At 68.5% G+C, this 108734-nt stretch carries 101 protein-coding genes and 2 pseudogenes; 63 read left to right on the top strand and 40 right to left on the bottom strand.

All coding sequences use genetic code 11. From position 1 onward, the window contains the following. The first annotated feature begins 209 nt into the window (after positions 1-209). Genes EPN51_RS02455 through EPN51_RS02445 form a run of 3 tightly spaced genes read left to right on the top strand, consistent with a single transcriptional unit; the run spans position 210 to position 3241 of the window. Complete coding sequence (locus EPN51_RS02455) at positions 210-824, top strand: cutinase family protein (RefSeq protein ID WP_293035824.1); 615 nt, start codon at positions 210-212, stop codon at positions 822-824. A gap of 48 nt (positions 825-872) precedes the next feature. Continuing rightward, complete coding sequence (locus EPN51_RS02450) at positions 873-2075, top strand: M20 family metallopeptidase (RefSeq protein WP_293035765.1); 1203 nt, start codon at positions 873-875, stop codon at positions 2073-2075. Then, entirely contained in the window at positions 2072-3241 is a 1170-nt protein-coding gene (locus EPN51_RS02445; RefSeq protein WP_293035762.1) for a M20 family metallopeptidase, read from the top strand. The genes EPN51_RS02450 and EPN51_RS02445 overlap by 4 nt, the downstream gene beginning before the upstream one ends. A gap of 64 nt (positions 3242-3305) precedes the next feature. On the opposite strand, the gene EPN51_RS02440 is transcribed toward EPN51_RS02445, so the two are convergent. Beyond that, entirely contained in the window at positions 3306-3785 is a 480-nt protein-coding gene (locus EPN51_RS02440) for a gamma-glutamylcyclotransferase (RefSeq protein ID WP_293035759.1), read from the bottom strand. An 83-nt stretch (positions 3786-3868) separates the two neighbouring features. On the opposite strand from EPN51_RS02440, the gene EPN51_RS02435 reads away from it, so the two are divergent. The 7 genes from EPN51_RS02435 to EPN51_RS02405 all read left to right on the top strand — a co-directional run bounded on the left by EPN51_RS02435 (position 3869) and on the right by EPN51_RS02405 (position 12167). After that, on the top strand, positions 3869-5308 hold the full coding sequence (locus tag EPN51_RS02435) for an NAD(P)H-quinone dehydrogenase (RefSeq protein ID WP_293035756.1): 1440 nt from the start codon (positions 3869-3871) through the stop codon (positions 5306-5308). Positions 5309-5379: 71 nt separating this feature from the next. Beyond that, the gene (locus EPN51_RS02430) at positions 5380-7134 is read left to right on the top strand and encodes a glycerol-3-phosphate dehydrogenase/oxidase (RefSeq protein WP_293035753.1); all 1755 of its coding nucleotides are present in this window, start codon (positions 5380-5382) and stop codon (positions 7132-7134) included. After that, complete coding sequence (locus EPN51_RS02425; RefSeq protein ID WP_293035750.1) at positions 7131-7991, top strand: pseudouridine synthase; 861 nt, start codon at positions 7131-7133, stop codon at positions 7989-7991. The genes EPN51_RS02430 and EPN51_RS02425 overlap by 4 nt, the downstream gene beginning before the upstream one ends. A gap of 85 nt (positions 7992-8076) precedes the next feature. Next, positions 8077-8367, top strand: a complete 291-nt coding sequence (locus tag EPN51_RS02420) for a hypothetical protein (RefSeq protein ID WP_293035747.1) — start codon at positions 8077-8079, stop codon at positions 8365-8367. Between the two features lie 379 nt (positions 8368-8746). Next, positions 8747-9883 (top strand): PPE family protein, encoded by a 1137-nt coding sequence (locus tag EPN51_RS02415; protein WP_293035744.1) that lies wholly within the window; start codon positions 8747-8749, stop codon positions 9881-9883. A gap of 118 nt (positions 9884-10001) precedes the next feature. Further along, entirely contained in the window at positions 10002-11156 is a 1155-nt protein-coding gene (locus tag EPN51_RS02410) for a PPE family protein (RefSeq protein WP_293035741.1), read from the top strand. A gap of 12 nt (positions 11157-11168) precedes the next feature. Further along, on the top strand, positions 11169-12167 hold the full coding sequence (locus EPN51_RS02405) for a magnesium transporter CorA family protein (protein WP_293035738.1): 999 nt from the start codon (positions 11169-11171) through the stop codon (positions 12165-12167). A 325-nt stretch (positions 12168-12492) separates the two neighbouring features. On the opposite strand, the gene EPN51_RS02400 is transcribed toward EPN51_RS02405, so the two are convergent. Beyond that, positions 12493-12852 carry a DUF732 domain-containing protein gene (locus EPN51_RS02400; RefSeq protein WP_293035735.1) on the bottom strand — a complete coding sequence of 120 codons (360 nt, stop codon included), beginning with the start codon at positions 12850-12852 and terminating at the stop codon, positions 12493-12495. 191 nt (positions 12853-13043) lie between these two features. Here EPN51_RS02400 and EPN51_RS02395 point away from each other — a divergent pair, with 191 nt between their 5' ends. Next, positions 13044-13961 carry a PHB depolymerase family esterase gene (locus tag EPN51_RS02395; protein ID WP_293035732.1) on the top strand — a complete coding sequence of 306 codons (918 nt, stop codon included), beginning with the start codon at positions 13044-13046 and terminating at the stop codon, positions 13959-13961. On the opposite strand, the gene nei2 is transcribed toward EPN51_RS02395, so the two are convergent. The 5 genes from nei2 to EPN51_RS02370 form a co-directional block, all read right to left on the bottom strand. Beyond that, entirely contained in the window at positions 13958-14713 is a 756-nt protein-coding gene (gene nei2, locus EPN51_RS02390) for an endonuclease VIII Nei2 (RefSeq protein WP_293035729.1), read from the bottom strand. The genes EPN51_RS02395 and nei2 overlap by 4 nt on opposite strands. A gap of 1 nt (position 14714) precedes the next feature. Further along, a complete protein-coding gene (locus EPN51_RS02385) occupies positions 14715-19319 on the bottom strand; it encodes an ATP-dependent helicase (protein WP_293035821.1) in 4605 nt (1534 codons plus the stop codon). A gap of 87 nt (positions 19320-19406) precedes the next feature. Then, positions 19407-20069: a TetR/AcrR family transcriptional regulator gene (locus EPN51_RS02380; RefSeq protein WP_293035726.1), complete on the bottom strand. Its 663-nt coding sequence runs from the start codon at positions 20067-20069 to the stop codon at positions 19407-19409. 46 nt (positions 20070-20115) lie between these two features. Then, positions 20116-21636: an aldehyde dehydrogenase family protein gene (locus EPN51_RS02375; RefSeq protein WP_366509364.1), complete on the bottom strand. Its 1521-nt coding sequence runs from the start codon at positions 21634-21636 to the stop codon at positions 20116-20118. After that, complete coding sequence (locus tag EPN51_RS02370) at positions 21636-22868, bottom strand: VOC family protein (protein WP_293035723.1); 1233 nt, start codon at positions 22866-22868, stop codon at positions 21636-21638. Before EPN51_RS02370 ends, EPN51_RS02375 begins: the two co-directional genes overlap by 1 nt. Before the next feature lie 30 nt (positions 22869-22898). On the opposite strand from EPN51_RS02370, the gene EPN51_RS02365 reads away from it, so the two are divergent. From EPN51_RS02365 to usfY, 4 genes are all read left to right on the top strand, one after another. Continuing rightward, positions 22899-23351: an Lrp/AsnC family transcriptional regulator gene (locus EPN51_RS02365; protein WP_293035720.1), complete on the top strand. Its 453-nt coding sequence runs from the start codon at positions 22899-22901 to the stop codon at positions 23349-23351. Between the two features lie 52 nt (positions 23352-23403). Further along, entirely contained in the window at positions 23404-24744 is a 1341-nt protein-coding gene (gene lat / locus EPN51_RS02360) for an L-lysine 6-transaminase (protein ID WP_293035718.1), read from the top strand. A gap of 184 nt (positions 24745-24928) precedes the next feature. Next, the gene (locus EPN51_RS02355) at positions 24929-25312 is read left to right on the top strand and encodes a hypothetical protein (protein WP_293035715.1); all 384 of its coding nucleotides are present in this window, start codon (positions 24929-24931) and stop codon (positions 25310-25312) included. Between the two features lie 47 nt (positions 25313-25359). Next, entirely contained in the window at positions 25360-25671 is a 312-nt protein-coding gene (gene usfY, locus EPN51_RS02350) for a protein UsfY (RefSeq protein WP_293035712.1), read from the top strand. Between the two features lie 168 nt (positions 25672-25839). On the opposite strand, the gene EPN51_RS02345 is transcribed toward usfY, so the two are convergent. Further along, on the bottom strand, positions 25840-25989 hold the full coding sequence (locus EPN51_RS02345) for a hypothetical protein (protein ID WP_293035709.1): 150 nt from the start codon (positions 25987-25989) through the stop codon (positions 25840-25842). Between the two features lie 107 nt (positions 25990-26096). Here EPN51_RS02345 and EPN51_RS02340 point away from each other — a divergent pair, with 107 nt between their 5' ends. After that, positions 26097-26534 carry an ATP-binding protein gene (locus EPN51_RS02340; RefSeq protein WP_238956713.1) on the top strand — a complete coding sequence of 146 codons (438 nt, stop codon included), beginning with the start codon at positions 26097-26099 and terminating at the stop codon, positions 26532-26534. Further along, on the top strand, positions 26531-27319 hold the full coding sequence (locus tag EPN51_RS02335) for an RNA polymerase sigma factor SigF (RefSeq protein WP_293035702.1): 789 nt from the start codon (positions 26531-26533) through the stop codon (positions 27317-27319). Before EPN51_RS02340 ends, EPN51_RS02335 begins: the two co-directional genes overlap by 4 nt. Here EPN51_RS02335 and EPN51_RS02330 read toward each other — a convergent pair. From EPN51_RS02330 to EPN51_RS02300, 7 genes are all read right to left on the bottom strand, one after another. Further along, the gene (locus tag EPN51_RS02330) at positions 27290-27724 is read right to left on the bottom strand and encodes an STAS domain-containing protein (RefSeq protein ID WP_293035700.1); all 435 of its coding nucleotides are present in this window, start codon (positions 27722-27724) and stop codon (positions 27290-27292) included. The genes EPN51_RS02335 and EPN51_RS02330 overlap by 30 nt on opposite strands. A gap of 173 nt (positions 27725-27897) precedes the next feature. Then, positions 27898-29691, bottom strand: coding sequence for an acetyl/propionyl/methylcrotonyl-CoA carboxylase subunit alpha (locus EPN51_RS02325; protein ID WP_293035697.1), 1794 nt, complete (start codon positions 29689-29691; stop codon positions 27898-27900). 122 nt (positions 29692-29813) lie between these two features. After that, complete coding sequence (locus EPN51_RS02320; RefSeq protein WP_293035694.1) at positions 29814-30236, bottom strand: SufE family protein; 423 nt, start codon at positions 30234-30236, stop codon at positions 29814-29816. 21 nt (positions 30237-30257) lie between these two features. Further along, positions 30258-31160 carry a sulfurtransferase gene (locus tag EPN51_RS02315; protein ID WP_293035691.1) on the bottom strand — a complete coding sequence of 301 codons (903 nt, stop codon included), beginning with the start codon at positions 31158-31160 and terminating at the stop codon, positions 30258-30260. A 93-nt stretch (positions 31161-31253) separates the two neighbouring features. Further along, positions 31254-31886, bottom strand: coding sequence for a nucleoside triphosphate pyrophosphatase (locus EPN51_RS02310; protein WP_293035688.1), 633 nt, complete (start codon positions 31884-31886; stop codon positions 31254-31256). After that, positions 31883-32185, bottom strand: a complete 303-nt coding sequence (locus tag EPN51_RS02305) for an acyl-CoA carboxylase subunit epsilon (protein ID WP_293035685.1) — start codon at positions 32183-32185, stop codon at positions 31883-31885. The genes EPN51_RS02310 and EPN51_RS02305 overlap by 4 nt, the downstream gene beginning before the upstream one ends. A gap of 58 nt (positions 32186-32243) precedes the next feature. Beyond that, positions 32244-33884 carry an acyl-CoA carboxylase subunit beta gene (locus EPN51_RS02300; RefSeq protein WP_293035682.1) on the bottom strand — a complete coding sequence of 547 codons (1641 nt, stop codon included), beginning with the start codon at positions 33882-33884 and terminating at the stop codon, positions 32244-32246. A gap of 78 nt (positions 33885-33962) precedes the next feature. Between EPN51_RS02300 and EPN51_RS02295 the strand changes: the two genes are divergently transcribed. The 3 genes from EPN51_RS02295 (at position 33963) to EPN51_RS02285 (ending at position 37090) form a co-directional block, all read left to right on the top strand. After that, positions 33963-35519, top strand: a complete 1557-nt coding sequence (locus EPN51_RS02295; RefSeq protein ID WP_293035678.1) for an FAD-binding protein — start codon at positions 33963-33965, stop codon at positions 35517-35519. Positions 35520-35536: 17 nt separating this feature from the next. After that, a complete protein-coding gene (locus tag EPN51_RS02290) occupies positions 35537-36361 on the top strand; it encodes a biotin--[acetyl-CoA-carboxylase] ligase (RefSeq protein ID WP_293035675.1) in 825 nt (274 codons plus the stop codon). Positions 36362-36571: 210 nt separating this feature from the next. Continuing rightward, a complete protein-coding gene (locus EPN51_RS02285) occupies positions 36572-37090 on the top strand; it encodes a PH domain-containing protein (RefSeq protein ID WP_293035672.1) in 519 nt (172 codons plus the stop codon). Here the strand turns inward: EPN51_RS02285 and EPN51_RS02280 are convergent. Next, on the bottom strand, positions 37045-37704 hold the full coding sequence (locus EPN51_RS02280) for a GtrA family protein (protein WP_293035669.1): 660 nt from the start codon (positions 37702-37704) through the stop codon (positions 37045-37047). The two genes, EPN51_RS02285 and EPN51_RS02280, sit on opposite strands and share 46 nt — an antisense overlap. Before the next feature lie 113 nt (positions 37705-37817). Here EPN51_RS02280 and EPN51_RS02275 point away from each other — a divergent pair, with 113 nt between their 5' ends. From EPN51_RS02275 to EPN51_RS02250, 6 genes are all read left to right on the top strand, one after another. Continuing rightward, complete coding sequence (locus tag EPN51_RS02275) at positions 37818-39080, top strand: 5-(carboxyamino)imidazole ribonucleotide synthase (RefSeq protein ID WP_293035666.1); 1263 nt, start codon at positions 37818-37820, stop codon at positions 39078-39080. Positions 39081-39145: 65 nt separating this feature from the next. Further along, positions 39146-39655 carry a 5-(carboxyamino)imidazole ribonucleotide mutase gene (gene purE / locus EPN51_RS02270; RefSeq protein ID WP_293035663.1) on the top strand — a complete coding sequence of 170 codons (510 nt, stop codon included), beginning with the start codon at positions 39146-39148 and terminating at the stop codon, positions 39653-39655. A gap of 50 nt (positions 39656-39705) precedes the next feature. Beyond that, on the top strand, positions 39706-40875 hold the full coding sequence (locus EPN51_RS02265; protein ID WP_293035660.1) for an acyl-CoA dehydrogenase: 1170 nt from the start codon (positions 39706-39708) through the stop codon (positions 40873-40875). A 254-nt stretch (positions 40876-41129) separates the two neighbouring features. Then, entirely contained in the window at positions 41130-42284 is a 1155-nt protein-coding gene (locus tag EPN51_RS02260; protein WP_293035815.1) for a SpoIIE family protein phosphatase, read from the top strand. Further along, on the top strand, positions 42281-43882 hold the full coding sequence (locus EPN51_RS02255; RefSeq protein ID WP_293035657.1) for a CHASE3 domain-containing protein: 1602 nt from the start codon (positions 42281-42283) through the stop codon (positions 43880-43882). The genes EPN51_RS02260 and EPN51_RS02255 overlap by 4 nt, the downstream gene beginning before the upstream one ends. Next, the gene (locus EPN51_RS02250) at positions 43879-44322 is read left to right on the top strand and encodes a response regulator (protein ID WP_293035654.1); all 444 of its coding nucleotides are present in this window, start codon (positions 43879-43881) and stop codon (positions 44320-44322) included. The genes EPN51_RS02255 and EPN51_RS02250 overlap by 4 nt, the downstream gene beginning before the upstream one ends. Positions 44323-44343: 21 nt before the next feature. On the opposite strand, the pseudogene EPN51_RS02245 reads toward EPN51_RS02250, so the two are convergent. Continuing rightward, positions 44344-44604 (bottom strand): annotated as a pseudogene (locus tag EPN51_RS02245) (phosphate ABC transporter, permease protein PstA); the annotation flags it as partial. Positions 44605-44735: 131 nt separating this feature from the next. Between EPN51_RS02245 and pstS the strand changes: the two are divergent. The 4 genes from pstS to EPN51_RS02225 all read left to right on the top strand — a co-directional run bounded on the left by pstS (position 44736) and on the right by EPN51_RS02225 (position 48965). Then, the gene (gene pstS / locus EPN51_RS02240; protein ID WP_293035651.1) at positions 44736-45836 is read left to right on the top strand and encodes a phosphate ABC transporter substrate-binding protein PstS; all 1101 of its coding nucleotides are present in this window, start codon (positions 44736-44738) and stop codon (positions 45834-45836) included. Between the two features lie 18 nt (positions 45837-45854). Next, positions 45855-47837 carry a serine/threonine-protein kinase PknD gene (locus tag EPN51_RS02235; protein ID WP_293035648.1) on the top strand — a complete coding sequence of 661 codons (1983 nt, stop codon included), beginning with the start codon at positions 45855-45857 and terminating at the stop codon, positions 47835-47837. Positions 47838-48071: 234 nt separating this feature from the next. Further along, entirely contained in the window at positions 48072-48536 is a 465-nt protein-coding gene (locus EPN51_RS02230) for a hypothetical protein (RefSeq protein ID WP_293035645.1), read from the top strand. 165 nt (positions 48537-48701) lie between these two features. Further along, positions 48702-48965 (top strand): hypothetical protein, encoded by a 264-nt coding sequence (locus EPN51_RS02225; RefSeq protein WP_293035642.1) that lies wholly within the window; start codon positions 48702-48704, stop codon positions 48963-48965. Between the two features lie 78 nt (positions 48966-49043). On the opposite strand, the gene EPN51_RS02220 is transcribed toward EPN51_RS02225, so the two are convergent. Continuing rightward, positions 49044-50258 carry a CoA transferase gene (locus tag EPN51_RS02220; protein WP_293035639.1) on the bottom strand — a complete coding sequence of 405 codons (1215 nt, stop codon included), beginning with the start codon at positions 50256-50258 and terminating at the stop codon, positions 49044-49046. 16 nt (positions 50259-50274) lie between these two features. Beyond that, a complete protein-coding gene (locus tag EPN51_RS02215; RefSeq protein WP_293035636.1) occupies positions 50275-51189 on the bottom strand; it encodes a class I SAM-dependent methyltransferase in 915 nt (304 codons plus the stop codon). Positions 51190-51358: 169 nt separating this feature from the next. Between EPN51_RS02215 and EPN51_RS02210 the strand changes: the two genes are divergently transcribed. Next, on the top strand, positions 51359-52009 hold the full coding sequence (locus EPN51_RS02210) for a cation transporter (RefSeq protein WP_293035633.1): 651 nt from the start codon (positions 51359-51361) through the stop codon (positions 52007-52009). Positions 52010-52018: 9 nt separating this feature from the next. Here the strand turns inward: EPN51_RS02210 and ctpC are convergent, their stop codons facing one another. From ctpC to EPN51_RS02185, 5 genes are all read right to left on the bottom strand, one after another. Further along, positions 52019-54277, bottom strand: a complete 2259-nt coding sequence (gene ctpC / locus EPN51_RS02205; RefSeq protein ID WP_293035630.1) for a manganese-exporting P-type ATPase CtpC — start codon at positions 54275-54277, stop codon at positions 52019-52021. A gap of 7 nt (positions 54278-54284) precedes the next feature. Then, a complete protein-coding gene (locus tag EPN51_RS02200) occupies positions 54285-54566 on the bottom strand; it encodes a DUF1490 family protein (RefSeq protein WP_293035627.1) in 282 nt (93 codons plus the stop codon). A 95-nt stretch (positions 54567-54661) separates the two neighbouring features. After that, positions 54662-56302, bottom strand: coding sequence for a PPE family protein (locus tag EPN51_RS02195; RefSeq protein WP_293035624.1), 1641 nt, complete (start codon positions 56300-56302; stop codon positions 54662-54664). 192 nt (positions 56303-56494) lie between these two features. Next, positions 56495-57235, bottom strand: coding sequence for a TIGR03089 family protein (locus EPN51_RS02190; RefSeq protein ID WP_293035621.1), 741 nt, complete (start codon positions 57233-57235; stop codon positions 56495-56497). Further along, positions 57223-58695 (bottom strand): LCP family protein, encoded by a 1473-nt coding sequence (locus tag EPN51_RS02185; RefSeq protein WP_293035618.1) that lies wholly within the window; start codon positions 58693-58695, stop codon positions 57223-57225. Before EPN51_RS02185 ends, EPN51_RS02190 begins: the two co-directional genes overlap by 13 nt. Before the next feature lie 108 nt (positions 58696-58803). On the opposite strand from EPN51_RS02185, the gene rfbD reads away from it, so the two are divergent. From rfbD to EPN51_RS02170, 3 genes are read left to right on the top strand one after another with little or no spacing between them, the layout of a single operon-like run. Then, positions 58804-59718: a dTDP-4-dehydrorhamnose reductase gene (gene rfbD, locus EPN51_RS02180; protein ID WP_293035615.1), complete on the top strand. Its 915-nt coding sequence runs from the start codon at positions 58804-58806 to the stop codon at positions 59716-59718. After that, complete coding sequence (locus EPN51_RS02175; RefSeq protein WP_293035613.1) at positions 59711-60601, top strand: glycosyltransferase family 2 protein; 891 nt, start codon at positions 59711-59713, stop codon at positions 60599-60601. Before rfbD ends, EPN51_RS02175 begins: the two co-directional genes overlap by 8 nt. 1 nt (position 60602) lies before the next feature. Continuing rightward, positions 60603-61679 carry an NDP-sugar synthase gene (locus EPN51_RS02170; RefSeq protein WP_293035611.1) on the top strand — a complete coding sequence of 359 codons (1077 nt, stop codon included), beginning with the start codon at positions 60603-60605 and terminating at the stop codon, positions 61677-61679. Positions 61680-61752: 73 nt separating this feature from the next. Here EPN51_RS02170 and EPN51_RS02165 read toward each other — a convergent pair whose 3' ends face one another. The 4 genes from EPN51_RS02165 to cofD form a co-directional block, all read right to left on the bottom strand. Then, on the bottom strand, positions 61753-62295 hold the full coding sequence (locus EPN51_RS02165; RefSeq protein ID WP_293035609.1) for an NUDIX domain-containing protein: 543 nt from the start codon (positions 62293-62295) through the stop codon (positions 61753-61755). Then, positions 62292-63884, bottom strand: a complete 1593-nt coding sequence (locus EPN51_RS02160; protein ID WP_293035607.1) for a class I SAM-dependent methyltransferase — start codon at positions 63882-63884, stop codon at positions 62292-62294. Before EPN51_RS02160 ends, EPN51_RS02165 begins: the two co-directional genes overlap by 4 nt. A 22-nt stretch (positions 63885-63906) precedes the next feature. Continuing rightward, a complete protein-coding gene (locus tag EPN51_RS02155; protein WP_293035605.1) occupies positions 63907-65265 on the bottom strand; it encodes a coenzyme F420-0:L-glutamate ligase in 1359 nt (452 codons plus the stop codon). 90 nt (positions 65266-65355) lie between these two features. After that, positions 65356-66357 carry a 2-phospho-L-lactate transferase gene (gene cofD / locus EPN51_RS02150; protein ID WP_293035603.1) on the bottom strand — a complete coding sequence of 334 codons (1002 nt, stop codon included), beginning with the start codon at positions 66355-66357 and terminating at the stop codon, positions 65356-65358. Between the two features lie 389 nt (positions 66358-66746). Between cofD and EPN51_RS02145 the strand changes: the two genes are divergently transcribed. Beyond that, positions 66747-67085: a WhiB family transcriptional regulator gene (locus tag EPN51_RS02145; RefSeq protein WP_366509366.1), complete on the top strand. Its 339-nt coding sequence runs from the start codon at positions 66747-66749 to the stop codon at positions 67083-67085. A 17-nt stretch (positions 67086-67102) separates the two neighbouring features. Here the strand turns inward: EPN51_RS02145 and EPN51_RS02140 are convergent, their stop codons facing one another. After that, positions 67103-67525, bottom strand: a complete 423-nt coding sequence (locus EPN51_RS02140) for a metallopeptidase family protein (protein WP_293035784.1) — start codon at positions 67523-67525, stop codon at positions 67103-67105. Positions 67526-67714: 189 nt separating this feature from the next. On the opposite strand from EPN51_RS02140, the gene EPN51_RS02135 reads away from it, so the two are divergent. The 4 genes from EPN51_RS02135 (at position 67715) to manA (ending at position 72103) form a co-directional block, all read left to right on the top strand. Beyond that, the gene (locus tag EPN51_RS02135; RefSeq protein WP_293035601.1) at positions 67715-68158 is read left to right on the top strand and encodes a DUF3499 domain-containing protein; all 444 of its coding nucleotides are present in this window, start codon (positions 67715-67717) and stop codon (positions 68156-68158) included. A 215-nt stretch (positions 68159-68373) separates the two neighbouring features. Beyond that, positions 68374-69771, top strand: a complete 1398-nt coding sequence (locus tag EPN51_RS02130; protein WP_293035599.1) for a phosphomannomutase/phosphoglucomutase — start codon at positions 68374-68376, stop codon at positions 69769-69771. After that, positions 69768-70868: a TobH protein gene (locus EPN51_RS02125; protein WP_293035597.1), complete on the top strand. Its 1101-nt coding sequence runs from the start codon at positions 69768-69770 to the stop codon at positions 70866-70868. Before EPN51_RS02130 ends, EPN51_RS02125 begins: the two co-directional genes overlap by 4 nt. A gap of 8 nt (positions 70869-70876) precedes the next feature. Beyond that, positions 70877-72103: a mannose-6-phosphate isomerase, class I gene (gene manA / locus EPN51_RS02120; protein WP_293035595.1), complete on the top strand. Its 1227-nt coding sequence runs from the start codon at positions 70877-70879 to the stop codon at positions 72101-72103. On the opposite strand, the gene EPN51_RS02115 is transcribed toward manA, so the two are convergent. After that, positions 72104-73501, bottom strand: a complete 1398-nt coding sequence (locus EPN51_RS02115) for an oxidoreductase (protein ID WP_293035782.1) — start codon at positions 73499-73501, stop codon at positions 72104-72106. 99 nt (positions 73502-73600) lie between these two features. Here EPN51_RS02115 and EPN51_RS02110 point away from each other — a divergent pair, with 99 nt between their 5' ends. From EPN51_RS02110 to EPN51_RS02035, 16 genes are all read left to right on the top strand, one after another. Further along, positions 73601-75118 (top strand): amino acid permease, encoded by a 1518-nt coding sequence (locus EPN51_RS02110; RefSeq protein ID WP_293035593.1) that lies wholly within the window; start codon positions 73601-73603, stop codon positions 75116-75118. Positions 75119-75220: 102 nt separating this feature from the next. Next, complete coding sequence (locus tag EPN51_RS02105; RefSeq protein ID WP_293035591.1) at positions 75221-76480, top strand: alkane 1-monooxygenase; 1260 nt, start codon at positions 75221-75223, stop codon at positions 76478-76480. Beyond that, complete coding sequence (locus EPN51_RS02100) at positions 76477-76647, top strand: rubredoxin (protein WP_293035589.1); 171 nt, start codon at positions 76477-76479, stop codon at positions 76645-76647. Before EPN51_RS02105 ends, EPN51_RS02100 begins: the two co-directional genes overlap by 4 nt. A gap of 10 nt (positions 76648-76657) precedes the next feature. After that, the gene (locus EPN51_RS02095; RefSeq protein WP_293035587.1) at positions 76658-76843 is read left to right on the top strand and encodes a rubredoxin; all 186 of its coding nucleotides are present in this window, start codon (positions 76658-76660) and stop codon (positions 76841-76843) included. A gap of 77 nt (positions 76844-76920) precedes the next feature. Beyond that, the gene (locus EPN51_RS02090; RefSeq protein WP_293035780.1) at positions 76921-77517 is read left to right on the top strand and encodes a TetR family transcriptional regulator; all 597 of its coding nucleotides are present in this window, start codon (positions 76921-76923) and stop codon (positions 77515-77517) included. Between the two features lie 123 nt (positions 77518-77640). Then, complete coding sequence (gene ahcY / locus EPN51_RS02085; protein WP_293035585.1) at positions 77641-79113, top strand: adenosylhomocysteinase; 1473 nt, start codon at positions 77641-77643, stop codon at positions 79111-79113. A gap of 92 nt (positions 79114-79205) precedes the next feature. Continuing rightward, positions 79206-79838, top strand: a complete 633-nt coding sequence (locus EPN51_RS02080) for a dTMP kinase (RefSeq protein ID WP_293035583.1) — start codon at positions 79206-79208, stop codon at positions 79836-79838. An 80-nt stretch (positions 79839-79918) separates the two neighbouring features. Next, on the top strand, positions 79919-80605 hold the full coding sequence (gene mtrA / locus EPN51_RS02075; protein ID WP_007168097.1) for a two-component system response regulator MtrA: 687 nt from the start codon (positions 79919-79921) through the stop codon (positions 80603-80605). Positions 80606-80675: 70 nt separating this feature from the next. Continuing rightward, a complete protein-coding gene (mtrB, locus tag EPN51_RS02070; RefSeq protein WP_293035495.1) occupies positions 80676-82358 on the top strand; it encodes an MtrAB system histidine kinase MtrB in 1683 nt (560 codons plus the stop codon). Then, positions 82358-84112, top strand: a complete 1755-nt coding sequence (lpqB, locus tag EPN51_RS02065; protein ID WP_293035493.1) for an MtrAB system accessory lipoprotein LpqB — start codon at positions 82358-82360, stop codon at positions 84110-84112. The genes mtrB and lpqB overlap by 1 nt, the downstream gene beginning before the upstream one ends. Positions 84113-84264: 152 nt before the next feature. Then, entirely contained in the window at positions 84265-84897 is a 633-nt protein-coding gene (locus EPN51_RS02060) for a ComF family protein (protein ID WP_293035778.1), read from the top strand. A gap of 322 nt (positions 84898-85219) precedes the next feature. After that, positions 85220-85888: a ribosome-associated translation inhibitor RaiA gene (gene raiA / locus EPN51_RS02055; protein ID WP_293035775.1), complete on the top strand. Its 669-nt coding sequence runs from the start codon at positions 85220-85222 to the stop codon at positions 85886-85888. Between the two features lie 137 nt (positions 85889-86025). Further along, entirely contained in the window at positions 86026-88854 is a 2829-nt protein-coding gene (gene secA / locus EPN51_RS02050; protein ID WP_293035491.1) for a preprotein translocase subunit SecA, read from the top strand. Positions 88855-89100: 246 nt separating this feature from the next. After that, complete coding sequence (gene mddA, locus EPN51_RS02045; RefSeq protein WP_293035489.1) at positions 89101-89865, top strand: methanethiol S-methyltransferase; 765 nt, start codon at positions 89101-89103, stop codon at positions 89863-89865. Positions 89866-89926: 61 nt separating this feature from the next. Continuing rightward, the gene (locus EPN51_RS02040; protein WP_293035487.1) at positions 89927-90409 is read left to right on the top strand and encodes a cation:proton antiporter regulatory subunit; all 483 of its coding nucleotides are present in this window, start codon (positions 89927-89929) and stop codon (positions 90407-90409) included. A 4-nt stretch (positions 90410-90413) separates the two neighbouring features. Next, a complete protein-coding gene (locus tag EPN51_RS02035) occupies positions 90414-91565 on the top strand; it encodes a cation:proton antiporter (protein WP_293035485.1) in 1152 nt (383 codons plus the stop codon). Positions 91566-91574: 9 nt separating this feature from the next. Here EPN51_RS02035 and EPN51_RS02030 read toward each other — a convergent pair whose 3' ends face one another. Beyond that, positions 91575-92144, bottom strand: coding sequence for an Rv3235 family protein (locus tag EPN51_RS02030; protein ID WP_293035483.1), 570 nt, complete (start codon positions 92142-92144; stop codon positions 91575-91577). Positions 92145-92340: 196 nt separating this feature from the next. Here EPN51_RS02030 and EPN51_RS02025 point away from each other — a divergent pair, with 196 nt between their 5' ends. From EPN51_RS02025 to EPN51_RS02005, 5 genes are all read left to right on the top strand, one after another. Then, complete coding sequence (locus EPN51_RS02025) at positions 92341-93762, top strand: wax ester/triacylglycerol synthase family O-acyltransferase (protein WP_293035771.1); 1422 nt, start codon at positions 92341-92343, stop codon at positions 93760-93762. 40 nt (positions 93763-93802) lie between these two features. Then, positions 93803-94609 (top strand): polyphosphate kinase 2, encoded by an 807-nt coding sequence (ppk2, locus tag EPN51_RS02020; RefSeq protein WP_293035481.1) that lies wholly within the window; start codon positions 93803-93805, stop codon positions 94607-94609. 82 nt (positions 94610-94691) lie between these two features. Continuing rightward, on the top strand, positions 94692-95213 hold the full coding sequence (locus EPN51_RS02015) for a hypothetical protein (protein ID WP_293035479.1): 522 nt from the start codon (positions 94692-94694) through the stop codon (positions 95211-95213). 137 nt (positions 95214-95350) lie between these two features. Then, complete coding sequence (locus EPN51_RS02010; protein ID WP_293035768.1) at positions 95351-96505, top strand: ferredoxin reductase; 1155 nt, start codon at positions 95351-95353, stop codon at positions 96503-96505. Between the two features lie 83 nt (positions 96506-96588). After that, entirely contained in the window at positions 96589-97872 is a 1284-nt protein-coding gene (locus EPN51_RS02005; protein ID WP_293035477.1) for a fatty acid desaturase, read from the top strand. A gap of 87 nt (positions 97873-97959) precedes the next feature. Here EPN51_RS02005 and EPN51_RS02000 read toward each other — a convergent pair whose 3' ends face one another. Together EPN51_RS02000 and EPN51_RS01995 are read right to left on the bottom strand one after the other, a co-directional pair. Then, positions 97960-98823, bottom strand: coding sequence for an ABC transporter substrate-binding protein (locus tag EPN51_RS02000; protein ID WP_293035475.1), 864 nt, complete (start codon positions 98821-98823; stop codon positions 97960-97962). Positions 98824-98864: 41 nt separating this feature from the next. Then, entirely contained in the window at positions 98865-99608 is a 744-nt protein-coding gene (locus EPN51_RS01995; RefSeq protein WP_293035473.1) for an SDR family oxidoreductase, read from the bottom strand. 211 nt (positions 99609-99819) lie between these two features. Between EPN51_RS01995 and EPN51_RS01990 the strand changes: the two genes are divergently transcribed. Next, positions 99820-100968, top strand: coding sequence for a hypothetical protein (locus EPN51_RS01990; protein ID WP_293035471.1), 1149 nt, complete (start codon positions 99820-99822; stop codon positions 100966-100968). Between the two features lie 84 nt (positions 100969-101052). Here EPN51_RS01990 and EPN51_RS01985 read toward each other — a convergent pair whose 3' ends face one another. From EPN51_RS01985 to EPN51_RS01970, 4 genes are read right to left on the bottom strand one after another with little or no spacing between them, the layout of a single operon-like run. Continuing rightward, positions 101053-101550 carry a DUF302 domain-containing protein gene (locus tag EPN51_RS01985; RefSeq protein ID WP_293035469.1) on the bottom strand — a complete coding sequence of 166 codons (498 nt, stop codon included), beginning with the start codon at positions 101548-101550 and terminating at the stop codon, positions 101053-101055. Beyond that, positions 101537-102496 (bottom strand): carbon-nitrogen hydrolase family protein, encoded by a 960-nt coding sequence (locus EPN51_RS01980; protein ID WP_293035467.1) that lies wholly within the window; start codon positions 102494-102496, stop codon positions 101537-101539. The genes EPN51_RS01985 and EPN51_RS01980 overlap by 14 nt, the downstream gene beginning before the upstream one ends. Continuing rightward, positions 102496-103569: an NmrA family NAD(P)-binding protein gene (locus EPN51_RS01975; RefSeq protein WP_293035465.1), complete on the bottom strand. Its 1074-nt coding sequence runs from the start codon at positions 103567-103569 to the stop codon at positions 102496-102498. Before EPN51_RS01975 ends, EPN51_RS01980 begins: the two co-directional genes overlap by 1 nt. 18 nt (positions 103570-103587) lie before the next feature. Next, on the bottom strand, positions 103588-104766 hold the full coding sequence (locus EPN51_RS01970) for an acetyl-CoA C-acyltransferase (protein ID WP_293035463.1): 1179 nt from the start codon (positions 104764-104766) through the stop codon (positions 103588-103590). A 91-nt stretch (positions 104767-104857) separates the two neighbouring features. Between EPN51_RS01970 and EPN51_RS01965 the strand changes: the two genes are divergently transcribed. Next, positions 104858-105334 carry a helix-turn-helix domain-containing protein gene (locus EPN51_RS01965; protein WP_293035461.1) on the top strand — a complete coding sequence of 159 codons (477 nt, stop codon included), beginning with the start codon at positions 104858-104860 and terminating at the stop codon, positions 105332-105334. On the opposite strand, the gene rsgA is transcribed toward EPN51_RS01965, so the two are convergent. Together rsgA and aroA are read right to left on the bottom strand one after the other, a co-directional pair. After that, positions 105318-106301: a ribosome small subunit-dependent GTPase A gene (gene rsgA / locus EPN51_RS01960; protein WP_293035459.1), complete on the bottom strand. Its 984-nt coding sequence runs from the start codon at positions 106299-106301 to the stop codon at positions 105318-105320. The genes EPN51_RS01965 and rsgA overlap by 17 nt on opposite strands. Beyond that, on the bottom strand, positions 106298-107641 hold the full coding sequence (gene aroA, locus EPN51_RS01955) for a 3-phosphoshikimate 1-carboxyvinyltransferase (protein ID WP_293035457.1): 1344 nt from the start codon (positions 107639-107641) through the stop codon (positions 106298-106300). The genes rsgA and aroA overlap by 4 nt, the downstream gene beginning before the upstream one ends. Positions 107642-107737: 96 nt before the next feature. Between aroA and EPN51_RS01950 the strand changes: the two genes are divergently transcribed. Then, complete coding sequence (locus EPN51_RS01950; protein ID WP_293035455.1) at positions 107738-108502, top strand: SOS response-associated peptidase; 765 nt, start codon at positions 107738-107740, stop codon at positions 108500-108502. Between the two features lie 15 nt (positions 108503-108517). On the opposite strand, the pseudogene EPN51_RS01945 reads toward EPN51_RS01950, so the two are convergent. After that, a pseudogene (locus EPN51_RS01945) lies at positions 108518-108734 on the bottom strand (hypothetical protein); the annotation flags it as partial.

The raw sequence follows: 108734 nt of genomic DNA, 5'->3' as shown, positions 1-108734 counted from the left end.
GACGGTGAGCGCCGGTGGGGCGCGAGTGAGGAGTCGGGCGATCGAGCCTGGCCCGGCGACGGTGAGCGCCGGTGGGGCGCGAGTGAGGAGTCGGGCGATCGAGCCTGGCCCGGCGACGGTCTCCGCAGGGATATGTCAAGATCTGGCGTATGAATATTCGTAGATGGCCGGCGACGGGCCCGGTCATTGGAATAACGGTTGCTGTTGTGCTGTCAGTGGTTTCGATCACATTCGGCCCGGCGCCGAGGGCGTCGGCCGACTGTCCGGCTGTGCAACTCATCTTCGCCCGCGGCACCGCCGAGCCGCCCGGCCTGGGTCTGGTCGGCGACGCGCTGTTCGCCGCCCTGCAACCCGCCCTGGGGTCGCGCACCGTCGACTCCTATGCGGTGAACTATCCGGCCAGCTACAACTTCCTGACTACCGCCGACGCCGCCAACGACGCACGCGATCACATCGCGGAGATGGTCGACCAGTGCCCGTCGACGCGTCTGGTGCTCGGCGGCTTCTCGCAGGGCGCCGCCGCGGTCTCGATGCTCGCCGGTGTGCCGCCCGTCGGCCAGCGCATCGGCAACTTCGGATCGGCGCCCGCGCTGGATCCCGGGCTGGCCAACAAGATCAGGGCGGTCGCGGTGTTCGGCAATCCCGGCAACCGCTTCGACACGCCCCTGTCGTCGACGGGTGCCTTCGCCGGCCGCGCCATCGACCTGTGCAGCGAGGGTGATCCCGTCTGCGTCGTCGGCGGCCGCGACCGGGATGCACACCACGACTACTCCGTACCGCCGTATCCCGGCCAGGCGGCGGGATTCATCGCCGGGCGGGTGTAGCCCTTCGGGCCCTCAGGGCCCTAGGTCGGTCAGTGACATACTGCGAGAGTGCCTACCGCCCCGTCAGATAGCCCGCTGGACAGCGTCGAGGCTGTCGTGCGGCGGCGCGGCGCCGACCTCGTCGAGTTGTCTCACGCCATTCACGCCGAGCCTGAGCTGGCGTTCGCCGAGCACCGCAGCTGCGCGAAGGCGGGGGCACTGGTCGCCGAACGCGGCTTCGAGATCACCGCGGCCGCGGGCGGTCTGGACACCGCCTTTCGCGCCGACTTCGGCAGCGGGCCGCTGACCGTCGGGGTGTGCGCCGAATACGACGCGCTGCCCGAGATCGGACATGCCTGCGGGCACAACATCATCGCGGCGTCGGCGGTGGGCACCGCGCTGGCCCTGGCCGAGGTGGCCGACGACCTGGGCTTGCGGGTGGCGCTGCTGGGGACTCCCGCCGAGGAGGCCGGTGGCGGCAAGGTGCTGTTGCTGCGGGCCGGGGTGTTCGACGACATCGCCGCGGCGGTGATGTTGCATCCCGGGCCGGCCGACATCGCCGCCGCCCGCTCGCTGGCCCTGTCCGAGGTGATCGTGAAATACCGCGGCAAGGAATCGCACGCGGCCGTCGCGCCGCACCTGGGCGTCAACGCCGTCGACGCCGTCACCGTCGCACAGGTGGCGATCGGGCTGCTGCGCCAGCAACTGGCGCCCGGGCAACTGGTGCACGGGATCGTCACCGACGGCGGGCAGGCGGTCAACGTCATCCCCGGCCACGCGACGCTGCAGTATGCGATGCGGGCGACCGAATCGGATTCGCTGCGGCAACTGGAGGGCCGGATCTACGCCTGCTTCGCCGCCGGCGCACTGGCCACCGGTTGCGAATACGAAATCGTCAATCCGGCACCCGCTTACGACGAACTCAACCCCGACCAATGGCTGGCCGACATCTTTCGCGAGGAGATGCGCCGGCTCGGCCGTGAACCGGTGGCCCGTGAATTCGAAGGGGCGCTGCCCATGGGCAGCACCGACATGGGCAACGTGACCCAAGCGCTGCCGGGCATCCACCCGGTGATCGGGGTCGATGCCGGCGGGGCCACCATCCACCAGCGGGCCTTCGCCGACGCCGCGGCCGGCCCCAGCGCCGACCGCGCGGTGGTCGAGGGTGCGATCATGCTGGCGCGCACGGTGGTCCAGCTGGCCCAGACGCCCACCGAACGCGACCGGGTCATGGCGGCGCACGAGCGCAGGCGCGGCGGGTCGCACGCATGAGCCTCGCCGACGCCGCCGAATCCTGGCTGGGTGTACATCACGCAGACCTGGTCGAATGGCGCCGGCACATTCACCGCTACCCCGAGTTGGGCCGGCAGGAGTACGCCACCACCCAGTTCGTCGCCGAACGGTTGGCCGAAGCGGGACTCAACCCGAAGGTCTTGCCCGGCGGAACCGGACTCGTCTGTGACATCGGCCCCGAGCACGAGCCCCGGATCGCGCTGCGGGCCGACATGGACGCCCTGCCGATGGCCGAACGCACCGGCGCCCCCTACGCGTCCACCATGCCCAATGTGGCACACGCCTGCGGTCATGACGCACACACCGCCATCCTGCTGGGGACCGCCCTGGTCCTGGCGTCGGTGCCCGAGCTGCCGGTCGGGGTGCGGTTGCTCTTCCAGGCTGCCGAGGAATTGATGCCCGGCGGGGCGATCGACGCCATCGCGGCCGGTGCGATCAACGGGGTATCGCGGATCTTCGCCCTGCACTGCGATCCCCGGCTGGAGGTCGGCAAGATCGCGGTCCGGCACGGCCCGATCACCTCGGCGGCCGACCAGATCGAGATCACGCTGTATTCACCCGGCGGGCACACCTCGCGCCCGCACCTGACCGCCGATCTGGTGTACGGGCTCGGCACGCTGATCACCGGGCTGCCCGGGGTGTTGTCGCGGCGCATCGACCCGCGCAACGGCACCGTGCTGGTGTGGGGCGCGGTCAACGCCGGGGTGGCCGCCAACGCCATCCCCCAGACCGGTGTGCTGGCCGGCACCGTGCGCACCGCGAGCCGGCAGACCTGGGTGGGGCTGGAGGAGATCATCCGCGAGACCGTGTCCGGGCTGCTCGCGCCGCTGGCCATCGAACACACGCTGCAATACCGGCGCGGCGTGCCGCCGGTGGTCAACGAGGACGTCTCGACGCGCATCCTCACCCACGCGATCGAAGCCGTCGGCCCCGACGCGCTGGCCGACACCCGCCAGTCCGGAGGCGGCGAGGACTTCTCCTGGTACCTGGAGGAGATCCCCGGCGCGATGGCCCGGTTGGGGGTGTGGCCGGGGCTGGGACCACAGCTGGACCTGCACCAGCCGACGTTCAATCTCGACGAGCGGGCCCTGGCGATCGGGGTGCGGGTGATGGCCAACATCGTCGAGCAGTCGGTGGCCTTTTAGTCGCCAGACTGCAACTACCGACGCTCCCTCTCGGGCGAACGCGTCGCCGGTTACAGTCTCGCGGTTACGTCGAGGTCCCCGGGCCGATGTTGCGGGCCGGCCGAGTGCGCAGACTGTGCACGTAATCGCTTGGTGCTCCGGCGATTTCGGCTGCGTCCGCCATGACTCCCAGGTATCGGGCCGACGGCAGTCCGCCCTCCCACGCATCCAGGACGTACAGCCACGCCAGGGCCGGGTCGGTGGTGGTGTCCGACGAGATGCGCTCGACCCGGCACCGGATTTTCTGGTGAACGCCGAACTCCGAGCCCTCCCAGTGGTCGAGGTTGTTCTCGTCCGCCGGTGTCATGTCGTAAAGGACGACGAACACCTTGGCACCCGGGTCCTCGACGACGGTGGCCAGCGCGCCCTCCCAGCCGATGTCCTCGCCCCCGAACGTCAACCGCCACCCGTGCAGCCAGCCCGTTCCGGCCATCGGCGAATGGGGTGCGCGCTTCAGCATCTGCTCGGGATCCATGTTCGACCCGTACGCGGCGTAGAGCGGCACGGGGAAAGCTTAGACGTCCGGGCTGGCACGGTCTTCCCCCGAGCGTTGCGCGGCGTTCGGCCGGCTTCGTTAGGTTAGGGGCTGTGGCGACCCGCATCGTGATCCTCGGTGGAGGCCCGGCCGGTTATGAAGCCGCGCTGGTGGCCGCCACGTTGCGCCCAGAACACCCCGACGCCGTCCATGTGACCGTCATCGACTCCGAGGGCATCGGCGGGGCGGCCGTCCTGGACGACTGCGTGCCGTCCAAGACGTTCATCGCGTCGACCTGGCTGCGCACCGAGCTGCGCCGGGCGCCGCGGCTGGGGTTCGAGATCGACATCGACGACGCCAAGCTCTCGCTACCGCAGATCCACACCCGGGTCAAGCAGCTCGCCACCGAGCAGTCGGCCGACATCACCGACCAGCTGCTGGGCGTGGGCGTGCACGTGGTGGCCGGCCGCGGCGAGCTGATCGACCCGACGCCCGGGCTGGCCCGCCACAACATCAGGGCGACCCATTCCGATCCGGGGCCCGACGGCCCCGTCACCAGCGAGTACGAGGCCGACGTGGTGCTGATCGCCACCGGCGCCAGCCCACGGGTGCTGTCGTCGGCCGTGCCCGACGGTGAGCGCATCCTGACCTGGCGCCAGCTCTACGACCTCAAGGCGCTGCCCGAGCACCTCATCGTCGTCGGGTCGGGGGTCACCGGCGCCGAGTTCGTGCACGCCTACACCGAATTGGGTGTGCCGGTGACGGTGGTCGCCAGCCGCGACCGGGTGCTGCCCTACGAGGACGCCGACGCCGCGCTGGTGCTGGAGGCGGCGTTCTCCGAGCGCGGCGTGCAGTTGGTGAAGAACGCCCGCGCCGCCTCGGTCACCCGCACCGAGGACGGCGTGCTGGTCACCCTGGCCGATGGGCGCACCGTGGAGGGCAGCCACGCCCTGATGACCATCGGTTCGGTGCCCAACACCGACGGCCTGGGCCTGGAGCGGGTCGGCATCGAACTGCGCCGCGGCGGGTATCTGACCGTGGACCGGGTGTCGCGGACATCGGTGGCCGGCATCTACGCCGCCGGTGACTGCACCGGCCTGCTGCCGCTGGCCTCGGTCGCCGCCATGCAGGGCCGCATCGCGATGTATCACGCGCTGGGCGAAGGCGTCAGCCCGATCCGGTTGCGCACGGTGGCGGCGACGGTGTTCACCAGGCCCGAGATCGCCGCCGTCGGTGTGCCGCAAACGATGATCGACGACGGTTCGGTGGCGGCACGGACGATCATGCTCCCGTTGCGCACCAACGCGCGGGCAAAGATGTCGGGGTTGCGGCAGGGCTTCGTGAAAATGTTCTGCCGCAAGTCCACCGGTGTGGTCATCGGCGGCGTGGTGGTGGCGCCGATCGCCTCCGAGCTGATCCTGCCGATCGCCGTGGCCGTGCAGAACCGCATCACCGTCAACGAGTTGGCCCAGACGCTGGCGGTCTACCCGTCGCTGTCCGGCTCGATCACCGAGGCGGCGCGGCGGCTGATGGCGCACGACGATCTCGACTAGTTAGCCTTGGTGGCAGCACGCCCCTACTGACGAGTAACCGACGGGAGTTTCTTCAGTGAGGAGTCCAGGTCGTGACTGATCCGATCCGCCCCTTCACCCAGCAAAGCTCGCCGGTGTCCGTGCTGGGGCCCGAGCAGCGACCGGCGGCGTGGGAACGGCTGGGCACCGAGCAGTTCGACGTGGTGGTGATCGGCGGTGGCGTGGTCGGTTCGGGCTGCGCGCTGGATGCCGCGACCCGCGGCCTCAAGGTGGCGCTGGTGGAAGCGCGCGATTTCGCCTCGGGCACCTCGAGCCGCTCGTCGAAGATGTTCCACGGCGGCCTGCGCTACCTCGAACAACTGGAGTTCGGTCTGGTGCGCGAGGCGCTCTACGAGCGTGAGCTGTCGCTCACCGCGCTGGCGCCGCATCTGGTCAAGCCGATGCCATTCTTGTTTCCGCTGACCAACCGCGTATGGGAACGTCCGTACATCGCCGCCGGCATTTTTCTCTACGACCGGATGGGTGGCGCGAAATCTGTTCCGGCGCAAAAGCATTTGACCCGCGCCGGCGCATTGCGGTTGAGCCCGGGCCTCAAGCGCAGCTCCTTGATCGGTGGAATCCGTTACTACGACACCATTGTCGACGATGCCCGGCACACCATGACCGTCGCGCGTACCGCCGCGCACTATGGTGCGGTGGTGCGGACCTCCACCCAGGTCGTCGCCCTGCTGCGCGAGGGTGATCGGGTGACCGGGGTGCGGGTCCGCGACTCCGAGGACGGCGCGATCACCGAAGTCCGCGGCCACGTCGTGGTCAACGCGACCGGCGTGTGGACCGACGAGATCCAGGCATTATCCAAGCAGCGCGGGCGATTTCAGGTGCGGGCGTCCAAGGGCGTGCACGTGGTGGTCCCGCGCGACCGCATCGTCAGCGACGTCGCGATCATCCTGCGCACCGAGAAGTCGGTGATGTTCGTCATCCCGTGGGGAAGCCACTGGATCATCGGAACCACCGACACCGACTGGGATCTCGATCTGGCCCATCCCGCGGCCACCAAGGCCGACATCGATTACATCCTGCGGACCGTCAACACGGTGCTGGCCATCCCGTTGACCCATGCCGACATCGACGGGGTGTATGCGGGGCTGCGGCCGCTGCTGGCCGGGGAGAGCGAGGAAACCTCGAAGCTGTCCCGCGAGCACGCCGTGGCGGTGCCCGCGCCGGGACTGGTGGCCATCGCCGGCGGTAAGTACACCACCTACCGGGTGATGGCCGCGGATGCGATTGATGCCGCGGCCCAATTCATTCCGGCCCGAGTGGCACCGTCGATCACCGAGAAGGTCAGCCTGCTGGGCGCCGACGGCTACTTCGCGCTCATCAATCAGGCCGAGCACGTTGCCGAGCTGCAGGGGTTGCATCCCTACCGGGTGCGCCATCTGCTGGACCGCTACGGGTCGCTGATCGGTGACGTGCTGGCGCTGGCGGCCGAAAATCCTGACCTGCTCAATCCGATCAAGGAGGCGCCGGGTTACCTGAGGGTCGAGGCGCTGTATGCCGTGACCGCCGAGGGGGCCTTGCATCTGGAGGACATCCTGGCCCGCCGGATGCGTGTCTCCATCGAATACTCGCACCGCGGCGTCGACTGCGCGCGCGAGGTTGCGAATGTGGTCGCGCCGGCGCTGGGTTGGTCCGCCGCGGACATCGACCGTGAGGTCGCCAACTACACCGCCCGGGTGGAGGCGGAGGTGCTGTCCCAGGCCCAGCCCGACGACGTGTCGGCCGACGAGTTGCGGGCGAGCGCGCCGGAGGCGCGCGCCGAAATCCTCGAGCCGGTCCCGCTCAATTGAGACCCGCCCCGCTTCCCGTGCGCGACGGCCTCGGCCCGGCGCGGGTACGGCTCCGGGGCGGACCGGTGCTGGCCGAGCTGACCGCCCGGTTCGGCGCGCAGGCCCGCGCGAAGATCCTGGCCGGGGAGGTGGTGTGCGCCGACGGCGCCGTGGTCGATGACGCCACCGTGGCGCCCACCGGGGCGAGTGTCTACCTCTACCGCGAGCTCCCCGACGAGGTGCCCGTGCCGTTCGACATCTCGGTGCTGTACCGCGACGACGACATCGTGGTCGTCGACAAGCCCCACTTCCTGGCCACCATGCCGCGCGGACGTCACGTCGCGCAGACCGCGCTGGTGCGGCTGCGCCGGGAGCTGGGGCTGCCCGAGTTGAGCCCGGCGCACCGGCTGGACCGGCTGACCGCGGGCGTGCTGCTGTTCACCGCGCGCCGCGAGGTGCGCGGCGCGTTCCAGACGCTGTTCTCCCGGGGATTGGTGCACAAGACGTATCTGGCTCGGGCGGCCGTCAACCCGGCGCTGGAGTTGCCTCGCGTGGTGAGAAGCCGAATCATCAAGCGGCGCGGGCACCTACAAGCCGTCAGCGAGCCGGGTGCGCCCAATGCCGAGACGCTGGTGGAGCTGTTGTCCCCGGCCGGCCCCTACCGGCTGACGCCACGCACCGGACGCACCCATCAGCTGCGCGTGCAGATGGCCTCGCTGGGGATACCGATCGAGGGTGACCCCTTGTACCCCAACGTGATTGACGTTGCGGCCGACGATTTCGGCACGCCACTGCGATTGTTGGCACGGCGCATCGAGTTCACCGACCCGCGCACCGGCGAGCGCCGCGAGTTCGTCAGCCGCCGAGTGGAGCCATGAGTGTTCGGTTGTCCTGACCCCTACGCAAACCCGGGGCATAGGCGGTAGCGTCATTGTTTGCTGGTCGGGTCGTCGGGAGGCAAGCATGAAGCGCGGCATCGCCGGAGGATTGGCCGCCCTGCTGATGGCCGCGGAGCTGATCGCCTCGGCGGCGCCGGCCGGCGCCGGCTGCCAGTACGGGGGACCCGTTCTCAGCAAGTGCGATGGACCGGTCCAGCCCGACGGCACGTGGCAACGTTGCGTGGCAGTGACCCGCCTTGTTCCCAACGGCGCCAGTTCCTACCTGGTGCCCGACGGGCACTGCGATGTGATGGGCCCCGACCAGCGGCCGTCCGATTTCGCCTTCGCCGACCCACCGACGCACATCGACGACTGAGCCGGGGCTCTGCCGGCCTGGACGCGCCGGGACCGGGTAGCCCGCGCGTATGGACATCACCGTCACCGTCGGCCGACTTCACCCGGGAAATGCGGCGGCGCGGTCCGGGCGACCGGATCGTCGCCGTGAACCGCGGCGCCTCGGTCGCCGTCTGATAGAGGGCCCCTTCTCCTATTTGGTGACCGGGCAAACTCCCCCGGTCACTAAATAGGGAGAGGGTGCGTTGCTGGGGGTATAGGGTGTCCTAGCAGCCGGCAGTCGAACTGGGAGGGATCCGACCGCAGGTGACAGGCATCGATGTACAGAGTTCAAGGCTTCTTCGCGGCCTGGTTAACAGAAATTTGCTGAGCTGTTCTCAGCGTGGGCATTGTGAGATGTAATGGATCTATTGGCACCCCCTGAGGTCACCTCGACACTCATCCACACCGGGCCGGGAGCGGGCTCGCTGATCGAGGCCGCGGGCGCCTGGCAGCGCCTGGCCGTCGAGCTGGAGAATTCGGTCTCCACCTATGCCTCCACGTTGTCCTCTCTCATCGAGTCCTGGGACGGCCCGTCGGCGATGGCGATGCTGCAGTCCGTCCAGCCCTACCTGCTCTGGCTGCGCGAGACCGCACAGCAGTCCGCACAGATGGCCGCCTCGGCGGAAGCCGCGGCCTCCGCGTTCACCGCCGTCCGATCCACGGTGGTCCCGCCGTCGGTCGTCACCGCCAACCGGACGCGGCTGATGCAGCTGCTGGCCACCAACCGGTTCGGGACCAACACCGCGGCGATCGCCCAGACCGAAAACGAATACCAGACCATGTGGGCGAACAACGCGGCGGCGATGACCCGCTATCAGGCGACGTCGTCGCAGGCGACCACGCGGTTGTCGCAGTTCAATGCGCCGCTGGCGACCACCAGTCCGAGCGGGACGGCCAGCCAGCAGCTCGCGGTGTCCAATGCCCTGCTCAGCTCTTCGGGCACGCAGGCGCCGAACCTGCTGTCGCTCGGCAACAGTATTAGCAGCTTCGATCCCAACGCCGGCTGGTTCGGCTGGGCGAGCACCTGGGGCAACCAGTTCATTTCGTCCGGCTTCCCGATCAACATGCTCGGCGTGTGGGCGCAGTTGGCGACCGCCCAGGGGGTTGCGTCCGTCGGCGGGGACATCGGCTCGGGCCTGTCGGAGGGCCTGGGAGCGACCACAGCCAGTCTGGCCAATGCGATCAAAGGCATCGGCGCGGGGGCGTCAGCGCCGACGGGGGCGCTGGGCGTCGGCGTCTCGCTGGGCAAGCTGACCGCGCCTCCCGCCGTGGTGGGGCTGTTACCGGGCACGCAAACCGGGGTGCAACTCGCCTCCGCCGCGTCCCCGCTGCCCGCCGCGGAATCAGGATTCCCCATAATGCCGATGATGGTGCCGCCGCCGACGGCCTCGGCGGGCACCGGCTGGCGAAAACGTAAGCAGCAAAAGTACGAGGACGTCGCCTTAGGTCGGGAGGTCAAAGGCAAAGTGATGCCTCGAAACCCGTCGGCCGGATGACATTGACGTTGGCGCCGCACGACTGCGGGCGCCGATCGCATCCACCGGATCGGTCACCGGCGACCAGCGCCCGCGCGCGGTGTTCGCCCCACCCACTTCTTCCCCAAGGTAAGAGTTCATGGATTTTGGGATACTGCCGCCCGAGATCATCTCGGCGCTGATCCATTCCGGACCCGGCGCTTGGTCACTGATCGAGGCCGCCGGCCTCTGGCAGGAGTTGAGCGCCGAGCTGGAGCAAGCGGCGAGCAATTACACCGCGGAGCTGTCGTGGCTGTCCACGACGTGGCACGGTCCGTCATCGCTGGCGATGGCCCAGGCGCTGGAACCCTATCTGGCCTGGTTGCGTCTCACCGCGCAGCAATGCCAGCAGACCGCCGCGTCGGTGGAGGTCGTCGCCGCCGCGTTCGAGTGGACGCACTGGACGGTGGTCCATCCCTCGCTGGTGGCCGCCAACCGCGCGCGCCTGGCGATGTTGCTGGCCACCAACTTCTTCGGGGTCAACTACCCGGCCATCGCCGAAACCGAGGCCGAGTACCACACCATGTGGGTGAACAACTCGACCGCCATGTATCGCTACGCCGCGACCTCGGCGGGCGCCGTGCGACTGCCCCAGTTCTCACCGGCGCCCCAGGTGACCAACCCGGCCGGGGCGGCGACACAAGCCACCATGATGCAAGCGACGACCACGAGCAATTCGGGGGTGCAGACCACCGCTGCCCTCTCCGGGACGAACCAGGCGGCCTTCAACGCTTTTGGTCTGGATCCCGACTCCGGCTGGTTCAAATACTGGAACACCTGGGCAAACCAAGGCCTTGCCGCGGGCGGTTATCCGGTCAACATCCTCGGTGTGTGCGCGCAGCTGGCGACGGCCCACGCGTTCACGACGCTGGGCACCGACGTCGGCCCTGGTTTGGCGGACGGCGCCGCCGCGCTGTTGTCGGCGGAGACGCGACTGGTCAGCACGGTCGGCGCCGCGGGTTCGTCATTGGCGCCCCGGGCGGCGCTGGGTGTCGGGATTTCGCTGGGACAGCTGACGATGCCGCCCGCGACGGTGGGAATGTTGGGGTCTGCGCAGGCGCCGGTGCAGCTCGCCTCCGCGGTGTCCGCGCTCCCTCCGGGCGGCGCGCAGCCTCCGATGCTCCCGATGGCCCCGATGCGCCCGGGCCAGGGATCGAGTGGCGCCCGTCGGCGCAAGGGCCGCGACTACGACGACATCGAGTACGGCGCGGAGCTTCCGGGCACGGTGATGCAGCGGCCGCCGTCGGCGGGCTGAGAAGATCGCCCGGTGCAGAACGCTCCGAAGATCCAGGGCCGCGTGTGGCGCGCCGGCAAGGCGCAAGACGACTTCGAGTTCGGCGAGATCTCGAACTACCTCACCGAGCCCGACACCCTGGTGTGGGCCGACCTGTGCAATCCCGACCATGACACGCTGGGCGGCCTGGCCGGCGAACTCGGCCTGAACCACTGGGCGGTCGAAGATGCCGTGGCCGCGGCCGAGCGGGTCAAAGCCACCGGGTACGAAACCCACACCTTCTTCACCGTCTACGCCGCCGACATCGCAACGAACACCGTCGACACTCCTGCGCGCAAACTGTCGATGCATCGCATCTCGGCCTTCGTGCTCCCGCAGGGGTTGATCACCGTGCGCCTGACGCCCGACTTCGACATGACGCAGGTGACCCGGCGGTGGCAGGAGATCGGCGGCCAGGCCTACGGTGTCGGTGCATTGGTGCACGGCCTGCTCGACGTCGTCGTCGACAGCCATTTCGCGGCGGTGGAGACCCTCGACGACTGCATCGAGGCCATCGAGGACGAGCTGTTCGACGGCACTTCGCACAAGAGTGACTTTGCGCGCCGCACCTTTGGGTTGCGCAGGGATCTGGTGAACCTGCGGCGGGTGGCGCTGCCGATGCGCGAAGTGGTCAATTCGATTCAGCACCACCGTATTTCGGATGGTGCCGACCGGCAGCTCGACCCGCTGTACGCCGACCTCTACGATCACGTGCTGCGGGTCTCCGAATGGACGGAGTCGCTGCGCGACATGGTCACAACGATTTTCGAGACCAATCTGTCACTGCAGGACGCCCGGTTGAACACCGTCATGAAGAAGTTGACCGGTTGGGCGGCGATCATCGCCGTGCCGACGGCGATCACCGGCTTTTACGGGCAGAACGTTCCCTACCCGGGCTTCGGTACGGCCACCGGATTCACGGCCAGTACCAGCGTGATCCTGGTCCTGATGGCGCTGCTGTACGTGATGTTCAAGCGTCGCGATTGGCTGTAGACCGCGAGGTGGTCACTGCGTGACCCGGGGTGCCGTGGCGCGTGAGGCGGAAAGACCCTGCTGGATGCCCCGATTGATGTTGTCCCGCAAGGCCGGGCTGCCCGGCGGATCTGACTCCGCGCAGCCGCAGCTGAGATGGCTGAAGGGGTTAGGGTCGGTGCTGGCCGATGCTGCGGTCCAGCCGGAAGCGCCAAGAACGATGGCAACACCCGCAACACCGACCAAAAGTTTCGGAATCATTCTGGCCTTGTGCTCGTCACACTAGTTTCGGATGTTCAAATTTTAGCCGCGAATTCGTCACCAGCCTGTCAATCGGCTGTAAATTTCAGGACCCGGCCGCCGACGCCGCGTATTTGGGGCAGTACGCCTTGATGCTGACGCCGACGAAGTAGCCGGCGTGATAGCTGTCCAGCGAACTGCTGGACAGCACGTTGTTGGCGACCTGCTCCGGCGTTTGACCCGAATCGAGTTCGTGGCACACGGTGTGACCGGAATTGACCGCGGCATCGGGTGATTCGTAGTTGATCCCCTTGGCCTTCAGCGCGGCGAGGAACGCGTCATCGGCAGAGGTGGCGTGCGCGGTCGCCGAGGTCGCCAGGGCGCCGAGTAGCCCCGCCACCGGCACCACGCCGATAGCCAAGAGCGACCGCGCCCGGCCGGGCTTGCGAACCTGGGTGCTCGTCATTTGTGATACTCCCGTGGAACAGAAGAGCCATAGCTTGCTGAAGGCGGGGCCAGTCCGAATGCTCGCACGTCCCGGCGTTACCCGATGCGGTATCACCAATAATGCGCTGCGTGCCACATCAACGTTTGCTCCGTCTTCGGCGACGCGCTACCGGCGTCTGTCCGTCGCTGCGCCGTCGGCGACCTGACAACATGCCGCACACGCGATGGTTGTGGCTCGCTGTGGTGGCGATGTGTGTGGTCGGATGCGGGGTACGGCACGTGTCGGCGGCGAGTGCTCGCGACGTTTCCGGTACGTTCCGATCCGGCGGCATGGACCGAACCTACATGTTGCACGTCCCCGCGGGCGACCCCGTCGGTCTGGTGCTCAGTTTGCACGGTGGCGGCGGAACCGGGATCGCGCAGCGCGCGCTGACGGGTTTCAACTCCGTTGCTGACGCCCACGATCTGTTGGTGGTCTACCCCGACGGTTACGACAAGAGCTGGGCCGACGGGCGCGGCGCCTCGCCCGCGGATCGCCGCCACATCAACGACGTGGCTTTCCTCGTCGGGTTGGTCAGCAAGCTGCAAAACGACTACCGCGTCGCGCCCGGCCACGTTTTCGTCACCGGGATGTCCAACGGGGGTTTCATGTCCAACCGGCTGGCCTGCGACCGGGCCGACGTCTTCGCCGCGGCGGCGCCGGTGGCCGGCACCCTGGGTATCGGTGTCGCGTGCGCCCCGTCGCGGCCGGTGTCGGTGTGGGAAGCGCACGGCACCGCCGACCCGCTGGTGCCGTTCAAGGGTGGGGCGGTGCGTGGTCGCGGCGGGCTCAGCCACGCGATCTCGGCGGATGCCATGGTGGCGAAGTGGCGCTCGGTGGACGGGTGCACCGGCGATCCGTCGATGGAGGTGCTGCCCGATGTCCGGGACGGCACCGTCGTCCACCGGTTTGTTTCCACCACATGCTCGGCGTCCACCGAGGTCGTCTTCTACAAGGTCGACAAGGGCGGGCACACCTGGCCGGGCGGCAAGCAATATCTGCCCGCGGCCGTCATCGGGCCCACCACGCACGCGCTCGACGGGTCGGAAGCCATCGCCCAGTTTTTCCTCGCGCACGCACGGGACTAGCGCTGACACGACGGGCACCAGTAGGCCACCCGTTCTTTCGAGTCGTCGACGTTGATGGTGCCGGCGCAGCGGCGGCACGGCTGCCCGCCTCGCCCGTAGACCCAGAGCCGGCGCCCGTGCCGGGTGTCGCCGGTGGTGCACCGATTCCATCGAAAACGGTTGATCCACAGCATTTCTCGTGCGCGAGAGACCAGCCGGCGCGGATCGGCGACGGCACTCACCGGTGCGGTGGGCAGATACCCGCTGACGAAACACAGTTCGTTGCAGTAGACATTGCCGATCCCGGCCAGCACCCGCTGGTCCAAGAGCGACTCGGCGATCGGCCGGCCCGGGTCCGCCGTCAGATTGGCGGCCGCACGCGCGGCGTCCCAATCCTCGCCCAGCAGATCGGGTCCCAGGTGCGCGACGGCGCCGCCGTCACGGTCGCGATCCAGGATCTCCAGCACTCCCAGGTCGACGCCGACGGCCCGGATGGCGTCCGTCTCCAAAACGATGCGCGCCCGGTGATCGACCCGCACCGGGCCCTCGCCGACCCGCCAACTGCCCTCCATTTTCAGGTGCGAGTGAATGCTGGCCCGCCCCACCCGGATGAACAGATGTTTCCCGCGGCTGACGACCTCGTCGACCACCTGTCCGGTGAGGTCGACGGTGGCGTACCGCGGCACCCGAACGTCGCAGCGGGTCAGCGTCCCACCGAGCAGGTGCCGGCGCAGCACGGCGGCGGTGTGCCAGACGGTGTCGCCCTCGGGCATCTCAGCGCAGCCGCATTCCGCGTGGCGTCGTGTGGAATCCAGCTTCCGACAGCGCGCTCAGAGGGCCGGGCCCGTCCGCGCGGGGCGCGAGAGCCGCCACGCCGTCGATGCGCTCGACCAGCATCCCGGTGACGCGACGGGAGGCGACCAGGTCGGCCAGCGCCGCCGCCGCCGCGTGATGGGCGGCGACGTCGTCGGTGAAGGTCAGCAGCGAACGTCCGCCGCGCTCGAGGAACCAGGCCAGCTCGCCGTCGACCAGCACGACGAGCGCACCGGCCTTGCGGCCCGGGCGTGCGCCCTCGCCGCCGGAGGCCGGCCACGGCAGCGCCGCGCCGTACGGGTTGGCCGGGTCCGCGGCGGCCAGCACGACCGCCCGGTACTCCGGCCGTTCCGGATCGAGGCCGTCGCTGAAGTCGCGCAGCCGATCGACGGTCGACGCGACCGCGAACTGCGCCCCGCCCAGCGACTCGATGAAGTACCCACGCTGGCACCGGCCCGCGTCCTCGAACGTGCTCAGCACCTTGTACAGGGTGGCGAAACCGCCGGCAACGCCCTCGGCGGCCACCGCACCCCTGGTGAGCACGCCGTGGCGGCCCAGCAACAGTTCCGCCTGGTAGTGGGCGCGCAGCGTGGAATCCGGCTCGGGGGCCGGCAGGACCGACCATCGGCCGGCGACGGCCGGGTCGGCGGGCCGGGACTGCGCATGCGCGACGCTGTACCGGCTCAGCCGCGGCGGGCGATGCGACCGGTGCGCCGGCTGGGAGGGTCGCGCGCGCGTGCGGGTTCCGGTGCCGCCCAGGATGGCGCGCACCGGGGCGAACGTGTCGCCGGTGATCCAGCCGGCCCAGATCAGTTCCCACAGTGCGGTTTTGAGCTCGGCGTCGGAGAACGCACGTTGCGCGAGTTGACGGAAGAAGTAGGCGCCGCCCCCGGCCAGCGTGTCCAGGATGGTGCGGTGGGCGTCGCCCAGGTCGATGTCGGCGGGCCCGGCCGGCGCGCCCAAGGTCAGCGGCGCGGATTCGCTGGTGTGCAACGCGATCCAGCCGTCGCTACTCGAAATCGACCCGGCGCCCGACCAGGTGATCTCTCCGGCGGCGAGCAGTTCGTCGAGCAGCGCGGGGGAGTAGTCGCGGACCCGGGGAGCCAGCACCAGCGGCTCGATCGCCGAAGCCGGCATCCGCACGCCGGCCAGCTGATCGACCACCGACATCAGCCCGTCCAGCCCGGAATGTCCTGGGGTGCGCGATGATTCGGCCGCCACCAGGTGATGCCAGGCCGGCAGGAACCGCCCGTAGGCGGCGGTGCTGACCGGCTCGACCTGGGCCCGCAGCGCGGCCAGCGACCGCCGCCGCAGGATGCGCAGCACGTCGGTGTCACACCACTGCTCGGCACCGGCGGGCGTCCCCGATATGTCGTGCGCGGCGACGAAGTCGCCGCGCACCAGCCGGCCGTCACCGGCCAGCCGGCCCAGGATGTCCGCCGTCACGCGCAGCCCCAGGCCGAACCGGGTGGCGGCCTCGGCCGTGGTAAACGGGGTGTGGGTGCGCGCGTAGCGGCCCAGCAGTTCGCCGAGCGGGTCGGCCACCTCCTCGGTGAAGGCCGCCGGCACCCCCAGCGGGACCGGGATGCCGATCCCGTCGCGCAGCCGCCCGATGTCCTCGATGGCCACCCACCAGCTGCGGCCGGCGAACGACACCGTCAGCGCGCGCCGGGCCGCGCGCAATCCCTCCAGCCAGCCGCCCACGTCGGCGCCGCCCGCGCGGGCGGCCACCTCGTCCTCGGTCAGCGGGCCCAGCAGTCGCAGCAGGTCCGCGACGCCCTCGGCGTCGCGCGCGGCGCGTTCGGCGGAGAGGTGCTGCAGTTGGCGGGCGGTGGCGGCGATAACCTCGGGATCGAGCAGGTCGCGCAGCTCGACCCGGCCCAGCAACTCGGCCAGCAGCGTGCTGTCCAGCGAGAGCGCGGCGGCCCGCCGCTCGGCCAGCGGGCTGTCGCCCTCGTACATGAACGCGCCGACGTAGCCGAACAGTAGCGAGGCGGCGAAGGGAGACGGACTTGCCGTTTCTGCCTCGACGACCCGCACCTTGCGCTGGGCGATGCCGGCCATCAGCGCCACTAGGGCGGGGACGTCGTAGACGTCCTGCAGGCATTCGCGGACGGTCTCCAGCACCACCGGAAAATCGGGATACTTGCGGGCCACCTCCAGCAACTGGGCCGCGCGCTGGCGCTGCTGCCACAGCGGCGAGCGGCGGCCCGGGTGCCGGCGCGGCAACAACAGGGCGCGGGCCGCGCATTCACGGAACCGCGACGCGAACAGCGCCGAGCCGCCCACCTCGGCGGTGACGATCGGCTCGATCTCCTCGGCGTCGAAGACGAAAAGGTCTGCGCCGGGCGGGGTTTCCCCGGTATCCGACATCGGATCGGGGAATGTGTCGGGCAAGCGGACCACCACGCCGTCGTCGGAGGCGGTGGGCTTCTCGTCGATGCCGTAGCGTTCCCGCAGCCGCCGGCCCACCGCCAGCGCCAGGGGTCCGTTCACGCCAAGCCCGTACGGCGAGTGCAGGATCACCCGCCAGTCCCCGAGCTCGTCACGGAATCGCTCGACCAGCAGGGTCGTGTCGGTGGGCACCACCCCGGCGGCGGTTCGTTGTTCGTCGAGCAGGCGCGCCAGGTTGTCGGTGGCGTAGGCGTCGAAACCCAGTGCGGTGCATCGGGCCTCGAAATCCTCCCGCGTCAGGCCGGCCAGCTCTCCGGTGAACGCGCCGAGCGCGGCGCCCAGCTCGGCGGGGCGGCCCACGCCGTCGCCGCGCCAGAACGGCAACCGGGCGGGCTGCCCGGGCGCGGGGATCACCAGCACCCGGTCGTGGGTGATCTCGGTGATCCGCCAGCTGGTGGCGCCCAGCGAGATGACGTCACCGGGCCGTGACTCATAGACCATTTCCTCTTCGAGTTCTCCTACCCGCGAGGGCTTTTCGGCCTCGGAGGCCAGATACACGGTGAACAGCCCGCGATCAGGGATGGCTCCGCCGGAGGTCACGGCCAGCCGCTGCGCACCGGGGCGCGCGGTCAACGTTCCGGTGTCGCGGTCGTAGACCAGCCGCGGCCGCAGCTCGGCGAAATCGGTGGAGGGATACTTGCCGCTCAACAGGTCCAGGGTGGCCTCGTACACGCTGCGCGGCAGCGTCGCGAACGGCGCGGCCCGGCGCACCGTGTCGAACCACAGGTCGGCGTCCAGCGGCTCGGCCGCGGCGGCCGCCACGGTCTGCTGCGCCAGGATGTCGAGCGGATTGGCGGGCACCCGCATCGTTTCGATCTGGCCGGTCAGCATGCGCTGGACGCTGACCGCACAGCCGATCAGGTCGGTGCGGTGTTTGGGGAACAGCACGCCGCGGGAGACCTCGCCGACCTGATGTCCGGCCCGGCCGATGCGTTGCAGGCCGCTGGCCACCGACGGCGGCGCCTCCACCTGGATCACCAGATCGACGGCGCCCATGTCGATGCCCAGCTCCAGGCTGGAGGTGGCCACCACCGCCTTGAGCAGCCCGCGCTTGAGGTCCTCTTCGACCAGGGCGCGTTGTTCCTTGCTGATCGAGCCGTGGTGGGCGCGCGCCAATATCGCGTCGGCGCCGTAGGTCTGACCCGAGCCCATGATGTGCGCCGGCGCGCCGCCGGCCACCTTCGGGTTGGCGTCCGTGGACAACTCGATGCCGCTGCGTTCGGCGTGAATCTCGTTGAGGCGGGCGGTAAGTCGCTCGGCCAGCCGCCGCGAATTGGCGAACACGATAGTCGAATTGTGCGCTTGGATCAGGTCGACCAGCCGGTTCTCCACATCGGGCCAGATGGAGGGGGTACCACCCGCCTGCGGGGAAGTGTTCGCCAGGTTGGCCATGTCGGGCACCGGCACCACCACGGTGAGCTCGACCGTCTTCGCCGACGGCGGAGCCACCACCCTTGTCGGTGCCCTGGCGCCACTGCCGGACAGGAAGCGGGCGAGCTCCTCGGGCGGCCGCACCGTCGCCGACAACCCGATGCGCTGGGCCGGTTTGTCCGCCCGCAGCGCGTCCAGGCGCTCCAGCGACACCGCCAGGTGCGCGCCACGCTTGCCGGCGGCGATGGCGTGGATCTCGTCGACGATCACCGTCTGCACCCCGGCCAGGGTTTCGCGTGCCGCGGAGGTGAGCATCAGAAACAGCGACTCCGGCGTGGTGATCAACACGTCGGGAGGCCGGTTGACGAGTTGGCGACGGACGGCGGGCGGGGTGTCGCCGGAGCGCACCCCCACGCTGATGTCCGGCGCCGGCAGGCCCCGGCGTTCGGCGATGCGGGTGAGTCCGGCCAGGGGAGTGCGCAGGTTGCGCTCGACGTCGACGGCCAGCGCCTTGAGCGGGGACACGTAGAGCACGCGCGTGCCCGACGGGCGGTCGGCCGAGCCGGCCAGACTGTCCAGCGCCCACAGGAACGCCGCCAGCGTCTTGCCGGACCCGGTGGGGGCGATCACCAGGGTGTTGTGGCCATCGGCGATGGCGTTCCAGGCGTCGCCCTGCGCGGCGGTGGGCGCCGCGAAGGTGCCGGTGAACCACTCGCGGGTGATCGCGCTGAACCGGCCCAGGGGGTCGGCGTGGCCGGGCGGCCCGGCATCAGCGCGAGTGCTCACCCATCCATAGTGCCAACGGGGACCGACATGACGCCGCTGCGCTCAGAGCCGCGAGGTGGACATCGCCTCGCCGAGCTCGTCCGGAATCTCCGGCACCCGCGCGATCGAGTCCAGCAGCGAGTGCGCGCAGACGTCGGCGAGCTTCTCGGAGTCGGTGGTGGGGTCGATGATCCGCTGCCGGCAGATCTCGAAGGTCATCGCCAGCCAGCCGTGCAGGATCACCCGCAGGTGCCGGTCGACGTGGGGTTCCATGCTGGCCCCGTTGAGCGCGCCGAGCAGCTGGTTGATCCGGGACATGATGTGTTCCATCTGGCGGTTCTTCGCGTCGTCCTCGACGCCCAGCAGAACCGGGTCGGACCGGCCCAGGCCGACGTACGCGGCCCACGCGGCCTCCGGGTTCTGCTCGTGGTAGGCCATGTAGGCCAGCACACCGACCCGGATCTCCTCGTACATGGTCAGACCGGTGACGTCGTCCATGTTGGTGTTCTCGTAGAGGCGGTCGGCCTCGTCCTTGACCACCGCTGCGAAAAACGCTCGCTTGTCGGGGAAGTAGTGGTACATCAGGGCTCGCGACACCCCGGCGCGTTCCGCGATCTCATCGATGCGGACCTCGTCGTAAGGTCGTTTCCCAAAAACCTCTGCCCCTAAAGCGAGCAGCTCAGCGCGCCGATCCTCGGGGGATAGACGCCTTCGGGCGGTCGGCATGTGTCAGATAGTACTCATACGACATGAGACACCGGCCACAATGGATTCATCCGAACTCCACTCCCTGCGCCAGCGGCAACTCGCCGGAATAATTGACGGTATTGGTACTTTGACGCATGTAGGCCTTCCACGAGTCCGTACCGGACTCCCGTCCGCCGCCGGTTTCCTTCTCGCCGCCGAACGCGCCGCCGATCTCCGCCCCGGACGTACCGATGTTGACATTGGCGATTCCGCAGTCGGATTCGGCCAGGAATCGTTCGGCCTCGCGCAGGTCCGTGGTGAAGATGGACGATGAAAGGCCCTGTGGCACAGCGTTGTTGAGCGCTATCGCGTCGTCCAGTTCGTCGTAGGTCAGCACGTAGAGGATGGGTGCGAACGTCTCGCTCGCCACGATGGAGGTCTGCGCGGGCATGCGCACCACGGCCGGCGCGACGTAGTAGGAGCTCGGCCGTTCGGGAACCTCGGGATGCCTGCGGTCTCCGTCGATGACCTCCCCGCCGTCGGCGCGCGCCTGTTCCAACGCCCCCACCATGTCGCGGTAGGCGGTCTCGTGAATCAGCGGCCCGACGAGTGTGCCCGGCGCGGACGGGTCGCCGATCCGCAGTTGCCGGAAGGCGGCCACGACGCGGGCGACCACCTCGTTAACCATCGAATGGTGGACGATGAGCCGGCGCAGGCTGGTGCAGCGTTGACCGGCGGTGCCCGCGGCGGCGAACACCACGGCCCGCACCACGAGGTCCAGGTCGGCCGACGGCGTCACGATGGCGGCGTTGTTGCCGCCCAACTCCAGCAGCACCCGGCCGAAGCGCGCGGCGACGCGGGGGCCGACGTCCCGGCCCATCCGAACCGAACCGGTCGCGGACAACAGGGCGATGCGGGGGTCGTCCACCAGCAGCCCGCCGACGTCACGGTCGCCCAGCACCAGCGAGCTCACCGCGGGCGGGGCGCCGACGTCGGCCGCGGCCCGGGCGATCAGCGCCTGGGTGGCCAGCGCCGTCAACGGCGTCAGCTCCGAGGGCTTCCACACCACCGGGTCCCCACACACCAGGGCCAGCGCGGCGTTCCAGGCCCACACGGCGACCGGAAAGTTGAACGCGGTGATCACCCCCACCACACCGAGCGGATGCCAGGTCTCCAGCAGCCGATGCCCGGGGCGTTCCGATGCGATGGTGCGGCCGTAGAGCTGGCGCGAGAGGCCGACGGCGAACTGGCAGACGTCGATCATCTCCTGCACCTCGCCCGCCGCCTCGGAGGCGATCTTGCCGACCTCGACGGTCACCAGGGTGGCCAGCTCGTCCTTGTGCGTCCTCAGCAGCTCGCCGAGTCGTGCCACCAGCGCGCCGCGCACCGGGGCGGGTGTGGCTCGCCACACCGAAAACGCTTGGGCCGCTTCGGTGATCGTTCGCTCGACCCGCTCGGGGGTGGTGGGTGCGACGGTGAACAGCACCTCGCCGGTGATCGGTGTGCCGGCGGGCAACCCGTGGGCGTCCGGCTCGCCGAGGCCGGTGGCGACGCCGATCGCGTCAAAGGCCTTGCGCACCCGAGCGCGTAACCGTTCGGTGGTCATCAGCATGCCTCCTCATAGAGGGCGTAGGGGTCATGAATGTCGCGGCCGATGGCACCGGCCAGCCACTGCGCGTCGTAGCCGGATTCGTCTGGCGCGTCCGCGGTTTCGCCGTCGGAGTCCAGGTTCGACCGGAAAATGCCCGCCGCCGACGCGGGCAGGAAATCCTCGTAGACGATCGGCGCCGACGGGTCACCGCCCCGGTAGTAGCCGAGCCCCTCGGCGGCCATCTGCTCGTCGGTGAGCGGAAAGTGATCCGCCCACACCGCGGCCGGATCGACAGCGCTCATCGCGGCGTCGTATCGCTCGCGGCCCTTCGGCGTCAGCGCCACACCCCGGGCCTCCACCTCGCCGAAGCGCACCCGCAGCGCCCCTTGCGTGATCCGGCCGTCCTCGCCGCGGAACCGACGGGGTTCGGCGAGGGCGCGAAAAGAGGTCTGGCGCAACAACACCGCCGGCCCACCGGTGGCCGGTGGCCCCTGGATGGCATCGATCATGGTGATGCCGCGCCCGGCCATCCGCCGGTACAGATCGTCGATGTCGAGGACGCGCGGTGTCAGGTGGTTGAGGTGGGTGGAGCCGACGCCGGCGATGTCGGCGGCCACCGCGGACACCCGCGACAGCTCGTCGTACCAGGATCTGTCGATCGGCTCGCCGGACAAGGCGAATGCCGCCACCGCCGCCGCGACGAACTCCTGCGCCTGGTCGCCGGCGCAGCCGCCCGCGGCGGTGACGACGCGCGCGCGGGCGAGCAACGCGGGCTCGAATAGCCGGCGGCGCCCCAGGAAGGTGTCGACGCGGGCGCGCAGGTCACGATCGAAAAAGCGCGCGTCGCGGGTGGCCAGCATCGAGGTGAACACCCGAAACGGGTTGAGCGACAGCTCGTTTGCATCGACTGGGCGGAAGGCGGTCGACACCACCGGGACCGGAGCGGCCGCGCAGCGCAGGTCGTAGTAACCGACCGGCAGCATGCCGAACGCGGCGAAAAGGTCAGCGACGGCGGCCAGTTCGGCCGGGCTGCCCACCCGGATGGCGCCGTGCCGCTCGGCGGTGACGCGCTGCAGCGAGCCGAACCGTTCGGCATCCCGGTGGCGCGCCACGTGATCGGCGTTGACCTGCTCGCTCACCCGCACCAGGGTGCCGTAGGCGGGCACCTCGGCGGCGTACATCGCCGAGAGGCCCGCGGCGAACAGCGCGCGAAGCTGCGACGTCCGCAGCCATTTCGAGCGGGTCACGGCGCGCCGTTCCTGCGATAGTCTCCGGCCATGAGTGAGACGCTCGACGAGGTCGACCGGATTCTGGTGCGCGAGCTGGTCGCCGACGGACGCGCGACGTTGGCGGAGTTGGCGGCCAGCGCCCGGCTGTCGGTCTCGGCGGTCCAGTCGAGGGTGCGCAGGCTCGAGGCCCGCGGCGTCATCGCGGGATACGCGGCGCGCATCGACCCGGCGGCCGTCGGGCACCCGCTGTCGGCGTTCGTGGCCATCACTCCTCTGGATCCCTCTCAACCCGATGATGCGCCCGCCCGCCTGGAACACATCGAGGAGATCGAATCGTGTCACTCGGTGGCCGGCGAAGAAAGCTACGTCCTGCTGGTGCGCGTCGAGTCCGCCCGCGCGCTCGAGGACCTGCTGCAGCGGATCCGGACGGCCGCGAATGTCAAGACGCGAAGCACTATCATTTTGAATACTTTTTACGACGATCGACAGCATATACCGTAAATTATCCTGTATTCACGTCATAATACCGTAAACATCACGTATTCTGGGTGTCATGACGGCCGCCCTGGAACGCTTCGCCCGCGCCGATCGGCGCGCGGATCCCGACCGCGTCCACGAGGTGCTGGCGCGCAGCATGCTGGTCGACGGCTTCGACTTCGTGCTCGATCTGGCCCGCTCCGCCGGCTCCTACCTCTACGACGCCCGGGACGGCCGCCGCTACCTCGACATGTTCATGTTCTTTGCCTCCTCGGCGCTGGGGATGAACCACCCGGCGCTGGCCGACGACGAGGACTTCCGCGCGGAGCTCCTCACGGCTGCGCTGAACAAGCCCAGCAATTCCGACGTGTACTCGGTGGCGATGGCCCGCTTCGTCGAGACGTTCGCCCGGGTGCTGGGCGACCCGACTCTGCCGCACCTGTTTTTCGTCGACGGCGGGGCGCTCGCGGTGGAGAACGCGCTCAAGGTGGCGTTCGACTGGAAGAGCCGGTTCAACGAGGCGCGCGGTGTCGACCCCGCGCTGGGCACCCGGGTGCTGCACCTGCGCGGCGCATTCCACGGCCGCAGCGGCTACACGCTGTCGCTGACCAACACCAATCCGGTCACCGTGGAACGCTTCCCCACGTTCGACTGGCCGCGCATCGACGCCCCCTACATCCGGCCGGGAGCCGATGTGGCGGCGCTCGAGGCCGAGTCGCTGGTCCAGGCCCGCGCGGCCTTCGAAGCCCATCCGCACGACATCGCCTGCTTTGTGGCCGAACCCATCCAGGGGGAGGGCGGTGACCGGCACTTCCGGCCCGAGTTCTTCACGGCCATGCGCGCGCTGTGCGACGAACACGACGCCCTGCTGATCTTCGACGAGGTGCAGACGGGCTGCGGCCTGACCGGAACCGCTTGGGCCTACCGGCAATTCGGTGTGCAACCCGACGTGGTCGCGTTCGGCAAGAAGACCCAGGTGTGCGGCGTCATGGCGGGCCGCCGGGTCGACGAGATCGCCGACAACGTGTTCGCGGTGCCCTCCCGGCTGAACTCGACGTGGGGCGGCAACCTGGCCGACATGGTGCGCGCCCGCCGCATCCTGGAAGTGATCGAGACCGACGAACTGTTCGACCATGCCGCAGCGCAGGGCGCCTACCTGCTGGGCTGCCTCGACGAACTCGCCGGCGAGTTCCCCGGCGTCGTCCTCGATCCCCGCGGCCGCGGCCTGATGTGTGCGTTCAGCCTGCCCACCACCGCCGGCCGCGACCAGCTGATCCGCCGGCTGTGGCAACGCGCCGTGATCGTGCTGCCCTCGGGTCGCGACGGCGTCCGGTTCCGTCCGGCGCTGACCGTCTCGCGCGCGGAGATCGACGCGGCGATACGGGCCATTCGCGGCGCTCTGATGGCCCCGCCCTAGCGGTATAACCTGACGCCGAACCCGTTTGCCGCGGTTTGTCAGGGGGTATCTCTTAGAGCCGCCCGCCGCGAGGGCCGACGAACAACGTCATAGCGCGTAACCAAAGCGACACCGCGAGCGATGACCTAAGAGCGGGGCCAGGCGGGCCCGAATTCCGGGCCGCAATCCCGGGGAGGTGAGGACGATGCAGAAAGCAGGCGAGCGACCAGGTGGTGATCGCCTGGGGCAGGAAGACCGCGAGGTGCTCGCCGCCGTCCGGTTTGCCGTCCTGGCGACGGCTGCCGCCGTCGGCTTCCTGGTGATCGCCGCGCTGTGGGTGAGCACCTGCCCGGGAGTGGGCGTCGACACGGTGGCCTGCGGCACGCCGCAGCGCACCCTGTTGGCGTTCGGGGGCCCCATGATCGCGCTGGCCGCCGGGCTCTGGGCGTTCGTGCGCACCTACCGCGTGTGGAAGGCGCGGGGGACCTGGTGGGGATGGCAGGGTGCGGGCTGGTTTTTGCTGACCGTCATGGCGCTGATGGTCGCCATCGGCGTTGCCCCGATCGCCGGGCCGGTACTGGCCCTTTAGGTTTGCTTTCCCGCGATCTAACGTTGATGGTGCGGTGAGGAGCAGACATGGGAGACACCTATCACGACCCCGTCGACCATCTCAGGACAACGCGGCCGCTCGCCGGTGAGTCGCTGATCGACGTTCTGCACTGGCCGGGGTACCTGTTAGTGGTCGCGGGTGTGATCGGCACCTGCGGCAGCCTTGCGGCCTTCGCGACCGGACACCACCACGAGGGCATGACCGCGGGCGTCACCGCCGTCATCGCCGTGGTGCTGGGGCTGGTCTGGCTGGCGGTGGAGCACCGCCGGATACGCAGGATCGCGGATCGCTGGTACACCGAACATCCCGAGGTGAGTCGGCAATGGCCCGCCAGCTAGGGCCCGGCCACCGGAACAACGTTGGATCCCCGCCTTTTCCCGGGTGACCCGCCACGACGTGGCCCGTCATGAGATTTGACCGGAAACCCGAATCCGCGGTTACGGGCGGCGCCGAGTGGGTATCAGGTGTGCACCATGATGAATGCCGGAACGGTTGCATTTGCGTGGTCACCCCATCATCGGGGACAGAATCACGAACACACCGACATAAATGTCTACTGCGACGACCAGCAAAACGATCAGCGTGACCCCGGCGATTACCGCGATGCGCCTCAGCCGGCGCGTCCGGTCCGTATCGGTCGTGTCGGGCCCGTCCATAGCGGCCCGAATACCCGGCGGCGATCATGACTAACCGGCTCGCGCGCACGGTCCATGACGGGCTGCGGAGCAGTAGTAGTGTCAGTCAAACATTGCCGGGAGACCATATGAACGATGCTGGATCGCACGCTAACAAGCGTCCGCGCGGCCATCGCGCCGTCGAACTTCACGTCGCAGCGCGGCTGGAGAACCTCGCGATGCTGCGCACCCTGGTCGGCGCGATCGGCACCTTCGAGGACCTGGATTTCGATGCGGTGGCGGACCTGCGGCTCGCGGTCGATGAGGTGTGCACCCGGTTGATTCGCTCGGCCACCCCCGACGCGACGCTGAGCGTCGTGGTCGATCCGCAGGACGACCAATTGGTGGTGGAGGCCTCCGCGGCATGCGACACCCACGATGTGGTGGCGCCCGGCAGCTTCAGTTGGCATGTCCTGACGTCTTTGGCCGACGACGTCCAGACTTTTCACGATGGTCGCGAACCCAATGAAACCGGCAGTGTTTTCGGCATCACGCTGACGGCGCGACGGGCGGCCTCCAGCAGGTGACGCCGCGAGCCGCGGGCGGTTCGGTCTCGCGTCCGAACGAATACGCCGATGTTCCGGACATGTTCCGTGAGTTGGCCACCGCCGCACCCGATTCCATCGAAGCTCAGCGCCAACGGGACAAGATCGTCGAGCGCTGCCTGCCGCTGGCCGACCACATCGCGCGCCGCTTCGAGGGCCGCGGGGAACCACGTGACGACCTCGTCCAGGTGGCGCGGGTCGGGTTGGTCAACGCGGTGGTCCGCTTCGACGTCAACGCCGGCTCCGACTTTGTTTCGTTCGCGGTGCCCACGATCATGGGCGAGGTCCGCCGGCACTTCCGGGACAACAGCTGGTCGGTCAAGGTGCCGCGGCGCCTGAAGGAACTGCACCTGCGGCTCGGCACCGCCACCGCCGATTTGTCGCAACGCCTGGGTCGCGCGCCCACCGCGACCGAACTCGCCGCGGAGCTCGAGATGGACCGCGACGAGGTGGTCGAGGGCCTGGTCGCCGGCAGCTCCTACAACACCTTGTCCATCGACAGCGGCGGCGGGGGCGAGGAGGAGGAAGCCCGCGCGATCGCCGACACCCTGGGCGACGTGGACACCGGCCTGGACCGCATCGAGGATCAGGAATCGCTACGGCCGTTGCTCGAGGCGCTGCCCGAGCGGGAACGAACGGTGTTGGTGCTGAGGTTCTTCGAGTCGATGACGCAAACGCAGATCGCCGAGCGGGTCGGCATCTCACAGATGCACGTGTCGCGACTGCTGGCGAAGTCGCTAACGCGGCTGCGGGACCAGTTGCAGTAGCGGCCGGGGGTTTTCGTCGTCGCCGACCCTCGGCGGCTCCAGCAGCGGCTCGGCCTTTTGCGTCGTCACCGGCAGCGTGCCGTCCGGGTCGCAGACACGCAGCAACCTGGCCACCGCCGGGCTCGGCGCCATGGCCCACGGCACCTGGGCGGCCGAGCACGCCACGTTGATCCGGTGCAGCACCGAAAAGCCGGTGGTGCCAATGAATTTCAGGCCGCGCAGGTCGAGGATCACCCGCCGGGAGCGATGGACGCTCTGTTGCACGTACGCGGCGAGCTGATCGGCGTTGGCCGCGTCGAGCTCACCGTCGACCGTGATCAAGGTGCCCGCCGGGCCCCGCCGGGCGGTGAACTGCGCCGTGCGGCTTTGTTGCCAAGATTGGGCCACAGACATTGCTGACTCCATCGTGTTGAGGAGGATTGCTGCTGTGGAACACGTCAGCCGACTGCAAAAAGTTCGGAGAAACAGGGAATTCGCCTGCCCCCACGTCATCGACGTATCCCGGATGGCTGTGAACTCAACCTGGCCCGCCAGCCTACCCGCGGTAGCCAGGGGCTACAACGTCGTCTGTGGGGCCGCTACTTGATCTCGGCCAGCACCGTGCCCTGCGTGATGGCGGCGCCGGCCTCGACCGCGAGCCCGGTGATGACCCCGTCCTTGTGCGCGGTGACCGGGTTCTCCATCTTCATCGCCTCGAGGACCACCACCAGGTCGCCCGTGGCAACCTCCTGGCCCTCCTCGACCGCGACCTTGACCACGGTGCCCTGCATGGGCGCGGTGACCGCGTCGCCGGAGGCGGCCGCACCCGCGTGCGCCCCACGCTTGCGCGCCTTGGGCTTCTTGCGGACGACACCCGCCTCGCCGCCGGAACCGTTTGCCAGCGCCAGGTCCCCGGGCAGCGACACCTCGAGCCGGCGGCCGCCGACCTCCACGACCACCTTCTGGCGGGGCCGGGCATCCGCTTCGTCGAGGGGCTCGCCGCCGGTGAACGGTTCGATGGTGTTGTCCCACTCGGTCTCGATCCAGCGCGTGTGCACCGAGAAGCCGTCGTCGTCCCCGATGAACGCCGGGTCACGCACCACGGCGCGGTGGAACGGGATGACCGTGGCAAGCCCCTCGACGTGGAATTCGTCCAGGGCCCGGCGGGAGCGGGCCAGCGCCTCCTCGCGGGTGGCGCCGTGCACGATCAGCTTGGACAGCATGGAGTCGAACTGGCCGCCGATCACCGAACCGGCCTCGACACCGGAGTCCAGCCGGACGCCGGGCCCGGTGGGGATGTCATAGCGGGTGACCGGGCCGGGTGCGGGCAAAAAGCCGCGCCCGGCGTCCTCGCCGTTGATGCGGAACTCGATGGCGTGCCCGCGCGGGGTGGGGTCTTCGGTGAAGTCCAGCTTCTCGCCGTTGGCGATCTTGAACTGCTGCAGGACCAGGTCGATGCCGGCGGTCTCCTCGGTGACCGGGTGCTCGACCTGAAGACGCGTGTTGACCTCCAGGAAGGAGATCAGGCCGTCCTGGCCGACCAGGTATTCGACGGTCCCGGCGCCATGGTAGTGGGCCTCTTTGCAGATCCGCTTGGCCGACTCGTGGATCTCCTTGCGCTGCGCGTCGCTCAGGAACGGCGCCGGCGCCTCTTCCACCAGCTTCTGGAACCGGCGCTGCAGCGAGCAGTCGCGGGTGCCGGCGACGATGACGTTGCCGTGCTGGTCGGCGATGACCTGCGCCTCCACGTGGCGCGGCTTGTCCAGGTAGCGCTCGACGAAGCACTCGCCGCGGCCGAACGCCGCGACGGCCTCACGGGTGGCCGACTCGAACAGCTCGGGAATCTCTTCGATGGTGCGGGCCACCTTCATGCCCCGGCCGCCGCCACCGAAGGCCGCCTTGATCGCGATCGGCACGCCGTACTCCTTGGCGAAGGCAACCACCTCGTCGGCGTTCTTGACCGGGTCGGGGGTGCCGGGCACCAGCGGGGCCTGGGCGCGGGCGGCGATGTGGCGGGCGGTGACCTTGTCACCGAGGTCGCGGATGGACTGCGGGCTGGGGCCGATCCAGATCAGGCCCGCGTCAAGGACCGCCTGGGCGAAATCGGCGTTCTCCGACAAGAATCCGTAGCCGGGGTGGATCGCGTTGGCGCTGGACTTGGCCGCCGCGTCGAGAAGCTTGCCGAAGTCCAGGTAGGACTCCGCGGAGGTCTGACCGCCCAAAGCGAACGCCTCGTCGGCCAGACGCACGTGCGGTGCCTCGGCGTCGGGCTCGGCGTACACCGCCACGCTGGACAGGCCCGCATCGCGGGCCGCGCGGATCACCCGAACAGCGATCTCGCCGCGGTTGGCGACGAGCACTTTGGAGATCCTCGAGCTGGCGTGACTGGCCACTGCGCCTCCTGTATGGCATCTGTCGCAGACGTATTTCTGCGCGCTTCTCTAAGAGAATTTCTTACAACGAGTTCCCGGGAAGTCTAAGCGCCGCGCCGTGGGACCGACGAGGCGGTCCGGATTTATCCGGACGACTCGCGCAGCCTGCGCTTGATGCGGGCGAGCATCGCCGAGAGGCCACGCAACCGTAGCGGGCTGATCAGCGCGGCCAGCCCGAGGTCGTCGTAAAAATCCCCGGGCACCGCCAGGATGTCGGCGGCGGGCTGCTCGTCGAGACCGATGGCCAGGATCGACGCGAACCCCCGGGTGGTCGGCGATTCGGCGGGCGCGCTGAAGTGCAACCGCACCCGATTCGGGTCGCTGGCGTCGACGTGCAGGAACAGCGGGGTCTGGCACTCGGGCACCGGCTCCATGGCCCGCTCTTCCAATTCGGGCGGCAGGTCCGGCAGCTCGTCGGCGAATTCCAGCAGCAACTTCAGCTTGTCCTGGCCCTCGACCTCGGCGAAGTCGGACAGCACCTCGGCTAGGGGAGCGGGCAGGCTCATAGGACAGTCACCGCGCAGCCATCAGACGGAAACGGCCCCCGGCGCCCGGCCCGGCTCTGAGCCCGCGACGATCGGCGTGCGCACGGTGTTGCCCCACTCGGTCCACGATCCGTCGTAATTGCGCACCCCGGGCTTGCCCAGCAGATGCGTCAGGACGAACCACGTGTGGCTGGACCGTTCGCCGATGCGGCAGTACACGACCGTCTTGTCATCCGGCTCCAGGAAGCCGTAGAGCTCTTCGAGCTCCTCGCGGCTGCGGAACCGGCCGCTCTCGTCGGCCGCCTTGGCCCACGGAATCGACCGGGCGGTGGGAATGTGCCCGCCGCGCAGCACACCCTCTTCGGGGTAGTCGGGCATGTGGGTGCGCTTGCCCGTGTACTCGTCCGGCGAGCGCACGTCGATCAGCGGCTGGCTGCCGAGAATCCCCAGCACGTCGTCCTTGAAGGCGCGGATGGGCTCGTCGTTGCGCGTGACCACGGGGTAGCCGGTGGACGTCTTGGCGGGGACGTCCAACGTGGTCTCCCGGCGTTCGGCCAGCCACAGGTCACGACCGCCGTTGAGCAGGCGCACATCCGGGTGGCCGAACAACGTGAACACCCACAACGCATAGGCCGCCCACCAGTTGCTCTTGTCGCCGTAGATCACCACGGTGTCGTCGCGGGCGATGCCCTTGCGGTCCATCAACTCCGCGAACTGCGCACCGTCGATGTAGTCGCGGACCCGGGGGTCGTTGAGGTCGGTGTGCCAGTCGATTTTCACCGCGCCGGGGATGTGTCCCACGTCGTAGAGCAACACGTCCTCGTCGGATTCGACGATCACCAGGCCGGGGGCTCCCTGGTGGGCGGAGAGCCAGTCGGCGGTGACCAGTCGCTCGGGGTGGGCGTAGGACGACAATGTCGGGCTTGGATCGGGGGGTAATGCCACGCTGTCGAGCCTACTCATCCCGACATTGCGTCACCAACGTCGACTTGTTGTCGTGACTTCCGCTGGATTAGCCCAACGAGTCGACGCTCGGCGTCAATTCGCCGCCCACAGCGCGGCCACCGACAGCCCGGCTCGCCCCAGCAGGGACCGCAGCAGCGGCAGGCTCACGCCGATCACGTTCGCCGGGTCCCCGTCGATTCCGTCGACGAACCAGCCGCCCAGGCCGTCGAGGGTGAAACCGCCCGCCACGTGCCACGGTTCGCCGGCGGCGACATAGGCGCGCAGGTCCTCGTCCGTCGGTTCGGCGAAATGAACTGTGGTGCAAGCTGATTCGACTTCACGATGGGTTATCGCGCCGTCGCTCACGCGCAGCAGGCAGTGCCCGGTGTAAAGCACGCCGGACCGCCCGCCCATGAGGCGCCACTGGCGCAGCGCGGCGTCGGGCGACCCGGGCTTGCCGCAGAGCCGGTCGTCGATGAACAGCATCGAATCACAGCCAATGACAACGCAATCGGCCGCGACGTCGCCGTCCAGCCCGCCGGCCACCTGTTCGGCCTTGGCTCGGGCCAGCGCGCACACGACATCGGGCGGCGACGCGTCGGGCCCCAGCGCGGCCGCGACCGCATCCTCGTCGACGCCGGAGACCACGACCAGCGGATCGACGCCCGCCTGGCGCAGCACCTTGCGCCGCCCGGCCGAGGCCGACGCCAGCACCAGGCGGGTCAACGCCTCATGTGGGTCATTTGCTGCATGGTCAGCCGCTGGTAGTTGGACATCGCGAAACGCAGCCGGTCGACCGGCAGACCCCAGCGGGTCTGCTCGGGCTGTTCGGGTTCCGGCGCACCGCCGGCGCAACCCAACACCGCGACCAGCGCGGCCACCTCCTCGACGGTGGGTTCACCCTTGAGGATCTGGATGTGCGGCTCTGGCGCGTGCTGAGCTTCTTCGGACGCGGCTTCGGTTGCCGCAGAACCGTTTTCGCCACTCACCGCTGCCTGACCGTTCGTCTCGTTCCCGTCGCTCACTGCGTTCAATTGTGCGCCTCACTCCCGTCGCTCGCTGCGCTCGCGCCGCGCGTTCGACTCACAGCGGAATGTTCCCGTGCTTCTTGGGGGGCAGGTGGGCGATCTTTCGTTCCAGCAGCCGCAGCGCCGTGCCGATGTAGCCGCGGGTGTGCGACGGCGGGATGACCGCGTCGACGTATCCCCGCTCGGCGGCGACGTAGGGGTTGACCAAGGTGTCCTCGTACTCCTGCTGCAATTCCAGGCGCAGCGCGTCGACGTCCTTGCCCTCCTTGGCCGCCTCCTTGAGCTGCTGGCGATAGACGAATCCGACGGCGCCGGAGGCCCCCATCACGGCGATCTGCGCCGACGGCCAGGCGATGTTGACGTCGCAGCCCATGTCCTTGGAGCCCATGACGCAGTAGGCGCCGCCGTAGGCCTTGCGGGTGATGACGGTGATCTTGGGGACGGTGGCCTCGCCGTAGGCGAACAGCAGCTTGGCGCCGCGCCGGATGATGCCGTTGTATTCCTGGCCGGTGCCCGGCAGGAAGCCCGGCACATCGACCAGCATGATGATCGGGATGTTGAAGCAGTCGCAGGTCCGCACGAACCGGGCCGCCTTCTCCGAGGCGTTGATGTCCAGGCAGCCGGCGAACTGGGTGGGCTGGTTGGCCACGATCCCGACCGGCCGGCCTTCGATGCGGCCGAACCCGACGACGATGTTCTGCGCGTAACCCCCCTGGACCTCCAGGAATTCGTCGTCGTCGAGGATCCGGGTGATCACCTCGTGCATGTCGTAGGGCTGGTTGGGCGAGTCCGGGATCAGCGTGTCCAGCTCGAGGTCCTCGTCGGTGAGGTTGTCCTCGATGGCGCCCGCGGGATGCGGCTCGGCGTAGCGGGGCGCGTCGGTGGCGTTGTTGGGCGGCAGGTAGCTCAGCAGGTCGCGAACCCAGTCGAAGGCGTCCTGCTCGCCGGAGGCGACGTAGTGCAGGGTGCCCGACTTGGCCATGTGGGTGTGGGCGCCGCCGAGCTCCTCCATGGTGACGTCCTCGCCGGTGACGGTCTTGATGACGTCGGGCCCGGTGATGAACATCTGGCTGGTCTGGTCGACCATGACCACGAAGTCGGTCAGGGCGGGGGAGTACACGTGTCCGCCGGCGGCGGCACCCATGATCAGCGAGATCTGCGGGATGACGCCGGAGGCCAGGATGTTGTTGCGGAAAATCTTGCTGTACAGGCCGAGCGAGACGACGCCCTCCTGGATGCGGGCCCCCGCGCCGTCGTTGATGCCGATCAGCGGACGCCCGGTCTTGATCGCCAGTTCCTGCACCTTGACGATCTTCTCGCCGTACACCTCGCCGAGGCTGCCGCCGAACACCGTGGCGTCCTGGCTGAAGATGCACACGTCGCGGCCGTCGATGGTGCCGTAGCCGGTGATCACGCCGTCGCCGAGCGGGCGGTTGTTTTCCAGCCCGAAGTTGCTGCTGCGGTGCTTGGCCAGCGCGTCGAGCTCGACGAACGAGTCCTCGTCCAGGAGGGCGAGGATGCGCTCGCGGGCGGTCAGCTTGCCCTTGGCGTGCACCTTCTCGACGGCCTCTTGACCCACCGGGTGCAGCGACTCCTCCCGGCGCTTGTGCAGTTCGGCCAGCTTGCCCGCGGTGGTGTGGATGTCGATGGTGTGCTCGGCGGCGGGCTCCGCAGTGTGGTCGGTAACGCTCGTCATGGGTGTCGAGCTTAGCGGCGGTAAGAGTCGCGGCCGCATCAAGCCCGCGTGGGCGGTTTCGGTCGGTAACGTGATCGCGTGGTCGACTGGGTTGCCGAATGCGACGTGCTGGTCGCCGGATCGGGTGGCGGCGGCGTCACCGGCGCGTACACCGCGGCGCGCGAAGGCCTCGACGTGCTCGTGGTCGAGGCCACCGCGAAATTCGGTGGCACCACCGCGTACTCCGGCGGGGGCGGCGTCTGGTTCCCGTGCAATCCGGTGCTGGTCCGCGCCGGCACCGACGACACCATCGAGGACGCGCTCACCTACTACCGCGCCGTGGTCGGTGACCGCACCCCGCGCGAACTGCAGGAAACCTATGTCCGCGGCGGCGCCGCGCTGATCGAGTACCTGGAGGCCGACCCGAACCTGAAGTTCGTGCCGTTGCCCTGGCCCGACTACTACGGCAAGGCCCCCAAGGCGCGCCTGGACGGTCAGCGCCACATCGCGGCCAAACCGCTGGCGGTCGCCGCCGCCCCCGAATTCCGTGAGGCGATCCGCGGGCCGCTGGACACCGACCGGCTCGGCGCCGAACCTCCCTCCGACTACTACGTCGGGGGCCGCGCCCTGATCGCCCGATTCCTCAGGGCCATCGGCCAGTATCCGAGCGCGTCGCTGCAGCGCGACACCGCCCTGGTCGAACTCGTGCGCTCCGACGGTCGGGTCACCGGCGCGATCGTCGAGACCGGCGGTGAGCGCCGCGCCATCCGCACCCGCCGGGGCGTGCTGCTGGCCGCCGGGGGCTTCGAAGGCAACGATGAGCTGCGCCGCGCCTACGGGGTGCCGGGGACGGCGCGAGACACCATGGGCGGCCCGGGAAGTCGTGGGCTGGCGCTGCAGGCCGGCATCGCGGCGGGCGCGGACACCGACCTGCTGGATCAGGCGTGGTGGTCACCGGGCATGACCCACCCCGACGGCCGGTCCGCCTTCGCGCTGTGGTTCACCGGCGGCATCTTCGTCAACCAGGACGGCAACCGGTTCGTCAACGAGTCCCGGGCCTACGACCGGGCCGGCCGCGAGATCATCGCGCAGCTCCAAGGCGGCTCAATCACGTTGCCGTACTGGATGATCTACGACGACAAGGAGGGCGAGGCGCCGCCGGTCAAGGCGGCCAACGTCTCCGTCGTCGAGGCCGAGAAGTACGTCGCCGCCGGCCTGTGGCATTCCGCGGACACCCTCGGGGAACTTGCCGGCAAGATCGGGGTGCCGGGTGAGAACCTGGCGGCAACCGTGGTGCGGTTCAACGGTTTCGCCGCCACCGGCGTCGACGAGGACTTCGGCCGCGGCGACGAGGCATTCGATCGCGCCTTCTCGGCGGGCGCGTCACCGCTGGTTCCCATCGACACACCGCCGTATCACGCCGCGGCGTTCGGCATCTCGGATCTGGGCACCAAGGGCGGCCTGCGCACCGACGCCGCGGCGCGGGTGCTCGACACGTCCGGCAACCCCATTCCAGGCCTCTACGCGGCGGGCAACACGATGGCCGCGCCCAGCGGCACCGCGTATCCCGGCGGGGGCAACCCGATCGGGACCAGCATGCTGTTCAGTCATTTGGCCGTCCTGGACATGCGAGACATGCGCGACCGTCGGCCCTGAGTTCTAGGCTGGGTCCGGTGACAGACCGAGATCAACTTCGAGCACCCCTGGACGCCGCCGCGCTGCGCGCCGAGTTGATCGGCACCGGGCTGGGCTGGCGTCAACTCGACGTCGTCGAAAAGACCGGCTCCACCAATGCCGACCTGCTGGCGCGCGCGGCGTCGGGGACCGACGTCGCCGGTGCCGTGCTGATCGCCGAGCACCAGACCGCCGGCCGCGGGCGGCACGGCCGCGGCTGGTCGGCCACCCCGCGAGCCCAGATCACGATGTCGGTCGGTGTCAGCGTGGTCGACGTCCCGAGCACCGGGTGGGGCTGGCTGCCGCTGGCCACGGGGGTGGCGGTGGTCGACGCGGTCGCCCCGCTGCTGGAAGGTGTGGGGGCCCGAGTAGGTCTCAAGTGGCCCAACGACGTGCTGGCCGGGCCGGCGGACTCGCCGGGCAAGCTGGCCGGAATTCTCGCCGAGGTGGCAAAGCCGGTCGTGGTTATCGGCTTGGGGCTCAACGTGACTCAGTCCGCCGACGAGATCGACGGCCCGGGCGCGACGTCGCTGCTCGATCTCGGCGTCGCCGCACCCGACCGCACCCGGCTGGTGTGCGCGCTGTTGGCCGAGCTCGGACGGCGCCTGGTGGCCTGGCGGGCCGCGCGGGGGGCCGACTGGGCGCTGGCCGCCGACTACCGGGCGCGCAGCCTGACCATCGGCGCCCGGGTGCGCGCGCACCTGCCCGGCGGCAAGCAAATCGAGGGGACCGCGAGCGGCATCGACGACCAGGGCCGGCTATGTCTGGAAAGCGGCGGGCAGAGCTCCGTCGTCGCGGCCGGCGATGTGGTGCATTTGCGCTAGTTGCGATCGCAAGCGCGGCGGAGCCGGGCGCCGCGGGTCGCCACCATTTGCGGTAGTTGCGATCGCAAGCGCGGCGGAGCCGGGCGCCGCGGGTCGCCACCATTTGCGGTAGTTGCGATCGCAAGCGCGGCGGAGCCGGGCGCCGCGGGTCGCCACCATTTGCGCTAGTTGTGCCCGGGCCGCTGCGTCGCGCCGCTAAGGTCGGCGGGCATGGGCTATCCGGACAATGTGCTGGCCGCCGGTGAGCACGTCATCGTGCACCGCCACCCGCACTGGAAGCGGCTGATCTGGCCGGTGCTGGTTCTGATCCTGACGACCGCGCTGGCGGCGTTCGGCTCCGGTTACCTCAACTCGACGCACTGGGAGCAGCTCGCCAAGAACATCATCCACGGCGCGATCTGGGGGATCTGGCTGGTGATCGTGGGCTGGCTGACGTTGTGGCCCTTCGGAAGCTGGCTGACCACCCATTTCGTGGTGACCAACCGGCGGGTGATGTTTCGGCACGGGGTGGCCACCCGCACCGGAATCGACATTCCGCTGGCCCGGATCAACAGCGTGGAATTCCGCGACCGGATCGTGGAGCGAATGTTTCGCACCGGGACGCTGGTCATCGAATCGGCGTCACAAGATCCATTGGAGTTCTACGACATTCCGCGGCTGCGCGAGGTACACGCGCTGCTGTATCACGAAGTCTTCGACACCCTGGGTTCCGAGGAATCGCCCAGCTGACCCAGGCGACCGGCCCGGTTGCGCCAGGCGCGCAGCAGGGTGACGTTCCCGCCCTCGATCTCGTCCTCGAAGATCTCGGCGATACCGCCGGCGGTGAGGGCCGATTCCAGGGCCAGGTCGGGGGTGCGGGCGAACTGGTCGGGAAAGACCCAGCGCCGGAACGCCCAGAAGCGGAACGCCATCTGCAGCAGGTTTCCGATGATGTAGGCCGAGATGAAATCTGCGACGTTTTCCGCCGCCAGCGACACCATCGGCTGGCGCAGCTGCAACACGTAGCTGGAGAACCACAGCGGCGCCATGGAAAGCAGCACCCCCACGCCGCTGAACGCGAAGAACAGCAGCGCCTCGTGGTGGCGCTCGCGCCCGCCACGGTTGCGGAAACTCCATTCCCGGTTCAGCACGTAGGACGCGATGACCGCCACGATGCCGGCGATCACCTTCGCGGTCACCGGTTTCGGTTCAAGAATTGTCAGCTTGAGCGTGTAGAAAATCGCCGAGTCGATGACGAACGTGGTGCCGCCGACAATGGCGAATTTGATCAGTTCGTGGTGGCGTAGCAAAAAGGGCTGCAAAACCCTTGGCAGACGCGCGATCGTGGCTTCGGCGAAGGACACAACACGTCAGTGTACGGACGGATACAAATTCGACGCAAAATGGTACATAACAATTCGATGTCAGCCCCGGTCAACACACCTTTGGCACCGGTTTGTCCTGCCGTGACACCATGATGGCCGTGCCGACTACACGCGCGCCGGGCGCAGCCCTCCCCGCAGCCGCCCGGGCCGTTCCCCGGGCCACCCCGGTCGTCGCGATGGTCGGTGGCGGTCAGCTTGCCCGGATGACCCACCAGGCGGCGATCGCCCTCGGGCAGACGTTGCGGGTGCTGGCCACCGCCGCCGACGAATCGGCCGCGCAGGTCAGTCCCGACGTGCTGATCGGTTCGCACACCGATCTCGAAGACCTGCGCCGGGTGGCGGCCGGGGCCGACGTGCTGACCTTCGACCACGAGCATGTGCCGACCGAGCTGCTGGACAAGCTCGTCGCCGAGGGCATCAACGTGGCGCCGCCGCCGCAGGCGCTGGTGCACGCCCAGGACAAGCTGGTGATGCGGCGGCGGCTGGAGGACCTCGGCGTCCCCGTGCCCCGCTACGCCGAGATCCGAAGCGTCGACGAACTCGATGCCTTCGCGCAGCGGATCGCCGGCCCCGTGGTCGTGAAAGCGGTCCGCGGGGGTTACGACGGGCGTGGGGTGCGGATGGCCCGCGACCCCTTGCACGCCCGCGAGATCGCGACCGCCTTCCTGGCCGATGGGGTGCCGGTGATGGCCGAGGAACAGGTGAACCTGCGCCGCGAACTGTCGGCCCTGGTGGCGCGGTCGCCGTTCGGCCAGGGCGCGGCGTGGCCGGTGGTCGAGACGGTGCAACGAGACGGGATCTGCGTGCAGGTGATCGCCCCCGCGCCGGACCTGCCCGACGGCCCCGCCGCCGACGCGCAGCAGCTGGCGTTGCGACTGGCCGGCGAACTCGGGGTGGTCGGCGTGCTTGCGGTCGAACTGTTCGAGACGGCGGACGGGGCGCTGCTCGTCAACGAGCTGGCGATGCGCCCGCACAACTCCGGGCACTGGACCATGGACGGGTCGCGCACCAGTCAGTTCGAACAGCATCTGCGCGCGGTGCTGGACTATCCCCTCGGCGACACCGACACCCTCGCGCCGGTGACCGTGATGGCCAACGTGTTGGGCGCCGGGACGCCGCCAGAGATGAGCCTTGATGAGCGGCTGCACCACTTGTTCGCGCGGATGCCCGACGCGCGCGTGCACCTGTACGGCAAACGGGAACGCCCCGGCCGCAAGGTCGGTCACATCAACTTCGTCGGCGGCCCGGCGGACCTGACAGACTTGGCGAGGCTGCGGGAACGCGCCGAGCGGGCGGCACATTGGTTGTCCCACGGGCAGTGGACGGACGGATGGGATCCACATGACGAGCACTGACGCGCCGACGCCGATGACTGTGCTGGCGACGATGCGGAGCGTAGCGATGAGGAGGAGCGGCACCGATGACTGAGCCTCGGGTTGGCGTGATCATGGGCAGCGACAGCGACTGGTCGGTAATGGCCGACGCCGCGGCCGCGCTGGCCGAGTTCGACGTGCCGGCCGAGGTCCGGGTGGTCTCGGCGCATCGCACGCCCGGGGTGATGTTCGACTACGCCCGCGGCGCGGCCGAGCGCGGCATCGAGGTGATCATCGCCGGGGCTGGCGGCGCGGCCCACCTGCCCGGAATGGTCGCGTCCGCGACGCCGCTGCCGGTGATCGGCGTGCCGGTGCCGCTGGCGCACCTCGATGGCTTGGACTCGTTGCTGTCGATCGTGCAGATGCCGGCGGGGGTGCCGGTGGCCACGGTCTCCATCGGCGGCGCCCGCAACGCCGGCCTGCTCGCCGTGCGCATTCTCGGATCGTCCGACCCGGCGCTGCGGGCGCGGATCGTCGACTTCCAGGAGCAGATGGCCGCCAGCGTGCGGGCCAAGGATGAGGCGCTGCAGCAACGTCAGGGTAAAGTTACCGGCTAGTAGCCTGGCGACGAGGCCGGCAGTTCGGCAGAGCGCAAGAGGAGGCCGTGATGGCTGGATGGGCCGGAAACCCCACCTTTGATTTGTTCCAGTTGCCTGAGGAACACACCGAATTGCGGGCGGCGATCCGGGCGTTGGCGGAGAAGGAGATCGCGCCGCACGCCGCCGACGTCGACGAGAATTCCCGCTTCCCGCAGGAGGCGCTGGAGGCCCTGAACGCCTCCGGGTTCAACGCCGTGCACGTGCCCGAGGAGTACGGCGGGCAGGGCGCCGACTCGGTGGCGACGTGCATCGTCATCGAGGAAGTGGCACGCGTCGATACTTCCGCTTCGTTGATCCCCGCCGTGAACAAACTGGGGACGATGGGGCTGATCCTGCGCGGCTCCGACGAGCTGAAGAAGCAGGTGCTGCCCTCGATCGCGGACGGTTCGGCGATGGCGTCCTATGCGTTGAGCGAGCGCGAGGCCGGCAGTGACGCGGCCTCGATGCGCACCCGCGCCAAGGCCGACGGCGACGAGTGGATCCTCAACGGCGCCAAGGCCTGGATCACCAACGGCGGCAAGTCGAGCTGGTACACGGTGATGGCCGTGACCGATCCGGACAAGGGCGCCAACGGCATCTCGTCGTTCATGGTGCACAAAGACGACGAGGGTTTCACCGTCGGGCCCAAGGAGAAAAAGCTCGGCATCAAGGGCTCGCCGACCACGGAGCTCTATTTCGAGAACTGCCGGATTCCGGGCGATCGGATCATCGGCGAGCCGGGGACCGGCTTCAAGACCGCGCTGGCGACGCTGGACCACACCCGGCCCACCATCGGCGCCCAGGCGGTCGGTATCGCGCAGGGTGCGCTGGACGCCGCCATCGCATACACCAAGGACCGCAAGCAGTTCGGCCGTCCGGTCAGCGACAACCAGGGTGTGCAGTTCATGCTCGCCGACATGGCGATGAAGGTGGAATCCGCCCGGCTGATGGTCTACCACGCCGCCGCCCGCGCCGAACGCGGCGAATCCCACCTGGGCTTCATCTCCGCGGCCTCGAAGTGCCTGGCCTCCGACGTCGCGATGGAGGTCACCACGGACGCGGTGCAACTCTTCGGCGGCGCCGGCTACACCGTCGATTTCCCCGTCGAGCGGATGATGCGTGACGCCAAGATCACCCAGATCTACGAGGGCACCAATCAGATTCAGCGCGTCGTGATGTCGCGCGCGCTGCTGCGCTGATCGATCCGCGGGGTTGTTGGGAAACCGCCGGCCGCGCCGCATAGGATCGCCACGGCGCGTGAAGCCCGAGCCGACGGTCGGTAAGCAGTCACCGGCTGTCTCTTCCGACCACCGCAACCGAGCAATGGTCTTATCGCGGCCAGGGGGTCTGCAGTGCAGAACGTGACTTCCCACACCCGTCCACAGATGGCCGGGAATTGATACCGGCACGTGCTCCGGTCACACCGGCCGCGCAGCGGCAGCCGCTCAAGCCGCTGGAGCCACTTTCGTTGCTCTTGGTCGAGGACGACCGCGCCGATGCGGTGCTGGTCGAAAACCTGATCGCCGACGCGGTCACCGACATCCGCGTGGTGTGGGCCAAGTCGATGGCAGACGCGGAGCGCGAGCTGGAAGCCACCCGCCCCGATTGCGTGCTGCTGGATTTGCGCCTGCCCGACGCCAGCGGGATCGACGCGTTGAACCGCATCGCCAAGCTCGACGCCACCGTCCCGATCGTCGTGATGACCGGGCTGAACGACGAGTACTTCGGGGCTTCGGCGGTCGCCGCCGGAGCCCAGGACTACCTGGTCAAGGGCCGGGTGGAGCCGGAAATGCTGCGCCGTGCGCTGCTGTACGCGATCGAGCGCAAGCGCGCCGAGCTCATCGCCGCCGATTTGCACGCGACCCAGCTGCGGGCCCGCGAGAACGCGCTGCTGGAACGCGGTCTGCTGCCGTCCCCGCTGCTGCTGGACAGCCCGGGCGTCGACATCGTCGCCCGGTACCGGCCGAGCCGCGAAGACGCCTTGCTCTGCGGTGACTTCTACGACGTCGTCCAGACGCCCGACCGGATCGTGCACGTCCTGATCGGCGACGTCGCCGGGCATGGCCCGCACGAGGCGGCCCTGGGCGCGGCGCTGCGGATCGCGTTTCGCGCGCTCACCTTCGCCGGTGTGCACGGCGTCGAACTGATGCGGCAGCTGGAGCGGGTGCTGTATTCGGAACGAACCGGCACCGGGATTTTCGCGACCGTGCTCAGCCTCGAGATCTCGCCCGAGCACCCGCGGGTCAGCGTCATCCGCGCCGGGCATCCGGGGATGTTGCTGCAGGGCGGCGGCGCGGTGGAATGGCTCGAACCGCCGGGCGGCCCGGCGCTGGGCCTGCACGCCGACGACTGGCCGCGCCACGAGCTTGCGCTGCCCGCGGGTCATGGCTTGCTGTTGCTGACCGACGGGCTCTACGAGGGATATTCGGGGCGGGGCACCGAACGGCTCGGCGAGGACGGACTGCTCGAACTGGCCCGCTCGCACGCGAACCGGCCCGGCCCGGAGTTCGTCGACGCGCTGATCGACGGCGCACAGGAACTCGCCGGGCCGCGCGGGGGCCTCACCGACGACATCGCCGTGCTCCGCATCGAGAGGACCGCGCCGTGACGGCACCGGGGCCCCTTCGGCTCGCGCAGCTCACCGTGCGGGGATGGCTGGCCCTCGTCCTGTGGATCGTGGGCGCGACGGTGCTTCTCGGGGCGCTGGTCGGCGCGGTGTTGTTGAATCGCACCGACCAGGTGTCGCGCCAGGTGGGCGACGACATCCAGCCGGCGCGCGTCGCGGCGACCCACCTGCAGGCGGCCCTGCGGGACCAGGAAACGGGCGTGCGTGGCTACCTGATCTCCGCCGATCGGCAGTTCCTCGCGCCGTATTACGACGGGCAGCGCGCCGAACAGGCGGCGGCCGACGAGGTTCGGCGGCTGGTGGGCGCGCGCGCGGAACTGGTGGCCGATCTGGACGCGGTCGAGACGGCGGCCGCCGACTGGCGGACGAACTATGCCGAACCCGTCATCGCGGGTGTGACTCCCAAAGTTCCCAGTGTCGTCAGCACCTCGATGGCCGACCTCGGCAAAGCCAAATTCGACCGTCTGCGAATGCTTTTCGATGCGCAGAACAAGCACCTGGCGGACGCGGCGACCAGTGCCGTCGACGAGCTCAACGAGATCAACGGCTGGCGCGACTGGGTGCTGGGCTCGATGGTGCTGATCGTCTTAGGGGCGGCTCTGGTGCTGGGGTTGCTGAGCCGCGCCGCGGTCACGCGGCCGATCGCAAGCCTGGCTGCGGCCTGCCGCCGGATCGCCGAGGGCAACTTCAACGAAACCATCTCGGCGCCCCAGCGGCCCAAGGACATTCGGACCATGGCCATCGACGTGGAGAGCATGCGCAAGCGCATGGTCGACGAGCTCGACGTGTCGCGTTCGTCCCAGCTGCAACTGGATGAGCAGGCCGCCGAATTGCGCCGCTCCAACACCGAACTCGAGCAGTTCGCCTACGTCGCATCCCACGATCTGCAGGAACCGCTGCGCAAGGTCGCCTCCTTCTGCCAGCTGCTGGAGAAGCGGTACGGCGACCAGCTCGACGAGCGGGGCATCGAGTATCTCGGCTTCGTGGTCGACGGCGCCAAACGCATGCAGGCGCTGATCAATGACCTGCTCACCTTCTCCCGGGTCGGCCGGCTGGGCACCACGGAAACCGAGGTGCGGCTCGACGCGGCGCTCGACGCCGGCCTGGCCAATCTGGCGGTAGCGATCGAAGAAACCGACGCCGAGGTCGAGCGGCCGGCCGAGCCGCTCCCGCAGATCGTCGGGGATCCGACGCTGCTGACGATGCTGTGGCAGAACCTCATCGGCAACGCGATCAAGTTCCGGCACAAGGATCGTCCGCCCCGTGTCGTCATCGAATGCGCGCCCGGCACCGGCACCCACGACGGCGAATGGATGCTGAGCGTAGCGGACAACGGCATCGGCATCCCGGAGGAATTCTCCGACAAGGTGTTCGTCATCTTTCAACGGCTGCACGGGCGGGAGGTGTATGCCGGAACCGGTGTCGGCCTTGCGCTGGTCAAGAAGATCGTCGAGCACCACGGCGGCACCGTGGGCATCGACACGTCCTACACCGAGGGCACCCGATTCGAATTCACGCTGCCCGTTCCCGGACCCGTCGACGAAGAAGACCCCGTCGCTTGGGAAGGAGCGCGTCGGTGACAACGCCCGAGGGCAGAGCCATCGACATCCTGCTCGTCGAAGACGACCCGGGCGACGAGCTCATCACGCGAGAAGCGTTCGAGCACAACAAACTCGAGAACAGGCTGCACGTCGCGCACGACGGGGAGGAGGGCCTCAACTATCTCTACCGGCGCGGTGAGTTCGCCGACGCGCCGCGGCCCGACCTGATCCTGCTCGACCTGAACCTGCCCAAATACGACGGCCGCCAGCTGCTGGAGAAGATCAAGTCCGACCCCGACCTGGCGCGCATCCCGGTCGTCGTGCTCACCACCTCCTCTTCAGAGGAGGACATCCTGCGCAGCTACCAGCTGCACGCCAACGCCTACGTCACCAAACCCGTTGACCTGGACCAGTTCATGAAGGCGGTCCGGCAGATCGACGAGTTCTTCGTTCAGGTGGTGCGGCTGCCGGCCACCTGAACGCCCCGGCGCCGAAATGGGTTACGCCGATTCCGAGTGCCGCCGCGCGAGCCAGGTGATCAGCCGTCCGAGGATGATCAGCAGGAACACGAACACGATCAGCAGGAACGCCGCGTCGTAGGACAGGTCGCGAGCCGTCTTCGACGGCAGGTTGTAGAACGTCCAGATCGGATAGGTCAGGTAGCCGACCGCCAGCGCCACCAGCAGACCGGTGACGATTCCGGGGATCGCCGACTTGAGCACGATCTTGCGCAGGGTCCAACCGAGCGGCAGCCCGTGCGCCGCGTCGCATTGACAGCCGATGCTCCGTGTTTGCGCCCGGCGGGCGGTCACGGGCCGTTAACCTCTTATTCTTTGTCAAGGGTTTGTATATTCGCGATTAGTTAACTTTCGTTGACGATCGAAGGAGTTTCGTGAGATTCGCTCGATCTGGAGTCGCACTGAGCGTGGTGGCCGCCGCCGCCCTGGCGTTGGCGGGGTGCGGCGGCAGCTCGAACTCTGCTGGCTCCGGTGCCACGCCGGTGGACTGCGGCGGTAAGAAAGTGCTGAAGGACAGTGGTTCGACCGCGCAGCAAAACGCGATCGAGCAGTTCGTCTACGCCTACGTTCGCGCCTGCCCGGGTTACACGCTGGATTACAACGCCAACGGATCCGGCGCCGGCGTGACCCAATTCCTCAACAACCAAACCGATCTCGCCGGGTCCGACGTGCCCCTGGATCCGTCCAGCGGCCAGAACGACAGGGCGGCACAACGGTGCGGTTCGCCGGCATGGGATCTGCCCACGGTGTTCGGGCCGATCGCGGTCACCTACCACCTCACCGGGGTGAACGGGCTGAAACTGGATGGGCCCACCGTCGCGAAGATCTTCAACGGCACCATCACCAAGTGGGACGATCCGGCGCTGAAAGCAATCAACTCCGGCGTCAACCTGCCCTCGACGCCCATTACGGTCATCTTCCGCAGCGACAAATCAGGCACCACCGCGAACTTTCAGAACTACCTCGACGGCGCGTCGGATGGTGCCTGGGGCAAGGGCGTAGGCGAGACGTTCAACGGTGGTGTCGGGCAGGGCGCCAGCGGGAACAACGGCACGTCCGCGCTGCTGCAGAACACCGAGGGATCGATCACCTACAACGAGTGGTCCTTCGCGGTGGGCAAGCAGCTGACCATGGCCTCGATCATCACGTCGGCGGGTCCGGACGCGGTGTCGATCACCGCCGACTCCGTCGGGAAGACGATCGCCGGGGCAACCTTCAAGGGGCAGGGCAACGACCTGGTGCTGGACACCTCGTCGTTCTACAAGCCGACACAGTCGGGCGCCTACCCCATTGTGCTGGCGACCTATGAAATCGTCTGCTCGAAGTACCCGGACGCGGCCACGGGCCCGGCGGTGAAAGCGTTCATGCAGGCCGCGATCGGTCCGGGCCAGGACGGTCTGGAGCAGTACGGCTCCATTCCGCTGCCCAAATCGTTCACGGAAAAGCTGTCAACCGCAGTCAATGCGATTTCCTGACGACAAGGAGGCTCGACGGTGAGCGATAGCGGGCCGGCCGCGCGGGCCGGGTCCTGGTTCGGCCCCTACCGGCTGGTGCGACTTCTGCGCCGGGGCGGCATGGGTGAGGTCTACGAGGCCGAGGACACCCGCAAGGGCCGCATGGTGGCCCTGAAACTGATCTCGCAGCAGTTCTCCGGCAACTCGGAGTATCGTGCGCGCCTGCAGCGTGAGGCCGATATCGCGGGACGGTTGACCGAACCGCATGTGGTGCCGATCCACGACTACGGCGAGATCGACGGGCGCTTCTATGTGGACATGCGCCTCGTCGACGGCGTCAATCTGGCCACGCTGTTGCACCGGGACGGGCCGTTGGCCCCACCGCGGGCGATCGCCATCATCCGCCAGGTCGCCGCCGCGCTGGACGCGGCGCACGCCGCCGGGGTCACGCACCGCGATGTCACACCGGGGAACATTCTGGTCACCCCCAGCGACTTCGCCTACCTGGCGGATTTCGGCATCGCGCGGGCCGCGACCGATCCGGGGCTGACCCAGGTCGGGACCGCCATCGGCACGTACTACTACATGGCCCCGGAACGATTCACCGACGACGAGGTCACCCACAGCGCCGACATCTATTCGCTCGCATGCGTTTTGAGTGAGTGCCTGACCGGATCGCCGCCGTATCGGGCCGACACCGTCGAACGGTTGGTCGCCGCGCACCTGACGAAGACGGCCACGCCGCCCAGCCAATTGCGCCCCGGCGCGGTTCCGCCCGCTTTGGATCACGTGATCGCCAAGGGCATGGCCAAACGTCCCGAGGAGCGCTATCGGACCGCCGGCGAATTCGCCACCGCCGCCCACGACGCGCTGACCACATCCGAGCAGCGAAAGGCCACCACGATTCTGCGCGAGGGGGAATGCGCGACGCTGCACCCGGACGCGAACGATCCACGTGTGGCGCACTCGTACGCCCCACCCGCCGGTGCCGAAACCCAGGCCAGGCCGGTGGTTTCGGGTGCGGGCGGCGATCGTTGGCCCGGCCGATCCGGCCAGGAGCCCTCATTGATTCGTGCCGCCCCGTCGACATTCGGCCATGCCTATGGAGCAGGCCCGGATTTCAGACCCCCCGCCGTGCCGGCCGACAGCAAACGGAAACAGTGGATCATCGTCGGCGCCATCGCTCTCGTCGCCCTCGTCGCTTTCGTCATAGCGGTCGTCGGTTACCTGTCCATCGGCTCGGAGCCGTCGAAACAGGCGAGCGGCCAAAGTGTGTTGCCCTTCAACGGCATTGACTTTCGCCTCTCCCCGGGCGGGGTGGCACTCGACAAAGCCGGCAACGTGTATGTCACCAGTGAAGGCATGTACGGACGGGTGGTCGAGTTGTCGCCGGGAAGTAGCGCCCCGCGAGTGCTGCCGTTCAACGGCCTTTACCAGCCGCAGGGACTGGCGGTGGACGATACCGGCACGGTGTACGTCGCCGACTTCAACAACCGGGTGGTGAAGTTGGCGGCCGGGTCGAACACCCAGACCGTGCTGCCGTTCAATGGCCTCAATTACCCCGAGGGGGTGGCGGTGGACTCCCAGGGCAACGTCTACGTCGCCGACCGTGGCAACAACCGGGTGGTGAAGTTGGCGGCGGGGTCGAACACCCAGACCGACCTGCCGTTCACCGGCCTCAACAACCCGGACGGGGTGGCGGTGGACACCTCCGGCAGCGTCTACGTCACCGACACCGACAACAACAGGGTGTTGAAGTTGGCGGCCGGGTCGAATGGCCAGACAGAGCTACCGTTCACCGGCGTTTCCGTGCCGTGGGGGATCGCTGTGGACACCGCGGGCAACGTCTATGTCACCGAGCACGACAGCAGCCAGGTGACGAAATTGCCGGCCGGATCGAACGTTTCGACCGTGCTGCCGCTGACCGGTCTCAACACTCCGTTGGCGGTCGCGGTGGCCGGCGACGGGAACGTGTACGTCGCCGACCGCGGCAACGACCGGGTGGTCAAGCTGACGCCGTGAGGCTCAGGACGCGGTCTCATTCAACCTGGCACAATTCTGACCTCGGTGACGTCAAGATGGTGGATCCCTCTGGTGGCTGTCGCTGGTCGAAGTGCGGCAGAGCCTGAACGAACGGGACTAGCCGACTCACCACCGGGGAGTGCGGCAGCCGGGGATCGGCCCGCTGGTCAGCATATCGGTCCGTGATATGCAACGTTTCAAAAGCTGATACACTCTGTATCAGACGGAGGAATTATGCCGACAACGATCGAACGCACTGTTGAAGTCGAACACACAGTTGAAGCCATCGCCCACGAAGCGCAGGTTCGCCGGGCGCACGAACGCTTGATGCGCATCGATGACATGCGCGCCGCGAGGCACCTTAAGCGGTCAGGTATGAACCAACGACAAATCGCTGACGTTTTGTCTACTACGCAGCCGCGAGTAGGTCGGCTGCTGCGCGGAGCCAACGCGCTCGGAGACGCACCGAGCCCCGAGGAAATCATCCTGCGCGCAACAGTCGACGGAACGCCCCGAGGCAAGCTGCTGAAACAGCTTCGCGGCCTCGACTACACCTTCACCCAGTTCGCGCCCTATCCCCACGAGGGATCCGTACCTGGGACCTGGACCCAGGTGAGCACTGCCCATGAACTCGGACTACTCAGCGACGAGGAATACGAGAGTGTCAGCTCCGCAGTCCAGCCGCCGACTGCGCAATAGGGTCCATTCCCAGCTGACTGTCCTCCACCAAGGGGGCAGTTCGCTGTTCCACGCTTAGTAGAGCGTTATCTCAGCGATCAGCTGATCGACGAGATCGCCCACGAGTACCGAGGCAAATGCCCCGATGCACCGGCACACGGTCGCGCCGCGATCATTACCGCCGGCGTGCCCGGTGCGGGCAAGTCGTTCGCGATCGACATGTTGGCCACCGATCACCGTCGCATCGACCCTGACGGCATCAAAGACCTCATACTGATCCGATTGGACCGGGCCGGGCTACTCGATATCCGGCACAACCACGTTCTCGCCGATGGCAAGCCCGTCCATCCCAACGAACTGGCGTTATGGGTGCATGATGCCTCCACCGAAGCGGCGAACCGTGTCCGTGCAGTATCCCTGCGCCGGGGGGAGAACTTCGTCATGGAGTGAACTCTCTCCTGGACGCCGCTTAGTGACAGCTACGTGACCGACTTGGCCTCCGATGACCGCCATTTGACAACCAACAGTTCACGAAGCCGGCTGCGGTGCGCCCAGATACTCCTCGGTGTGCTGTCCGAGGGCCGGGGGAGGGTCGCTCGCCGCGGCGTCGAAGCTCAAATAGCGTGCCGGGGTGCGGATCACCGTGACCGCGCTGTCACCCTCGCCGACGGACAGGGCGAGCTCGTTCTCGGCGAACAGCGCGGTGCCGACCACCTGCTTCCAGGTGTAGGCGTGGCAGGCCATCAGGCCGCCCTCCTGAAGCAGCCGGACCCATTCGTCGGCGGTCCTGGCGGCCAGCGCCGACTCGAGTTCCTCGGTCAGCTCGGGATAATTGAGCGCCCGGGCGCGCTGGTCGATGAACCGCTCGTCGTCGCGCATGTCGGGCCGGCCGATGATCTCGCACAGCTTGTCCCAGTGCTTGGGCACGTACGCGCTGATCACCAGGTACCCGTCGGCCGCCCGGAATGCGTCCGATGGCTGGGTGGCGAACCCAACACCCTTGCGTCGCTTCGATTTTGACGCCGAATCCGAGTCGCTCGGTTTGGGTTCCGAGTTCGGCTTGTTCAGGTGGATGGTCAGCTGACTGGCCTGCAGGCTGACCGCGACGTCATACATGGCGACCCGCACGACGTCGGCCACCCCGTGGCGCTCACGGTTGAGCAGCGCGGCCAGCACCGCCTGGGCCAGCACGTGACCGCTGGCGGCGTCGACGAGCTGGAACGGAATGATCTGGGGTTTGCCGCTGGGCGTGGGCATCCCGGTGGTCATCCCCGATTCGGCGGCGACCATCAGGTCGACGCCCGGCCGGCTGCCCTCGGGGCCGTTGCCGCCGTAGGCGGACAGGCGCGCGTAGATGAGTTTCCGATTGCGGGATTGCAGCTCGTCGGGACCCAGGCCCATGCGTTCCATCACCCCGGGCCGAAACCCTTCCAGCACAACGTCCGCGGTATCGACCAGCCGCAGTGTCTGCTGCTTGGCTTCGTCGCTGCGCAGGTCCGCCATCACCGACTTCTTGCCCCGGTTGTGGGGGAGGAACAGGCTGGCCAGCGGCGGGCGGCCGGGGAGGACCGCGGTGATGTGGCGGGCCGCCTCGCCGACGGGCGCCTCGACCTTGATGACCTCGGCCCCCAGGTCGGCCAGCACCTGTCCGGCCATCGGCCCGGCGATGTTCTGGGTGAAATCGAGTACCCGGAATCCGTCAAGCGGCTTGGCGGGCTTGCTGTTTGGCTTGCTGTTTGGCACTAGTGGTTGCCTTCCTTTACCGAGCCGTGTTCAGCACCGCGGTGCAGTAGTAGTTCTGGGCGAAGGGCGCGTCGGGGTCGGTCGATTGCAGCGGCAGCCCGTTATTGGCCAACATCTGATTCAGCGGGGTGCGAACGGGTTGCCAGCCCCGCCGCTGCAGATAGGTCGCGACGTCATTGCGCTGGCCGGGGAAGCCAAGGTCGCCCAGGGCGATGTCGAGGCCGTTGCGCCGCCACTTTTCGCTCGCCGCGTTCAACGCGTCCCCGCTGACGCCCGTATTCGCGAAGACCTCGGCCACCAACTGGCTGCCGTCGGCGGACAGCGCGGTGATGTTGTCCAGCAACCGATCCTGGGCCTGCGGCGGCAGAAAGCCGACCAATCCCTCGGCGGCCCAGGCGGCGGGTCGCCCGGTGGCGAAGCCGGCCTGTCGCAGCGCCGAGGACCAGTCGTGGCGCAGGTCGACCGGGACGGTGCGCACCTCGGCGGTCGGCCGGGCGCCGAGTTCGGCGACGGTGGCGGCCTTGAATTCGAGGACCTGCGGCTGGTCGACCTCGAACACCGTGGTGCCGGCGGCCCAGGGCAGGCGATAGGCGCGCGCATCCAGACCGGAGGCCAGGATGACCACCTGGTGGATGCCGGCGGCCCCCGCCTCGGCGAAGAACGCATCGATGTACCGCGTGCGGGCGGCCAGCATGTCGGTCATGCGTTGCATGCCCCACGGGGCGCCGGGCTCATCGACGTCGGCCGAGTCGAGTTCGCCGGCGGCCCACCGGGTCATGAAGTCGACACCGACGGCGCGCACCAGCGACTCGGCGAACCGATCGTCGATCAGCCCGTCCCGGGTGGCCCGGGCCCGCCCCGCGGCCACCATGGTGGCGGTCGCCCCCACACTGGTCGCGAGGTCCCAGGTGTCGTCGTCGGTGCGCGCCATCGAGGAAATCCCTTCGGGTCTACTGGTTAGCCACAATAACTACCAACGCCGGGCCGCGACCCGCGGCCCGCTCCTCGCCGTGCCGGCGCCGCCGGCGAGGCTCGACACGGATCGATCACGGCCGGGTGTTGCCGTCCTCGCCCCGCCACGCTGTCGCTAACCTGGCGTAATGACCACTTCGGCTGCCATCGCGCGAGAATGCACTGCCGCGCACGACGTCGACTGGCGGCGCGGCGCGCAGTGGGCGCGGCGGCTGGCCTGGATCAGCCTGGCCGTGGTGCTCGTCGAGGGTGTCGTCGGGCTGTGGCAGGGACTCTCGGTGGGCTCCATCGCCCTGACGGGGTGGGCTCTGGGTGGCGCGTCGGAGGCGCTGGCCAGCGCGGTAGTGGTGTGGCGGTTCAGCGGTGCACGCACCTTTTCCGCGAGCGCCGAGCGGCGCGCACAACGCGGCGTCGCGGTGTCGTTCTGGCTGACCGCCCCGTACATCGCCGCCGAATCCCTCCACCACCTGGCCGGTGAACACCGCGCCGAGACGTCGGTGATCGGTATCGGGCTGACCGCCCTGGCCTTGCTGCTCATGCCGGTGTTGGGCCGCGCCAACTACCGGCTGGGTGCGCGGTTGGGCTCGGGAGCCACCGAGGCCGAAGGAATCCAGAACTACCTGTGCGGCGCCCAGGCCGCCGGGGTGCTGATCGGCCTTGCGGTGACGGCCCTCTGGTCGAGCGCATGGTGGATCGACCCCGCGGTGGGACTGGCGATCGCGGGTGTTGCCGTGTGGCAGGGCGTTCGCGCCTGGCGCGGCGAGGAGTGCGGCTGCTGAGCCTGCGGATCACTTCGCGCCAGTCACGCGCGGCGACCCGCTGCGCCCGGCTTCGCCGCGCGGCGCATCCAGTCGGTACCGGATCAGCCGGGAGCTGTTGGCCACCACCGCGACCGACGACGCGTTGTGCAGGATCGCGGCCAGCACGGGAGACAGCGCACCGCCGGCGCCGATGATCAGCCCGGCGGCGTTGACGGCGATGGACATACCGTAGTTCTCCTGGATGACGTCGACGGCGCGGGCGCCCAGGTCCCGCACGTCGAGCAGGCGATGCAGGTCGTCGTTGGCCAGCGCCACGTCGGCGGTTTCCACGGCGACATCGGTTCCGGCCAGCCCCATCGCGATGCCGATATCGGCTGCCGCCAGCGCGGGGGCGTCGTTGATACCGTCGCCGACCATGCCGACGATGAAGCCCTCGTCCTGCAGTTCGCGCACCGCCGCGAGTTTGTCCTCGGGCATCACCTCGGCGCGCCATTCGTCGATCCCGAGTTCGCGCGCCACCACCTCGGCGATGTCCGGGTGATCCCCGGTGAGCATCACGATCCGGCGAATACCGTTGGCGCGCAGCTTCTTCAGCACCTCAGCGGCCTCTGGCCGCACTTCGTCGCGCAGGCTGATCAACCCCACCAGCGTGCCGTCGACCGCGAGCAGCAGCGGCGTCTCGGCCTGGCGGCGCAGCTTGCCCACCCAGTCCGACGCCTTCTTGGACACCTTGACCTTTTCGGAGCGCAGCAACCCGGGGCTGCCCAACAGCAGGGTCCGCCCGTCGGCCCAGGTCCGCATGCCCAGCCCGACCAGCACCTCGCACTCCTCATGCGGCGGAATGGTGATGTGGCGTTCCTCGGTCGAGCGGATCACCGCCTCGGCCAGTGGATGACGGGAGTGGATCTCCGAGCTGGCCGCATACGCCAGCACCTGCTCGGGTTGCCAATCGGAATGCAGTGCAATGATATTGGTGACCACCGGCCGCCCGACGGTCAGTGTGCCGGTCTTGTCGAACACGATCGCGTCCACCCGGCCTGCCTGCTCGAGGTGCGAACCGCCCTTGATCAAAATGCCGCGGCGCGCGCCGTTGCCGATCGCGGCGCTGATCGCCGTCGGGGTGGCCAGGCCCACCGCGCACGGGCAGGCGATCAGCAGCATCGTCATCGCCCGGCGGACGTCACCGGTGATCGCCAGCGTGATCGCCGAGACGATGAACGAGGTGGGAACGAAACGGCGAGAGAAGTTTTCGCCGACGGTCTGGATAGGCGCCCGGTCGTGCTGCGCCTCTTCGACCCGGCTGATGATGCGCCCGATGGTGGTCTGACTGCCGACGGCGCGGGCCTGCACCACCAGGCGCCCGCGCACGACCACCGAACCGGCGTGCACGTGCATGCCGACCACGACGCTGACCGGCAGATTCTCGCCGGTGATCGCGGACTGGTTGACGATCGCCTCGCCGTCGACCACCTCACCGTCGACCGGTATCGCGACGTGGTCGTGCACCACCACCTCGTCGCCGATCTGCACGGTGTCGATCGGCACCTGTACCTCGGTGCCAGGCTCGAGGGCCCCAGAAGGGTTCGTCAGCCGGATCCACGCCGTGTCCTGGCTGCCGCGCAGCAGCTCCGAGATCGCCCGCCGGGTCCGGCGCAGCGTCAGATCCTGCAGGTACTCGCCGATGTTGAGCAGCCACAGCACCGTCAGCGCGACGACGTTCTCCCGCAGCACCAGGCTCGCCACGGTGGCCGCCGAGACCAGCGCGTCGGTCCCGGCCTTGCCCGAGCGCAACGAGCGCAGCGCGCCGCGCAGGAACGGATAGCCGGTGAAGACCGTGACGCCGGTGGCGAACAGCCGCCCGCTCGGCCCGAGCAGCGGCGGCCGCGCGAACACGTAGCGCCGCACCCCGAGCAGGGCCAGCGCCGCGCCGCCGATGACCATGCGCAGCACGTCGGCGTTGCGGATCTCGGAGGAATGCGGCGCGCGGGCCGGGATCAGCTCGGCGGCGACGTGCGCCGCGTCGCCGATGGCCGCCAGCACGGAGTTCCGGTCGCAGCGCCGGGGTGAATACCAGACGACCACCGATCCGGTGCGCGGGTAGGCGTGCACCACGCGCACGCCCTCGCACTTGGCGACGGCCTCCTCGACCGCCACGGCGCGCCGGGAATCGGCACGCACCCACCCGACCGAGACCCGCATGCGTCCGGCCGCATCCGAAATCACTTGCAGCGCAGCGTCTTGCGTGCGAACCTCGTCTGCGACGTCGGAGACCAGGGCCAGGTCCATGGCGCGATCAGTGCTCGTGGTCGTGGGTGTCGGCGATCGACGGCGTGGGCGCCTCCTCGCCGATACGCTCGCGGGCCTCGGCCATCACGTCGGCGAGGCGCAGGCGCGCCGACTCGGCGGCCTCCTCGGCCTTGCGGGTGCCGCGCAGCCCGAGCTCGGCGGCCGACACCGCGGTCTCGTGCAGCGGCGCCTTGGCCACGGCCTTGCGCACCACCTCGTAGGCGGTCACTCCGACCAGCCCGGTGACGACCGTCCCTGCCGCCTTCGCCAAGAGCCCGTACACCGCCATTGCCCGCAACCTTCCTCGTCGTCTCAGCGTTTAGCCCATGTCGGCTCGACGTTAACATCGAAATATTGCGATATCAATATGTATTGTTTGGGGCATCAGCCGTCTTCTGCCGCCCAGGTGTTGGGCAGCATCGGCATCCTCGGCCCGCCGCCGAACTCGTCGCCGGCAAGCGAGGTCAGCCCGGTCGGCTGGGCACTGCCTTTCGACACCGTCCCGGCAAACCCCATGATGCCCGCGTCGCGCTCCGATGCCACCGTCGACGTGACCGGCGGCGTGGCCCAGTCCGGATCGACCTCGACGTCCATATCCATGAATTCGTCGCCGTGCGCCTCCTGCTTCGCGCGTCGGCGCCGCCGCGCCCGCTCCCGTTCCCGCGCCCGCTCCCGTTCCCGTTCCCGCGAGGTCGCCCCCGATAGGGCCGCGGCGCTATCCGGCTGCGCCGCCTTGCTTTTGGCGCTGGAGGCGGCGCCGGCGGTGGCCCCCTCACCCGCGCCGATACCGGGAGGCGCCACCGCGTACGGAGGCGGAAAGCCCGCCGCCGCGGCGCTCGGTGGTGCCGGCGCCACCGAACCGGCGACGGTGCTCGCCGGGGGCGCGGCGGGGGCCGGGGCCGCGCCGGGGGTGACGGCCGGCGCGGCCGCAGCGGGAGCCATCGCGGCAAGTGGAAGCGCGGCGGGCGCGGCCACCGCGGGCGCCGGCACCGGCGCGACGGCCGGTCCACCCACGCCGACCACCCCGGTCGCCTGAGCCAGCCCCGCGAAGCCGCCCACAGCGCCGACGGGGGCGGCCGCAACCGGAAGGAACGGGGAAAACACGCTGTAGCCGATGGACGCGAAATCGTCGGGGCTCAGGACCAGCAAGAACGGATTATTCAGGGCACCAATCGGATCCGCCAGGAATTTGTTGATGATGTTCGCCACGAACCCCACCGGATTCTGCGCGAATTCAAAGAAGTGGTCGCCGCCGAATCCGAAATAGAGATCCGACAGCAGCGGGAACTGCCCCACGAAGGACTCGATGGTCTGCTGGCTGTAGCCGATCGGGTCCTGCATGAAGGCCGCGATGCTGAAGTTCTGGATCGTGTTCGCCAACGCCGACTGCAGGTCGGTCAGGTTCAGCGTGGACGCGTCCTGGGCGAGCTGCTCGGCGGTGTGGATGGCGCTGGTCACGGAGTTGAGCCATGTCGACACCGGGTTCAGCACCACCGGCGCCGGGGTTTGCGGCGTCCCGGATATTGCAGCCACCGCCGTCTCGGAGATCACCTGGTAGGTGCTCATCGTGAGGGCGGCCTGGATCCACATCCGCACGTAGTCGGCCTCGTTGAGCGCGATCGGGATGGTGTTGAGCCCGAAGAAATTGGTCGCCACCAACACGCCGTGGACGAGGTGGTTGGCGGCCAGCTCGGCCAGGGTCGGCATGGCCGCCAGCGCGGCGACGTAGGCCGCGGCCGCGGTCTCGTGCTGGGCGGCCGCTGCGGTGCTGTCGGCGCTGGCCTGCGTCAACCACGCCAGATATGGCCCGTGCGCGGCCACATACGAGTCCGCACTCGGCCCCTGCCATGCCCCGGCCTGCACGCCGGCCAACACCGCGGCGAGTTCCCCGGCGACCGTTGCGTATTCGGCGCCCAACGTGTTCCACGCCCCCGCCGCCGCCAGCAACGACGCCGGCCCGGGCCCGCTGCTCAGTAACGTCGAATGCACCTCTGGCGGTGCCGCGATCCAGACGGGGGTCGTCATGAGCCGCGGCCATCCAGACACGGCGCCCCCGCCGCGTCACCGACCGCGTAATTGGCGCCGGCCCGAGTCCCAAGCGTGCCGGCGTCGCAGTCATCCAAGCTCTGCCCCCCGGCTCGACACTCAGCTAACCCCTGAAAATTAGCATTGGTTTACCTAACCTGTCGAGGTCGCGGAAGTGCGCTACCAGGTACGTCAGGCTGGGTCGGGGAGGACCCGGGTGACCTTTTCCGTCTCGATCCTGCGCTGCAGCGCCGCCGGGTCGGGATTGGCGACCTGCACCAGCGACGCCCCGGCGGTCAGGATCGAGAGCAGGCCGTCCACCAAATCGTCCGGCCGCGTCCACGACGCGCTGGACAGGACCCGGTCGCCGGATGTCAAATCCCTTGCCGCGGAAGATCTTTCGCAATCCAACAGGATCTCCTCGACGGATCGCCCGCCCAGCGCCGGGCCCGGACGCGGTTCGGGAACGATCTGGTCGCCGTGCACCCGCACCGCGGTCGCGTAGTCGGTCACGCCGATCGGCAGGTCGGGTGCCGGACGGCCGAACGGATCCAGCGACAGCACCGCGACCTCGCCCCCCGCGACCGCGTCGTCCGCCTCGTCGAGGCGCTCGGCCGTGCACAGTGCTATGTCCGACGCCACGTCGCCCGGGCCCGTCAGCACCGCCTCGGCGCCGATCCACCACACCCCGAACAACACCGCCGCCGTCTGCCAGTGCGCGGGCAGCAGGATCGCGACCCGGCTGGCCGGCCCGGCCCCGAGTTCGTCGCGCAACAGGTTGCCCGTCTTGGCGGCCCAGTTCGCCAGCGTCACCCCCGACAATTCGATGCGCTCGCCGGTGGCGTCGTCGTAATACGTGATCCGCGGGCCGACCGGGTCGGCCCGCAGCAGGGGATCGAGGATGGCCCCGCTGAGCGTGCTCAGTTGATGCACTCGGGCTTGTCGGAACCGGCGGTCAGGATCGGCGACGGCGCCGGAACGTCGGGGTTGGCGGCCACCGCGCCGGCCGTGGACACCCGGGCGGGCATGATCGACTCGGTGCCGGAAAGCCCCGAGCCCGGACCGCTGTAGTCGTTGGCCAACACCACGCGCACCGCCCCCGGCGCCAGCGAGGTGTCGGCGACCACCGGCAACCCACCCAATTCCTTGGAGACCTCCTTCGCCCCCAGGTCATCGCTCTTGGCGGCGCGAACCTGGCTGGCCTTGACGTGCCCGCCATCGTTGTTGCCCACCATACCCGTGGCAAAGCCCTTGGCGCTCAAGACGTCTGACACCGCCGCGGCCAGCCCGTTGATATCGGTGTCGTTGACGACACTGGCGGTCGTCTTCGCCGGCGTGTAGGCGATCTCCTCGGTCTTGCCCTCTTCCTGTTCGTGCAGCAGGCCAGCGACCCAGTCGGCCACCTGGTGCGGGTCCAACCGCACCACGCTCTGCATGCCGTCGTCGCTCCAGCCGGCGCCGTCGAGCACCGGGATGGTGGCGAAGGCGACGTTGCCGCCGGCCAGCTTCTGCATCTGTTGCACGAAATCCATCACGTCCCACCCGGCGGAGATCACCACCGAACGCTGCACGGCGGCTTCCAGGCGCTTCACCGTGGTGGGGCTGGACAACGTCCGGCCGGAGATGACCCGGTGGGCCAGCGAGGCCATCACCACCTGCTGGCGCACCACCCGGTCCAGGTCGCCGCGCGGCAGTTCGTGGCGCTGGCGCACGAAGCTGAGCGCCTCCGCGCCGCTGAGCCGCTGCGGGCCCGCCGGGAAGTCGGCGCCCGAAAGCGGTTCGAACACCGGCTCTTTGAGGCAGACGTCGACGCCGCCGAGCGCGTCGGTGATCAGCGAGAAGCCGAGCAGGCCGATCTCGGCGTAGTGATCGACGGTGACGCCGGTGAGATCGGCGACGGTCTTGATCAGCGCCTCGCGACCGGCCTCGGTGCCCTGGGCGGCCGCGTCCGCCGCGGCGTCCCCGGCCCTGACCAGGCCGGCGCGCTTGGCTTCCCGGGTCTGGCCGTAGACGCCGTTGATCTTGGTCTTGCCCAGGCCCGGCGCGGCGACGTAGGAGTCGCGTGGGATCGAGATCGCGGTCGCCGATTTCCCGTTGTTGGGGATCCGGATCAGGATGATCGTGTCGGTGTTGGTGGCTTCCTCGTCGCCGGCCCGCAGCGCGTCCAGTTCCTCTTGGGACAGCGGGTTGCCGTGCGCGTCGGTGCGGCTGTCCAGGCCGACCAGCAGGATGTCGATCGCGCCGTCGTCGCCGCCCTTGCCCAGCGAGGCCGCCGACATGTGAAAGATGCCGTCTTCGAAGGACCGGACATTGCTCCACGCGATCCCGGTGCCGACGACGACTGCGAGCGTCAGCACGGTGGCAATCACACGAACCACACGTTGCACAGGCATCCCATTACATTACTTGCGACACATGCGCTTCTCGGGTAGCCAACGGCGGCGTGGCCCGCGCTGCCCCGCGATTTCTTGGAGCATTTCGGACCATGCCAAACTCGAACCATGTCGGGCAGGATCGTGATCGCCGGTGCCGGTGGGCAGCTGGGCGGCTATTTGAGCTCGCTGGCGACAACTCAGGGCCGTGACGTCCTGCCGCTGACGTCGTCGCAGTTCGACATCACCGACCCCGCGGCCGCCGAGCGGATCGTGCAGCGCGGTGACGTGGTGATCAACTGCGCGGCATACACAGATGTCGATGGCGCCGAGACCGACGAGGCGCGCGCCTTCGCCGTCAACGAAGCCGGTCCCGGGCACATCGCGCGGGCGTGCGCGCGGGTCGGCGCCCAGTTGATCCACGTGTCGACCGACTACGTCTTCAACGGAGACTTCGGCGGCGCGGCGCCGCGGCCCTACGAGCCCAGCGATCGGACCGCGCCCCAGGGTGTGTACGCCCGCAGCAAGGCCGCGGGGGAGCAGGCCGTCCTGGCGGCGCTGCCCGAGGCGTCGGAAGGCATAGTGGTCCGCACCGCCTGGGTCTACACCGGCGGCACCGGCAAGGACTTCGTCGCCGTCATGCGCCGGCTGGCCGCCGGGGATGGCCCGGTGGATGTGGTCGACGACCAGACCGGCTCCCCGACCTACGTCGGCGACCTGGCCGCAGCGCTGCTGCAGATCGTCGACGATCGCGTGCCCGGCCCGATCCTGCACGCCGCCAACGAGGGCGCGGTTTCGCGATTCGACCAGGCCCGCGCCGTCTTCGAGGAATGCGGCGCCGACGCGGCGCGGGTGCGGCCGGTCAGCACCGACCACTTTCCCCGGCCGGCGCCGCGTCCCACCTACTCCGCGCTGTCCGGTGGTCAGTCCGCGGCGGCCGGGCTGCGCCCGCTGCGGCCCTGGCGCCCCGCGCTTGTCGCGGCACTGGCGGCCTCTGGAGACGGTGCCGCGGCCGATCGACCGTTACCCTCGACGCGTGACTGACGTCCTGCCGGTCGTGACGGTGACCTACTCACCGGGTCCGCACCTGGAGCGCTTTTTGGCCTCGCTGTCGCTGGCCACGGAGCGGGAGGTGTGCGTGCTGCTGGCCGACAACGGCTCCACCGACGGCACCCCGCAGGCGGCGGTCGATCGTTACCCCAACGTGCGGCTGTTTCACACCGGAGCCAACCTCGGCTACGGGACCGCGGTGAATCGCGCCGTCACGCGGCTCGACCGCGAGGACGACTGGGTGATCGTGGCCAACCCCGACGTGCAGTGGGGCCCGGGCAGCATCGACGCCCTGCTGGACGCCGCGTCGCGCTGGCCGCACGCCGGTGCCCTGGGCCCGCTGGTCCGCGACCCCGACGGGTCCGTGTACCCGTCGGCGCGCCACCTGCCGAGCCTGATCCGCGGCGGCATGCACGCGGTGGTCGGGCCGTTCTGGAAGACCAACCCGTGGTCGGCGGCGTACCGCCAGGAGCGGCTGGAGCCCAGCGAGCGGCCGGTGGGCTGGCTGTCGGGGTCGTGCCTGCTGGTGCGCCGGTCGGCGTTCGGCCAGATCGGCGGGTTCGATGAGCGCTACTTCATGTACATGGAGGACGTCGACCTCGGCGACCGGCTCGGCAAGGCCGGCTGGCTTTCCATCTACGTGCCGTCGGCGGAGGTCCTGCACCACAAGGGCCACTCCACCGGCGGGGACCCGGCCAGCCACCTGGCCGCCCACCACAAGAGCACGTATATGTTTCTGGCCGACCGGCACGCCGGGTGGTTGCGTGCGCCGCTGCGCTGGGTGCTGCGCGCCTCGTTGGCGGTACGTTCCCGCCTGATGGTGCGCAACGCGGTCCGCGCATCCGCCCGGCGGAAACCGGCAGAAGGGCGACACTGAGGTGGGAACTCCGCAAGTCGACGTCGTGATCCTGGTCGGCGGCAAGGGCACCCGGCTGCGGCCGCTGACGCTGTCGGCGCCCAAGCCCATGCTGCCCACCGCGGGACTGCCGTTCCTCACCCATCTGCTGTCGCGGGTCGCCGCCGCGGGCATTGAGCACGTCATCTTGAGCACGTCGTACCGGGCCGCCGTCTTCGAGGCGGAGTTCGGTGACGGCTCCAAGCTGGGCCTGCAGATCGAATACGTCACCGAGGAGCGGCCGCTGGGCACCGGCGGCGGCATCGCCAATGTCGCCGACCATCTGCGGCACGACACCGTGATGGTGTTCAACGGCGACGTGCTCTCCGGCGCCGACCTGCACCAGATGCTCGACTTCCACTCCGCCCAGGAGTCCGACGTCACCCTGCACCTGGTCCGGGTGGGCGACCCGCGGGCGTTCGGCTGTGTGACCACCGAGGAGGGCCGCGTCACCGCCTTCCTGGAGAAGACCCCGGATCCCCCGACCGACCAGATCAACGCCGGCTGCTATGTGTTCTCGCGCGCCATGATCGACCGGATTCCGCGCGGCCGTGCGGTTTCGGTGGAACGCGAAGTGTTCCCCGCGCTGCTCTCCGATCCGGGCGTCAAGGTGTGCGGCTACGTCGACGCCAGCTACTGGCGCGACATGGGCACCCCGGAGGACTTCGTCCGGGGGTCGGCGGATCTGGTGCGCGGCATCGCGCCGTCGCCTGCCCTGCACGGCCACCGCGGCGAGCAGTTGGTGCACGACGGTGCCGCGGTGTCGCCGGGCGCGGTGCTGATCGGCGGCACCGTGGTGGGGCGGGGCGCGGAGATCGGGCCCGGCGTCCGGTTGGACGGCGCGGTGATCTTCGACGGCGCCAAGGTCGAGGCCGGCAGCGTGATCGAGCGCTCGATCATCGGATTCGGTGCGCGCATCGGTCCGCGGGCCCTGATCCGCGACGGGGTGATCGGCGACGGCGCCGACATCGGCGCGCGGTGCGAACTGCTGCGCGGCGCCCGGGTGTGGCCCGGTGTCTCGATTCCCGACGGCGGGATCCGCTACTCGAGCGACGTGTAGGCGCGGTACGCCGGCATTCCCGCCGCCGAGCCTGACGCCACAGTCACGCTCGACGCCGAACGTGACACCACAGTCACGCTCGGCGGGCCCGGGCCCGCGAAACCAGATACGCCAGAGCGTGATCGCTGCCGGCCGGCAACGCGTCGGCGGGCCACCATCGCAGGTCCTCGGACTCGTCGCTGATCGCGATCTGGGCGCCGGCCGGCGCGTGCGCCACGAACTGCAAATCCAGATGGCGGGTCGGCACCCCCAGCGAGCAGACCACCGGGTGCACGTGCACCGCGGCCAACTCGGGTTCGATGCGCAGCCCGTCGACCCCGGACTCCTCGGTGGCCTCACGCAACGCCGCCGCGACGATGTCGGCGTCGTCGTCGTCGCAGTGCCCGCCCAGCTGCACCCAGCGCCCCAGCCGGCGATGCAACGTCAGCAGCACCTGGCCGCCGGTGTGATCGAGCACCAGCGCCGAGGCGGTGACGTGGCCCGGCACGCACTCGCGGCGGCACGCGTCGGCGCGGGCGTGCACGAAGGCCAAGACGGCGTGCCGCAACGAATCCTGGGCCGCATCGGGGGGCTCCCAGGTGGATAGGATCGCGATCGCCGACTCGCGCAGGCTCACCGCGAGCCCCGCCGTTTCCTGCGATCGGCCAGCGACACCCACGCCGCGCGGCAGTCCGCCACCGCCGCGGCCGGCAGGCCCAGCCGCTCGATCAGCACGCGGCGGTCGACGAGGTCGAGCGCCTTCTCGATCTCGTCGGCCTTCAACAGCAGGTCGACATCGCAGGCGAGTTCGGGGTCGGCGTGCTCCGGCGGGGGAAGGGGCAGCTGCTCGGCTTCGCGGGGCTCCAGCTCCAGCACGCCCCCGCCGTAGCTGCGGCCCATGATCTCGGTGAAGGCGAACGTCACGCTGTTGTGGAACACCGCGGCCAGCGCAGCCGGGTCGACCCGGGCATCGGAGCGGGTGGCGAGACGCACCCGATGCACGGTATCGGTGCTCGTCGCTGCGGCGGCGTTGACGGTCAACCGCGGCGCCCGGTGAATCTGGCGCAGCAGGAACAACTCTGGCACCCACAGCGACGGCGTGCTCCACCAGGGCTTGCGGAGCGAGCACTTATAACCACGGTGCACGCCGGCCGCCTCCCCGGCGCGGATGTGGGCGATCAGTGCGGGATCGGCCGGCTCACGCGGCGCGTTGAGCAGCCAGCTGCGGTGTCCGGCGGCGACATCGCTTGCCCGGCAATCGGCGTCGTACACCAGCCCGGACAGCTGGGCGCTGCGCGAGACGAGCGGGACGCAGTGTTGGCGCAGCCCCAGCTCCCGGGCCTGGGCGTCGGTCAGGGTGAAAAAGGCGTTGCGCCCGGTCACGATGCCCACATCCACCTCGGCTAGAGACCCGAGCGGGGTCAACGCCTCGGAGCCCCTGAGCGCCCGCAGCAGCCGGATCGCGGCGGGGTCCAGAAAGTACTTCGTCCACTTCTCGTTTTCGTGCAGCAGCGCGGGCGCCCATTCGACGTCCAGGTCGGCGTCGGCCAGCGCACCGGCGTCGAGCAGGTGCACGGTGCGGATGCGGGCGGGACCGGGGCCGACGACGCCGCAGAACAACACGACCTCTTGCAGGATGCCGTCGAACACCAGGCGCTCGAAGGTCAGCAGCGTGATGTCGCGGAATCGGCGCAGCAGAAAGTCGCGCAGCTGTGCGGCGTAGGTGACCTGCAGCAGCTCGGCCGGAAGCACCAGCCCCACCCGCCCGCCGTCGCGCACCAACACGGTGCTCGCCACGACGAACGGCACCCAGGCGTTGGTCAGCCTGGTCGGGCGCAGGCCCGCGCGCCGCATGAGTTCCAGCGCCGGGTCGCGCTGCTGCGCTGCCCAGTTGCCGAACCGGATGTAGGGCGGGTTGCCGGCGACCCCGTCCCAGCCGCCGGCGTCGGTGCCGGTGAGCCAGGTGAACAGGCTCTCGGCGTCGACGGGAGCGAACCGCCGGGCCTTGGCCGCCTCGCGCGCGATCAGCTCGACCCCGTGCACCCGGTCGCTGAGCCCGGCCAACTCGCGCAGGATCGCACCGTCGCCGCAGGACGGTTCGACGATCTTCGGGCCGGCCTCGCGAACCCAGTGGGCCAGGAACTTCGCCACCGGTGCGGGGGTGTAGTAGCCGCCGCGGGCCTTGTCGGCCGAGGCCGCCGCCTTGCCCGTGAACTTCATGGGCATCAGTATCTCGGAAAACTCCGGCTTACCTGCGGATCAGTAGATCCCCGGCGTCCGCGGCGTCGCGCGGGCCGGCGGGGTCGGCGGCATAGCCGATGGCGATGGCGCCCAACGGCTCCCAATCGGCGGGCAGCTCGAGCTCGGCGCGCACCAGGTCGGCGGCGAAAATCGTCGAGCCGATCCAGCAGCTGCCCAGCTCGCGCACCGCCAATGCGACCAGCAGCGCCTGCACGGCCGCGCCGACCGCCACGGTGAACATGGTGTGCTCGGCGTCGGCGCGGGCGGCATCGGGATAGGAGTGGGCGCCGTCCGGAACCAGCATCGGGATGACGACTTCGGGCGCGTCGTAGAGGATCTGGCCACGCGCCACCCGGCGGTCGATGGAGTCGGCGGGCCGGCCGTCGCCGGCGAGGTCGGCGCGCCACTTGTCCTTCAGCCGGTCCAGCAGCCGGGTCCGGGTGGCCGGGGTCTGCAGCCAGACGAACCGCACTGGGCGGGTGTGGTGGGGCGCCGGCGCGGTCAGGGCCTCGGCGACGGCCGCCTCCACCAGATCCGCGGGCACCGGCTCGTTGGTGAACCGGCGCACCGATCGCCGCAGCAGCTGCGCCTGGCGACGGCCCATGTCGATGGCCTCGGCGGTGCCGAGCCAGAACAGGTCTTCGGTGCCGGGCCGCACCAATTGCCGCGCCGTCGAGCCGTCGTCGGTCAGCGACAGGCCGCGCACCACCGCCGCCGGCATCGCGGTCAACTTGCCCTTGACCAGATCGGTGGCCGCGGCGATCTCGTCGGCGATCGCGACCTCGGTGACCAGCAACTCGTTGCCGTGTTGGTCGATGGCCCCCGAATAGCCGTGCAGCACAGCCAGACCCGCGGCGCCCACGGCCGCGTCGGTCTGGCCGTTGCGCCAGGCGCGGCCCATGGTGTCGGTGATGACCACGGCGACCTCGACGCCGAGTCGCTCGCGCAGCCCGGCGCGCAGCGTCGCGGCGCTGCCGTCCGGGTCGACGGGCAGCAACGCCAGCTCGTCGCGGCCGACGTTGGATCCGTCCACGCCCGCGGCGGCCTGCACCAGGCCGATCCGGTTCTCGGTGATCAAGGTCCGGCCTTTGCGGGCCAGCACGCGAACGGCTTCGTCGTCGACCAGCTTGCGCCGCAGGCGATCGCGCTCCTCGGGATCCCGGGGCGCCGGCACCAGCCGGCCCTCGCATTTGGACACCGCCTTGCTGGTGACCACCACGACGTCGCCGTCGCGCAGCCACGGTGCGGCCGCAGCGATGGCCGCGCCCAGATCGTCACCGGGCCGGAATTCGGGCAGCCCGGCGACGGGCAGGATCTCGATCGCGGCGGCGGTGCCGTGTTCGCGGGGTGAAGGGGGCTGAGTCATGGCGCCGCTCCGCATCGCTTCGCTCCGCATCGTCGCCGGCGGGTCATGGCGCCGCTCCCCATCGCCTCGCTCTGCATCGTCGCCGGCGGGTCATCGCGCCACCCCCGCAAGCTCCAGCCCGGCCCTGACCATCTCGGCCGTCGCCTCGGGGTCGGTCATCACCAGCGGCACCGAGCGCACCGCCACTCCCTCGATCTCGGTCCCATCGCCCTCGCTCACCAGCCAGCAGTCCAGGATGCCGGTGCCCCGCCGCGCGCCGTAGTGGCGCCCGACGGCCTCGGCGGTGGACTCGACCCCGATCACGGACAGGCAGGTATCGGCCATGCCGCGCAACGGCTTTCCACCGATGATCGGCGAGTAGCCGACGACCGGGGCCTTCGCCGCCCGCAGCGCGCCGCGGATACCGGGGACGGCCAGGATGGCGCCGACGCTGACGACCGGATTCGATGGGGCCAGCAGGATGACGTCGGCGTCCGCGATGGCCGCTGTGGCTTCAGTTGTGGCGGCCGCCTTTTCGGCGCCGACGAAAGCGAAGCTGTGGGTGGGCACCTGCGCCCGGTAGCGCACCCACCACTCCTGGAAGTGGATGGCCCGCCGGCTGCCGTCGTCGGGATCGGTTATCACCACGTGTGTCTCGCAGCGGTCATCGGTGACGGGCAGCAGCCGCGCGCCCGGTTGCCAGCGGTCGCACAGCGCCGTGGTGATCTGTGACAGCGGGTAGCCGGCGTTCAGCATTTGGGTGCGCACCAGGTGGGTGCCCAGGTCACGGTCACCGAGTCCGAACCAATCCGGCTGCACCCCGTAGCGTGCCAATTCCTCTTTGGCGTGCCAGGTTTCGTCGCGGTGCCCCCACCCTCGCTCCGGGTCGACACCTCCACCTAAGGTGTACATGCAGGTGTCCAAATCGGGGCAGATTCGCAGTCCGTGGATCCAGGCGTCATCGCCAATGTTGACGATCGCCGTCAGCTCGTGACTGCCGGCTTCGGTGTCTGGGCGCCGTTGCGTATGAAATTGACCCAGCCCGAACAACTGTTGAACCCCCAGCAGGAAGCGGGCGCCGCCAACCCCACCGACCAGAATGGTGACCTTCACTTGAGCCTCACACAGCACGACAGTACTGCCCGCCGACAGCGCCGTGGCGGGCCCGTCGGCGCCGCCTCAAAGTTGAGGTTCCCCACCACTTGTGGGGAAGTTGTGGGCTATGTGATCGACACGCCGACGGCCCAAAACAACAGAAACGCCGAAATTCGATCACGAGATGGTATGGAAATGCGCCGTAATGCTTGACCCGGTAGATCAACCCGTGTCTAATCACAACAGTGTCATTTCCCGGTTGGCCGGCCGACTCCGGTGTCGCAGACCGAGATTCGATCACTTGTTCGAATTGTCTGTACATCAGAACAGTGGGAAACCAAACACTCTCTCTCAATCAAGCTGAGGAGGCGGACGACCGTATGTCTTACGAAACTTTTCGAAGCGCCATGGCGAGCACGCCGCACACCGATATCGACCCGGCGTCAACCCGCCCCGTCCGGCCGCACCTGACCGTGGTTCCTGATGCGCCAGTCGCATTCGAGCCCGAGCCGTTGCCGGCGCCCGTCGCCGACCAATGGCAGGACCGAGCGCTGTGCGCCCAAACCGACCCCGAAGCCTTTTTCCCGGAAAAGGGTGGTTCCACCCGCGAGGCCAAGAAGATCTGCCTGGGCTGCGAGGTGCGCCATGAGTGCCTCGAGTACGCCCTCGAGCATGACGAGCGCTTCGGCATCTGGGGCGGTCTCTCCGAACGCGAGCGCCGCCGCCTCAAGCGCGGCATAATCTGAAAGGCGCCGCACTGTAGTTATTCGTCGTCGATCGTCGGATCGATGACAGACGGCTCAACGTCGAGATAGATGGCGACCTGGGCCACCAGGATTTCGTGCAGCAAGTCGCCGAGTTCGTCGGTGTCCTTGGCCCGTCGCTCAATTGGCTTGCGGAACAAAACAATTCGTGCCCGCGTGGAGTTGCCGCGGACGTCGACACCGGCCGGGATCAAACGGGCCAGGGGAATCGGACCGTCGGCGATCACCTCGGGTGGCCACTGCACACTGTCGGGATCTTTGGCCGCGATGCGCGGGATTTCGTCGACCGCCACGTCGAGGTCGGTCAGCCGGTCCTGCCAGTTCCGCTCGATGGGTTCGTAGGCCTCCAGCACCGCCATGTCGAACCGCTCGGCGCGGCTGCGCCACCCCGGAACGCTGGGCGGCAGCAGGGGGCCGCGCATCTCGCGGCCCCTGCGGAAGAGTCGATGGGTGGCCGGGCGGCGCGGAGCCGATCCGTCCGATAACCGCTCTCTTCGCGGGGAGTTGCGCGAATCGCCCACGCGCCCGATGGTAACGGTTGCACATCGGCGGCCGGGGAGTTGCGCGTGTCCGGCGCTTCGGCGGCGTTTGTGCACGATAGCCTTTCGAACGTGAACGTTCCCCGTCGCTGTTGCCGGCCCGGGTGCCCGCACTACGCCGTGGCGACCCTAACGTTCGTCTATTCGGACTCGACGGCAGTCGTCGGCCCGCTGGCGACCGCTCGGGAACCGCATTCCTGGGATTTGTGCGTCAACCATGCCGGCCGCATCACCGCCCCCCGCGGATGGGAGCTGGTGCGCCATGCCGGTCCCCTGCCCACCCATCCCGATGAGGACGACCTGGTCGCCCTGGCCGACGCGGTCCGCGAAGGCGGTTCGGGAGATCACGGCCCGTATGGCGGCACCGGATCGCCCGTGAACGGCTTTGCCGATCCGCACATCCATCACGGCGGATCCCAGGCCACCGCGCCCAGCAGCAGCCTGCTCGCGCCGCCCGAGCATCGGTCCGGACGGCGCCGCGGACATCTGCGCGTGTTGCCCGATCCGACCGACTAGAGCCCCGATGGTGGCGACCCGCTTCGCCCGGCTCCGCCGCGCTCGCGATCGCCTAGCCCCGATGGTGGCGACCCGCTTCGCCCGGCTCCGCCGCGCTCGCGATCGCCACGAGCCCGCGCACCCGCGTTCGGCAGATCCGCGCGCACCGCGGGGGCTCGTGTTCTCTTTGGCCCGATAGGCTGACGGCCAAGAGTTCACGTCGTCAGGAGTCCCGCATGTCTCGGCCCGCCGCGACTGTCCACCGTGTCGTCAAGGCGTACGACGTGCGTGGTCTAGTCGGCGAAGAGCTCGACCAGTCGCTGGTCGCCGATCTGGGCGCAGCCTTCGCCAGGCTGATGCGCGCCGAGGGTGCCCGCCAAGTCGCGATCGGCCACGACATGCGCGACAGCTCGCCCACCCTGGCCGCCGTGTTCGCGGCCGGGGTCAGGAGTCAGGGCCTTGACGTCGTGCGAATCGGCTTGGCCTCCACCGATCAGCTCTACTTCGCCTCCGGGTTGCTGGACTGCCCCGGCGCGATGTTCACCGCGAGCCACAATCCGGCCGCCTACAACGGGATCAAGTTGTGTCGGGCGGGGGCCAAACCGGTCGGTGCCGAGATGGGGTTGCGTGTCATCGCCGAGGACGTGATCGCCGGCGTCGAGGGATACGACGGTCAGCCCGGAACGGTCACCGATCGCGACGTGCTGGCCGACTACGGGCAATACCTGCGCTCCCTGGTGGACACGTCCGGTCTGCGCCCGCTGCGGGTGGCCGTGGACGCCGGCAACGGCATGGCCGGTCTGACCACGCCCGCGGTGCTCGGCCCGATCGGCTCGATCACGTTGTTGCCGTTGTACTTCGAGCTCGACGGCTCCTTTCCCAATCACGAGGCCAACCCGCTCGAACCCGCCAACCTGGCTGACCTGCAGGCGTTTGTGCGCGAGACCGGCGCCGATATCGGGCTGGCCTTCGACGGGGACGCCGATCGCTGCTTCGTGGTCGACGAACGCGGCGACCCCGTGTCGCCGTCGACCGTGACCAGCCTGGTGGCGGCCCGCGAACTGGGCCGCGAGATCGGCGCGACGATCATCCACAACGTGATCACCTCGCGCGCGGTGCCCGAACTGGTCGCCGAGCGCGGCGGCACGCCGCTGCGGTCCCGGGTGGGGCACTCCTATATCAAGGCGCTGATGGCCGACACCGGCGCGATCTTCGGCGGCGAACATTCGGCCCACTACTACTTCCGCGACTTCTGGGGCGCCGACTCCGGGATGCTGGCGGCGCTGTACGTGCTGGCCGCGCTCGGCGAGCAGGAGCGCCCACTGTCGGAGCTGACCGCGGACTACCAGCGCTACGAATCGTCCGGCGAGATCAACTTCACGGTGGCCGACGCAGCACAGTGCACGGAAGCGGTGCTGAGGTCGTTCGGCACCCGGATTCACTCTCTCGATCACGTGGACGGTGTGACGGTGGACCTGGGCGACGGCAGCTGGTTCAACCTGCGGAGCTCGAATACCGAGCCATTGCTGCGGCTCAATGTGGAGGGCCGCACGGCCGAGGACGTCGGCGCGGTGGTCGCCCAGGTCAGCGCGGAAATCGCCGCGCAGACGTCACCCGCCAAGGCCGCTCCGTGAACGCCACCCGGGCGATCGATCTCGAAGACACCGAGGGCCTGCTGGCCGCGGACCGCGACGGCCTGCTGCGCGCGGCGTCGTCGGCCGGCGCGCAGGTGCGCGCGGTCGCCACCGCGGTCGAGGAGGGTGCGCTGGATCCGCTGCGCGCAGAGGACCGTCCGCGCAGCGTGATCTGGGTGGCCGGCCGGGGTACCGCCGAGGCCGCCGGGGCGATGCTGGCCTCGACGATGGGTTCGGTGGCGTCCCAGCCGTTCACGCTGGCAGCCGAGGCGCCCCCGTGGCTGGGCCCGCTCGACGTGCTGATCGTCGCCGGCGACGATCCCGGCGAACCCGCGTTGGTCGCTGCCGCCGCGACCGGGGTGCGCCGCGGTGCGCGGGTGGTGGTGGTGGCGCCCTACGAGGGCCCGCTACGGGATTCCACCGCCGGTCGGGTGGCGGTGCTGGCGCCCCGGCTGGGGGTTCCCGACGAATTCGGATTGTGCCGGTACCTGGCCGCCGGGCTGGCGGTGATGCACGCCTTGGACCCGCGGCCCAGCATCGACCTGGGGTTGCTCGCCGACGAGCTCGACGCCGAGGCGCTGCGCAACAGCGCCGCCCGCGAGCTGTTCACCAATCCGGCCAAGCTGCTGGCCACGCGGATCGCCGATTGCCAGGTGGCGCTGGCCGGCGACGGTGCCGCGACGCTGGCCCTGGCCCGGCACGGCAGTTCGGTGCTGCTGCGGGTCGCGAACCAGGTGACCCCGGCCACCGGGCTGGCCGACGCGGTAGTCGCCCTGCGCGCCGCGGCGGCGGGCGGCTTCGAGGATCCGCACGCCGCCCTGTTCCACGACGAAGAGCTCGACGGGCCGCTGCCCCCGCGGTTGCGGGTGCTGGTAGTCGTCCTGGCGGCCGAGCAGACGACGGTGGCCGCCCGCACGGCCGGGCTCGACGACGTGTACGTGCTCGCCGCCGAGGATGTGCCCGACGGACCGGGCGGCTCGGCCGGCTCGGGTGTTTCACCTGCGCTGGGGGGCCCCGGTCGCGCCGAGCAGCAGCTGGCAGTATTGGCCCTCCGGCTGGAGATGGCCGCGGTTTACATGCGACTGGTGCGGGGATAAAGAGAACAGTGGAACTGCTTCGCGGGGCCTTGAGAACGTACGCGTGGGGTTCGCGTACCGACATCGCCGAGTTCACCGAGCGTCCGGTGCCGGCGGCGCATCCGGAGGCCGAGCTCTGGTTCGGCGCCCATCCGGGTGATCCGGCCTGGCTGGAAACCGACAACGGTGAAATCACCTTGCTCGACGCGCTGGATGCCGACCCGGAGGGTGAGCTCGGGCCGGGCTCGCGGGCCCGCTTCGGTGACGTGCTGCCCTTCCTGGTCAAGGTGCTCGCGGCCGACGAGCCGCTGTCGTTGCAGGCGCACCCGAGCGCGGCGCAGGCGACCGAGGGTTATCTGCGCGAGGAGCGGGCCGGCATCCCCCTGAACTCACCGGTGCGCAACTACCGCGACACCTCGCACAAGCCGGAGTTGCTGGTGGCGCTGCACCCGTTCGAGGCGCTGGCCGGCTTCCGCCCGGCGTCGCGCACCGTCGAGCTGCTGCAGGCCCTGGCCGTCTCCGACCTCGACCCCTTCATCGACCTGCTGAACGACCAGTCCGACGCCGACGGTCTGCGCGCGCTGTTCACCACCTGGATCACCGCCCCGCAGCCCGACATCGACGTGCTGGTGCCGGCCGTGCTGGACGGCGCCATCGCGTACCTCAGTTCGGGGGCAACCGAATTCGCGGCCGAGGCCAAGACGGTGCTCGAGCTTGGCGAACGCTATCCCGGTGACGCCGGGGTGCTGGCGGCGCTGCTGCTCAACCGCGTCAGCCTGGCCCCGGGTGAGGCCATCTTCGTGTCGGCCGGCAATCTGCACACCTATCTGCGGGGTTTCGCGGTGGAGGTGATGGCCAACTCCGACAACGTGTTACGGGGTGGCCTGACCCCCAAGCACGTCGACGTGCCCGAGCTGCTGCGGGTGCTGGACTTCGCCCCCACCACCGAGGAGCAGTTGCGGCCGCACATCCACCGCGAGGGCTTCGGGCTGATCTATGAGACACCGGCCGAGGAGTTCGCCGTCGCCCTGCTGGACCTGGAAGACGAGTACGTCGGCCACGAGGTGGATGCGACATGCAGCCACGACGGACCGCAGATCCTGTTGTGCATCCAGGGCTCCACGACGGTGCACGGCAAATCCGGTTCGCTGACCCTGAAGCGGGGGATGGCCGCCTGGGTCGCGGCCGACGACGCCCCGATCCGGCTGGTCGCGCACGAGCCCAGCAAGCTGTTCAGGGCGACGATAGGGCTGTAGCTAGTCCTGATGGCGGCGACCCGCAGCGCCCGGCTGCGCCGCGCTTGCGATCGCCGCGGCCCGGCGTCGCTCGCCCAGCCACAGCCGCGCGTTGTGCGCGATGGCGCGCCCGATGATCCGCGGCGGCGGCACCATATAGAGGTTGTCCAGTAGCGAGAACCGGCGCAAAAACCATTCCGCCAGAACGGGTTCGGTCTCGGCGGCCCCCAGGAATTGGTCGAACAGCGCACCGGAGGGCCGCCACCACCAGGGAATCGGTCCCAACGTGGCGGCGTGGTGGAAGGTGATGTCGCCGATGGCGTTCATCACCCACACGGGAAAGGTGCTCTTGGCGGTGGCCCGGTTGAACGCCGCGGCCAGTCGATCGTCGGGACCCCGCAGCGCGCGGCACAGGTGACCGGCCTGCAGCGACGTCATCGTCATGCCCTGCCCGAAGGTGGGGTTGAAGCTGGCCACCGCGTCGCCGAACGCGATGATGCCCGCCGGGAAGCGGTCCAGCTTGTCGTAGCGGCGCCACTTACTGGCCGGAAAGGCGTGGAACGACGGATCGTCGAGCGGTTCGGCCTGCGCCAGCGCCGCGGTGAAGTGGGCGGGAAGGAGTTGCTCGGCCAGCGCCAGCATCTCGGGGAAGGTCCGCGGGGGTTTGACGTTGGCCACGCCGAAGGTGGTGAGGACCCACGTGCCGTCCTCGTAGCACAGCATGCCCAGTCCCAGGGACTCGTCGTGGGAGGCGCCGGCGACCACGACCTTCTCCGCGATCAGCCCGTCGGGGATGCGGAACTGCTGGGTGGCGTAATTGATGCCGATCTCGACGGCCTGTTCGACCGGTCGCGCAAAACCCCACTGCGTCAACCACACCGGCAGCCGGGTGCCACGGCCCGCGGCGTCCACGACGAGGTCGGCGGCGACGAATTCCGGCTCCCCGTCCTCGGGGCCGGCCGGATCCACCAGCGCACCGGTCACCCGTTGCCGCGCGCGGTCGAACCGCGGTTCGGCCACCGAGCGCCGCACGATCGTGACGTTGTCGAGGTCGCGAACGCGTTTGCGCAACTGCCATTCCAGATGCGGGCGGCTGGGTACGTAGGCGGTGAATTGGTCGCGCAGGGTCTGGCCCGTCCCGAGGACGTGGCCCGCGGCGCCCAGATGGATGCAGTCGGGCCGATTCTCCAGCTTGGGCACGCCGGCGTCGACCATGTCGTCGAGCAGGCCGGGAAAGTGGTTCTCGAATTCGATCGCCCCGCGCGCCATCAACATGTGCAGGTGCCGGTCCTGGGGAACCGCCGCCCGGTTCGCCGGGATGGCCGGTAACTCGTCGCGCTCATACACCGTCACCCGCGAGTACGCGTCCGACAGCACCCGCGCGGCGCACAGCCCAGCGATGCTTCCCCCGATGATCAGCGCGTGGCCCCTCGTGTTTGCTTTGCTGCCCGGCATCCGCGGAGAGTACCCAGTACTGTGTCGGACCAATGGCTCCCGGCGTTGGGAAAGGGCGGTTGCATGGCCAATCGATGGCGCACGAAGTCGGTGGAACAATCAATCGCCGACACCGACGAGCCGGGCACGAAGCTGCGCAAGGACCTCACCTGGTGGGACCTGGTCGTCTTCGGTGTCGCGGTGGTGATCGGCGCCGGCATCTTCACGGTCACCGCGTCGACGACCGGCGACATCACCGGTCCGGCCATCTGGTTGTCGTTCGTGATCGCGGCGGGGACGTGCGCGCTGGCGGCGCTGTGTTACGCCGAGTTCGCCTCGACGCTGCCGGTGGCCGGTAGCGCCTACACCTTCTCCTACGCGACTTTCGGGGAGTTCTTGGCCTGGATCATCGGCTGGAACCTGCTGCTGGAATTGGCGATCGGTGCCGCCGTGGTGGCCAAGGGTTGGTCGAGCTATCTGGGTACGGTGTTCGGGTTTGGCGGTGGCACAGTCGGATTCGGTTCGGCCCAGGTGGACTGGGGCGCGCTGGTGATCGTCGCGGGGGTGGCGACGCTGATCGCGTTGGGCACCAAGTTGTCGTCGAGGTTCTCCGCGGTGGTCACCGCGATCAAGGTGTCGGTCGTGCTGTTCGTCGTGGTGGTCGGCGCCTTCTACATCAAGCGGGCCAACTACACGCCGTTCATCCCCAAGCCGGAGGCGAGTCACGAGGCCAACGGCATCGACCAGTCGGTGCTGTCGTTGCTGACCGGGGCGCACAGCAGTCACTACGGCTGGTACGGCCTGTTGGCGGGGGCATCCATCGTCTTCTTCGCGTTCATCGGTTTCGACATCGTGGCCACCATGGCCGAGGAGACCAAGAATCCGCAGCGCGACGTCCCCCGCGGGATCCTGGCGTCGCTGGGCATCGTGACCGTGCTCTACGTCGCGGTCGCGATCGTGCTGTCCGGCATGGTGTCCTACACGGAACTCAAAACGGTTCCGGGCCGCGGCCAAGCGAATCTGGCGACGGCCTTCACCGCGAACGGCATTCATTGGGCCAGCAAGATCATCTCGATCGGCGCGCTGGCGGGATTGACCACGGTCGTGATGGTGTTGATGCTCGGCCAGTGCCGGGTGCTGTTCGCGATGGCGCGCGACGGGCTGTTGCCGCGGTCGCTGGCCAAGACCGGCGCGCGGGGGACCCCGGTGCGGATCACCGTGGTGGTCGCCCTGGTGGTGGCCGTGACCGCGTCGGTGTTCCCCATCACCAAGCTCGAGGAGATGGTCAACGTCGGGACGCTGTTCGCCTTCGTCCTGGTCTCCGCCGGCGTGATCGTCCTGCGCCGGACCAGGCCGGACCTGAAGCGCGGCTTCAAGGCGCCGTGGGTGCCGGTCCTTCCGATCGCCTCGATCGCCGCGTGCCTGTGGCTGATGCTCAACCTCACCGCGCTCACCTGGGTCCGATTCGGCGTCTGGTTGGTGGTCGGCACGGCGATCTACGCCGGCTACGGCTACCGGCATTCGGTGCAGGGCCGCCGGGAATCGGTGGAGCCCGAGCGCAACGCCTCGCTGGAGGCCGATCCCCACAGCCCGGTGCCGTAACAGCGGGCCGTTTACAAATTAGCATTATTTGTCTAGACAGAAGACGTAGACGTCGGTATTGTCCAACCTCAACGTGGTGTGACTCACAAGGAGGTTTGGCGTATGACGACACTCGAACCGCAGGTGAACCGGGAGACCGGCGCCCCCGCCTGGCGGGACAAGAAGCGTCGCCTGTGGCTGATGGGCCTGATCGCCCCGACGGCGCTGTTCGTGATGCTGCCGCTCATCTGGGGGTTGAACCGGCTCGGTTGGCATGCCGCCGCGCAGGTGCCGCTGTGGATCGGGCCGATCCTGCTCTGGGTCCTGCTGCCGATCCTGGACCTGCGCTTCGGGCCCGACGGGCAAAACCCGCCCGACGAGGTGATGGAGCAGCTGGAGAACGATAAGTACTACCGCTACTGCACCTATGTCTACATCCCGTTCCAATACCTCAGCGTGGTTCTGGGCGCCTACCTGTTCACCGCGTCGGACCTGAGCTGGCTGGGCTTCGAGACAGGCCCAGGCGGCGCGCTCGGCTGGGCCGGCAAGCTGGGCCTCGCGCTCTCGGTCGGCGTGCTCGGCGGCGTCGGCATCAACACCGCGCACGAGATGGGCCACAAGAAGGACTCGCTGGAGCGCTGGCTGTCCAAGCTCACCCTCGCGCAGACCTGCTACGGGCACTTCTACATCGAGCACAACCGCGGTCACCACGTGCGGGTGGCCACCCCGGAGGATCCCGCGTCGTCGCGCTTCGGGGAGACCTTTTGGGAGTTCTTGCCGCGCAGCGTCTTCGGAAGCTTGCGCTCGTCACTGCGGCTGGAAGCGCAACGGATTCGCCGGCTGGACAAGAGTCCCTGGAATCCCGCCACCTACCCGTCCAATGACGTGCTCAACGCGTGGGCCATGTCGCTGGTGTTGTGGGGGATCCTGATCGCGGTCTTCGGGCCGGCGTTGATCCCGTTCGTGATCATCCAGGCGGTCTTCGGCTTCAGCCTGCTCGAGTCGGTCAACTACCTGGAGCATTACGGCCTGCTGCGGCAGCAGAACTCGAGCGGCCGCTACGAGCGGTGCACCCCGGCGCACAGCTGGAACTCCGACCACGTGGTGACCAACCTGTTCCTGTATCACCTGCAGCGGCACAGTGATCACCACGCCAACCCGACCCGGCGCTACCAGACACTGCGCAGCCTGGACGGCTCGCCCAACCTGCCCAGCGGGTACGCGTCGATGATCTCGCTCACCTACTTCCCGCCGCTGTGGCGCAAGGTGATGGACCACCGGGTGCTGGCGCACTACGACGGCGACATCACCCGGGTCAACGTCGCGCCGCGGCTGCGCGAGAAACTACGGGCGCGCTACGGGGTCCAGGAGATCCCGGCATGACCGTTTACCGCTGCCCCGGCTGCGACTACACCTACGACGAGACGAAAGGTGCTCCGCGGGAAGGCTTTCGGCCGGGCACGCCCTTCGCTGACATCCCCGACGACTGGTGCTGCCCCGATTGCGCGGTGCGCGAGAAGGTCGATTTCCAAACCGCGACAGCCCGATAGGAGTGAAGCGATGAGCGAGGACTATAAGCTCTTCATCTGCGTGCAGTGCGGATTCGAATACGACGAGGCCAAGGGCTGGCCGGAGGACGGCATCGCGCCCGGAACCCGCTGGGATGAGATCCCGGGGGACTGGAGCTGCCCGGACTGTGGCGCGGCGAAAACCGACTTCGAGATGGTGGAGATCGCCCGTTCGTGACCGCAATGGGTGCCGCGGACCGTAGGGAAAAGGCAGATTCCGGGGCCCAAACGGCTATTGTCGCGCCTGTGAAGCGGATGCCGTACGCCGAGGCGTCGCGTGTCCTGCTGCGTGACTCGGTCCTGGATGCGATGCGGGATCTGCTGTTGGCCAGGGACTGGTCGGCGATCACCCTGTCCGACGTCGCCCGCACCGCGGGTATCAGCCGGCAGACCATCTACAACGAGTTCGGCTCACGGCAGGGGCTGGCGCAGGGGTACGGCGTGCGCCTGGCCGACCGCCTGGTCGACGCCGTCAACGCCGCGCTCGGAGCCCACGTCGGCGACATCTATGAGGCATTCCTGCAGGGCTTCCGCGACCTGTTCACCGAATTGTCGGCCGATCCGTTGGTGGTCTCGCTGCTGACCGGTGTCGCCAAACCGGACCTGCTGCAGATCATCACCACCGACAGCGCGCCCATCATCACGCGGGCCTCCGAACGGCTGACCACGGCGCTCACGCACAGCTGGGTGGCCACCAGCGACGAGGACGCCGGGGTGCTGGCGCGTGCCATCGTGCGGCTGGCTTTGAGCTACGTGTCGATGCCTCCCGAGGCCGACCACGACGTGGCCGCCGACCTGGCCCGGTTGATGACGCCGTTCGCCGAGCGTCACGGCGTCATCAGCGTTCCCTGATCGTTCCCTGGGCCGTGCGGCGCCCGGGAGCACGACTACAGTGGCCCAAGAACATACCTAAGCTAATTACCGCTTGGATCCGAGCGAACCCCCCCAGACGGCAGAAAAAAGGAAGAAGAAGTCATGACGACGACCGAAAGCGCACTCACCCCCGACGTTCGAAACGGCATCGACTTCAAGGTCGCCGATTTGTCGTTGGCGGACTACGGTCGCCGGGACATCGAGCTCTCCGAGCAGGAGATGCCGGGTCTGATGTCGCTGCGCCGTGAGTACCACGACGTCCAGCCGCTCAAGGGCGCACGCGTCTCCGGTTCGCTGCACATGACCGTTCAGACCGCGGTGCTGATCGAGACGCTGGTGTCGCTGGGCGCCGAGGTGCGCTGGGCGTCCTGCAATATCTTCTCCACCCAGGACCACGCGGCCGCCGCGGTGGTCGTCGGCCCGCACGGCACCCCGGAGGAGCCGAAGGGTGTTCCGGTGTACGCGTGGAAGGGCGAGACGCTCGAGGAGTACTGGTGGGCCGCCGAGCAGGTGCTGACCTGGCCGGGCGAGCCCGCGAACATGATCCTCGACGACGGCGGCGACGCCACCATGCTGGTGCTGCGCGGCGCGCAGTACGAGAAGGCCGGCGTGGTGCCGCCCGACGAGGAAGACGACTCGGCCGAGCACCGGGTGTTCCTCAATCTGCTGCGCGAGCGCTTCGAGACCGACAAGGACAAGTGGACCAAGATCTCCGAGTCGATCAAGGGTGTTTCCGAGGAGACCACCACCGGCGTGCTGCGGCTCTACCAGTTCGCCGCGGCCGGCGACCTGGCGTTCCCGGCGATCAACGTCAACGACTCGGTCACCAAGTCCAAGTTCGACAACAAGTATGGTTGCCGGCACTCGCTGATCGACGGCATCAACCGCGGCACCGACGTCCTGATCGGCGGCAAGAAGGTGCTGATCTGCGGTTACGGCGACGTCGGCAAGGGCTCCGCCGAGTCGGTGGCCGGCCAGGGCGCCCGGGTGACGGTGACCGAGATCGACCCGATCAACGCCCTGCAGGCGCTGATGGAGGGCTTTGACGTCAAGCGGGTGGACGACGTGATCGGCGAGGCCGACATCGTCATCACCACCACCGGCAACAAGGACATCATCACCCTCGAGCACATGAAGGCCATGAAGGACAAGGCGATCTTGGGCAACATCGGCCACTTCGACAACGAGATCCAGATCGCCAGGCTGGAGAAATCCGGTGCCACCAAGACGAACATCCGCCCGCAGGTCGACCTGTGGACCTTCCCCGACACCGGCAAGTCCATCATCGTGCTGTCCGAGGGCCGGCTGCTCAACCTCGGCAATGCGACGGGTCACCCGTCGTTCGTGATGAGCAATAGCTTCTCCAACCAGGTCATCGCCCAGATCGAGCTGTGGACCAAGAACGACGAGTACGACAACGAGGTCTACCGGCTGCCCAAACACCTCGACGAGAAGGTGGCCCGCATCCACGTGGAAGCGCTCGGCGGTGAGCTGACCAAGCTGACCAAGGAGCAAGCCGAATACATCGGCGTCGACGTCGACGGCCCCTACAAGCCGGACCACTACCGCTACTGAGCCCCGCGCCGGTCGCCGAGTGTGCGGACAGCCGCACATTCGGCGGCGAGGGGGCGGCCCGCCGCACATTCGGCGGGCGCTAGGCTCGCGCCGTGCTGATCGCGATCGAAGGCGTCGACGGCGCCGGCAAGCGGACGCTGTCCGAAGGGCTGCGCACGGCGTTTGACGCGGTCGGGAGGTCGGTGGCCATGCTGGCCTTCCCGCGGTACGGGCAATCGGTGACGGCCGACATCGCGGCCGAGGCCCTGCACGGCGAGCACGGGGACCTGGCGTCGTCGGTCTACGCGATGGCAACCCTCTTCGCACTCGACCGCGCCGCCGCGGTCGAGCACATCGAGGGGCTGCGCCGCGACCACGACGTCGTGATCATGGATCGCTACGTCGCCTCCAACGCGGCCTACACCGCCGCCCGCCTGCACCAGGACGCGGCCGGGCCGGCGGTCGCCTGGGTGCACGGGCTCGAATACCAGCGATTGGGGCTGCCCGCGCCGGACTGGCAGGTGCTGCTGGCGGTGTCGGCCGAACTGGCCGGGCAGCGCGCGCGCAGCCGGGCCGAAGCCGATCCGGGCCGGGCGCGCGACAGTTACGAACGCGACGACGGGCTTCAGCAACGCACGGGCGCGGTCTACGCCGAACTGGCGTCCGCGGGCTGGGGAGGCCGTTGGCTGGTCGTCGACAAAGATGTCGATCCGGGTCGTCTGGCCGCCACTTTGGCGGCCAGATAGCACAGATTTGTCACGATTTGGCCCTATCGAAGAAGAAACGCCCGTGTGGCGCCCCAAATTTGTCCCGATCTGGTGACACCATGGACTCCATGAGGCAAAGGATTTTGGTCGTCGATGACGACGCTTCGCTAGCCGAGATGCTCACCATCGTGCTTCGTGGGGAGGGTTTCGACACTGCGGTCATCGGTGACGGCACCCAGGCCCTGACTGCGGTGCGCGAACTGCGCCCCGATCTGGTGTTGTTGGACCTGATGTTGCCTGGCATGAATGGCATCGACGTGTGCCGGGTGCTGCGCGCCGATTCGGGCGTGCCGATCGTGATGCTGACCGCCAAGACCGACACCGTCGATGTGGTCCTGGGCCTCGAGTCGGGTGCCGACGACTACATCATGAAGCCGTTCAAGCCCAAGGAGCTGGTGGCCCGGGTGCGGGCGCGGCTGCGGCGCAACGACGACGAGCCCGCCGAGATGCTGTCCATCGCCGACGTCGAGATCGACGTGCCGGCGCACAAGGTCACGCGCAACGGCGAGCAGATCTCCCTGACCCCGCTGGAGTTCGACTTGCTGGTGGCGTTGGCGCGCAAACCGCGTCAGGTGTTTACTCGTGATGTGCTGCTCGAACAGGTGTGGGGCTATCGTCACCCGGCGGATACACGCCTGGTGAACGTGCACGTCCAGCGTCTGCGGGCCAAGGTTGAGAAAGACCCTGAGAACCCGACCGTGGTGTTGACCGTTCGAGGAGTGGGTTACAAGGCCGGACCTCCGTGACCAGGGGCGACGTTGTAGAGCGTCGCGTCAGGGTGGGGGTATCTCCCGCTCGCGGGGGAGAGCGCCGGCGGTGATCTGGGGCTCCCGGCGACGCACTCGGAGCCGCTGGGGGCGCTCCGGCCCCATGACTCGCGGCGTGGGGGCCGTGAGTCGCGCCGTAGCCGTAGCGTGGCGCCGCTCGTTGCAGTTGCGGGTCGTAGCGCTGACGCTCGGGCTGTCGCTGGCGGTCATCCTGGCGCTCGGCTTCGTGTTGACCAGTCAGGTCACCAATCGCGTGCTCGACGTCAAGGTCAAGGCCGCGATCGAGCAGATCGACCGGGCGCGCACCACCGTCGGTGGGATCGTCAACGGCGAAGAGGCGCGCTCGCTGGACAGCAGCCTCCAGCTGGCCCGCAACACGCTGACCTCCAAGACCGATCCGGCCTCCGGCGCCGGGATGGCCGGCGCGTTCGACGCGGTGCTGATGGTGCCGGGCGACGGCCCGCGCGCCGCGACCACGGCCGGACCCGTCGACCAGGTGCCCAATTCCTTGCGCGGCTTCGTCAAGGCCGGTCAGGCGTCCTACCAGTACGCGACCGTGCACACCGATGGGTTCTCGGGGCCGGCGCTGATCGTCGGCACCCCGGCGTCCTCGCAGGTGGCCAACCTGGAGCTGTACCTGATCTTCCCGTTGAAGAACGAACAGGCCACCATCCAGCTGGTGCGCGGCACCATGATCACCGGCGGCGCGGTGCTGCTGGTGTTGCTCGCCGGGATCGCTCTGCTGGTGTCGCGCCAGGTCGTGGTGCCGGTGCGCTCGGCGTCGCGCATCGCCGAACGGTTCGCCGAAGGGCACCTGTCGGAACGTATGCCGGTGCGCGGCGAGGACGACATGGCGCGGCTGGCGATGTCGTTCAACGACATGGCCGAAAGCCTGTCGCGTCAGATCACCCAGCTGGAGGAGTTCGGTAACCTGCAGCGCCGCTTCACTTCTGACGTGAGCCATGAGCTGCGCACCCCGCTGACCACGGTGCGCATGGCCGCCGACCTGATCTACGACCACAGCGCGGACCTCGACCCGACGCTGGCGCGCTCCACCGAGCTGATGGTCAACGAGCTGGACCGCTTCGAGTCGCTGCTCAACGACCTGCTGGAGATCTCCCGGCACGACGCCGGCGTCGCCGAGCTGTCCGTCGAGGCTGTCGACCTGCGCACCACCGTGCGCAGCGCGCTGGGCAATGTGGGGCATCTGGCCGAAGACGCCGGCATCGAACTGCAGGTGGACCTGCCGACCGAAGAGGTGATCGCCGAGGTCGATACCCGCCGGGTGGAACGGATCCTGCGCAACCTGATCGCCAACGCCATCGACCACGCCGAGCACAAACCGGTCAAGATCCGGATGGCCGCCGACGAGGACACGGTCGCCGTCACCGTGCGCGACTACGGGGTCGGGTTGCGGCCGGGTGAGGAGAAGCTGGTGTTCAGCCGGTTCTGGCGTGCGGACCCCTCGCGGGTTCGCCGGTCCGGCGGCACCGGGCTCGGCCTGGCGATCAGCATCGAGGACGCGCGGCTGCACCAGGGCCGGCTGGAGGCGTGGGGCGAACCGGGCGACGGTTCGTGCTTCCGGTTGACGCTTCCGCTGGTGCGCGGTCACAAGGTCACCACCAGCCCGCTGCCCATGAAGCCGATTCCGCAACCCGCCCCGCAGGCCGGTGGACCCGAGCGCAAGGAACGCTCGCAGCTCCAGCGTGAGCACGCCGAGAGGACCCTGTGATGCGGCGCCTGTTGGGCCTGCTGATGCTGGCCGTGCTGCTCGCCGGCTGCGCCGGGGTGCCCAGCTCGTCGGCGCCGCAGGCGATCGGCACCGTCGAGCGGCCGGCGCCGTCGAACCTGCCCAAGCCGACCCCGGGCATGGACCCCGACGTGCTGCTGCGCGAATTCCTCAAGGCCACAGCCGATCCGGCGAACCGGCACCTGGCCGCCCGGCAGTTTCTCACCCAGTCGGCGTCCAACGCCTGGGACGACGCCGGTAGCGCGCTGTTGATCGACCATGTCGTGTTCGTCGAAACGCGTGCGGCCGAACGTGTTTCGGCAACCATGCGAGCGGACATCCTGGGCTCGCTGTCCGACATGGGGGTGTTCGAGACCGCCGAGGGCGTGCTGCCCGACCCGGGGCCGATCGAATTGGTCAAGACTTCCGGCGGCTGGCGGATCGACCGCTTGCCCAACGGGGTGTTCCTGGACTGGCAGCAGTTTCAGGCGACCTACAAACGCAACACGCTCTACTTCGCCGATCCGACCGGCAAGACGGTGGTTCCCGATCCGCGTTACGTCGCGGTGCCCGACCACGACCAGTTGGCCACCGAGCTGGTCTCCAAGCTGATCGCCGGGCCGCGGCCCGAGATGGCCCGCACGGTCCGCAATCTGCTCGCGCCGCCGCTGCGGCTGCGCGGGCCGGTGACCCGGGCCGACGGCGGCAAGAACGGGATCGGGCGCGGTTACGGCGGCGCGCGCGTCGATTTGGAGAAGCTTTCCACCACCGACCCGCACAGTCGGCAATTGGTTGCGGCGCAGATCATTTGGACCCTCGCCCGGGCCGATATCAGGGGCCCGTACGTGATCAGCGCCGACGGCGCGCCGCTGGACGACCGGTTCCGCGACGGGTGGACCACCTCCGATGTCGCCGCCACCGACCCCGGGGTCGCCGACGGCGCGGGCGCCGGGCTGCATGCCCTGGTGAACGGCTCACTGGTGTCGCTGGACGGGCAGCACACCACGATGGTGCCCGGCGCGTTCGGGCGCATGGGCGACCAGACCGGCGCCGCGCTGTCGCGCAGCGGCCGGGAGGTGGCGTCCGTGGTGACGTTGCACCGCGGCGCTCCGGACATGGCCGCTTCGTTGTGGATCGGTGATCTGGGCGCGGAGGCGGTGCAGTCCGCCGACGGACACAGCCTGTCGCGGCCCACCTGGTCGCTGGACGACGTGGTCTGGGTGGTGGTCGACGGCAACAACGTGCTGCGGGCGATCCAGGAGCCGGCGTCGGGGCAACCCGCGCGTATTCCGGTGGATTCGGTGGCGGTGGCCACCCGCTTCCCGGGGCCGATCACCGACCTGCAGCTGTCCCGCGACAGCACGCGCGCCGCGTTGGTGATCGGCGGCCAGGTGATTCTCGCCAGCGTCGAGCAGACCCAGGCCGGGCAGTACGCCCTGACGTATCCCCGCCGGCTGGGCTTCGGGTTGGGCAATTCGGTGGTGTCGCTGTCCTGGCGCACCGGCGACGACATCGTGGTGACCCGCACCGACGCCAACCATCCGGTCTCGTATGTGAACATCGACGGCGTGAATTCCGACGCGCCGGCGCGTGGCCTGCAGATGCCGGTGACGACGGTGGTGGCCAGTCCGTCCACGGCCTACGTCGCGGGTCCCGAAGGGGTGCTGCAGTATTCGCCGTCGGCCGATGGTCAGCAGGGCTGGTCGCAGGTGCCCGGGTTGACGATGCCGGGGGCGGCGCCGGTACTGCCGGGTTAGTGGCGATCGCCAGGGTGGTGTAGCCGGGTGCAGCGGGTCGCCACCGCCGGGTTAGTGGCGATCGCCAGGGCGGTGTAGCCGGGTGCAGCGGGTCGCCACCGTCGGGTTAGTGGCGCTCGGGCATGTCACCCCCAACCACCACACTGGGTGCCATGCTCGACCTGTTCCTGCCGGCCGAATGCGGCGGCTGTGGGGCGCCGTCGTCCCGCTGGTGCGAAGCGTGCGCCGCCGAGCTGTCGGTGGCCGCCGATCAGCCGCATGTGGTGAACCCGCGCATCGACCCCGAGGTCCCGGTGTTCGCGCTCGGCCGCTACGCCAACGCCCGCCGGCAGGCGATCCTGGCACTCAAAGAACACGGTCGCGCCGATCTCGTCGCACCGCTGGCGAGCGCGCTGGCCGTCGGGGTGCACCGGCTGCTGTCGTGGGGGATCGTCGAGACCCCGCTGACCATCGTGCCCGCGCCGACCCGGCGCTCGGCCGCGCGCCGGCGCGGCGGCGACCCGGTCAACCAGCTGGCGCGCGCCGCGGTGGCGCAGCATCCGGAAATCGCGGTCGCCAAGGTATTGCGTATCAAGGCACTAACCCGCGACTCGGTGGGCCTGGGCACCGCGGCGCGCGAACGCAACATCACCGGCCGGGTCGTGCTGCGGGGCCGGCCGCCGCGCGCCGACGTCATGGTCATCGATGACATCGTCACCACCGGGGCGACGGCGCGAGAGTCGGTGCGCGTCCTGCACGCCGCGGGGGTTCGGGTCGCCGCGGTGCTGGCGATCGCGGCCGTGTGAATCGGCCGCGGCTCCGCCAAACCCGTGAACCGGCCAAGAGGTTGTGAAGAACACGCAACAGCTCGGCGAAATTAGTGGCATCGGTAGGCGAACACGAGCTAACGTCGAAAACAACGTTCATGACTCACTGGTCGGCATATTTCCAGGTTGAGGCCCACTTGCGGGAAGGGGGTGAGTAATCGACACCTTGCACCGGCGGGCAGCCTGCGGCGGTAGCCAGTCTCGAACCGCTCTCACCTCGTCGGCGCATTAGCCAGCCGGGCACGCAGGGCGCGTGCGACGTGTAAAGAGAAACGAGTTGTCACGTATGTCAAGGCTATCCGTGGATTCCGGTCAGATTCTGGACCAACCGTCTTCCACTACCGATGGGCAAGCCCAACCGACAGCCACCGCCGAAGTTGTGTTCAAGGGCCGCAACGTAGAAATCCCCGATCATTACCGTCTTTACGTCTCGCAAAAACTCGCCCGCCTCGAGCGGTTCGATCGCTCCATCTACCTTTTCGATGTCGAGCTCAAGCACGCGCCCAACCGGCGGCAGCGCAAATCCTGTCAACGCGTGGAGATCACTGCCCGCGGCCGCGGCCCGGTGAGCCGGGCGGAGGCCTGCGCCAAGAGTTTCTACGCGGCGTTCGAGTCCGCGGTCGACAAACTGGAGAGCCGGCTGCGCCGGGTCAAGGACCGCCGTAAGGTCCACTACGGCGACAAGACGCCGGTCTCGCTGGCAGCCGCCACCGCGGTGCCGCCGCCCGAACCGGCGCGCGGCGCGTCCGAGGTGCCGGCCGAGCACGACGGCGTGGAGTCAGGCCACGAACCCGGACGGATCGTGCGGACCAAGGAGCATCCGGCCACGCCGATGACGGTCGACGACGCGCTCTACGAGATGGAGCTCGTCGGGCACGACTTCTTCTTGTTCCACGACAAGCACACCGAACGGCCGTGCGTGGTCTATCGGCGGCACGCCTATGACTACGGGCTGATCCGACTGGGCTGATCCCGTTATCCCGCCGAACGTCGACTTACTGCGGGATTCCAGCCAAACTGGCGCACCAAGTCGACGTTCGGCGTCCAAAGAGCGACGTCACCTAGGATGGGTGTCGCCAAAGACTCCGATCCGTAGAGGACATAGCTGTGCTGTCGAAGTTGCTGCGCCTTGGCGAAGGTCGCATGCTCAAGCGTCTCAAGCGGGTGGCTGACTACGTCAACACCTTGTCCGACGAGATCGAGAAGCTCACCGACGCCGAGTTGCGAGCCAAGACCGACGAGTTCAAGAAGCGGCACGCCGACGGCGAAAGCCTCGACGACCTGCTGCCCGAGGCCTTCGCGGTGGCCCGGGAGGCGGCCTGGCGGGTGCTCGACCAGCGGCCGTTCGACGTGCAGCTGATGGGCGCGGCGGCGCTGCACTTCGGCAATGTCGCCGAGATGAAGACCGGTGAGGGCAAGACGCTGACCTCGGTGCTGCCGGCCTATCTGAACGGCATCGGCGGCAAGGGCGTGCACGTCGTCACCGTCAACGACTACCTGGCCAAACGTGACAGCGAGTGGATGGGCCGCGTGCACCGGTTCCTCGGCCTGGACGTCGGCGTGATCCTTGCCCAGATGACCCCCGACGAGCGCCGGGTGGCCTACAACGCCGACATCACCTACGGCACCAACAACGAATTCGGGTTCGATTACCTGCGCGACAACATGGCGCATTCGCTCGACGATCTGGTCCAGCGCGGACACAACTTCGCGATCGTCGACGAGGTCGACTCCATCCTGATTGACGAGGCCCGCACCCCGCTGATCATCTCCGGCCCCGCCGACGGCGCCTCCAACTGGTACACCGAGTTCGCCCGGTTGGCGCCGCTGATGGAAAAGGACACCCACTACGAGGTCGACCTGCGCAAACGCACCGTCGGCGTGCACGAGCTCGGGGTGGAGTTCGTCGAGGACCAGCTCGGCATCGACAACCTCTACGAGGCCGCCAACTCGCCGCTGGTCAGCTACCTCAGCAACGCGCTGAAGGCCAAGGAGCTGTTCAACCGCGACAAGGACTACATCGTGCGCGACGGCGAGGTCCTCATCGTCGACGAGTTCACCGGTCGGGTGCTCTACGGCCGCCGCTACAACGAGGGCATGCACCAGGCCATCGAGGCCAAGGAGCATGTCGAGATCAAGGCGGAGAACCAGACGCTGGCCACCATCACGCTGCAGAATTACTTCCGGCTCTACGACAAGCTCGCCGGGATGACCGGTACCGCCCAGACCGAGGCGGCCGAGCTGCACGAGATCTACAAGCTGGGCGTGGTGCCCATCCCGACCAACAAGCCGATGGTCCGTGCCGACCAGTCCGACCTGATCTACAAGACCGAGGAAGCCAAGTACATCGCCGTGGTCGACGACGTCGTCGAGCGCTACGAAAAGGGCCAGCCGGTGCTGATCGGTACCACCAGCGTGGAGCGCTCGGAGTATCTGTCGCGGCAGTTCCAGAAGCGCCGCGTCCCGCACAACGTGCTCAACGCGAAGTTCCACGAGCAGGAAGCGACCATCATCGCGGTGGCCGGCCGGCGCGGCGGCGTCACCGTGGCCACCAACATGGCCGGTCGGGGCACCGACATCGTGCTGGGCGGCAACGTCGACTTCCTCACCGACCTGCGGCTGCGTGAGCGCGGCCTCGATCCGGTGGAGACGCCCGACGAGTACGAGGAGGCCTGGCACGCCGAACTGCCCAAGGTCAAGGAGGAGGCCAGCAACGAGGCCGAAGAGGTGATCGAGGCCGGTGGTCTGTACGTGCTGGGCACCGAGCGGCACGAGTCGCGGCGCATCGACAACCAGTTGCGCGGCCGTTCCGGCCGCCAGGGCGACCCGGGCGAGTCGCGGTTTTACCTGTCGCTGGGCGACGAGCTCATGCGCCGCTTCAACGGCGCCGCGCTCGAGTCGATGCTCAACCGGCTGAACCTGCCCGACGACGTGCCGATTGAGGCCAAGATGGTCACCCGGGCGATCAAGAGCGCCCAGACGCAGGTGGAGCAGCAGAACTTCGAGGTCCGCAAAAACGTCCTCAAGTACGACGAGGTGATGAACCAGCAGCGCAAGGTGATCTATGCCGAGCGCCGCCGCATCCTGGAGGGCGAGAACCTCAAGGAGCAGGCGCTGGACATGGTCCGCGATGTCGTCACCGCCTACGTCGACGGTGCGACGACCGACGGCTACGCGGAGGATTGGGATCTGGACGCCCTGTGGACGGCGCTGAAGACGCTGTACCCGGTCGGCATCGACCATGCGACGCTGACGCATTTCGACGCCGACTCCGAGCGCGACGACCTCACCCGCGAGGAGCTGCTCGACGAGCTGCGTAAAGACGCCGAAAACGCTTATACCGCAAGGGAATCAGAGCTCGAGGAGATCGCGGGCGAGGGCGCGATGCGTCAGCTGGAGCGCAACGTGCTGCTCAACGTCATCGACCGTAAATGGCGCGAGCACCTCTACGAGATGGACTACCTCAAGGAGGGTATCGGGCTGCGCGCGATGGCGCAGCGCGATCCGCTGGTCGAGTACCAGCGCGAGGGCTACGACATGTTCATGGCCATGCTCGACGGCATGAAAGAGGAGTCGGTCGGATTCTTGTTCAACGTCACCGTCGAGGCGGTGCCCTCCCCGCAGGTCGCCCCGGTCCAGGCGCCCGAAGGGCTGGAGGAATTCGCGACCGCCGCGGCCGCTCAGCAGGGCGGCACGACGACGGCCGTGCGCGAAGACGTCCCAAGTACGTTGCGCGCCAAGGGTATTGATAGCCAGGCACCGGCGCTCACGTATTCCGGCCCGTCGGAGGACGGCTCGGCGCAGGTGCAGCGCAACGGCGGCGACGCGAAGACACCGGTCGGGGCCCCCGCCGGTGCCAGCCGCCGCGAGCGGCGCGCGGCGGCGCGCCAACAGGGCCGTGGCGCCAAGCCGCCCAAATCGGTGAAGCGGCGCTAGCGAGCCGATCTTCCACTCGAGTGTGCGGCTGGTCGCACACTCGGCACCGAAGGTGCGGCAGGCCGCACATTCGGCGCCGGATTCAGGCCGCATCCGTATCGGCGCCGGCATGTACGCGCTGCAGCACGGGCTGGTGAACCCGGTTCCCAGCTAACTCGAGGGCGCGGCCGAAAACGTGTCGACCACGGCCGAAAATGAGGCATCCGCCCCATGTTCAAAAGCACCGATGAGGTGCACAATCAGCTAATGAAGCGATTCTTGATCGTCGGCTACGGCGCCGCCGCTTACCTGCTCTTTCTGGCCGCATTCCTTTATCTCGTGGCTTTCCTGGGAAACTTCTGGGTGCCGCGAACCGTCGATCACGGGCTCTCATCGCCCATCGGTCAGGCCGTATTGATCAACATCGCGCTGCTGGCCGTGTTCGCCGTCCAGCACAGCATCATGGCGCGGCCGTCGTTCAAGACATGGTGGATACGATTCGTGCCGGCGTCGATAGAGCGCAGCACCTACGTGTTGCTGTCCAGCGTCGTGCTGGCGCTGCTCTACTGGCAATGGCGGACGATGCCGGCCGTCATCTGGGAGGTGCGGCTGCCGGCGGGGCGCCTGGTGCTGTGGACGTTGTTCTGGCTCGGCTGGGCGATCGCGCTGGCCGCGACGTTCATGGTCAGCCACTTCGACCTGTTCGGCCTTCGCCAGGTGTATCTGGCGTGGCGCGGAAAACCGTACACGCACGTAGGTTTTCACGCTCGGATGCTCTACCGGCTGATGCGTCACCCGCTGATGTTCGGTTTCGTCATCGTCTTCTGGGCGGTGCCCACCATGACGGCCGGGCACCTGCTCTTCTCGGTCGCCATGACGGGCTACATCCTGGTCGCCACCCATCTGGAAGAGCACGACTTGATCGAGGCGCTGGGTGACCAGTACCGCGACTACCGTCGCCGGGTGCCGATGCTGCTGCCGCTGGGACACCGGCCGCGCCGGGACCCGACCCAACCGGCGGAGCTGCACTAACTTCTGAGTAGGCGCGGCGGTCCGCCGACGGCGCGCCCCGCGACCTGTCAGGATTGACGGCATGGATGTCAAGGAGGTGTTGCTGCCCGGGGTCGGTCTTCGCTACGAATTCACCGATCGCAACGGCGATCGCATCGGCATCATCGCGCGGCGCAGCGGCGATTTCGACATCGTCATCTATACCCGCGAGGATCCTGACGAGGCCCGGCCGCTGCTGCACCTCAGCGACCAGGAGGCCGAGGCCGTGGCCCAGATCCTGGGGGCGCCCCGGATCGCCGAGCGGTTCACCGAGCTGGCCCGAGAGATACCCGGGCTCGAGACGGGGCAGGTGCACATCCTGCCCGGCAGCCCCTTCGTGGACCATCCGCTGGGAGACACCCGCGCCCGCACCCGCACCGGGGCGTCCATCGTCGCTATCGTGCGCAACGAGCAAGTGCTCGCCTCACCGGGCCCCGCGGAGGTGCTGCATGCCCGGGATGTTCTGATCGTGATCGGCACCGAAGACGGCATCGCCAGCGTCGAGCAAATTATCGACAAAGGTTGAGCCGGTGCAAATCTCGGGGACGCTGTTGCTACAACTCGGCGTCCTTCTCGCCACGCTGGCCGTATTGGGCGGCGCCGTACGCCGATTCGCGTTGTCGCCCATACCCGTGTATTTGCTGGCGGGTCTGTCGCTGGGCAATGGCGGGATCCTGCCGATGGCGGCGGGCGGGGAGTTCATCACCACCAGCGCGCCCATCGGCGTCGTGCTGCTGCTGCTCACCCTGGGGTGCGAGTTCTCGGCGGCCGAGTTCTCCAGCAGCATGCGCCACCACCTGCCGTCCGCGGCCGTCGACATCGTCCTGAACGCCGCGCCCGGCGCGATCGCCGGCTGGATTCTGGGATTGGACGGCGTGGCCATCCTGGGCCTGGCCGGCGTCACCTACATCTCGTCGTCGGGCGTCATCGCACGGCTGCTCGAGGACTTGCAACGGCTGGGCAACCGGGAAACGCCGGCGGTGCTGTCGGTGTTGGTGCTCGAGGACTTCGCGATGGCCGCCTACCTGCCGCTGTTCGCCGTCCTGGCGGCGGGCGGCGGCTGGCTGCAGGCCGTCGGCGGCATGGTGGTGGCGGTGGGCGCGCTGGTGGTGGCGTTCGCCGTCTCCTACCGCTGGGGCCACCACATGGACCGGCTGGTCGAACATCCCGACTCCGAACAACTGATGCTGCGGGTGCTGGGAATCACGCTGATCGTGGCGGCACTGGCCGAATCCCTGCACATCTCGGCCGCCGTGGGCGCGTTCCTGGTGGGCCTGACATTGACCGGGGAAACGGCCGAGCGCGCCCGCCAGGTATTGGGCCCGCTGCGCGATTTGTTCGCCGCCACTTTCTTCCTGGCGATCGGGTACGCGGTGGATCCGCAGGAGCTGATTCCGATGCTTCCCGCGGCACTGATGCTTGCCGCGGTGACCGCGGCGACCAAGGTGGCCACCGGGATCTTCGCCGCCCGGCACGACGGGGTGGCGCGGCGCGGCCAGTTGCGCGCGGGCACCGCGCTGATCGCCCGGGGCGAATTCTCGTTGATCATCATCGGATTGGCTGGCAAGTCGCTGCCCGCCGTCGCGGCACTGGCGACGTCCTACGTTTTCGTGATGGCGATCGTGGGGCCGGTGGTGACCCGCTACACCGGCGGCCCGCGGCCGGCCGGCGCGGCGAACTGACCGGCGCGGTCACCCGATGTGCAGGGCCACCACCATCCATCGGGTCCCGCTCGCGACACTGACCTGCTCCACCCGGCACGCGATGGCGTGCACCCGGCTCCCGCGGCTGTAGGAGCCGAAGACCTCGGCCGCGGCCTCGGGGTCGCGGTGACCCGCCGGCTGCAACCGCATGCGGCGCAATACCGCGGCACCCGCGTAACCGGGCGCCTGTCCGGCCGCCGAACGCCCAAGCGCGACAACAGAATCCACCAGGTTGGGCGCCAGCAGCGGATTCAGCTGGGCGGCCGGCCGGCGGCGGTCGATGACCTCCAGCACGCGGCGCAGCGCGGCGTCGGCGAACATCGCCGCCTGGTGCATCCGCGCGGACATGACCCGGCCGGAATCCGGGACCGGCGCTCTGCTGGGTTGCCCGGTGTAGGGCCGGGGCGCGGCGTGGCCGCTGCGGCCGCGTGACGGGGTGCGCGAGGACCGCCGGCACTGCGGCACGGTGCGTGGCACGCCTTGGGTTTCCGGCTCGTAGTCGACGACCGGTATGACGGTGAAAGCGTCAGATGGAATCGCGATGGGACTAGTGTTCAACGTGCACTCTCCAACTCTTCGGCCGGACCGGAAGCCTGCTGGAGAGAGGGCAGACACTGGTTAGTCAGTGGTCATCATGGCACAACTCTCCGATTGCGCGTGCCCATGCTGATGTGCGCCCGGACCGGACGATTACCGTGGGCGAGACATCGCTTGAGGCGACAGGGCGATGAATCGACGAGGAGGACTGCGCCGTATGGTGACCCGGTTGTCCCCGCCGGATGCGTCGTTCTATCGGCTGGAAAACACCGCCACCCCCATGTACGTCGGCTCGCTGGCCATCCTGCGCCGTCCGCGTGCCGGCCTGAGTTATGAGACGCTGCTGGCCACCGTCGAGCAGCGGCTGCCCCAGGTTCCGCGCTACCGGCAGAAAGTCCGCGAGGTACGGGTCGGGTCGGCCCGGCCGGTGTGGATCGACGACAACGACTTCGACATCACCTATCACGTGCGGCGCTCGGCGCTGCCCTCGCCGGGCAGCGACGGGCAACTGCATGAGCTGATTGCGCGGCTGGCCGCGCGGCCGCTGGACAAGTCGCGGCCGCTGTGGGAGATGTACCTGGTCGAGGGCCTGTCCAAGAACCGGGTCGCCCTCTACACCAAATCGCATCAAGCGCTGATCAACGGTATGGCGGCGCTGGAAATCAACCACGTCATCAGCGATCGGACGAGACGCCCGCCGCCGGCTCCCGAAGACATCTGGATACCGGAACGCGACCCGGGCACCACCCGGCTGGTCCTGGGCGCGATCGGCGAGTGGCTGGTGGGCCCGAGCGCGCAGCTGCACGCCGTCGGGTCCGCGATCGGCGGCCTGGTGACGAACTACGGCGAGCTTGTCGACGCCGGCCGTTGGGCGTTTGATCTCGTGCGCAACCTGGCCCGGGGCGACGCGCCCAGCAGCCCGCTCAATGCCACCGTTTCGCGTCATCGCCGGTTCACCGTCGCCACCGGCAGCCTCGAGGATTACCGCGCCGTGCGGGCCCGCTACGACTGCGACGTCAACGACGTGGTGCTCGCCGTGATCGCCGGCGCCCTGGGCAACTGGCTGATGTCGCGCGGGGTGGCGGTGTCGTCGACCGCGACGGTGCGGGCGATGGCGCCGCTGTCGGTGTACGCCGAGGGCGACCTCGACACGAGCGGCCCCGGTCAGGCGATCAGCCAGGTCATGCCGTTCCTGGTCGACCTGCCGGTGGGGGAGCCGAACGCCGTGGTGCGGCTCTCGCAGATCGCGCACGCCACCGAGTCCAACGCGACGGCCGCCCATCTGGTGGACGCCCGGACCATTGTCACGTTATCGGGCTTCGCACCGCCGACGCTGCACGCCATGGGAATCCGGGTCGCGACCAATTTCCCGAGCTTCTCCAAGCGCACGTTCAACCTGCTGATCACCAACGCGCCCGGAGCCCAGTCGCAGATGTACGTCGCCGGCACCAAGTTGCTGGAAACCTACGCGGTGCCGCCGCTGCTGCACAACCAGGCGCTGGCGATCGGCGTGACGTCGTATAACGGCATGCTCTATTACGGAATCAATGCCGACCGCGAAGCCATGAGCGATGTCGAGCTGCTGCCGGGACTGCTGAACCAAGCTCTCGAGGAACTGCTGGAGGCTTCCCGGTCCTAGTCGGCGGTGAAAACCCCTGCGTACGGCTATCATTCGTCCTGTGAAGCCAACCGCGCCCAAGATTTCTGACGCCGTCTACGAAGCCGAATTGTTCCGGCTGCAAACGGAATTGGTGAAGCTGCAAGAGTGGGTGCGACATTCCGGGGCGCGGCTGGTGGTGATCTTCGAGGGTCGTGACGCCGCCGGCAAGGGCGGTGCCATCAAACGGATCACCGAATACCTGAGCCCGCGGGTCGCGCGCGTCGCCGCGTTGCCGATGCCGACGGATCGCGAACGCGGGCAGTGGTATTACCAGCGCTACATCGCCCACTTGCCCACCAAAGGTGAGATCGTGCTGTTCGACCGGTCGTGGTACAACCGGGCGGGCATCGAGAAAGTCATGGGATTCTGCACGCCGCAAGAGCATGCGCTGTTTTTGCGGCAGACGCCGGTCTTCGAGCAGATGCTCATCGATGACGGGTTACTGCTGCGCAAGTATTGGTTCTCGGTCTCCGACACCGAACAACTGCGGCGGTTCAAGGCGCGCCTGGATGACCCGGTCCGGCGATGGAAACTGAGCCCGATCGACCTGGAATCGGTATACCGGTGGGAGGATTACTCACGCGCGAAGGACGAGATGATGGTGCACACCGATACCCCGGCGAGCCCGTGGTATGTCGTGGAATCGGATATCAAGAAACACGCCCGGCTGAACATGATGGCCCATTTGTTGTCCACGATCTCCTACCGCGATGTCGAGGCGCCCAAGGTCAAGCTGCCGCGGCATCCCGTCGTGAGTGGGAACTACCGGCGGCCGCCGCGTGAGCTGTCGACGTATGTCGACGACTACGCGGCCACGCTGATCTAGCCGTGGCGATCGCAAGAGCGGCGCAGCCGGTCGCGGCGGGTCGCCACCATCGGCCCGTGGCGATCGCAAGAGCGGCGCAGCCATGACGGTCGTCTATATCCCCGTCACGCTGGCCATGTTGCAGCAGCTCGTGGCCGACGGCTCGGTGCGGCCGGTCAACGGCACGGCGTTCGCGCTGACGCCGACGTTGCGCGAGGCCTACGCCGAGGGCGATGACGACGAGCTCGCCGACGTGGCACTGCGCGAGGCGGCGCTGGCGTCGCTGCGTTTACTGGCCGCCACGGGGGCGGAAGCAGCTGAAGCGCCTTCGGAGTCCCTGCCGCCCCGGCGCGCGGTGCTGGCCGCCGACGTGGACGATCTCACGTACCGTCCCGACCTCGACGACGCCGTGGTCCGACTGCCCGGGCCGGTCCCGATCGAGGACGTCATCGCCGCCTACGTCGACAACGCCGGGGCCGAAGAGGCGGTGGCGAGGGCGGTCGAGGCCGTCGACGCCGCCGATCTGGGCGATGAGGACGCCGACCTGATCGTCGGCGATGCGCAAGACCACGATTTGGCCTGGTACGCCAACCAGGAGCTGCCGTTTTTGCTGGAGCTGATGTGACGTCGAATGTGAGGTATTCCAGGCCGCAGCGCTAGCTACGACACCGTAGGTTACGGTACCGTAGGTTTCGTGAACCGCACAGAATCGATCACAATGTGAGCGTAAGCAAGGCGCCACATAGTGAGCAGGAGCTTCCTCTGGGTAAACGGAACCCATCGATCACGGGCAACGTCGTCGACACCAAGCGACCCGTGGTCGCCGGCGCCGACCGGCATCCCGGCTGGCATGCACTGCGCAAGCTCGCCGCGCGCATCACGACGCCGCTGTTGCCCGACGACTATCTGCACCTGGCCAATCCGCTCTGGTCGGCGCGGGAACTGCGGGGGCGGGTCCTGCAGGTGCGCCGCGAGACGGAGGATTCGGCGACCCTGGTCATCAAACCGGGCTGGGGCTTCAACTTCGACTACGAGCCGGGCCAGTACATCGGCATCGGACTGCTGATGGACGGCCGCTGGCGCTGGCGGTCGTATTCGCTGACATCGACCCCGGCCGCGACGACCTCGCGCTCCGGTTCGGCGCGCACCGTGACCATCACCGTGAAGGCGATGCCCGAAGGTTTCCTGTCGTCGCACCTGGTGGCCGGTGTCGAGCCCGGCACCGTCGTCCGGCTGGCCGCGCCGCAGGGCAACTTCGTCCTGCCCGATCCGGCACCCGCGTCGATCCTGTTCCTCACCGCCGGCTCCGGGATCACGCCGGTGATGTCGATGTTGCGAACCCTGGTGCGCCGCAACCAAATCGGTGACATCGCCCACCTGCATTCGGCGCCCACCGAATCCCACATGATGTTTCGCACCGAGCTGGCCGCGCTGGAGGCCGACCACCCGGGCTATCGGTTGCAGCTGCGCGAGACGCGTACCCAAGGCCGGCTCGACCTGTCCGTGCTGGACGCCGACGTGCCGGACTGGCGCGAGCGCCAGACCTGGGCCTGCGGGCCGGAGGGCCTGCTCATTGCAGCTGAAGGGGTATGGTCGGCCGCGGGCATCACCGAGCGTTTGCATCTCGAGCGGTTCGCGGTGTCCAAGGCCGCACCCGCCGGTGCCGGCGGAACGGTCACCTTCGCCCAAAGCGGACGCACCGTCGCCGCCGACGCGGCGACGTCGCTGATGGACGCGGGGGAGAGCGCCGGGATTCAGATGCCCTTCGGGTGCCGCATGGGTATCTGCCAGTCGTGTGTGGTCAGCCTGGTGGAGGGTCACGTCCGTGATCTGCGGACCGGCCAGGAGCACGACCCGGGGACCCGGGTGCAGACCTGTGTGTCGGCCGCGTCCGGTGATTGCGTACTCGACATTTAAAGGCTACTCACAGGTAACCTACGGCCTCGTAGGTTACGATAGCGTAGGTCTGGAACCGAACAAACGACCGCAGGGAGACGACGATGGCGATCACTGACATCGACGTATTCGCCCATCTGGCGGACGCCGATATCGAAAACCTGGCCTTCGAGCTCGATGCCATCCGCCAGGACGTGGAAGACTCGCGCGGCGAGCGGGACTCCCGCTACATCCGCCGCACCATCGCGGCCCAGCGCGCGCTGGAGGTGACCGGCCGGCTGTTGCTGGCCGCCAGTTCGCGGCGCTCGGCCTGGTGGGCGGGGACGGTAACCCTGGGCGTGGCCAAGATCGTCGAGAACATGGAGATCGGCCACAACGTCATGCACGGCCAGTGGGACTGGATGAACGACCCCGAGATTCACTCCTCGACGTGGGAGTGGGACATGAGCGGGTCGTCCAAGCACTGGCGCTACACCCACAACTTCGTGCACCACAAGTACACAAATATTCTCGGGATGGACGACGACGTCGGCTACGGTCTGCTGCGCGTCACCCGCGACCAGCGCTGGAAGCGCTTCAACATGTTCAACCTGGTTTACAACACGTTGCTCGCGCTCCTCTTCGAGTGGGGAGTCGGCCTGCAGCACGTCGAGCTCGGGAAGATCGTCAAGAAGCGGATGGATAACGACGAGGCGCGGCAGCGGACCGAGGAGTTCCTGGCCAAGGCGGGGCGACAGGTGCTCAAGGACTACGTCGCGTTCCCGGCGCTGACGTCGTTGTCACCCGGCGCGACCTACATGTCCACGCTGAAGGCGAACGCGCTTGCCAACGTGATCCGCAACGTGTGGGCCAACGCGGTGATCTTCTGCGGCCATTTCCCCGACGGCGCAGAGAAATTCACCAAGACCGACATGATCGGCGAGACCAAGGGGCAGTGGTATCTGCGTCAGATGCTGGGCAGCGCCAACTTCGAGGCCGGCCCGGCGCTGCGCTTCATGAGCGGCAACCTGTGCCACCAGATCGAGCACCACCTGTATCCCGATCTGCCGAGCAACCGGCTGCACGAGATCTCGATGAGGGTGCGCGAGGTCTGCGACAAGTACGACTTGCCTTACACCACAGGCTCGTTCCTGTTCCAGTATGCGAAGACGTGGCGCACGATAGCCAAGCTCTCGCTGCCGAACAAGTACCTGCGTGACGACGCCGACAACGCACCGGAAACCCGCAGCGAGCGGATGTTCGCCGAGCTCGAGCCCAGTTTCCTGGGTACCGATCCGGTCACCGGCCGTCGTCGTGGGCTCAAGTCCGCGATCACCGCGGTGCGGGGCTGGCGGCGCGCGAAGCGGGCTGCCGCGACACGCGGTATTGACGACGGCCTCGCCGCCTAACTGACCGGCTGCGCGCCGAACGTGTACTCACTGCGAATATTTCGCTGATTTTTCGCACTGAGTGCACGATCGGTTCGACGGGCCACGCTAGCTGTTCTGATAGAAGTCCGCGGCGGCTATCGGTGCGACACCGAGTTCGCCCGCGACCGCGTCTATCGCCTGCTGCGCGATGCCCAGGTCAACCCGATAGTCGGGGGTGAAGTAGGGGCCGACGTAGCGCTCGTAGTGCCGTTTCGTCTCGTCAGTGGTGAGCCGGTCGAGGAACCGGTTGAGGTAATCGACGGCGCGGCTTGGTTGTTCGGCGAGAAGCCGCAGTGCCCGCTGATTCGCCCGCAACAGGGCCTGCAGCGCGGGGCTGTCCGGCGGGATGTGTACGGGATCCACCGCTACGCCCACCGTGGGAATCCGGAAGTGATCGCCAACCCAGGCCAGCAGGTGAAACCCCTCTTCGGCGGCGACCTGTTCGGGGGACAGCGTGCTGCCGACGTAGGCGGCATCGATCGAGCCGTCGCGCAGCCGGCGCAGGTCCATCTGGTAGTCACCCGGATGCCGCACCACGCAGTGCAGGTCGCGGTCGGGGTCCAGCCCGTGCTTACGCAGGACGATCCGGGCGAAGGTGCCCGGCGGGTTATTGGGGGCGTGCACGGCCAGGCGCCGCCCGCGAAGATCGGCCATGGACTTCACCTCGGCGTTGCCGAGAAACCAGAACAGCGGGCGATCGGTGTTGACGCTCAACGCTTTCCATCCGATCCTATCGTCAAGCCGCGACAGCAGGGCCCTGCCCAGGCCGATCACCGCGACGTGGCGCAGCCGCTGCGCTTTCCAGCCGATCCCGTCGCGGATCGCGACGTGGACACCCTCGTCCCGGTAATAACCCTCCTGGTCGGCGACGTGCGCGACCAGCTCCTCATGAATGCCACGCCCGACGTAAGCCAGGTCGATCGTTTGCACGCCGCACCCCTTTTCCGACGACCCGGTGGCCGGATCGGCTGTCAATCCATGGCGAGGCCGCCGTTGACCTCCAGGCAGTGGCCGGTGATGAAACCGGAATCCGCGCTGGCCAGGAACGCCACCGTCTTGGCCACCTCGTCGGGGCTGACCAGCCGCCCCATGGGATTTGTCGCGCCGAGTTGGTGTAATTCCTCGGCCGTCAACAGCGCGTTCGCCGTGGGATCGGCGACGGTGGCGGGCGAGACGAGGTTGGCGGTGATCTGATGCGGAGCCAGCTCGAGCGCGACGTACCGGACGAACTGGTCCATTGCCGCCTTGGCCGTTCCCACCGTGATCATGCCCTGTCGGGGCCGGCGGGACAACACCGTGGTGAGATAGACCAGTCGGCCATAGCCTCGTGAAATCATTTCGGGGACAACGGCTTTAGTGACCAGAAAGGCGGCATGCAGTTCTCGGTCCAGTTTGCCGCCGAGCTGCTCCCAGCTCAGGTCCGCGAACGAGGTGACGTCGTAGGGGATGAGCGCGTTGTGCACGAGCACGTCGACGCCGCCCCACTTTTTGTTGGTTTCGTCGACCATCGCGGCGACATCGTCGGGGTTGGTGACATCGGCCCGAATCGCGATGGCCTCGCCACCGGCGGTGGTCGCCGCGGTTTCCACCTTGTCTGCTTCCCCGGCGCTGGACCTGTAATTGACAACGACCCGAAACCCCCGCTCCGCCAGCACTAATGCGGACGCCGCTCCGATTCCCCGGCTGGCTCCGGTGACTACCGCGACACGACCCATCGGCGCTACCTCCGACCGTGCTCACCGCGCCTGGCTGGCACGCGCGAACGATACTCCCGCGACGCATCTCGGTAAAGGTCTGCGTTGGATGCTCAGTGCCGGCATGAAGAGCTGGGATACGGTTCGGCGACACACTCTTGCCAGACATGTATCGTCAGCCTTTCGGTAAGCGCGTACCCGGTGCATGTGCAGACATGAAGGACGCCCAAGGATGAGCGGTCAATGCAGCGACGACATCGAACGCATCGCCAACCGCCTGGGGTTCAGCTGCGAGCACGCCTTCCCATGGGCGACGCTGCGGAACCCGTTCCAGCTGGCGAACTGGACGTTGCCCGTTCTCGAACTGCTGGTCATCGCGGGCGCTGTGCTGGCGCTCTGGTGGGCAATTCGCCGGCTACGCCGCGACGGGGACCCCGTCAACATCGTGATCTGGTTCGCCACGGTGATCTACCTGCTGATCGTTGAGCCGCCGCTGTACTTTCCCGCGGTCTTCGGTGTCGACGACACCATCGGTGCGGTTTTCGCGCACAACGTCTTTACCGTCCAGTTCATGTATGACCGGCTGCCGCTCTACATCGTCGCGCTGTACCCCGCGATGATGACGTTGGCCTACGAAGTGGTACGCAGCCTGGGCGTATTCCGGGACTGGGGTGCGATGGTCGGCGCGGTATGCGTGGGATTCGTCCATCACTGCTTCTACGAAATCTTCGACCAGTTGGGTCCGCAACTGCGGTGGTGGGCGTGGAATACCGACAACGCGATCAACCATCCAATGCTGGCGTCCGTGCCGATGAGCAGCGTCCTGCTGTTCGCCACCGTCGGGCCGGCGTGCGTCGCATTGTTCGCACAGCTCCTGGTCACTCGTCCCATTGAGCGCGGGCGATTGCTGAGCCGAATCGGCTTGATCGGCCGCACATTCGGCGTGGCCGTGTTGGTGCCGGTTGGTTTGGTTATCGCCAATGTTCCGATTCTGCTGGCCGGTGGCGACCACCCCGACAGTGCGCTGCGGCGGGCGGTGTACTTCGTCCTGCTCGGTGCGTTCGCCGTGGTGGCGATCCCCGTCCTGTTGCGGCAGTGGCGCGACTCTGCGTTCACGCCCGGCGGGCGCAATCCCTTCGTCGCAATCTTCGGGTCCGCATTCTTGGCCGTGCTCGGGGCGCTGTGGCTGGCGGCCACGCCCGCCTACCTGAACGCCTCGCACGGCCTCACGGCCGACGGAACGCCCATCGGCAACCTCATCTACGCGATGGCGTGCTTTGTGCTCGCCGTCGCGCTGACCATGTCGGTGACGATCCGCCCCGGCCGTCCATCGGCTCTCATGCCTCGAGCGCAGCGGACGCGGCACGCGGCTACGCCGTGACAGACCTCGAAATCGGCGCATCCGCTTCGACTCGCCATTACATGAGCCACTCCCACAGGTCGCCGACCGCCTGTTCCAGCGTTGTCAGAAGCCGCCGGTCACTTTTTCGGCCAGCGACGCCAGCTTGGCGTCGAGTTGCTTTGCGGCGCTGAGTAACTCGGGATTGGTCTCGATGACCATGAGCGACGACGGCGTGACGTAGGTCAAGCTGCTGCCGGTGCCGTTGTCGGCCAGCAGCAGCTCGACCGGGGCGAACAGGCCCGCGGTGATGTCGTGGCGCAGCATGGTGATGGCGATCAGCGGGTTGCCGAGGATGACGCGTAACGCCTTGCGGTCGATGCCGGCCTTGGCGATCCAGGCGCCGTGGTCGACAATCCCGAACAGCATGAATCCGCTTGGACCAACGTGGGATTCGACGCTTTCCTCATACGTTTTCCAGTCGCCGGTCGTCGTCGTGATGTCGTCGATCGGCACCGGGTTTTCGCCGATGTCCGCCAGTAGCGCGGCGACCAGCTCGTCGTAGCTCTTGGCGCTGTCGTAGCGCACTCGCACACCGCCGAAGCGGATTTCAGACGCTGACACTTTCGACCTCCTCGAGTTCGATATTCTCGTGGACCTGCGCGCTGGGGGTGCGATCGATGAGCAGGCTCAGCAGTTCGGGCCGGCTGTAATGGCCGCCGGCGTCCATGAGGACCTTGCGGGTGTTGATCAATGACAAGTCGAGATCGGCGATGACCTCCCCTTCGCCGCAGCGCAGCGGCTCGCCCAGGTATTCGCCGTGGGGTGTGATGATCGCGGTGAATTGGCCGCCCGAGATCGGGCCGATCGGACAACCCGTGTCGGCCATGATCCGCGCCTGCTGATCGGCGTCGAGCCACGCGGTCGCATTGACGACGAACACGCCCGACTCAAGCGCGTGATTGCGCACGCTGATCTCCATCTGTTGCGCGAACAAGTCGCCTCCGAACGATCCGGGAAACATGCTCGAGTGGATCTGCTCGCCGTCGGCGATCAAGGCGTACCGTTCCAGCGCGTTGAAATGCTCGTAGCACGCCAACTGTCCGATGCGCCCGACCGCGCTGTCGACCGCGCGCAGCCCGCTGCCGTCGCCCTGGCCCCAGACCATCCGTTCGTGGTAGGTCGGCATGATCTTGCGGCGGCGCTGCAGCAGGGCGCCGTCGGCGTCGAACAACAGCTGCGTGTTGTACAGCGAACCGCCGTCGCGCTCGTTGACGCCGATCGACACCACCATGCCGGCCGCACGCGCCGCCTCGGCGATCGCGTCGACCGCCGGCGACGGTATCGTCACGGCCTGATCCAGCAACCTGAGGTGCTCGGGCCGCATCTCGAACGGGCGCTCGACGAACGAGAAGTACGGGTAGTAAGGCACCACCGTCTCCGGGAACGTCGCGAACTGAACGTCGTGGCGCGCCAGCTGTTCGATCTTGCCGACCACGCGCTCGACGGTCCCCTCGCGGCTATAGAGCACCGGGCTGAGTTGCACTGCGGCGGCGCGGATTACGGTCATTACAGCTTCCCCGTCCTCTTGTCTTCACCAATTTTGAGAATCGGGGTCCGGTTCTGCGGTTGAACCCTTTCCCACAGGCCGCCCTTCCCCAGCTCTCTTCCTCGCTGGTCTTCGCGCCGGAACCACTCCTCGGCGCTGCGGATCCGATTCGGGTGGATCTCATCGAGCAAGGCATAGTCCCGTTTGACGACTTCGTACTTCCACAGATTCCAGAATCCCGTGAAGTTGTCACGAATGTTCATGGTGCTTTTGTCATTTGGGTCCGCGTTGTACCCGGCGGGCGCATTCGCGGCTGCACTGAGCGGACCGTTGCTCCAGTACTCGTCCAGGTCGGTGTCGATGTATCGTGCTGGATGTCCGGTGACCTTCTCAAACGCCGCAGCAAGGTCCGCGTAGCCAACCTGATCGATCGCGACTTCGAGATCCATGCCGTTCGCGCGCTCGGGATGATCGAAAAGCCAGCGCACGTAATATCCGCAATCCTCGAGAGACACATGCGGCACGGCGCCCGCACCCAGCGGGACTCGCCACGTCAGCACACCGTCCTCCACGGTTGGTGTCATGGGAGTCGCGGGCGAGATCACCATCTCGATGTACGGACCCGTCGTGAAGAGCGCCGCTCCCATCCGGTCCCTATTCACCCGATTCTGAATCAGAATCCACTCGCCCACCCGGCCCTTGCCGTCATAGTGGCCGGTGCGGAATCTCGAGTCGTAGCCCGCTTTCTTGAGTCCGTAGTCCAGGTTTCCGTAGACCAAGAACTTGATTCCCTCTTCGATGGCTATCTCGTAAGTGCGGATGGCCCAGTAGATCTCGGTCTTCTCGCCGGTGTTGAACCCGTCGATATTGACGAATGCCGCGTCGCAGCCGTGGAATCCCTCCCGCAGGACGTCTTCGTCGGCGAATGTGCCCTCCAGGATGGAGACGTTGCCGAGTTCGAGAAGTTTTTTGGCCCGCCGGGAGGCAGGGTCACGGCTGAGGACCCGAACGGAGTGTTTCTGGTCGGCGACCAGGGCCCGGACGATCGGGATGCCTTGGGCCCCGGTGCCGCCGATGACAAAGATCTTGGACATGACAGTGGCTTTCCCTTCTCAGAGTCGCTCGATGATGGTGGCGTTGGCCATGCCGCCGCCCTCGCACATCGTCTGCAGCCCGTACCGGCCACCACGCCGCTCCAAAGCGTTGACCAGCGTCGTCATGATGCGAGCGCCACTGGCGCCCAACGGGTGACCGATCGCGATCGCGCCGCCGTTGACGTTGGTCTTGGCCAGATCCGCCGCGATGTCCTTGGCCCAGGCCAGCACGACGGGCGCGAAGGCCTCGTTCACTTCGAACAGGTCGATGTCGGCCAGGCTCAGCCCGGCGCGATGTAACACCTTCTCGGTGGCCGGGATGACGCCGGTCAACATGTACAGCGGGTCGGAGCCCACCACGGTGGTGGTGTGGATCCGGGCCCGCGGCCGCAGGCCCAGTTTCTGGGCGATCTCGCTGCTGGTGATCAGGACCGCGGCGCTGCCGTCGGACAGCGGCGACGAGTTACCCGGCGTGATCTCCCAATTGATTTGCGGGAAGCGGGCTTTGGCCGCGTCACTGTAGAACGCCGGCTGCAAGCCGGCCAGTGTCTGCACCGTCGTGCCGGGCCGAATGATCTCGTCGGTGGCGAGCCCGGCGATCGGGATGAGCTCGTTGTCGAACAGCCCTTCCTTGGTGGCGCGGGCGGCTTTCTCGTGGCTGCCGGCGGAGAACTCGTCGAGCTGGGTGCGCGAAAGGCCCCACTTCGCGGCGATCAACTCGGCGCTGATGCCTTGGGGCACCAGGCCTTCGGGGTAGCGCGCGTCCATGCCCTCGCCGAACGGGTCGCTGCCCGGTAACACCTGGGTGCCCATCGGGACGCGGCCCATCGATTCCACGCCGGCGGCGATGACGAGGTCGTAGGCGCCGGCGATGACGCCCTGCGCCGCGAAGCTGATGGCCTGCTGGCTGCTGCCGCACTGGCGGTCGATGGTGACACCGGGCACCGTCTCCGGGAATCCCGCACCCAGCAGGGCGTTGCGGGCGATGTTGACCGCCTGATCGCCGACCTGGGTCACGGCGCCGGCGATGACGTCGTCGACGCGCGCCGGATCGACGCCGGTGCGCGCGACCAGTTCGCGCAGGCTGTGTGCCAGCAGGTCGGCGGGCAACACATCGTGCAGCGCACCACTGGTTTTGCCCTTGCCGATGGGGGTGCGCACTGCTCCGACGATGACGGCGTCGCGACCCTGGTTCATGGCTCCTCCTCGAGTCATCTAGGTATATTCGACTGTACTCAGGTAAACATCTGGGTATGCTTAAAGCAACCCAGCGGGGGAGGTGATTTAGATGACACTGCTGCAAGGGCCGCTGGCCGACCGCGACGCCTGGTCGGCGGTGGGCGAGTGCGCGATCGAAAAGACGATGGCGGTCGTCGGTACCAAGTCCGCGATGCTGATCATGCGCGAGGCGTACTACGGCACCACTCGGTTCGACGACTTCGCCCGCCGGGTGGGCATCACCAAGGCCGCCACGTCGGCGCGGCTGGCCGAACTGGTCGAGTTGGGGCTGCTACGGCGCCGGCCCTATCGGGAGCCCGGTCAGCGCAGCCGCGACGAGTACGTGCTCACCCAGGCCGGCATCGATTTCATGCCGGTGGTGTGGGCGATGTTCGAGTGGGGCCGGCATCATCTGCCGGGACGCAACCGGCTGCGGCTGACCCATCTGGGTTGCGGCGCCGATGCGAGTGTCGAAATACGTTGCACAGAAGGTCATTTGGTGCCACCGGACGAACTCGGCATGCGACTGGCTAAGAAGTCTGGTTGAGGGCGGCGAGCAGCCGCCGCGCCGCCATGACGCGGCGGACGGCGGGCCCGGACAGCGTGTCCAGCGCACACTCCGGGTCGGCCGGTGGGCCCATGTGCCCGCAGCCGCGCGGGCAGTCTTCGATGGCCCCGGCCAAATCGGAGAACGCCATCATGACGTCGTCGGGCCGGATGTGGGCCAGCCCGAAGGATCGGATCCCCGGCGTGTCGATCACCCAGCCCGACGCCGCCAGCGGGAGCGCTACCGATTGGGTGGAGGTGTGCCGCCCGCGGCCGATGTCGGTCACGTCGCCGACGGCCCGGTCCGCGTCGGGCACCAGCCGGTTCACCAAGGTGGACTTGCCGACGCCGGAATGCCCCAGCAGGACGGTGATCTTGCCCGCGAGCAGGTCCGCCACCGCGAGCAGGGGATCGTCGCGGCCCGCGGCGACCACCGTCAGGTCCAGGTCGACGAACTCCTGCGCGAACGGCTCCGGCGGGGCGAGGTCGGTCTTGGTGAGGCACAGGATCGGCGTGAGTCCGCCGGCGTAAGCGGCGATCAGCGTCCGGTCCACCAGCCCGGTGCGGGGTGGCGGGTCGGCCAGCGCCACCACGATCAGCAGCTGGTCGGCGTTGGCGACCACCACCCGTTCGGTCGGGTCGGTGTCATCGGCGGTGCGCCGCAACACCGTTCGGCGCTCACCGCGACGCACGATGCGCGCCAGGGTGTCGGGCCGTCCGGACAGATCGCCGACCACATCGACGTCGTCGCCGACCACGATCGGCGTGCGGCCCAGTTCCCGGGCCCGCATGGCGGTGACCCGACGGTCGACGTCGCCGCCCAGCACGCACCCCCAGCGGCCGCGGTCCACACTGACCACCATGGCGGCCTGGGCGTCGGCGTGCTCGGGACGGGTCTTGGTCCGCGGCCGCGAACCCCGGCCGGAGCGGATTTTGACGTCGGACTCGTCGTAGTCGCCGGCCTTCACATGCCGCGCTCCTTCTGGATTGCCCGCCTCCTCCCCGGGCCGCCCGGGCGGCCCGCATCGTCGCCGCGCTCCAGCATCCCGGCCCACAGCTGGGGAAAGTCCGGCAACGTCTTGGTGGTGGCGCCGATGTCGTCCACCTCGACGCCGGCCACCCGCAGCCCGACGATCGCGCCCGCCATCGCCATGCGATGGTCGGCGTACGCGCGCCAGACCCCGGGCCGCAACGGCTTCGCGGTGATCACCAGGCCGTCGGGCGTTTCGGTGCACTCGCCGCCGAGGCGGTTGATCTCGGCGCTCAGCGCGGCGAGCCGATCGGTCTCATGGCCGCGCAGGTGGGCGATGCCGGACAGGCGGGAAACCGACCCCGGGAAGGCCAGCGCTGCCAGGGCGGCCACCGACGGTGTCAGCTCGCCAACCGCGCGCAGATCGACATCGAAACCGCCGTAGTCCCCGGCGCCGCGCGCCTCCAGAAACGAATCAGTTTGGGTGACAACGGCATTCAGCTTACCTAAGACGTTCAGGATGTTGTCGGCGGGCTGCACGCTGTTCGCCGGCCAGCCGGTGATGCGCACCGCGCCGCCACTGACCACGGCCGCCGCGAGGAACGGAACGGCGTTCGTCAGGTCCGGCTCGACCTCCCAGTGCCGGGCCGCGACCGGCCCGGGCCGCACCCGCCACCGGTTGGGGACGGAGTCGTCGACGTCGACGCCGGCCTGGCGCAGCATGACCACCGTCATCCCGATGTGCGGCGCCGACGGCAGCGCCGAACCGGTGTGTCGCACGGTCAGGCCCTCGGTGAACGAGGCCGCGCACAACAGCAACCCGGAGACGAACTGGGACGAGGCTGAGGCGTCGATGTCCACGGTGCCGCCGGTGATCGCACCGGTGCCCAGGACCCGGAACGGCAGGGCAGACCCGTCGATCCGGACGCCCAGTCCGCGCAGCGCATCCAGCAGCGGCGCGATGGGCCGCGCCCGGGCCTGCTCGTCGCCGTCGAACTCGACCATCGAATCGGCGAGCGCCGCCAGCGGCGGAACGAACCGCAGCACCGTTCCGGCCAGGCCGCAATCGACCTGCGCCATCGGTTCCGGCGACACGCGGCCGCTGACCGCCAACTCCGTCGCGTCGCCGTCGACGCACAAACCCAGCGTGCGCAGCGCCCCGATCATCAAATCGGTGTCCCGGCTGCGCAGCGCGCCGCTGATGGTCGGGGCGCCCTGGCCCTGGGCGGCCGCCAGCGCCGCCAGCACCAGGGCCCGGTTGGTCTGCGATTTCGAACCCGGAACGGTCACGGTCGCATGCACCGGTTGCGGGGCGAAGGGGGCCGTCCACGTACTCACCGGTCCATCATCGCCTGTCACCGGTTGCTGCCACCAATAGGAGTTCCGTGGCTGTGCCACCGATAGGACGTCCGTGGCTCTGCCACCATGGAAGGTATGTGCGGACGGTTTGCGGTCACGACCGACCCGGCCCTGCTGGCCCAGAAGATCAAGGCGATCGACGAGGCCACCGGCGCCGATGCTGATTCGGCTGCGCCCAACTACAACGTGGCACCGACCTCGACCATCGCGACCGTGGTCACCCGCCACACCGAGCCCGAGGACGAGCCGACGCGGCGGGTGCGGCTGATGCGCTGGGGTTTGGTGCCGCCGTGGGCCAAGGCGGGTTCCGACGGCGCCCCCGACACCAAGGGTCCGATGCTGATCAACGCCCGCGCCGACAAGGTCACCAGCTCGCCCGCCTTCCGGGCCAGCGCCAAGTCCAAGCGCTGCCTGATCCCGATGGACGGCTACTACGAATGGCGGGCCAATTCGGACGCCGCGGCCGGCACGAAGTCCCGCAAGACGCCGTTTTTCATGTACCGGGAGGACGGCGAGCCGCTGTTCATGGCGGGCCTGTGGTCAGTGTGGAAGCCTGCCAAGGATGCTTCGCCGCTGCTGAGCTGCACGATCATCACCACCGACGCGCCCGGGGAGCTCGCGCAGATCCACGATCGGATGCCGTTGGTGATGCCCGAGCGCGACTGGGACCGGTGGCTCGACCCCGACGCTCCCGTCGACGAAGAATTGTTGGCCCGCACTCCCGACGTGCGCGCCATCTGCACACGCGAGGTGTCGACGCTGGTCAACAACGTACGCAACAACGGCCCGCAGCTACTCGCGCCGGCCGAGCCGGAGCCCGGACAGGCTCGGCTGCTTTAGCGCTCTAGGCGCGGGTCACGCCGCCCCCGGATTGTCGGCTTCGTCGTCGTCGTCTCCGTCGTGGAGAAGTTTTTCGGGGTGGTGGTAGGTGTTGGTGCGGGGTTGTCGGCGGTCGAGGTGTGGGGGTGGTTTCCATTCGGTGTCGCCTTTGGCATTTTTCGTGGTGGTCCAGCCGTCGGGTCGCAGCATGCGGTGGTGGGGGCCGCAGGCGAAGGTGAGGTCGTTGATGTCG

Source organism: Mycobacterium sp. (genome assembly GCF_004298145.1).
In the GTDB taxonomy this organism is placed as follows: domain Bacteria; phylum Actinomycetota; class Actinomycetes; order Mycobacteriales; family Mycobacteriaceae; genus Mycobacterium.
Note: the sequence above shows the minus strand (reverse complement) of the source record. Positions and strands in the feature narration are given on the sequence as shown.

What these genes read in the sequence shown, in the direction of transcription:
- EPN51_RS02445 (WP_293035762.1), top strand. Translation starts at nt 2,072, where the DNA reads ATGAGCCTCGCCGACGCCGCCGAATCCTGGCTGGGTGTACATCACGCA.
- EPN51_RS02420 (WP_293035747.1), top strand. Translation starts at nt 8,077, where the DNA reads ATGAAGCGCGGCATCGCCGGAGGATTGGCCGCCCTGCTGATGGCCGCG.
- EPN51_RS02415 (WP_293035744.1), top strand. Translation starts at nt 8,747, where the DNA reads ATGGATCTATTGGCACCCCCTGAGGTCACCTCGACACTCATCCACACC.
- EPN51_RS02410 (WP_293035741.1), top strand. Translation starts at nt 10,002, where the DNA reads ATGGATTTTGGGATACTGCCGCCCGAGATCATCTCGGCGCTGATCCAT.
- EPN51_RS02400 (WP_293035735.1), bottom strand. Translation starts at nt 12,852, where the DNA reads ATGACGAGCACCCAGGTTCGCAAGCCCGGCCGGGCGCGGTCGCTCTTG.
- EPN51_RS02395 (WP_293035732.1), top strand. Translation starts at nt 13,044, where the DNA reads ATGCCGCACACGCGATGGTTGTGGCTCGCTGTGGTGGCGATGTGTGTG.
- nei2 (WP_293035729.1), bottom strand. Translation starts at nt 14,713, where the DNA reads ATGCCCGAGGGCGACACCGTCTGGCACACCGCCGCCGTGCTGCGCCGG.
- EPN51_RS02380 (WP_293035726.1), bottom strand. Translation starts at nt 20,069, where the DNA reads ATGCCGACCGCCCGAAGGCGTCTATCCCCCGAGGATCGGCGCGCTGAG.
- EPN51_RS02375 (WP_366509364.1), bottom strand. Translation starts at nt 21,636, where the DNA reads ATGACCACCGAACGGTTACGCGCTCGGGTGCGCAAGGCCTTTGACGCG.
- EPN51_RS02365 (WP_293035720.1), top strand. Translation starts at nt 22,899, where the DNA reads ATGAGTGAGACGCTCGACGAGGTCGACCGGATTCTGGTGCGCGAGCTG.
- lat (WP_293035718.1), top strand. Translation starts at nt 23,404, where the DNA reads ATGACGGCCGCCCTGGAACGCTTCGCCCGCGCCGATCGGCGCGCGGAT.
- EPN51_RS02355 (WP_293035715.1), top strand. Translation starts at nt 24,929, where the DNA reads ATGCAGAAAGCAGGCGAGCGACCAGGTGGTGATCGCCTGGGGCAGGAA.
- usfY (WP_293035712.1), top strand. Translation starts at nt 25,360, where the DNA reads ATGGGAGACACCTATCACGACCCCGTCGACCATCTCAGGACAACGCGG.
- EPN51_RS02345 (WP_293035709.1), bottom strand. Translation starts at nt 25,989, where the DNA reads ATGGACGGGCCCGACACGACCGATACGGACCGGACGCGCCGGCTGAGG.
- EPN51_RS02340 (WP_238956713.1), top strand. Translation starts at nt 26,097, where the DNA reads ATGAACGATGCTGGATCGCACGCTAACAAGCGTCCGCGCGGCCATCGC.
- EPN51_RS02330 (WP_293035700.1), bottom strand. Translation starts at nt 27,724, where the DNA reads ATGGAGTCAGCAATGTCTGTGGCCCAATCTTGGCAACAAAGCCGCACG.
- EPN51_RS02320 (WP_293035694.1), bottom strand. Translation starts at nt 30,236, where the DNA reads ATGAGCCTGCCCGCTCCCCTAGCCGAGGTGCTGTCCGACTTCGCCGAG.
- EPN51_RS02300 (WP_293035682.1), bottom strand. Translation starts at nt 33,884, where the DNA reads ATGACGAGCGTTACCGACCACACTGCGGAGCCCGCCGCCGAGCACACC.
- EPN51_RS02285 (WP_293035672.1), top strand. Translation starts at nt 36,572, where the DNA reads ATGGGCTATCCGGACAATGTGCTGGCCGCCGGTGAGCACGTCATCGTG.
- EPN51_RS02275 (WP_293035666.1), top strand. Translation starts at nt 37,818, where the DNA reads ATGGCCGTGCCGACTACACGCGCGCCGGGCGCAGCCCTCCCCGCAGCC.
- purE (WP_293035663.1), top strand. Translation starts at nt 39,146, where the DNA reads ATGACTGAGCCTCGGGTTGGCGTGATCATGGGCAGCGACAGCGACTGG.
- EPN51_RS02265 (WP_293035660.1), top strand. Translation starts at nt 39,706, where the DNA reads ATGGCTGGATGGGCCGGAAACCCCACCTTTGATTTGTTCCAGTTGCCT.
- EPN51_RS02230 (WP_293035645.1), top strand. Translation starts at nt 48,072, where the DNA reads ATGCCGACAACGATCGAACGCACTGTTGAAGTCGAACACACAGTTGAA.
- EPN51_RS02215 (WP_293035636.1), bottom strand. Translation starts at nt 51,189, where the DNA reads ATGGCGCGCACCGACGACGACACCTGGGACCTCGCGACCAGTGTGGGG.
- EPN51_RS02210 (WP_293035633.1), top strand. Translation starts at nt 51,359, where the DNA reads ATGACCACTTCGGCTGCCATCGCGCGAGAATGCACTGCCGCGCACGAC.
- ctpC (WP_293035630.1), bottom strand. Translation starts at nt 54,277, where the DNA reads ATGGACCTGGCCCTGGTCTCCGACGTCGCAGACGAGGTTCGCACGCAA.
- EPN51_RS02200 (WP_293035627.1), bottom strand. Translation starts at nt 54,566, where the DNA reads ATGGCGGTGTACGGGCTCTTGGCGAAGGCGGCAGGGACGGTCGTCACC.
- EPN51_RS02195 (WP_293035624.1), bottom strand. Translation starts at nt 56,302, where the DNA reads ATGACGACCCCCGTCTGGATCGCGGCACCGCCAGAGGTGCATTCGACG.
- EPN51_RS02185 (WP_293035618.1), bottom strand. Translation starts at nt 58,695, where the DNA reads ATGCCTGTGCAACGTGTGGTTCGTGTGATTGCCACCGTGCTGACGCTC.
- rfbD (WP_293035615.1), top strand. Translation starts at nt 58,804, where the DNA reads ATGTCGGGCAGGATCGTGATCGCCGGTGCCGGTGGGCAGCTGGGCGGC.
- EPN51_RS02160 (WP_293035607.1), bottom strand. Translation starts at nt 63,884, where the DNA reads ATGCCCATGAAGTTCACGGGCAAGGCGGCGGCCTCGGCCGACAAGGCC.
- EPN51_RS02155 (WP_293035605.1), bottom strand. Translation starts at nt 65,265, where the DNA reads ATGACTCAGCCCCCTTCACCCCGCGAACACGGCACCGCCGCCGCGATC.
- EPN51_RS02145 (WP_366509366.1), top strand. Translation starts at nt 66,747, where the DNA reads ATGGCGAGCACGCCGCACACCGATATCGACCCGGCGTCAACCCGCCCC.
- EPN51_RS02140 (WP_293035784.1), bottom strand. Translation starts at nt 67,525, where the DNA reads ATGCGCGGCCCCCTGCTGCCGCCCAGCGTTCCGGGGTGGCGCAGCCGC.
- EPN51_RS02130 (WP_293035599.1), top strand. Translation starts at nt 68,374, where the DNA reads ATGTCTCGGCCCGCCGCGACTGTCCACCGTGTCGTCAAGGCGTACGAC.
- EPN51_RS02110 (WP_293035593.1), top strand. Translation starts at nt 73,601, where the DNA reads ATGGCCAATCGATGGCGCACGAAGTCGGTGGAACAATCAATCGCCGAC.
- EPN51_RS02105 (WP_293035591.1), top strand. Translation starts at nt 75,221, where the DNA reads ATGACGACACTCGAACCGCAGGTGAACCGGGAGACCGGCGCCCCCGCC.
- EPN51_RS02100 (WP_293035589.1), top strand. Translation starts at nt 76,477, where the DNA reads ATGACCGTTTACCGCTGCCCCGGCTGCGACTACACCTACGACGAGACG.
- EPN51_RS02095 (WP_293035587.1), top strand. Translation starts at nt 76,658, where the DNA reads ATGAGCGAGGACTATAAGCTCTTCATCTGCGTGCAGTGCGGATTCGAA.
- EPN51_RS02090 (WP_293035780.1), top strand. Translation starts at nt 76,921, where the DNA reads ATGCCGTACGCCGAGGCGTCGCGTGTCCTGCTGCGTGACTCGGTCCTG.
- ahcY (WP_293035585.1), top strand. Translation starts at nt 77,641, where the DNA reads ATGACGACGACCGAAAGCGCACTCACCCCCGACGTTCGAAACGGCATC.
- mtrA (WP_007168097.1), top strand. Translation starts at nt 79,919, where the DNA reads ATGGACTCCATGAGGCAAAGGATTTTGGTCGTCGATGACGACGCTTCG.
- lpqB (WP_293035493.1), top strand. Translation starts at nt 82,358, where the DNA reads ATGCGGCGCCTGTTGGGCCTGCTGATGCTGGCCGTGCTGCTCGCCGGC.
- EPN51_RS02060 (WP_293035778.1), top strand. Translation starts at nt 84,265, where the DNA reads ATGCTCGACCTGTTCCTGCCGGCCGAATGCGGCGGCTGTGGGGCGCCG.
- mddA (WP_293035489.1), top strand. Translation starts at nt 89,101, where the DNA reads ATGAAGCGATTCTTGATCGTCGGCTACGGCGCCGCCGCTTACCTGCTC.
- EPN51_RS02040 (WP_293035487.1), top strand. Translation starts at nt 89,927, where the DNA reads ATGGATGTCAAGGAGGTGTTGCTGCCCGGGGTCGGTCTTCGCTACGAA.
- EPN51_RS02025 (WP_293035771.1), top strand. Translation starts at nt 92,341, where the DNA reads ATGGTGACCCGGTTGTCCCCGCCGGATGCGTCGTTCTATCGGCTGGAA.
- EPN51_RS02015 (WP_293035479.1), top strand. Translation starts at nt 94,692, where the DNA reads ATGACGGTCGTCTATATCCCCGTCACGCTGGCCATGTTGCAGCAGCTC.
- EPN51_RS02005 (WP_293035477.1), top strand. Translation starts at nt 96,589, where the DNA reads ATGGCGATCACTGACATCGACGTATTCGCCCATCTGGCGGACGCCGAT.
- EPN51_RS01995 (WP_293035473.1), bottom strand. Translation starts at nt 99,608, where the DNA reads ATGGGTCGTGTCGCGGTAGTCACCGGAGCCAGCCGGGGAATCGGAGCG.
- EPN51_RS01990 (WP_293035471.1), top strand. Translation starts at nt 99,820, where the DNA reads ATGAGCGGTCAATGCAGCGACGACATCGAACGCATCGCCAACCGCCTG.
- EPN51_RS01980 (WP_293035467.1), bottom strand. Translation starts at nt 102,496, where the DNA reads ATGACCGTAATCCGCGCCGCCGCAGTGCAACTCAGCCCGGTGCTCTAT.
- EPN51_RS01975 (WP_293035465.1), bottom strand. Translation starts at nt 103,569, where the DNA reads ATGTCCAAGATCTTTGTCATCGGCGGCACCGGGGCCCAAGGCATCCCG.
- EPN51_RS01970 (WP_293035463.1), bottom strand. Translation starts at nt 104,766, where the DNA reads ATGAACCAGGGTCGCGACGCCGTCATCGTCGGAGCAGTGCGCACCCCC.
- EPN51_RS01965 (WP_293035461.1), top strand. Translation starts at nt 104,858, where the DNA reads ATGACACTGCTGCAAGGGCCGCTGGCCGACCGCGACGCCTGGTCGGCG.
- EPN51_RS01950 (WP_293035455.1), top strand. Translation starts at nt 107,738, where the DNA reads ATGTGCGGACGGTTTGCGGTCACGACCGACCCGGCCCTGCTGGCCCAG.